The sequence below is a fragment of the Candidimonas sp. SYP-B2681 genome (assembly GCF_003971065.1).
Taxonomy (GTDB): Bacteria; Pseudomonadota; Gammaproteobacteria; order Burkholderiales; family Burkholderiaceae_B; genus Pollutimonas.
The window spans coordinates 113,208-225,229 of sequence record NZ_RYDV01000001.1; the positions used below are offsets into that span (position 1 = coordinate 113,208).

118 protein-coding genes, 3 tRNA genes and 4 pseudogenes (2 of these 125 cut by a window edge) are annotated in these 112,022 nt (G+C 54.8%); 65 read left to right on the forward strand and 60 right to left on the reverse strand.

What is annotated here, in order from left to right; all coding sequences use genetic code 11:
• The 3 genes from EKL30_RS00565 to flgA all read right to left on the reverse strand — a co-directional run.
• On the reverse strand, positions 1-436 hold the 5' portion of the coding sequence (locus EKL30_RS00565; protein WP_126705263.1) for a flagella synthesis protein FlgN. 41 nt of this gene lie to the left of the window's left edge; 436 of the gene's 477 nt are visible here — the first part of the coding sequence; the start codon lies at positions 434-436; its stop codon lies off the left edge, out of view.
• A 5-nt stretch (positions 437-441) separates the two neighbouring features.
• Positions 442-735, reverse strand: coding sequence for a flagellar biosynthesis anti-sigma factor FlgM (gene flgM / locus EKL30_RS00570; RefSeq protein ID WP_126705264.1), 294 nt, complete (start codon positions 733-735; stop codon positions 442-444).
• A gap of 124 nt (positions 736-859) precedes the next feature.
• Complete coding sequence (flgA, locus tag EKL30_RS00575; RefSeq protein ID WP_126705265.1) at positions 860-1,570, reverse strand: flagellar basal body P-ring formation chaperone FlgA; 711 nt, start codon at positions 1,568-1,570, stop codon at positions 860-862.
• Between the two features lie 187 nt (positions 1,571-1,757).
• On the opposite strand from flgA, the gene flgB reads away from it, so the two are divergent.
• From flgB to EKL30_RS00645, 14 genes are all read left to right on the forward strand, one after another.
• The gene (flgB, locus tag EKL30_RS00580) at positions 1,758-2,165 is read left to right on the forward strand and encodes a flagellar basal body rod protein FlgB (protein ID WP_126705266.1); all 408 of its coding nucleotides are present in this window, start codon (positions 1,758-1,760) and stop codon (positions 2,163-2,165) included.
• A 31-nt stretch (positions 2,166-2,196) separates the two neighbouring features.
• Positions 2,197-2,613 carry a flagellar basal body rod protein FlgC gene (gene flgC, locus EKL30_RS00585; protein ID WP_126705267.1) on the forward strand — a complete coding sequence of 139 codons (417 nt, stop codon included), beginning with the start codon at positions 2,197-2,199 and terminating at the stop codon, positions 2,611-2,613.
• Between the two features lie 42 nt (positions 2,614-2,655).
• Complete coding sequence (locus EKL30_RS00590) at positions 2,656-3,333, forward strand: flagellar hook capping FlgD N-terminal domain-containing protein (RefSeq protein WP_126705268.1); 678 nt, start codon at positions 2,656-2,658, stop codon at positions 3,331-3,333.
• A 69-nt stretch (positions 3,334-3,402) separates the two neighbouring features.
• Entirely contained in the window at positions 3,403-4,590 is a 1,188-nt protein-coding gene (gene flgE / locus EKL30_RS00595) for a flagellar hook protein FlgE (protein WP_126705269.1), read from the forward strand.
• A gap of 12 nt (positions 4,591-4,602) precedes the next feature.
• Positions 4,603-5,349, forward strand: a complete 747-nt coding sequence (flgF, locus tag EKL30_RS00600; protein WP_126705270.1) for a flagellar basal-body rod protein FlgF — start codon at positions 4,603-4,605, stop codon at positions 5,347-5,349.
• A 44-nt stretch (positions 5,350-5,393) separates the two neighbouring features.
• On the forward strand, positions 5,394-6,179 hold the full coding sequence (flgG, locus tag EKL30_RS00605; RefSeq protein WP_126705271.1) for a flagellar basal-body rod protein FlgG: 786 nt from the start codon (positions 5,394-5,396) through the stop codon (positions 6,177-6,179).
• Between the two features lie 3 nt (positions 6,180-6,182).
• Positions 6,183-6,869 carry a flagellar basal body L-ring protein FlgH gene (locus EKL30_RS00610; RefSeq protein ID WP_126705272.1) on the forward strand — a complete coding sequence of 229 codons (687 nt, stop codon included), beginning with the start codon at positions 6,183-6,185 and terminating at the stop codon, positions 6,867-6,869.
• A 78-nt stretch (positions 6,870-6,947) separates the two neighbouring features.
• Positions 6,948-8,015, forward strand: coding sequence for a flagellar basal body P-ring protein FlgI (locus EKL30_RS00615; RefSeq protein ID WP_126705964.1), 1,068 nt, complete (start codon positions 6,948-6,950; stop codon positions 8,013-8,015).
• Positions 8,016-8,024: 9 nt separating this feature from the next.
• The gene (gene flgJ, locus EKL30_RS00620; RefSeq protein WP_126705273.1) at positions 8,025-9,005 is read left to right on the forward strand and encodes a flagellar assembly peptidoglycan hydrolase FlgJ; all 981 of its coding nucleotides are present in this window, start codon (positions 8,025-8,027) and stop codon (positions 9,003-9,005) included.
• Between the two features lie 110 nt (positions 9,006-9,115).
• The gene (gene flgK, locus EKL30_RS00625; RefSeq protein WP_126705274.1) at positions 9,116-10,783 is read left to right on the forward strand and encodes a flagellar hook-associated protein FlgK; all 1,668 of its coding nucleotides are present in this window, start codon (positions 9,116-9,118) and stop codon (positions 10,781-10,783) included.
• A gap of 58 nt (positions 10,784-10,841) precedes the next feature.
• Positions 10,842-12,089, forward strand: coding sequence for a flagellar hook-associated protein FlgL (flgL, locus tag EKL30_RS00630; protein ID WP_126705275.1), 1,248 nt, complete (start codon positions 10,842-10,844; stop codon positions 12,087-12,089).
• Between the two features lie 129 nt (positions 12,090-12,218).
• Positions 12,219-13,709 (forward strand): methyl-accepting chemotaxis protein, encoded by a 1,491-nt coding sequence (locus EKL30_RS00635; protein WP_126705276.1) that lies wholly within the window; start codon positions 12,219-12,221, stop codon positions 13,707-13,709.
• Entirely contained in the window at positions 13,709-14,179 is a 471-nt protein-coding gene (locus EKL30_RS00640; RefSeq protein WP_126705277.1) for a hypothetical protein, read from the forward strand. Before EKL30_RS00635 ends, EKL30_RS00640 begins: the two co-directional genes overlap by 1 nt.
• 76 nt (positions 14,180-14,255) lie before the next feature.
• Positions 14,256-15,983 (forward strand): methyl-accepting chemotaxis protein, encoded by a 1,728-nt coding sequence (locus tag EKL30_RS00645; protein WP_126705278.1) that lies wholly within the window; start codon positions 14,256-14,258, stop codon positions 15,981-15,983.
• Positions 15,984-16,062: 79 nt separating this feature from the next.
• Here EKL30_RS00645 and fliR read toward each other — a convergent pair whose 3' ends face one another.
• The 13 genes from fliR to fliF form a co-directional block, all read right to left on the reverse strand.
• Entirely contained in the window at positions 16,063-16,851 is a 789-nt protein-coding gene (gene fliR, locus EKL30_RS00650) for a flagellar biosynthetic protein FliR (protein ID WP_126705279.1), read from the reverse strand.
• A gap of 74 nt (positions 16,852-16,925) precedes the next feature.
• A complete protein-coding gene (fliQ, locus tag EKL30_RS00655; RefSeq protein ID WP_126705280.1) occupies positions 16,926-17,195 on the reverse strand; it encodes a flagellar biosynthesis protein FliQ in 270 nt (89 codons plus the stop codon).
• Between the two features lie 9 nt (positions 17,196-17,204).
• Positions 17,205-17,933 (reverse strand): flagellar type III secretion system pore protein FliP, encoded by a 729-nt coding sequence (fliP, locus tag EKL30_RS00660; protein ID WP_126705965.1) that lies wholly within the window; start codon positions 17,931-17,933, stop codon positions 17,205-17,207.
• An 87-nt stretch (positions 17,934-18,020) separates the two neighbouring features.
• On the reverse strand, positions 18,021-18,353 hold the full coding sequence (fliO, locus tag EKL30_RS00665; protein WP_126705281.1) for a flagellar biosynthetic protein FliO: 333 nt from the start codon (positions 18,351-18,353) through the stop codon (positions 18,021-18,023).
• Between the two features lie 21 nt (positions 18,354-18,374).
• Complete coding sequence (fliN, locus tag EKL30_RS00670) at positions 18,375-18,923, reverse strand: flagellar motor switch protein FliN (protein ID WP_126705282.1); 549 nt, start codon at positions 18,921-18,923, stop codon at positions 18,375-18,377.
• Positions 18,920-19,924, reverse strand: coding sequence for a flagellar motor switch protein FliM (fliM, locus tag EKL30_RS00675; protein ID WP_126705283.1), 1,005 nt, complete (start codon positions 19,922-19,924; stop codon positions 18,920-18,922). The genes fliN and fliM overlap by 4 nt, the downstream gene beginning before the upstream one ends.
• A complete protein-coding gene (fliL, locus tag EKL30_RS00680) occupies positions 19,925-20,419 on the reverse strand; it encodes a flagellar basal body-associated protein FliL (protein WP_126705284.1) in 495 nt (164 codons plus the stop codon). It lies immediately after the preceding gene.
• A 180-nt stretch (positions 20,420-20,599) separates the two neighbouring features.
• Complete coding sequence (locus EKL30_RS00685) at positions 20,600-22,015, reverse strand: flagellar hook-length control protein FliK (RefSeq protein ID WP_126705285.1); 1,416 nt, start codon at positions 22,013-22,015, stop codon at positions 20,600-20,602.
• 12 nt (positions 22,016-22,027) lie between these two features.
• On the reverse strand, positions 22,028-22,477 hold the full coding sequence (gene fliJ / locus EKL30_RS00690; RefSeq protein ID WP_126705286.1) for a flagellar export protein FliJ: 450 nt from the start codon (positions 22,475-22,477) through the stop codon (positions 22,028-22,030).
• A complete protein-coding gene (gene fliI / locus EKL30_RS00695; RefSeq protein WP_126705287.1) occupies positions 22,470-23,960 on the reverse strand; it encodes a flagellar protein export ATPase FliI in 1,491 nt (496 codons plus the stop codon). The genes fliJ and fliI overlap by 8 nt, the downstream gene beginning before the upstream one ends.
• Positions 23,960-24,700: a flagellar assembly protein FliH gene (fliH, locus tag EKL30_RS00700; protein WP_126705288.1), complete on the reverse strand. Its 741-nt coding sequence runs from the start codon at positions 24,698-24,700 to the stop codon at positions 23,960-23,962. Before fliH ends, fliI begins: the two co-directional genes overlap by 1 nt.
• A complete protein-coding gene (gene fliG, locus EKL30_RS00705) occupies positions 24,693-25,694 on the reverse strand; it encodes a flagellar motor switch protein FliG (RefSeq protein ID WP_126705289.1) in 1,002 nt (333 codons plus the stop codon). Before fliG ends, fliH begins: the two co-directional genes overlap by 8 nt.
• Positions 25,681-27,342 (reverse strand): flagellar basal-body MS-ring/collar protein FliF, encoded by a 1,662-nt coding sequence (fliF, locus tag EKL30_RS00710; RefSeq protein ID WP_126705290.1) that lies wholly within the window; start codon positions 27,340-27,342, stop codon positions 25,681-25,683. Before fliF ends, fliG begins: the two co-directional genes overlap by 14 nt.
• Before the next feature lie 375 nt (positions 27,343-27,717).
• Here fliF and fliE point away from each other — a divergent pair, with 375 nt between their 5' ends.
• The gene (gene fliE, locus EKL30_RS00715) at positions 27,718-28,050 is read left to right on the forward strand and encodes a flagellar hook-basal body complex protein FliE (protein WP_126705291.1); all 333 of its coding nucleotides are present in this window, start codon (positions 27,718-27,720) and stop codon (positions 28,048-28,050) included.
• A 469-nt stretch (positions 28,051-28,519) separates the two neighbouring features.
• On the opposite strand, the gene EKL30_RS00720 is transcribed toward fliE, so the two are convergent.
• The 6 genes from EKL30_RS00720 to EKL30_RS00745 all read right to left on the reverse strand — a co-directional run bounded on the left by EKL30_RS00720 (position 28,520) and on the right by EKL30_RS00745 (position 33,150).
• Positions 28,520-28,834 carry an EscU/YscU/HrcU family type III secretion system export apparatus switch protein gene (locus EKL30_RS00720; RefSeq protein WP_126705292.1) on the reverse strand — a complete coding sequence of 105 codons (315 nt, stop codon included), beginning with the start codon at positions 28,832-28,834 and terminating at the stop codon, positions 28,520-28,522.
• Positions 28,831-30,336 (reverse strand): flagellar hook-length control protein FliK, encoded by a 1,506-nt coding sequence (locus EKL30_RS00725; protein WP_126705293.1) that lies wholly within the window; start codon positions 30,334-30,336, stop codon positions 28,831-28,833. Before EKL30_RS00725 ends, EKL30_RS00720 begins: the two co-directional genes overlap by 4 nt.
• 3 nt (positions 30,337-30,339) lie before the next feature.
• Positions 30,340-30,666, reverse strand: coding sequence for a flagellar protein FliT (locus EKL30_RS00730; protein ID WP_126705294.1), 327 nt, complete (start codon positions 30,664-30,666; stop codon positions 30,340-30,342).
• Between the two features lie 141 nt (positions 30,667-30,807).
• The gene (gene fliS / locus EKL30_RS00735) at positions 30,808-31,242 is read right to left on the reverse strand and encodes a flagellar export chaperone FliS (RefSeq protein WP_126705295.1); all 435 of its coding nucleotides are present in this window, start codon (positions 31,240-31,242) and stop codon (positions 30,808-30,810) included.
• 1 nt (position 31,243) lies between these two features.
• Positions 31,244-32,635 (reverse strand): flagellar filament capping protein FliD, encoded by a 1,392-nt coding sequence (fliD, locus tag EKL30_RS00740; protein ID WP_126705296.1) that lies wholly within the window; start codon positions 32,633-32,635, stop codon positions 31,244-31,246.
• Between the two features lie 119 nt (positions 32,636-32,754).
• Complete coding sequence (locus tag EKL30_RS00745; RefSeq protein WP_126705297.1) at positions 32,755-33,150, reverse strand: flagellar protein FlaG; 396 nt, start codon at positions 33,148-33,150, stop codon at positions 32,755-32,757.
• 187 nt (positions 33,151-33,337) lie between these two features.
• Here EKL30_RS00745 and EKL30_RS00750 point away from each other — a divergent pair, with 187 nt between their 5' ends.
• From EKL30_RS00750 to EKL30_RS00765, 4 genes are all read left to right on the forward strand, one after another.
• Positions 33,338-34,105, forward strand: coding sequence for an RNA polymerase sigma factor FliA (locus EKL30_RS00750; RefSeq protein ID WP_126705298.1), 768 nt, complete (start codon positions 33,338-33,340; stop codon positions 34,103-34,105).
• 494 nt (positions 34,106-34,599) lie between these two features.
• Positions 34,600-35,652 carry a glycosyltransferase family 2 protein gene (locus EKL30_RS00755; protein ID WP_126705299.1) on the forward strand — a complete coding sequence of 351 codons (1,053 nt, stop codon included), beginning with the start codon at positions 34,600-34,602 and terminating at the stop codon, positions 35,650-35,652.
• Between the two features lie 989 nt (positions 35,653-36,641).
• A complete protein-coding gene (locus EKL30_RS00760; RefSeq protein ID WP_126705300.1) occupies positions 36,642-37,472 on the forward strand; it encodes a flagellin in 831 nt (276 codons plus the stop codon).
• Positions 37,473-37,670: 198 nt separating this feature from the next.
• A complete protein-coding gene (locus EKL30_RS00765; RefSeq protein WP_126705301.1) occupies positions 37,671-41,228 on the forward strand; it encodes a methyltransferase regulatory domain-containing protein in 3,558 nt (1,185 codons plus the stop codon).
• Positions 41,229-41,372: 144 nt separating this feature from the next.
• Here the strand turns inward: EKL30_RS00765 and EKL30_RS19030 are convergent, their stop codons facing one another.
• Complete coding sequence (locus EKL30_RS19030; protein ID WP_233582638.1) at positions 41,373-41,567, reverse strand: transposase domain-containing protein; 195 nt, start codon at positions 41,565-41,567, stop codon at positions 41,373-41,375.
• Between the two features lie 725 nt (positions 41,568-42,292).
• Here EKL30_RS19030 and EKL30_RS00775 point away from each other — a divergent pair.
• The 11 genes and pseudogenes from EKL30_RS00775 to EKL30_RS00820 all read left to right on the forward strand — a co-directional run.
• Positions 42,293-42,622: pseudogene (locus EKL30_RS00775) on the forward strand (transposase); the annotation flags it as partial.
• A gap of 32 nt (positions 42,623-42,654) precedes the next feature.
• A complete protein-coding gene (locus EKL30_RS19385) occupies positions 42,655-42,786 on the forward strand; it encodes a hypothetical protein (RefSeq protein WP_370246221.1) in 132 nt (43 codons plus the stop codon).
• A gap of 198 nt (positions 42,787-42,984) precedes the next feature.
• Positions 42,985-43,164 carry an integrase core domain-containing protein gene (locus EKL30_RS00780; RefSeq protein ID WP_126705302.1) on the forward strand — a complete coding sequence of 60 codons (180 nt, stop codon included), beginning with the start codon at positions 42,985-42,987 and terminating at the stop codon, positions 43,162-43,164.
• Positions 43,165-43,388: 224 nt separating this feature from the next.
• Positions 43,389-43,616 carry an acyl carrier protein gene (locus EKL30_RS00785; protein WP_126705303.1) on the forward strand — a complete coding sequence of 76 codons (228 nt, stop codon included), beginning with the start codon at positions 43,389-43,391 and terminating at the stop codon, positions 43,614-43,616.
• 1 nt (position 43,617) lies between these two features.
• Entirely contained in the window at positions 43,618-44,658 is a 1,041-nt protein-coding gene (locus EKL30_RS00790) for a ketoacyl-ACP synthase III (RefSeq protein WP_126705304.1), read from the forward strand.
• Positions 44,659-44,678: 20 nt separating this feature from the next.
• Positions 44,679-45,449, forward strand: a complete 771-nt coding sequence (locus EKL30_RS00795; RefSeq protein WP_126705305.1) for an SDR family NAD(P)-dependent oxidoreductase — start codon at positions 44,679-44,681, stop codon at positions 45,447-45,449.
• A gap of 2 nt (positions 45,450-45,451) precedes the next feature.
• A complete protein-coding gene (locus tag EKL30_RS00800) occupies positions 45,452-46,087 on the forward strand; it encodes a NeuD/PglB/VioB family sugar acetyltransferase (RefSeq protein ID WP_126705306.1) in 636 nt (211 codons plus the stop codon).
• A gap of 48 nt (positions 46,088-46,135) precedes the next feature.
• A complete protein-coding gene (locus tag EKL30_RS00805) occupies positions 46,136-47,338 on the forward strand; it encodes a hypothetical protein (protein WP_126705307.1) in 1,203 nt (400 codons plus the stop codon).
• Positions 47,339-47,375: 37 nt separating this feature from the next.
• Positions 47,376-48,023: a class I SAM-dependent methyltransferase gene (locus tag EKL30_RS00810; protein ID WP_126705308.1), complete on the forward strand. Its 648-nt coding sequence runs from the start codon at positions 47,376-47,378 to the stop codon at positions 48,021-48,023.
• A complete protein-coding gene (locus EKL30_RS00815) occupies positions 48,020-49,873 on the forward strand; it encodes an FkbM family methyltransferase (RefSeq protein ID WP_126705309.1) in 1,854 nt (617 codons plus the stop codon). The genes EKL30_RS00810 and EKL30_RS00815 overlap by 4 nt, the downstream gene beginning before the upstream one ends.
• Positions 49,874-50,169: 296 nt before the next feature.
• Complete coding sequence (locus EKL30_RS00820) at positions 50,170-50,475, forward strand: hypothetical protein (RefSeq protein ID WP_126705310.1); 306 nt, start codon at positions 50,170-50,172, stop codon at positions 50,473-50,475.
• Positions 50,476-50,942: 467 nt separating this feature from the next.
• Here the strand turns inward: EKL30_RS00820 and EKL30_RS00825 are convergent.
• Positions 50,943-52,067, reverse strand: a pseudogene (locus tag EKL30_RS00825) (DegT/DnrJ/EryC1/StrS family aminotransferase); the annotation flags it as partial.
• Positions 52,068-52,400: 333 nt separating this feature from the next.
• Between EKL30_RS00825 and EKL30_RS00830 the strand changes: the two are divergent.
• Together EKL30_RS00830 and EKL30_RS00835 are read left to right on the forward strand one after the other, a co-directional pair.
• Positions 52,401-53,940, forward strand: a pseudogene (locus EKL30_RS00830) (IS3 family transposase).
• A 289-nt stretch (positions 53,941-54,229) separates the two neighbouring features.
• Complete coding sequence (locus tag EKL30_RS00835; protein ID WP_126705312.1) at positions 54,230-55,924, forward strand: methyl-accepting chemotaxis protein; 1,695 nt, start codon at positions 54,230-54,232, stop codon at positions 55,922-55,924.
• A 102-nt stretch (positions 55,925-56,026) separates the two neighbouring features.
• Here EKL30_RS00835 and EKL30_RS19035 read toward each other — a convergent pair whose 3' ends face one another.
• From EKL30_RS19035 to EKL30_RS00870, 8 genes are all read right to left on the reverse strand, one after another.
• Entirely contained in the window at positions 56,027-56,230 is a 204-nt protein-coding gene (locus EKL30_RS19035; RefSeq protein ID WP_233582642.1) for a type II toxin-antitoxin system RelE/ParE family toxin, read from the reverse strand.
• An 8-nt stretch (positions 56,231-56,238) separates the two neighbouring features.
• On the reverse strand, positions 56,239-56,406 hold the full coding sequence (locus tag EKL30_RS19040) for a hypothetical protein (protein ID WP_233582643.1): 168 nt from the start codon (positions 56,404-56,406) through the stop codon (positions 56,239-56,241).
• Entirely contained in the window at positions 56,366-56,641 is a 276-nt protein-coding gene (locus tag EKL30_RS00845; RefSeq protein ID WP_126705966.1) for a type II toxin-antitoxin system Phd/YefM family antitoxin, read from the reverse strand. Before EKL30_RS00845 ends, EKL30_RS19040 begins: the two co-directional genes overlap by 41 nt.
• Positions 56,642-56,667: 26 nt before the next feature.
• Positions 56,668-58,323, reverse strand: a complete 1,656-nt coding sequence (locus EKL30_RS00850) for a methyl-accepting chemotaxis protein (RefSeq protein WP_126705313.1) — start codon at positions 58,321-58,323, stop codon at positions 56,668-56,670.
• A gap of 237 nt (positions 58,324-58,560) precedes the next feature.
• Positions 58,561-60,468 carry a TRAP transporter large permease subunit gene (locus EKL30_RS00855; protein ID WP_126705314.1) on the reverse strand — a complete coding sequence of 636 codons (1,908 nt, stop codon included), beginning with the start codon at positions 60,466-60,468 and terminating at the stop codon, positions 58,561-58,563.
• Complete coding sequence (locus EKL30_RS00860; protein WP_126705315.1) at positions 60,465-61,088, reverse strand: TRAP transporter small permease subunit; 624 nt, start codon at positions 61,086-61,088, stop codon at positions 60,465-60,467. Before EKL30_RS00860 ends, EKL30_RS00855 begins: the two co-directional genes overlap by 4 nt.
• 139 nt (positions 61,089-61,227) lie before the next feature.
• A complete protein-coding gene (locus EKL30_RS00865) occupies positions 61,228-62,400 on the reverse strand; it encodes a TRAP transporter substrate-binding protein (protein ID WP_126705316.1) in 1,173 nt (390 codons plus the stop codon).
• Positions 62,401-62,726: 326 nt separating this feature from the next.
• Positions 62,727-62,909 (reverse strand): hypothetical protein, encoded by a 183-nt coding sequence (locus EKL30_RS00870; protein WP_126705317.1) that lies wholly within the window; start codon positions 62,907-62,909, stop codon positions 62,727-62,729.
• 191 nt (positions 62,910-63,100) lie between these two features.
• Here EKL30_RS00870 and EKL30_RS00875 point away from each other — a divergent pair, with 191 nt between their 5' ends.
• Both EKL30_RS00875 and EKL30_RS00880 read left to right on the forward strand, forming a co-directional pair.
• The gene (locus tag EKL30_RS00875; RefSeq protein ID WP_126705318.1) at positions 63,101-64,579 is read left to right on the forward strand and encodes a DASS family sodium-coupled anion symporter; all 1,479 of its coding nucleotides are present in this window, start codon (positions 63,101-63,103) and stop codon (positions 64,577-64,579) included.
• A 50-nt stretch (positions 64,580-64,629) separates the two neighbouring features.
• Complete coding sequence (locus tag EKL30_RS00880; protein WP_126705319.1) at positions 64,630-65,211, forward strand: HdeD family acid-resistance protein; 582 nt, start codon at positions 64,630-64,632, stop codon at positions 65,209-65,211.
• 24 nt (positions 65,212-65,235) lie between these two features.
• Here the strand turns inward: EKL30_RS00880 and EKL30_RS00885 are convergent, their stop codons facing one another.
• Together EKL30_RS00885 and EKL30_RS00890 are read right to left on the reverse strand one after the other, a co-directional pair.
• Positions 65,236-65,556, reverse strand: a complete 321-nt coding sequence (locus tag EKL30_RS00885; RefSeq protein WP_199748446.1) for a hypothetical protein — start codon at positions 65,554-65,556, stop codon at positions 65,236-65,238.
• 72 nt (positions 65,557-65,628) lie between these two features.
• Entirely contained in the window at positions 65,629-65,817 is a 189-nt protein-coding gene (locus EKL30_RS00890; RefSeq protein WP_126705320.1) for a hypothetical protein, read from the reverse strand.
• A 377-nt stretch (positions 65,818-66,194) separates the two neighbouring features.
• On the opposite strand from EKL30_RS00890, the gene EKL30_RS00895 reads away from it, so the two are divergent.
• Both EKL30_RS00895 and EKL30_RS00900 read left to right on the forward strand, forming a co-directional pair.
• Entirely contained in the window at positions 66,195-67,010 is an 816-nt protein-coding gene (locus EKL30_RS00895) for a hypothetical protein (protein ID WP_126705321.1), read from the forward strand.
• Positions 67,011-67,085: 75 nt separating this feature from the next.
• Complete coding sequence (locus EKL30_RS00900) at positions 67,086-67,460, forward strand: glutathione S-transferase N-terminal domain-containing protein (protein ID WP_126705322.1); 375 nt, start codon at positions 67,086-67,088, stop codon at positions 67,458-67,460.
• A 6-nt stretch (positions 67,461-67,466) separates the two neighbouring features.
• Here EKL30_RS00900 and EKL30_RS00905 read toward each other — a convergent pair whose 3' ends face one another.
• Positions 67,467-67,814 carry a DUF2164 domain-containing protein gene (locus EKL30_RS00905; protein WP_233582645.1) on the reverse strand — a complete coding sequence of 116 codons (348 nt, stop codon included), beginning with the start codon at positions 67,812-67,814 and terminating at the stop codon, positions 67,467-67,469.
• Between the two features lie 104 nt (positions 67,815-67,918).
• On the opposite strand from EKL30_RS00905, the gene EKL30_RS00910 reads away from it, so the two are divergent.
• Positions 67,919-69,037 (forward strand): muconate/chloromuconate family cycloisomerase, encoded by a 1,119-nt coding sequence (locus EKL30_RS00910; protein ID WP_126705323.1) that lies wholly within the window; start codon positions 67,919-67,921, stop codon positions 69,035-69,037.
• Between the two features lie 52 nt (positions 69,038-69,089).
• On the opposite strand, the gene pcaD is transcribed toward EKL30_RS00910, so the two are convergent.
• The 3 genes from pcaD to EKL30_RS00925 all read right to left on the reverse strand — a co-directional run bounded on the left by pcaD (position 69,090) and on the right by EKL30_RS00925 (position 71,321).
• Complete coding sequence (pcaD, locus tag EKL30_RS00915; protein WP_126705324.1) at positions 69,090-69,872, reverse strand: 3-oxoadipate enol-lactonase; 783 nt, start codon at positions 69,870-69,872, stop codon at positions 69,090-69,092.
• Between the two features lie 27 nt (positions 69,873-69,899).
• Positions 69,900-70,175 (reverse strand): muconolactone Delta-isomerase, encoded by a 276-nt coding sequence (gene catC / locus EKL30_RS00920; protein ID WP_126705325.1) that lies wholly within the window; start codon positions 70,173-70,175, stop codon positions 69,900-69,902.
• 123 nt (positions 70,176-70,298) lie between these two features.
• Positions 70,299-71,321 carry a Bug family tripartite tricarboxylate transporter substrate binding protein gene (locus tag EKL30_RS00925; RefSeq protein ID WP_370246197.1) on the reverse strand — a complete coding sequence of 341 codons (1,023 nt, stop codon included), beginning with the start codon at positions 71,319-71,321 and terminating at the stop codon, positions 70,299-70,301.
• A gap of 122 nt (positions 71,322-71,443) precedes the next feature.
• Here EKL30_RS00925 and EKL30_RS00930 point away from each other — a divergent pair, with 122 nt between their 5' ends.
• Positions 71,444-72,343: a LysR family transcriptional regulator gene (locus EKL30_RS00930; RefSeq protein ID WP_126705327.1), complete on the forward strand. Its 900-nt coding sequence runs from the start codon at positions 71,444-71,446 to the stop codon at positions 72,341-72,343.
• Between the two features lie 35 nt (positions 72,344-72,378).
• Here EKL30_RS00930 and EKL30_RS00935 read toward each other — a convergent pair whose 3' ends face one another.
• Complete coding sequence (locus EKL30_RS00935; protein ID WP_126705328.1) at positions 72,379-72,600, reverse strand: hypothetical protein; 222 nt, start codon at positions 72,598-72,600, stop codon at positions 72,379-72,381.
• Between EKL30_RS00935 and EKL30_RS18785 the strand changes: the two genes are divergently transcribed.
• Together EKL30_RS18785 and EKL30_RS18790 are read left to right on the forward strand one after the other, a co-directional pair.
• A complete protein-coding gene (locus tag EKL30_RS18785) occupies positions 72,583-72,759 on the forward strand; it encodes a hypothetical protein (RefSeq protein ID WP_158618366.1) in 177 nt (58 codons plus the stop codon). The two genes, EKL30_RS00935 and EKL30_RS18785, sit on opposite strands and share 18 nt — an antisense overlap.
• Before the next feature lie 137 nt (positions 72,760-72,896).
• Positions 72,897-73,061 carry a hypothetical protein gene (locus tag EKL30_RS18790; protein ID WP_158618367.1) on the forward strand — a complete coding sequence of 55 codons (165 nt, stop codon included), beginning with the start codon at positions 72,897-72,899 and terminating at the stop codon, positions 73,059-73,061.
• A gap of 59 nt (positions 73,062-73,120) precedes the next feature.
• Here the strand turns inward: EKL30_RS18790 and EKL30_RS00940 are convergent, their stop codons facing one another.
• On the reverse strand, positions 73,121-73,774 hold the full coding sequence (locus EKL30_RS00940; RefSeq protein WP_126705329.1) for a glutathione S-transferase family protein: 654 nt from the start codon (positions 73,772-73,774) through the stop codon (positions 73,121-73,123).
• A 117-nt stretch (positions 73,775-73,891) separates the two neighbouring features.
• Between EKL30_RS00940 and EKL30_RS00945 the strand changes: the two genes are divergently transcribed.
• Entirely contained in the window at positions 73,892-74,158 is a 267-nt protein-coding gene (locus tag EKL30_RS00945; protein WP_126705330.1) for a hypothetical protein, read from the forward strand.
• A gap of 224 nt (positions 74,159-74,382) precedes the next feature.
• On the opposite strand, the gene EKL30_RS00950 is transcribed toward EKL30_RS00945, so the two are convergent.
• The 4 genes and pseudogenes from EKL30_RS00950 to EKL30_RS00965 form a co-directional block, all read right to left on the reverse strand.
• Positions 74,383-74,655, reverse strand: a complete 273-nt coding sequence (locus tag EKL30_RS00950) for a hypothetical protein (protein WP_126705331.1) — start codon at positions 74,653-74,655, stop codon at positions 74,383-74,385.
• Between the two features lie 235 nt (positions 74,656-74,890).
• The gene (locus EKL30_RS18795; protein WP_158618368.1) at positions 74,891-75,415 is read right to left on the reverse strand and encodes a DUF1353 domain-containing protein; all 525 of its coding nucleotides are present in this window, start codon (positions 75,413-75,415) and stop codon (positions 74,891-74,893) included.
• A 492-nt stretch (positions 75,416-75,907) separates the two neighbouring features.
• Positions 75,908-76,693 (reverse strand): AraC family transcriptional regulator, encoded by a 786-nt coding sequence (locus EKL30_RS00960; RefSeq protein WP_126705333.1) that lies wholly within the window; start codon positions 76,691-76,693, stop codon positions 75,908-75,910.
• Positions 76,690-76,869, reverse strand: a pseudogene (locus tag EKL30_RS00965) (dihydrofolate reductase family protein); the annotation flags it as partial. The gene EKL30_RS00960 and the pseudogene EKL30_RS00965, both read right to left, overlap by 4 nt.
• 340 nt (positions 76,870-77,209) lie before the next feature.
• Here EKL30_RS00965 and EKL30_RS00970 point away from each other — a divergent pair.
• The 6 genes from EKL30_RS00970 to EKL30_RS00995 all read left to right on the forward strand — a co-directional run bounded on the left by EKL30_RS00970 (position 77,210) and on the right by EKL30_RS00995 (position 81,175).
• On the forward strand, positions 77,210-77,650 hold the full coding sequence (locus EKL30_RS00970) for a hypothetical protein (RefSeq protein WP_126705334.1): 441 nt from the start codon (positions 77,210-77,212) through the stop codon (positions 77,648-77,650).
• Positions 77,651-77,856: 206 nt separating this feature from the next.
• A complete protein-coding gene (locus tag EKL30_RS00975; RefSeq protein ID WP_126705335.1) occupies positions 77,857-78,813 on the forward strand; it encodes a complex I NDUFA9 subunit family protein in 957 nt (318 codons plus the stop codon).
• Between the two features lie 391 nt (positions 78,814-79,204).
• Positions 79,205-79,690, forward strand: coding sequence for an SgcJ/EcaC family oxidoreductase (locus EKL30_RS00980; RefSeq protein ID WP_126705336.1), 486 nt, complete (start codon positions 79,205-79,207; stop codon positions 79,688-79,690).
• Between the two features lie 340 nt (positions 79,691-80,030).
• The gene (locus EKL30_RS00985) at positions 80,031-80,396 is read left to right on the forward strand and encodes an STAS/SEC14 domain-containing protein (RefSeq protein WP_126705337.1); all 366 of its coding nucleotides are present in this window, start codon (positions 80,031-80,033) and stop codon (positions 80,394-80,396) included.
• Between the two features lie 231 nt (positions 80,397-80,627).
• Positions 80,628-80,876: a type II toxin-antitoxin system CcdA family antitoxin gene (locus EKL30_RS00990; protein WP_126705338.1), complete on the forward strand. Its 249-nt coding sequence runs from the start codon at positions 80,628-80,630 to the stop codon at positions 80,874-80,876.
• Complete coding sequence (locus EKL30_RS00995) at positions 80,876-81,175, forward strand: CcdB family protein (protein WP_126705339.1); 300 nt, start codon at positions 80,876-80,878, stop codon at positions 81,173-81,175. Before EKL30_RS00990 ends, EKL30_RS00995 begins: the two co-directional genes overlap by 1 nt.
• 537 nt (positions 81,176-81,712) lie before the next feature.
• Here EKL30_RS00995 and EKL30_RS01000 read toward each other — a convergent pair.
• The 4 genes from EKL30_RS01000 to EKL30_RS01015 all read right to left on the reverse strand — a co-directional run bounded on the left by EKL30_RS01000 (position 81,713) and on the right by EKL30_RS01015 (position 85,038).
• Positions 81,713-82,105, reverse strand: coding sequence for a hypothetical protein (locus EKL30_RS01000; RefSeq protein ID WP_126705340.1), 393 nt, complete (start codon positions 82,103-82,105; stop codon positions 81,713-81,715).
• A gap of 327 nt (positions 82,106-82,432) precedes the next feature.
• On the reverse strand, positions 82,433-83,155 hold the full coding sequence (locus tag EKL30_RS01005) for an HNH endonuclease signature motif containing protein (protein WP_233582646.1): 723 nt from the start codon (positions 83,153-83,155) through the stop codon (positions 82,433-82,435).
• Between the two features lie 4 nt (positions 83,156-83,159).
• Positions 83,160-83,858: a zinc ribbon domain-containing protein gene (locus tag EKL30_RS01010; protein ID WP_126705341.1), complete on the reverse strand. Its 699-nt coding sequence runs from the start codon at positions 83,856-83,858 to the stop codon at positions 83,160-83,162.
• Positions 83,859-84,435: 577 nt separating this feature from the next.
• Positions 84,436-85,038, reverse strand: a complete 603-nt coding sequence (locus tag EKL30_RS01015) for a DUF4145 domain-containing protein (protein ID WP_199748447.1) — start codon at positions 85,036-85,038, stop codon at positions 84,436-84,438.
• A 126-nt stretch (positions 85,039-85,164) separates the two neighbouring features.
• Here EKL30_RS01015 and EKL30_RS01020 point away from each other — a divergent pair, with 126 nt between their 5' ends.
• Positions 85,165-85,497 (forward strand): tyrosine-type recombinase/integrase, encoded by a 333-nt coding sequence (locus EKL30_RS01020; RefSeq protein WP_126705342.1) that lies wholly within the window; start codon positions 85,165-85,167, stop codon positions 85,495-85,497.
• Between the two features lie 73 nt (positions 85,498-85,570).
• Here EKL30_RS01020 and EKL30_RS01025 read toward each other — a convergent pair.
• Positions 85,571-85,647: transfer RNA gene (locus EKL30_RS01025), tRNA-Met, on the reverse strand.
• A gap of 248 nt (positions 85,648-85,895) precedes the next feature.
• Here EKL30_RS01025 and EKL30_RS18915 point away from each other — a divergent pair.
• A complete protein-coding gene (locus EKL30_RS18915) occupies positions 85,896-86,045 on the forward strand; it encodes a hypothetical protein (protein WP_199748448.1) in 150 nt (49 codons plus the stop codon).
• Here EKL30_RS18915 and EKL30_RS01030 read toward each other — a convergent pair.
• A complete protein-coding gene (locus tag EKL30_RS01030; protein ID WP_126705343.1) occupies positions 86,037-87,734 on the reverse strand; it encodes an FMN-binding glutamate synthase family protein in 1,698 nt (565 codons plus the stop codon). The two genes, EKL30_RS18915 and EKL30_RS01030, sit on opposite strands and share 9 nt — an antisense overlap.
• Before the next feature lie 176 nt (positions 87,735-87,910).
• Here EKL30_RS01030 and sugE point away from each other — a divergent pair, with 176 nt between their 5' ends.
• A complete protein-coding gene (gene sugE, locus EKL30_RS01035) occupies positions 87,911-88,237 on the forward strand; it encodes a quaternary ammonium compound efflux SMR transporter SugE (protein ID WP_126705344.1) in 327 nt (108 codons plus the stop codon).
• Positions 88,238-88,260: 23 nt separating this feature from the next.
• The gene (locus tag EKL30_RS01040) at positions 88,261-88,692 is read left to right on the forward strand and encodes a GNAT family N-acetyltransferase (RefSeq protein WP_233582648.1); all 432 of its coding nucleotides are present in this window, start codon (positions 88,261-88,263) and stop codon (positions 88,690-88,692) included.
• A gap of 92 nt (positions 88,693-88,784) precedes the next feature.
• Here EKL30_RS01040 and EKL30_RS01045 read toward each other — a convergent pair.
• Positions 88,785-88,869 (reverse strand) — tRNA-Leu (locus tag EKL30_RS01045).
• Between the two features lie 102 nt (positions 88,870-88,971).
• On the opposite strand from EKL30_RS01045, the gene rnr reads away from it, so the two are divergent.
• The 6 genes from rnr to EKL30_RS01075 all read left to right on the forward strand — a co-directional run bounded on the left by rnr (position 88,972) and on the right by EKL30_RS01075 (position 94,714).
• Positions 88,972-91,413: a ribonuclease R gene (gene rnr, locus EKL30_RS01050; protein WP_126705345.1), complete on the forward strand. Its 2,442-nt coding sequence runs from the start codon at positions 88,972-88,974 to the stop codon at positions 91,411-91,413.
• A gap of 72 nt (positions 91,414-91,485) precedes the next feature.
• Positions 91,486-92,232, forward strand: a complete 747-nt coding sequence (gene rlmB / locus EKL30_RS01055; protein ID WP_126705346.1) for a 23S rRNA (guanosine(2251)-2'-O)-methyltransferase RlmB — start codon at positions 91,486-91,488, stop codon at positions 92,230-92,232.
• A 120-nt stretch (positions 92,233-92,352) separates the two neighbouring features.
• The gene (locus EKL30_RS01060) at positions 92,353-93,582 is read left to right on the forward strand and encodes a cystathionine gamma-synthase family protein (RefSeq protein WP_126705347.1); all 1,230 of its coding nucleotides are present in this window, start codon (positions 92,353-92,355) and stop codon (positions 93,580-93,582) included.
• A gap of 353 nt (positions 93,583-93,935) precedes the next feature.
• The gene (locus EKL30_RS01065; protein ID WP_126705348.1) at positions 93,936-94,208 is read left to right on the forward strand and encodes an HU family DNA-binding protein; all 273 of its coding nucleotides are present in this window, start codon (positions 93,936-93,938) and stop codon (positions 94,206-94,208) included.
• A gap of 90 nt (positions 94,209-94,298) precedes the next feature.
• Positions 94,299-94,374 (forward strand) — tRNA-Val (locus EKL30_RS01070).
• Between the two features lie 118 nt (positions 94,375-94,492).
• Entirely contained in the window at positions 94,493-94,714 is a 222-nt protein-coding gene (locus tag EKL30_RS01075; RefSeq protein WP_126705349.1) for a hypothetical protein, read from the forward strand.
• 48 nt (positions 94,715-94,762) lie between these two features.
• On the opposite strand, the gene EKL30_RS01080 is transcribed toward EKL30_RS01075, so the two are convergent.
• Positions 94,763-95,656: a LysR family transcriptional regulator gene (locus tag EKL30_RS01080; RefSeq protein ID WP_126705350.1), complete on the reverse strand. Its 894-nt coding sequence runs from the start codon at positions 95,654-95,656 to the stop codon at positions 94,763-94,765.
• A gap of 131 nt (positions 95,657-95,787) precedes the next feature.
• Between EKL30_RS01080 and EKL30_RS01085 the strand changes: the two genes are divergently transcribed.
• From EKL30_RS01085 to EKL30_RS01120, 8 genes are all read left to right on the forward strand, one after another.
• Entirely contained in the window at positions 95,788-96,777 is a 990-nt protein-coding gene (locus EKL30_RS01085; RefSeq protein WP_126705351.1) for a tripartite tricarboxylate transporter substrate binding protein, read from the forward strand.
• Complete coding sequence (locus tag EKL30_RS01090; RefSeq protein ID WP_126705352.1) at positions 96,774-98,078, forward strand: amidase; 1,305 nt, start codon at positions 96,774-96,776, stop codon at positions 98,076-98,078. Before EKL30_RS01085 ends, EKL30_RS01090 begins: the two co-directional genes overlap by 4 nt.
• A gap of 333 nt (positions 98,079-98,411) precedes the next feature.
• Entirely contained in the window at positions 98,412-99,281 is an 870-nt protein-coding gene (locus EKL30_RS01095) for an energy transducer TonB (RefSeq protein ID WP_126705353.1), read from the forward strand.
• Positions 99,282-99,291: 10 nt separating this feature from the next.
• A complete protein-coding gene (locus tag EKL30_RS01100) occupies positions 99,292-100,110 on the forward strand; it encodes a MotA/TolQ/ExbB proton channel family protein (RefSeq protein WP_126705354.1) in 819 nt (272 codons plus the stop codon).
• Positions 100,111-100,584, forward strand: coding sequence for a biopolymer transporter ExbD (locus tag EKL30_RS01105; RefSeq protein ID WP_126705355.1), 474 nt, complete (start codon positions 100,111-100,113; stop codon positions 100,582-100,584).
• A 105-nt stretch (positions 100,585-100,689) separates the two neighbouring features.
• A complete protein-coding gene (locus EKL30_RS01110) occupies positions 100,690-101,364 on the forward strand; it encodes a response regulator transcription factor (protein ID WP_126705356.1) in 675 nt (224 codons plus the stop codon).
• 22 nt (positions 101,365-101,386) lie between these two features.
• Positions 101,387-102,442 carry a HAMP domain-containing sensor histidine kinase gene (locus tag EKL30_RS01115; protein ID WP_126705971.1) on the forward strand — a complete coding sequence of 352 codons (1,056 nt, stop codon included), beginning with the start codon at positions 101,387-101,389 and terminating at the stop codon, positions 102,440-102,442.
• 2 nt (positions 102,443-102,444) lie between these two features.
• Positions 102,445-104,346 (forward strand): potassium transporter Kup, encoded by a 1,902-nt coding sequence (locus tag EKL30_RS01120; protein ID WP_126705357.1) that lies wholly within the window; start codon positions 102,445-102,447, stop codon positions 104,344-104,346.
• Between the two features lie 91 nt (positions 104,347-104,437).
• Here EKL30_RS01120 and EKL30_RS01125 read toward each other — a convergent pair whose 3' ends face one another.
• From EKL30_RS01125 to EKL30_RS01160, 8 genes are all read right to left on the reverse strand, one after another.
• A complete protein-coding gene (locus EKL30_RS01125) occupies positions 104,438-104,950 on the reverse strand; it encodes a hypothetical protein (protein WP_126705358.1) in 513 nt (170 codons plus the stop codon).
• Between the two features lie 245 nt (positions 104,951-105,195).
• Positions 105,196-105,531: a monovalent cation/H(+) antiporter subunit G gene (mnhG, locus tag EKL30_RS01130; RefSeq protein ID WP_126705359.1), complete on the reverse strand. Its 336-nt coding sequence runs from the start codon at positions 105,529-105,531 to the stop codon at positions 105,196-105,198.
• Positions 105,528-105,809: a K+/H+ antiporter subunit F gene (locus EKL30_RS01135; RefSeq protein WP_126705360.1), complete on the reverse strand. Its 282-nt coding sequence runs from the start codon at positions 105,807-105,809 to the stop codon at positions 105,528-105,530. The genes mnhG and EKL30_RS01135 overlap by 4 nt, the downstream gene beginning before the upstream one ends.
• On the reverse strand, positions 105,806-106,294 hold the full coding sequence (locus EKL30_RS01140; protein ID WP_126705361.1) for a Na+/H+ antiporter subunit E: 489 nt from the start codon (positions 106,292-106,294) through the stop codon (positions 105,806-105,808). The genes EKL30_RS01135 and EKL30_RS01140 overlap by 4 nt, the downstream gene beginning before the upstream one ends.
• Positions 106,291-107,928, reverse strand: coding sequence for a monovalent cation/H+ antiporter subunit D (locus EKL30_RS01145; protein ID WP_126705362.1), 1,638 nt, complete (start codon positions 107,926-107,928; stop codon positions 106,291-106,293). The genes EKL30_RS01140 and EKL30_RS01145 overlap by 4 nt, the downstream gene beginning before the upstream one ends.
• Positions 107,925-108,269: a Na+/H+ antiporter subunit C gene (locus EKL30_RS01150; protein ID WP_126705363.1), complete on the reverse strand. Its 345-nt coding sequence runs from the start codon at positions 108,267-108,269 to the stop codon at positions 107,925-107,927. The genes EKL30_RS01145 and EKL30_RS01150 overlap by 4 nt, the downstream gene beginning before the upstream one ends.
• Positions 108,269-111,196, reverse strand: a complete 2,928-nt coding sequence (locus EKL30_RS01155; protein WP_126705364.1) for a monovalent cation/H+ antiporter subunit A — start codon at positions 111,194-111,196, stop codon at positions 108,269-108,271. The genes EKL30_RS01150 and EKL30_RS01155 overlap by 1 nt, the downstream gene beginning before the upstream one ends.
• Positions 111,197-111,396: 200 nt before the next feature.
• On the reverse strand, positions 111,397-112,022 hold the 3' portion of the coding sequence (locus tag EKL30_RS01160; RefSeq protein ID WP_126705972.1) for an SDR family NAD(P)-dependent oxidoreductase. 163 nt of this gene lie beyond the right edge of the window; 626 of the gene's 789 nt are visible here — the last part of the coding sequence; the start codon falls outside the window, past its right edge; the stop codon is at positions 111,397-111,399.

The following is a 112,022-nucleotide window of genomic DNA, read 5'->3' on the forward strand; positions in this document are numbered from 1 at the left end:
GATTGGCGCGGCCGCTAGCATCGTATAAATTGCCGGCGCCGGTAAGGTTGCGCAGGGTGTCGAGCGCCTGCTGATTGTGACCCAGGAAGGTATCGATGATTTTACCGTTCGAGGCATTCAGGTCGCTGGCCAGTTGGGCCTTTTCAAGCAAGGCCTGGCATGGCGTGCTTAGGGCAGGGTAGGCATCGGCAGCGGCTTGAAGGCCGGCCTTGTCTTCGCTAAACCCCAATCGTGTCAGCAAACCCTGACGCTCGTCGCCAACCATCATCAACTGATCGGCGTACTGATTCTTTTTCTCGGTGGTTTCGCTTAAGGCATCAATGTCGCCGACTTCAGTCAGAACTTGAGCTTCGGCTTTCAATATTTCAATAAAAGCACCAACCAGGTCGACTTCCTGTTCCAGGCACTGTTGTAATTGCGAAACGACCTTGTCCATGGCGATTACTTCAATAAGTCCCGTACGCTCGCGATCAGGCCGTCGGCGATTTTGCTGGCGTCTATTTTCAACTGGCCAGAGGCCAGGGCATCGCGGATTTCATTCACGCGCGCCATATTGATGTCGTTATCGCTATTCTGCAGATTCGATAAATGACGGGCCGTCGAGCTAAGTTCGACCCCGCCTTTGCTGCCCGCCGACGCCGAGGACGACGTCACGCTTGAGCTGGCCACGCCATCAGTCCGCGAGCCGGGAACGCTGCGAGCAGGACTGTTGATAGAGGGTGAGGTGATCTTCAAGGGGGTCTCCGGGGAAAGCCAGGCAATCAGTGTACTGCCTTCGTGTATCTTTTTACGGCCGCGCTTCGGGAAACTTTAGCCAGACCGACTGGTTTTACGGAATCTTACGTTGGTGCGTTCATGGTTACAACACCACCAGGACCGTATTCGAGTTGAGTACCGTGCCACTGACGATCTGCCCGGAACTCGACTTTACCTGTATCTGGGTGCCGGGTGCGCCGCTTTGCAGCGCGGTGCCTTCCCCTGTAGCGACGAAACCGACGCCGCGCGCTTCAGTCCGAACCGCTTGACCCCGCTTGATGGAATCCGGGTCGCGCAAGGCACTGGCTTTGATGGTGCCGCCTGCCTGGATGCGCTGAGCCGCGATATGGCCAATGGCGTGGCTGGGATCGACTACCACGCCGCTGGGTAGTCGCAGCAGGTCGCCTTCACGACCGGTTAAGTCACTTAGCGACAGCGTGTCGCCAGCCTGGATCGTGCGATTGGCGACGTAATAATAGCCTTGAATGCTGATATTCGCCTGCACATAGCTGGTCCAAGCTTGGGGCGCCATGCATCGCACGCCCACCGTCATGCGCGAACGCAGCCGCTGGCCATTGGGTAAAAAAGGCGCGACGTGGTCGCATGCTGCCTGTTGATTGATGCGGGGCGATTCGACCGAAATGCTGGGGGTTCCGGCGTAGCTGCCGGCCTGAGTCTGAAGAAAGTTTTCGACTTCGGCAGCCACGATGGCCGGATCCTGCCCCGGCAAGGGTGCACCAGCCTGCGCAAAAGCGGCAGCGCTACACAGCAGGAAGGGGGCAGTCAGGGCAAGCAGGGTGGGAAACTTCAGCATGCCCACATTTTATAGAAGGGGCAGGTGTGGCATGCCGGGAATTGGCTGATAAATGCTGGCTTAATTCATACTTTAGCAAGCCAGGCCCCACATTACTATGCTGTTATATGAGCGGCAAAGGCCGTTATAGTGGTCCAGTGCCTGCGGACATGTATAGCAGGCATCGTTATTACCTGGTGAGTGGCAAATGATCGATCGGATCGGTGAAGACCTGGGCTTTTATCAAAAGGCCATCAATCTGCGCCAGCAGCGGCAGGAAGTATTGGCGGCAAATATCGCCAATGCCGATACCCCCAACTACAAGTCGCGCGACTTTGATTTTAGCTCGGCGCTGAAAGATGCCATGGGCAATGGAATGCGCCTGCCCGATACCAGCCTTGCACTGACATCGGCACGCCACATTCCCGCCAAAGCCGTTACGCCTGACCCGGCTCAATTGCTGTATCGCCAGCCGCTGCAACCCAGTCTTGACGGCAATACCGTCGACATGGACGTTGAACGCGTGCAATTTGCCGACAACACCTTGCGCTACCAAACCGACTTGACCGTCATATCGTCTCGAATCAAGTCCCTGATGGCTGCATTACAGCAGTAAACGCTGCTGAACTGAATTAACAGGAAAATCCATGTCCACGATGAGTATCTTTGAAATCGCCGGCTCAGCCCTTACCGCGCAATCGCAGCGCATGAACGTGACGGCCAGCAATATGGCCAACGCCGACAGCGTGGCAGGTCCAGACGGCAAGCCCTATCGTGCGCGCCAAGTGATTTTTCAGATGAATCCCGTGCCCGGTCAGGCCTATTCGCAATCAGTGGGCGGCGTCAAAGTGGCTTCGGTGGTGGAAAGCGCCGCGCCGCCACGCTTGCAGTACGACCCCAAGAATCCGCTCGCCAATGCCGATGGGTATGTGGCGATGCCCAATGTGGATGTGGTGGCAGAAACGGTCAACATGATCTCTGCCTCACGTTCTTATCAAGCCAATGTGGAAGTCATCAATACGGCGAAAAGCCTGATGATGCGCACCTTGTCCATCGGTCAGTAAGGCCGGAGGCCTTGCTTTTGACATCCTTTACGGAGTTCCCAAGTGACAACAGTTAATAGTGCGACATCAACAGCCCTTGCCAACGCCGGTGCTGCGACCACCAAGCTGGTCGACGAAACCCAGGACAGATTCCTGACCTTGCTGGTTACCCAGCTGCAGAATCAGGACCCCTTGAACCCGATGGATAACGCCCAGGTTACGTCGCAAATGGCGCAGCTTTCCACCGTCAACGGCATTACCCAGTTGAACAACACCTTGCTGGCGTTGTCGGGGCAGATGGACGTTTCGCAGTCCATGCAGGCCGCCAGCCTGATCGGCAAAGACGTTCTGGTTCCAGGCACCAAGATTTCAGTGGGTACATCCCCTGATGGCATCACCAAAAGCACACCGTTTGGTGTGGACGTTATCTCCGGCGCGGCCAACGTCACGGTCAATGTGCTGGATTCCAGCGGCAAGGTCGTGCGCAAGATTGATTTGGGCGCGCAGGAAGTCGGCGTCATCTCGGTCGAATGGGACGGTAAAAACGATATGGGCGCGGCCGTCACCGACGGCGCCTACACCGTGTCGGTCGTTGCTACCGACGCCAATGGCGCAGCGGTATCGGCCGATGCGCTCACCTACGGCAGGGTTAACAGCGTAGCGTACACGGCCAACGGCTTGGCGCTAGATCTGGGCTTGGCGGGCAAGCATTCCCTGCTGAATCTTCGAAAAATTATGTAGTTGCGGCAACTTGCGCGGTAGCCAACAGCGCACCGCATTACTAACACATTAAAGAAAACGAGGTTAATCATGGGTTTCGGACAAGGTTTAAGCGGCTTGAACGCTGCGGCGCAGAATCTGGATGTTATCGGCAACAATATCGCCAACTCCGGTACGGTGGGCTTTAAGACGGCAACGACCACGTTCGCCGATGTCTACGCCAATTCCCGCGTGGGCTTGGGTACTGCCGTTTCTGGCGTTAATCAGCGCTTCACAGTAGGCACTCTGTCCACTACTGGCAATCAGTTTGATATGGCGATTGATGGGCCGAAGGGTTTGTTCCGGGTCGAGGATACCAGCGGGAACGTGCTTTACACCCGCAATGGCCAATTTTTTGCTGATAAGGACAGCTTTATTGTTAATGCGCAGGGGCAGCGTTTGACGGGCTTCGAGCCTAATGGAACTACTCCATTGCCTATTAAGGTTCCCCTCGGCAATATTGCTCCTGTCGCAACCACAAAAGTCACGACCCAGACGAACTTAGATGCAACTCAAGCTATACCAACTGATACCGTTTTTGGTCCTGATAAACCGGCGAGTTATAACCACTCATTGCCAGTGACTGTGTATGATTCATTGGGTAACTCGCACCAGTTGACACAGTATTTCGTCAAAACTGCGGCCAACGCCTGGGACGTGCATTATCGATTAGACGGTAATCCATTAACGACAGGTTCCCCGGCAGCATTAACATTTAATACGAACGGTACCCTTACAACTACGCCCACTGCTGTCACGCTCACAGTGACTCCCGCGGCAACGGTTTCAACAGCAGCTCCCATGACAATTAGTCTAGATTACGACAAATCGACACAGTTCGGAGGGCCGTTCGCTCCTACCTTTACCGCAAATGGTTCTACGACAGGCGAATACGCCAGCATGGCCATTGCATCCGATGGCGAGATTGTCGCAAGCTATACCAACGGCGAAACCCAGACATTTGGTTACCTTGCCCTGGCAGATTTCAAGAACCTGCAGGGCTTGAAAGCCGTGGGCGGGAACGCCTGGGCGGAAACTTCCGACTCAGGTCAGCCCATCATAGGCCGGCCCGGTGAAAACAGCTTTGCAACCATAGTTGGCCAGGCGGTAGAAGAATCAAATGTGGATTTAAGCCAGGAATTGGTCAATATGATTATTGCGCAGCGTACTTATCAATCCAATGCGCAGGCTATCAAGACCCAGGATCAGATCATGCAGACTCTGATCAACATGCGCTAAGCCGGCATATAAATGGATCGCATTATCTACACGGCCGCGGGCGGCGCGGCGCGCGTGCTGGAGCAGCAGGCTGTTATCAGCAACAACATGGCCAACGTCAGCACCACAGGCTTTCGCGAACAGATCGCGATTTACCGATCGGTGCCGGTGGTCGGCCAACCTGGCCTGCCTACCCGCGTCTCTACTGTCACGGCCACGCCATCAAGTAATTTTGAACAGGGCGTCATGGCCGAAACCGGCCATGCACTTGACGTCGCCGTAACGGGCGATGGCTGGTTCAGCGTGCAGACGCCTCAGGGCGAAGCCTACACACGTGCCGGTGAACTGGCCGTAAACCAGGACAACCTGCTGGTTACGCAGCAAGGTTTGCCTATTCTATCGGCCGACGGTGCGCCGGTAGAAATTCCCGATCGCGGTACGGTAACGTTTTCGAATGACGGACAGATTTCTGCGCTGGGCGCAGGCGATAACCCGAACGACATTCAAATGCTCGGGCAACTGAAACTAGTCAACGCGCCTGCCGGATCGTTGGTGCGCGGCGACGATGGTTTGTTTCGGACGGCCGATGGCCAGGCATTGGACGTTGATCCGGCGGTGCGAATGATCTCTGGCTTCGTAGAAAAAAGCAATGTGAACCCGGCGGAAGCGATGGTGAGCATGATTGCCAATGCTCGCCGCTTCGAGATGCAAATGAAAGTGATACAGGATGCCAGCGCCAATGCCGAGCGCGCCAATTCCATCCTGTCGACCAACGGTTAATGTTGTATTCAGTGCCGGCCTTGCCTGCACCTTAAGGAAAGAAAATGATTCGTTCGCTTTGGATCGCCAAGACTGGTCTGGAATCGCAACAGACCAATATGGATGTCATCTCTAATAACCTGGCCAACGTCAACACTGCCGGGTTCAAGCGCAGCCGTGCCGTATTTGAAGATCTGATGTATCAAACGATACGCCAGCCTGGCGCGCAAGTAGGGGCGGCCAATCAGCTCCCTTCGGGCCTACAGGTTGGCACCGGTGTGCGTACCGTGGCCACCGAGCGCATTCACACCCAAGGCAACGTAAAAGAGACTGGCAACAGTCTTGATATCGCGATTCAGGGCAAGGGCTTTTTGCAGGTGGAAATGCCTGACGGTACCTTCGCCTATACCCGCGATGGCAGCATGCAGGTCGACCAGAACGGTCAGTTGGTAACGGCCGGTGGCTACCCCATCCAGCCGCCCATCAATATTCCTGACAATGCCTTGTCGTTAACGATTGCGCGCGACGGCACGGTATCGGTAACGCAGCCCGGTGCCACTGGCATCAATGTACAAATCGGCCAGCTGCAACTCAGCACCTTTATCAATCCCACCGGCCTGCAAAGTGCTGGAGAAAACCTGTACGTAGAAACCGACGCTTCCGGCCCGGCTAACTTTGCGCAGCCCGGACTTGACGGTGCTGGCCTGGTGCTGCAGCAGTACACGGAAACGTCTAACGTCAACGTCGCCGAAGAACTCGTCAACATGATCACCACCCAGCGCGCCTACGAAATGAACAGCAAAGCGGTGCAGACTTCCGATCAGATGCTGGCACGCCTGACGCAACTGTAAATAATGCTTAAACGCCTTGCCCATTTATTGCTTTGTCTAACGGTAGCCATGTTGTCGGGTTGCGCGCTCATGCCGCCCGAGCCCGTGGTAACCGGGCCATTGACTGCGACGCCGCCCCTACCGCCATTGCCGTCTGCAGTGGCCAATGGTTCGATCTACCAACCGACCGCCTACGGCAATTACCCGTTGTTTGAAGACCGGCGGCCGCGCAATGTTGGCGATATCGTGACGGTTGTCATTCAAGAAAAAACCAATGCGGCCAAGAACGTGCAGACCACCACTGATCGCAGTGGTAGTGCCGGTTTTGCGGTAGAGATGGCTCCTGCCTTCCTGCCGGAGGAAATCGGTGCCAAGCAGAATTTCGACATCAACGGCTCAAATGCGTCGCAGGGCAAGGGCTCGACGAGGGCTGACAATACTTTCTCTGGCACCCTGACGACGACGGTGATCGGCGTCCTGCCCAATGGCAACCTGCAAATTGCCGGCGATAAGCAAATTGCCATCAATCGGGGCAGCGAACATATACGGTTTTCCGGCGTGGTCGATCCGCGCTCGGTGACGGGTTCCAACACCGTTTCGTCGACCCAGGTCGCGGACGCACGCATCGAATTCCGCAGTAAGGGCACCATGGACGAGGTGCAGACCATGGGTTGGCTGCAGCGCTTCTTCCTGAATGTTTCTCCGTTCTAATAAGGTAAGGTTTTGACTTCTTCTTTTATCAGCGTACTGTTCGGACAAAGCCGGCGGCTAGCCATCGGTGCGCTGTGCATGCTGGCTGTTAGCGCGGCCCACGCCGAAAGAATCAAAGACATCGCATCCATACAAGGCGTGCGGGCTAACCAATTGATCGGCTACGGACTGGTGGTCGGTCTGGACGGAAGCGGCGACCAAGTCAGGCAAACGCCTTTTACGCAGCAGAGCCTGACCAATATGTTATCGCAGTTGGGCGTTACGGTGCCGCAAGGCACCAATATGCAGGTGAAGAACGTGGCGGCTGCCATGGTAACCGCCAGGCTGCCGGCCTTTGCGCAGCCGGGTCAAACCGTTGACGTTGTTGTGTCGTCCATGGGAAATGCAAAAAGCCTGCGTGGCGGCACACTATTAATGACGCCCCTGAAGGGCGCGAACGGTCAGGTTTACGCGATTGCGCAAGGCAACTTGCTGGTCGGCGGGGCAGGCGCCTCGGCCGGCGGTTCCAGTGTTCAAGTTAACCAGCTTAACGGCGGAATTATTTCCAACGGCGCGATTATCGAGCGCAGCGTACCCACGACTTTCGCGCGCGACGGCATCGTCAATCTGGAATTGAATACCACCGACTTTGGCGCCGCGCAAAATATGGTCGCAGCCTTGAACAAGCGCTTCGGTACCCATACGGCACAGGCGCTGGATGGCCGCGTCGTTCAAGTGCGTGGCCCGCTGGACCAAGCCGCCCAGGCTGCATTCTTGTCGCAGGTAGAAGATTTACAAGTCACCTTGCCGCCGGCGCGCGCTAAAGTGGTCATCAATGCGCGTACCGGCTCCGTGGTAATGAATCGCACAGTGACTATAGAAGAGGCTGCCATCGCCTACGGCAATTTGTCGGTGGTTATCAGCCAGGAAGCACAGGTCAATCAGCCTGACACCCCATTTGCCGGCGGTCGGACGGTTGTAACGCAGAATACCCAGATTGAAATGACGTCCGACAAGGGCAGCGTACAGCGCGTCAACACCAGTGCGAATCTGGCTGATGTGGTCAAGGCCTTAAATGCCTTGGGTGCTACGCCTCAGGATCTATTGTCGATCCTGCAGAACCTGAAAAGCGCGGGCGCATTGCGCGCCGACTTGGAAATTATTTAGGGTCGCCATATGTCGCTAGTACAATTCACCCCGCTTCCCAGCGAACCCACTGTTTCAACGCTGGACTTCAACGGTCTAAATGGTCTGAAGCGCGGTGTGCGCGACGGTGCGGCCGCGCCGCTGGACAAGCAAAAACAAGTGGCACAGCAGTTTGAGGCGTTATTCATCCAGCAGATGATGAAGCAAGCTCGCCAAGTGTCGACCACGCCGACCTTGTTCGACAGCCAGCAAACCAAACTGGCGCAAAGCATGAGCGACGAACAAATGGCTTTGCAGTTGGCGAATCCCGGCATCGGCTTGGCGCAAGCTTTACTGGCGCAGATTCAAGGCGGTAATGGAGGGGCCGTAAGCCTACCAGGCAGCACTTCCGGAGTGCCGGAATTAGCGGCTTCACGCTTGCCGGCCTTGCGTTCACGCGTGGGAGAAGGGCGCCGCAATGATGCAGGGTCGATATCCGACCTGATCGATATGCTCGCCAAAAACCCGCTGAGCGAAAAAATATACTCTGCAATCAAAGGCGCACCCCAGCATATACAGAATTTTGTCTCGAAAATGTCGGATGCCGCCAAGCTGGCGGGAAACCAGAGCGGGGTGCCGGCCAAGCTAATACTGAGTCAAGCGGCACTGGAGTCCGGCTGGGGCCGTCGCGAAATCATGCGCGAAGACGGCACTACAACCCATAACCTGTTCGGCATCAAGGCTAGCCCCAACTGGAAGGGCAAGGTCGTGAACATTATGACGACCGAGTATGAAGACGGTGTTGCGCGCAAGGTGAAGCAGCCATTCCGTGCCTACGACTCGTACGCCGAATCCTTCGCCGACTACGCCCGCCTTATCGGAACAAACAAACGTTATAGCGATGTGGTGGGTGCTGCTTCCGCCGAAGTCGCAGCCCGCAAAATACAAGCTGCAGGCTACGCCACCGACCCCGCGTATGCGGAAAAGCTGATATCCATCATGAGCTACTTCGACACGGGCGCCAAGCGGTGAAATTGAAGCTTAAAGGGCTAAACCTTTTGGGCTTGCTGTCGTTAACGTTATACATAGATTTGATATACGGGTAGCGGCTTGACTCTGCCCGACTAAAAGCGGAAGCGTTCATGAATTTAGCCAACCTGGGTCTTTCTGGTTTAACAGCGGCCTCCAACCGTTTGCAAACAGCTGGCCATAATATCAACAATGCCGCCACCGATGGTTTCAATCGCCAGACGGTTCTTGTGCAAACGGCAGGCGCCACCAGCACAGGCGCCGGATATATTGGTCGTGGGGTTCAGGCGGTTACGGTTCAACGTGCTTACGATGGATTTCTGGCCAAACAGCTGGTGGCTGCCCAAACCCAGGGCGCCGCGCTGGTTTCCTACGGAAACGAGATATCGCAAATCAATAATCTGTTTGCTGATCGCACTGTGGGTATTACGCCAGCCCTGCAGAAGTTTTTTGACGGCGTGCAGGCAGTTGCCTCCGCGCCGGCCGACAGCGCGGCCCGTCAGGAATTAATCGGCCGGGCTTCCAGCCTAGTTGCGCAAGTTAATGATGCTAATGCCTTTCTTGACAGCCAGCGTGGCAATATCAATACCCAAATCACTACAACCGTAACGCAGATCAATAGTTACGTAGAACGTGTCCGCGACCTGAACACGCAAATAACTGTTGCGCGTGCTACCAGTTCCAAACATGAACCCAACGACTTGCTCGATCAGCGCGATCAACTTGTCTCAGAACTGAGCCAGCTGGTGAGTGTCAGGGTATTGGAGCAAGACGGCAATTTCAACCTTACCGTCGGTAATGGACAGGTGCTGTTAGGCGGCAATACTGTATTCCCGTTGGCTGCGCAGCCCTCGGCAGATGATCCCTCGCGTACGATCGTTGCTTACACTGCAATAGGCAGTAGCGGAACTCCCATTACGATAGAGATGGACGAAGCTGCATTCAAAGGCGGCTCTCTGGGCGGGTTGATTACCTACCGTCGCGAGTCACTCGATGCCGTGCAGAATGACTTGGGCCGGCTCGCGACAGGCTTGGGAATGGCAGTTAATGAAATACATCGAAAAGGCGCCGATTTAAGCAATGCTAATGGCGGAAATTTCTTTACCGTCGGTGCTAGCAAAGTTCTCCCGTCGGCAACTAACAGCGCCACCGGTTCATTGGGCGCCACAATAGAAGATATCAATCAACTTACGTCGCTGGATTATCGAGTTGAACGCAGCGCCGGCGGCTATACCATAACCAGCGTTCCCAACGGCGCCTCGAAAACGTTTCTTGATGCTGATTTAACAGCCGCGGGCGATAAAGCCTCCGTCGATGGCGTAGAGTTCGACTTTGGGTCAGTAGCAACGCCGGCCATAGGCGATTCCTGGCTGGTTCAACCTACCCGCAGCGCCGCAGGCAATCTTGCTCTAGCGATCACCGACCCCGCCAAAATCGCAGCGGCGGCCCCGAATACCGGTACCGCAAACGGTGATATCGGACTGGAACTTGCACAGCTTCAGACCAAGAAAGTCCTTGGTAACAACGCGATGAGCCTGAACGAATCGTTCTCGCAAATTGTTAACAAAATTGCAGTTCAAACTCAGCAGAACGGTACAGCGGCGAAGGCTCAGGCCACATTGATTCAGCAGAATTTCTCCGCACAACAGGCCGTGTCCGGTGTCAACCTGGACGAAGAGTACGTGAATCTGACGCGATTCCAGGAACAGTACAGTGCGGCCGCCCGCTTGATCGAAGTCAGTTCGACACTATTCAACACTTTGATCGGCATACGCGGCTAGTTCGTATACGCAGTTCTCCACACGTTTAGTTTGCGCTTAATTTTCCAGGATTTTCACCATGCGTATTAGTTCCAATTTATTTTTCCAGACGGGACTTAATTCGATCAATGCCCAGCAGTCAGACTTGATGCATCTGTATCAGCAGATAGGCAGCGGGCAACGCATGGTGACACCGGCCGACGATCCTTTGGCGGCAGCGCAAGCCATCAATATCAGTCAATCCCAGACGCTGAATGCGCGTTTTGCGGCTAACCGTGAAGTGCTGAAGAATAATCTTGGAGTGGAAGAGAACACCCTAAATTCCGTCACTGCGCTGCTCCAGGACGTCAAGACGCAATTGATTGCTGTGGGTAACGGCACATTGTCGGACGAAGACCGCGCTACTCTTGGCAACGTTTTGGTTCATGCACGAACCAGTTTGCTGGGATTGGCGAACGCCACGGACGGAAGCGGGCAGTACATGTTTTCGGGTGCAAAGGGTGACACGGAACCGTTCTCGCTCAATACGACCTCGGGAAAAATCGATTACGTGGGTGATGGGGGCCAACGGAAAATTCAGGCGGATCAAACTCGCCAGATTTCCGGCAGTGACGTGGGATCTGATATTTTCAATCGCGCGGCGCCGGGCACGAGTGGTTATTTAACTAGGGCAGTTGGAAATACTGGGGCGGCCAATACCGGTACGGGCCAAATCAGCACCCCTACCATTACTAATCCGAAGGGCACCAACATTGGCAATACCTTTACCATTAGGTTCCTCGACAACGTTCAATACCAGGTAGACGTGACCACCCCCTCAGGAGTTGCAGTGGGAGCACCTATTACTGGATTGCTTTCCGCTACCACAACGTCCATAGATCTGCCCGGAGGTGTGCAAGTTAAGTTCTCGGGAGTTCCGAAAGCTCTCGACACCTTTGTTGTCGAGCCCGCCGCCTCTGCAGCGACCGACCTGAACATCTTCGATACGCTGGACAGTATCATCAGTTCTTTGGCAACGTCGCTTTCTGATCCCGTTGCGTCAGCCGCCTTTCAGAACACGCTCACCAGCGCGATGCAGCGCCTAGACGTTAATTACGACAACGTCCTGACCGTTCGCGCTTCGGTGGGTGCACGGTTAAACGAGATCGACGCTCTGCACGCCAACGGAAGCTTGCGTTCACTAAGCTACAGCAATCAATTATCCAAATTGGAAGACGTCGACTATTACTCTGCCACGACGCAGCTGCAGTTGCGAACCACGGCGCTCGAGGCCGCTTCATTGGCATTCAAGAAGATCCAGAGCATAGGTTTGTTCAATCAACGTTAAAAGAAAACTAAGTAGGGCCTGACATGGCACCTGCCCGCAGTGATAAAGATTGTATTTACGCTTAGCGCCAAACGCCTTTAGCCGGATTCCGGTGGGCGCTTGGCACGAGACAACAAGTGAGAACCTTTAATGCTATTCCAGCGATTCCAACTTAGAACGAGTCTTTTAATTCTCGTACTGCTTCTGTCCGTACTAACCCTGGCCGCAGTAGCGGTCGGCTGGTATGGCCAGCAGGATGTCATCTCGCAATTGGCAAGCGCCGGGGATATTAATAGCGGTGTCAATGCAGCGGTAGTGCAAAGCATTGAGCAGTCGCGCTACGTCTTTATCGGCTTGATCATTGCGGCGATTGTTTTCGCGCTTTGGGCTTACGTAACGCTGTCGCGCGCACTGGTGCGTCCGCTAGAGGAAGCGGGCAGCTATTTCGACCTTATGGCTTCGGGCGATCTTACTCAGCGCATTGATGTCTCGTCGGACAATGAAATCGGCGTGCTTTATCTTGCTTTGAAACGTCTGCAAGATAGTCTCGGTCGTATCGTCGGCACCGTTCGTTATGGCATGAACGAAATTCACGCCGGATCGCAGCACATCGTCGCGGGCAATGCCGATTTAAGTACACGCACTGAAGAACAAGCCGCGGCATTGCAACAAACTGCCGCCAGCATGGAACAGCTTGCCAGCACGGTTAAGCAGAACGCCGACAACGCACGTCAGGCTAATCAGTTGGCGGCGAGCGCTTCGGATGTCGCGCAGCGCGGTGGCGAGGCGGTAGGCGAAGTGGTCACCACCATGCAGGCAATTTCGGCCAGCTCCAGGAAAATTTCCGATATTGTCGGCGTTATCGACAGTATTGCGTTTCAGACCAATATTTTGGCGTTGAATGCAGCGGTCGAAGCCGCGCGTGCCGGTGAGCAGGGTAAGGGCTTTGCCGTGGTGGCATCCGAAGTACGCGCGCTGGCTCAGCGTAGCGCCCAAGCCGCCAAAGAGATCAAAGGCTTGATCGAGGATTCGGTCAAGAAGGTCACCGAAGGCTCCACTCAGGTAGAGCGCGCTGGTTCAACGATGCAGGAAATCGTGACGTCCGTGGCGCGCGTCACCGACATCATGGGCGAAATTTCGGCGGCAACGACCGAGCAGGCATCCGGCATCGATCAGATCAACCATGCGGTAAACCAGATGGACCGCGTGACTCAGCAGAACGCGGTTCTGGTTCAAGAAGCGGCCGCGTCGGCCAGCGGCCTGGGCGAGCAGGTGTCTACTGTGAATGGCGCCTTGGCTGTGTTCAAGACACTGGATAATCAGGTCATTGACGTTGCAGCAACGCAGATTCGCTCAACGCCCAAACGCCCGGCGATGTCGCATTCCGGCGCTCAGCCTACATCGGCGAAACCGCCGGTTAAACGCAACACCGCAATTGCTCACTCCGGCCCTGGGAAGGCATCCGGCGCACAACGCGCTCCGGCTGGCGTGGTGCCGGCGGCGACAAGAAGCTTCACCGCTCCGCAATCTGCCGCGGCGGCTAATGCCAATGGCGACAGCCCAGAAGCGATCAAGGTTCGCTCAGGCGGGTACGCGGCCCCACGGAAGCAGGCAACCGACGACGAGTGGGAAGAATTCTAATGACGTCGGTCCTTGAAATGCTTCGCCGGCACGTTGCGCGAATACTGCTTGTAGGAGCTTGCAGCGCGGCGCTGGCCGCCTGCAGTACAACCGGTAATTCGTTCGATTCGTCGGCATTGCGTTTCATTGTGCCTGGTCAAACCACCTTGACCGAAGCCGCCAACCTGCTGAATTCCGATCCTACCGACGTGTATAGACAGCTAGACGGCTCGGCCATGGCGCGCTGGTCGCACAAGGCATCCATGGTGACCGATGCTATTTATTTCAATCAGGAACTGTGGCTGGCCTTTGGACCAGACGGTCGCTTTCAGCGCATCGTGAAAAGCGAGAATTTGCCGCTGGCCAATGTATATGAAGGTGGTAAGCGGGTCGATACGCTTTCCACTGGTACTTCTACGGCTCCCGTTGACGCCGCCGCTACCCCAGGCGTCATCCATAAACCTGCGGTGGCGTACCCCTTGCCACAGTAGTGCTTCTGTTTGCTTTCTGTATTTGCCGCTCTCGGGGTTTCATAGCCGAGATTCATTAAGATATCCAGGTTGAATTATGTCCGAATCCTTGCAGTCTCCTTTGAACGATAAAAAAAGTAAGAAGCGAGTCAATCGTAGCCGTTTCCGCTTCGCGGACGCCAAGGTCAGCACCATTTTGATGTGGGTGCTCGCCACGTTTATGGTCCTTATGATTGCGGTGGGCGGCATAGGTGCATGGTTCTTGCAGAAGAACTCCGAGAATTTCAATGAGATGCACAAGCAGAACGGTCTCGCCCAACAGGTGAACAGGCTGGGTAGCGACATGATGGGCGCGCGTGTGGCGCTGCTTAGCGCTGCGCGTTATCAGCAAGAGGCTGCGGTCAATAACGACGCCAAGCTACTCGCCAATGGGCGCGCCATGCTGGAAGAGGGCAACAAGAAGCTGGCGTCGGTAAAGAAGGAATTCAATGAGTTCCGGAAGAACACGCCCAGTACGGTAGATGGCCGCAGGTTGGCAACACGTATCGTCAGCACCTACCAGCCTTATCTGGACGATGGCATTGACCCCATGGTGCAGGCGCTGGAAAGTAACGACTACACGACCTTTTATTTTGTGAACAGCGAATTTGGCGTTGCACGCAGCGAAGCCTTCCAGGCGTCCGTTGACACCTTCTCCGCCTATATCGATAAAGTACAAGACGGTTACTTTGCACAGGCCGAAGTCGATTTCCGCAGCGCGTTGGTCGCAATCGGGGTCGCGATACTGATCGGCTTCTTGCTGATGATCGTCATGCGCATTGTGTTCGGACGCGTCGTCGTAAAACAACTGGTCCAAGCTGGGGCGCATTTCGACCGCATCGCCGGTGGTGATCTTACCCAGCGCATCGATGTGAAGTCGCGAAATGAAATCGGCGTCTTGTACGAAGCTCTTCGCCGGATGCAGGAAAGTTTGACCCGTACCGTCAGCACGGTTCGCCAAGGCGTTGAAGAGATCAACCTGGGCTCCCGTGAGATCTTCATGGGTAATACCGACCTTAGCAGCCGTACCGAGCAACAGGCTGCTGCTTTGCAGCAAACGGCTGCCAGTATGGAAGAGCTGGCAAGCACCGTGCGCCAGAATACCGATAATGCCACCCAGGCCGACAAACTGGCCAAGGGCGCTTCCGACGTGGCCTTGCGTGGTGGCCAGGCGGTTTCTGCAGTGGTCACCACGATGGACGAAATTTCCACCAGCTCAAACAAAATGTCTGAGATCGTTAGTGTCATCGATGGCATCGCGTTCCAGACCAACATTCTGGCCTTGAACGCGGCCGTGGAAGCAGCACGTGCTGGCGAACAAGGCAAAGGTTTCGCTGTGGTGGCAGGTGAAGTGCGGTCGTTGGCTCAGCGCAGTGCTCAGGCCGCCAAGGAGATCAAGGTGCTGATCGAAGAGTCGCTGCTTAAGGTGCAGTCCGGCGCAAAACAGGCCGGCCATGCTGGCGACATCATGCGCGAAGTCGTCGGTTCGGTACAAGGCGTCACGACCATCATGGGCGAAATTTCATCCGCCTCCACCGAGCAGTCCGACGGCATCGAGCAAGTCAACCGCGCTGTATCGGAAATGGACGGCGTCGTACAGCAGAACGCAGCCTTGGTGGAAGAGGCCGCTGCGGCAGCGGGTTCATTGCAAGAGCAGGCCGCGCGCCTGACGGAAGCTGTAGCAGTGTTCAAAATCAATGCCAATGAAGTGATCGATATGCAGGCCGAGGCCCGCGGTATTTCAGGCCACGGTGGCTACAGTGCGCTGCAGGGTTCGTACTCTTGATGGCGTAGTGATCAGGGGCCTGTAAAGGCATCGCGATAACAGTGATTCGGCGCCTACGGGCGCCGAACTTCCTTCCTTTCTAGCTTCCGGCCAGGGCTTGCGCCAGTCTCGCCATGGCGGCGTAACCGGAGTCGAACAGGCGCGTCAGAAAGGGAGTGCTTTGGGGCAAAACGACTGCCAATACGATCAGCCCAACTGAAAGGGTGATAGGAAAACCAACCGCGAACACGGATAGCTGCTGCGCAGTGCGGTTCAGGATCCCGAGTGCCAGATTGATCGAGAGCAGCACAATAATCAGGGGAAGCGCCAGCAGCATACCCGACACCATTACTTGCGAACTCCATTCGATCAGAACTCCCCAGCCATTTGTGTCCAGCGCACCTATCCCTATGGGCAGGATGTCGAAGGTGCGAATGAAGCCGCCCAGCATCAGGAGGTGGCCGTTCAGTGCCATAAAGACCAGCATGGCAAACATGTTCATGATGCGCGACAGCACCGCGGTATTGGCCCCTGTGGCGGGGTCGAAAAAAGATGCGAATGATAAACCCATTTGCAGGCCAATAAATTCGCCTGCAGTTTGGACTGCAGCGAAGACAATTCGCATCGTCAAACCTAGGGCAATGCCTATGAATACCTGCTGCACCGCTATCCATATGCCGGCGAACGAGGCGGTCGGTACGTCAGGCATGGTCCCCAACGTCGGGGCAATGGCTACGGCAACGACGGCCGCAAAGCCTATCTTCACGCGTTTCGGAATTGTCGATTCACCGAGCAGCGGTGCGGTGGCCAACAGCCCCAAGATACGAAAAAATGGCCACAGAAAGGCGTTGATCCAGGCATAGAGCTGTGCAGTATCAACGGAGATCATAGTTACTCATCGGTGGCTGGATGGGCTTGACGACCGACGTGAACGTCCCGGGCGGTCACAGGGTGGTCGGGTTATTACGAGGCCAGACTGGGTATCGATGCGAATAATGTCTGCATATAGTCAACCATGGTGCTGATCAGCCAGGGGCCCAGCAAAACCAGCGCGACGCCTACTGCCAGCAATTTGGGAATGAACGACAACGTCATTTCATTGATTTGTGTGGCAGCCTGGAAAATGCTGATGAGCAGGCCTACGGTTAAGGTCACTAAAAGCAGGGGGCCGGCCATGGTCAATGCCACTTTCATGGCAAGATAAGTCATCGACATGACGGTTTGCGAATTCATGGTCGTCTCCTACTGATAGAAACTTCGCGCCAGGGATCCCAGCAGCAGATGCCAACCGTCTGCCAGCACGAACAGCATCAGCTTGAAGGGTAAAGATATGGTCACCGGGGGCACCATCATCATGCCCAGGGCCATCAGCACACTGGCAATCACCAGATCGATAATCAGAAACGGAATAAAGATCGTGAAACCGATCTGGAATGCCGTTTTCAGTTCGCTCGTGACAAAGGCTGGCACCAGCACCCGTAAGGGCACCTGTTCGGGCGTCTCGATCGCCGGCACATTGGCCATGTTCGCAAATAAAGACAGGTCGGCTTCACGTGTCTGGTGCAGCATGAAGGTATGCAAAGGCTTCACACCCCGGTCCAGCGCTTCCTCGAACGAGATGGTGCCGGCGCTAAGCGGCTGATAGGCGGTATCGTAAATTTGATCGAAAACCGGTGCCATCGCAAAAAAGGTCAGGAACATGGTCAGGCCAATCAAGACCGAATTGGGCGGTGAAGCGCCCGTGCCCATGGCGTTGCGCAACAGGCCAAGCACAATGATAATGCGGGTAAAGCCAGTCATCATCAGCAGCATCGCCGGCAGAAACGACATCATGGTCAACATGACGAGCGTCTGTATGCTTAAGGACCAGGTCTGGCCGCCATTCGGGCCTGTGGTTGACGTAATCGCCGGAAGAGTCTGACCGAAGCTTAGCGATGGCAAGCACATCGCCAGCAGGACAATAGCCAGCATTATCCACAGTTGTCTTACGGGGGCATTCAGTGCGCGGCCGGTCTTGATAAGAAGGCAGTTCATGGTGACAGAAACGGAACGGCGCACTTAACGACCTTTGGTGAATTTGCTGAGCGCTGCGGCAAAGCCGCCCGCGGGCGTAGCGGCGGGCAGGGAAGGAGTAGAAGAATCCAGCGGCGGTAGGGTGTGCAACAAGGAAATCTGGCCGGCGGTTACGCCCAGCAGCAAGCGGGCGTCTTCAACTTCAACCAGGGTGATATAGGCCTTGGAGCCCAGGCTTTGTGTACCCAGCACCTTGATAAACTGATTGCCACCTGGGCGGAGCCAGCCGGCACGGCGCGTGACCCACGCAGCGGCCAGAATCAGCATGACGATAAATGTCAGGCTAACAACCAGTCGCAGTACGTCGGCTTCATTCATGGCGGTTGATAACGGTGGCGCTTACCGGCGGCTGTTCAGGCGGCTGATACGATCCGAAGGCGTGACGATGTCCGTTACACGAATACCGTACTTTTCATCGACCACCACGACTTCGCCCTGGGCGATCAGATAGCCGTTAACGAAGATGTCCATGGGTTCGCCCGCCAGGCCATCCAGTTCAACCACCGAGCCCTGGCCCAGCTGCAAAATATTCTTGATGGTCAGGCGCGTGCGCCCCAGTTCAACCGTTAGCTGAACCGGGATGTCCATGATCATGTCGATATCGCTATTGCCTTCAATACCTGAACTTGTCAGGGGTTGAAACACATGGCTGGCAGGGCTCGCGGCGGGCGCTGCAGCTGCAGGGGCGGCTGGTGCAAAGCTTGGCGTCGCGGCGGTCTGTTCGACCAGGGCGCTGGCCCAATCGTCGACTTCCTGCGCCAGGCCGTCGGCCTGGGTGGTCTGGCTGCTGGTATGGGCCGTCTGTTCAGCCATCGCGGCCGCCCAGTCAATATCGGTGCCGTCGGATGCTTCGCTATCTTTGGCGAGATCTTTGTTGGGATCAGTCATGTTGTCTTGCTTGTAAGTTCGGTTTCGGAATTCGCCAGTATCTTCTTTACGCGCAGGGCGTAGCGGCCGTTAAATGTGCCGTAGTTGCATTCCAGCACCGGTACGCCGCCCACATGGGCAGTAACCGATGGCGAAATCTCAAGCGGCAAAATATCATTGACCTGCAGTTTCATGAGTCCGGAGACGCTGGTCTGAATCTGCGCAAAGTCGGCGACCAGGTCCACGTCGGCGCTGCGCACCTGGCGGGAAAGCTGCTGCATCCAGCGCTGGTCGATTTCCCCGACGGCGGCTTCCTGCAAGGGCCGAGTCAAGAGGTCGCGCACGGGCTCGATCATCGAGTAGGGCAAACAGATGTTCAGGTTGCCACCCGAGGAACCCAATTCAATATTGAAGGACGACACCACAACGATTTCGTTGCCGCTGCTGATGCTGGCGAACTTGGTATGCATTTCGGAACGAATATATTCGAACTCGACCGGATAGACCTGTTCCCAGGCGCTGCCGTAGCTTTCCAGAGTCAGATTCAGCAGTCGTCGGATGATGCGTTGTTCGGTCGTCGTGAAGTCGCGCCCTTCAACACGGGTGTTGTAGCGGCCGTGGCCGCCAAACAGGCTATCGATGACCAAAAACACCAAGTTCGGGTCGAACGTAAACAGGGACGCCCCGCGCAAGGGCTTCATGCTGACCATGTTCAGGTTGCTGGGCACCGGCAGGTTACGTTCAAATTCCGAGTACTTCTGTATGCGGATGGTGCCAACGGTGATGTCGGCGTTACGGCGCATAAAACTTAGCAATACCGAACGCAGCCGTCTGGCAAAGCGCTCGTTGATAAGTTCGAGCGTTTGCATGCGGTGGCGAACCACGCGATCAGGCGAACTTAAGTCGTAAGGACGTACACCGCTTTGGTTTTCAACCTCGCGCGTCTTTTCATTGCTCTCACCGGTAACGCCGGCCAATAAAGCATCGACTTCGTCTTGCGAGAGAACGCTTTGATATGACATTTATTGAACCACGAACGCAGTAAACAACACACTGGTGATGTCGGGGCCTTTGCTGTGAGGCAGATAAGGGTCTTGCAGCGTTTTGCTCAGGGTTGCAACCAGTGCCTGGCGGCCTTCGGGTGTTTGCACCCGGTCGGGCTGTTGCTCGGCCAGTTTTCTAAGAGCGCGGTCGCGCACTTCGGGCATAAATTCAACAATCATTCGGCGCGATGGGTCATCGGCCGTACGCAGCGTGATCGCCACATACAAGATACGTTGGGAATTTTCGTTGCGCACGGTGACTGTGAACGGGTCCAGCGGAATGAAGATAGGCGCAGGAAGCGGCACGGCTTTGCGCTCCGGCGGGGCATCAGCGGGCGATTCCGCACTGGCTAGTCCTAGTCCCGTCTTTTCGTAATACAGCAAGGTGGCGCCGATGCTGGCAGCAGCAATGACTGATACTCCGATTAGGGTCTTCAATAATTTAAGCATTGTGCTGGGTTTTTGTTTAGCCATGGCCGGTCGGCTAGCGGATCGGTTCGGAGAAGTTGCCATCGTATGCTGTGCGCGGGCGTATTGCTACGCACTATCGTTCAAAGTATCCCATTGTGCCCCAGCAGTTCGCACATGATGATGTTGAATAAGGCACTGAATCCTTGATAGCTCTGTGGTTTAGGTAAAGAGGGCGTATCGTGATCAGGCGAAGGTGTCGACCAGTGCATTTGGGGCTGGGCTGCGGCTTGACGCCCGCAACGTGGCTTCGCCGACGTCGCCAGATGCTGAACCCACGCCTGCAACGGCAGTTTTTCGGCTGCTGCCAAACGACTCGTTATACGCTTGATCTGACTGTGCTTGGTCATTCACGCTGGTTTGACCCAGCGATATTCCGGACTGCGCCAGTAACTGTTGCAGTTGTGGCAACGCGTTTTCAACTGTCTGGCGTACTGCCGCATGCGGGGATACAAAAATAGCGTGGGCAACGTTGTCGCTGATGTTGATCGATATGCGCAGAGGGCCAAGTTCTGGCGGATCGAGACGCAGTTCCGCCGTGTGCGGCATATTGTGGCCGCCCTGGGTCAGGGATACAAACTGCCGGCCAAAATCCGACGCCCATTGTGGGTTTTGTAAGGGCGTTGCGATTCCGGGCATAGCGGGTACGGCGGTATTCACACCCGAACCCATATTCCCCGAAAGCAGGGGTGAACCGGCTGCGGTGCCGCCGGTTGCGGCAATAGAGCCAGCCATAGCGGCATTCAAATCGATCTGTGGCGCAACATCGGCGGTAGCCGCCTTGCTGCTGGCAACGTTCGCCATGGCGGCGGCGAAATCGATGGAAGGCGCCTGATTCGTGGTCGGGGAAGTCTTCACCGGACTGGTATTGGCGACGCGGGTTTGGGCTTGTCCCATTAGCTGGGTCTGCCTTGCGGCGCCAAGGGCGGGCTTGCCACCGTTGAGCACAATTCCACCGGGCGTTCCAGTGTTGTGTGCGGGGACAAAGCCCGCAGGTAGTGATATCGCTTCGGCTGTGTTCTTGGAAACCGGTGTCGATAGTGTTGTCGCGTGCGACGCGGTCTCGGCTGCGGAAGCGGTCGCTGTTTTCGCCTGTTTCGTCGCGACTGCGACTTCGGCGGCAAGGGCTGCCATGCGGCCCGACAGTGTTGAGGCGATTTCTGCTCCGTCGTCAGACGCGAGTGGCACGGCACGACGTGTTAGACCTTGAGTGTCATCGGCGGTGCTGCCATGTGTGTCGGCTGGCAAGCCACGGCTTGCGGTCGCACGAGGCAATTGGGCAGCCACCGTCAGCGCCGCTTCGGTAGCGATATTCAATGCAATCTGGGGCAGGCTTAGTCCCTGTTCGGTGGCCAGTTCAGCCAGGGTTTCGTCGGGAAGCTCGCCGGCGTTAGAATCCTGCGCTGCGGGGCCTTTCGCGTCGTCTTTGCCTTTGCTGCCATGCGCTACCGCGCTTGGCGCCGGCTTGGGCGCCTGCTGGCCGGTCAATATAGTGGAAAAGCTCGCGTTGGGGCCCTCGGGCTCGGCACTGGCGCCTGTGGTGCTGCGACCCGTTTGCTGGGGCGCAGCTGGCAAAGCAGCGGATATCGCAGGTGTGTTCATGGCTTACTTTGATCAGTGTGAGTAATGTACCCGTCGGTACATAGTGGCCGAGATTTCATCGCTGGCGCGTTGTTCGTTACGGTTGTCGCGCAAAATTTGTTGGCGTATCTGACGTGTCTGCAACGCTTCAAACGAGCTTAAACGCCGCTTTTCGGCATACCACTGCTGGCGCCCGTCTTCAATCTGGGCATCCATTTGTGCAACTATCTTATTTTGCTGCGAGATCGCCTCATCCAAAGTGGCGATAAACTGCCTAAAGTTCTGGTAGTTCGACGCTGACAATCCGTTCTCAGTCGCTTTCTGCAGCCGTTCTGCATAATCCAGGCGGTACACGTCCAGCATGGAAAGCTGGCTTTCGGCGTTTTTGCGCTCGGCGCTTAACTGTTGAAGCCGCTTGCCTATCTGGTCGGCGCCATCTTTGGCCAGCTGAATCAAGGTGTTCAATGACGATGCACTAGCCATGGTTCATGCCTCCCGGCGGAAAGTCTTGTTGTTGGGCGAGCCCTTTGCCGAGCAGTGTGTTCAGTTCCGCGGTGGCCGACGTATAGTCGACGCGAACGTCTATCCCCTGTTGCAGGTACGCCTCGAGCCAGGGATATTTTTCTATCGCTTCGTCGATCTGCGGGTCGTTACCCGGGGTATAGGCGCCCACCGCAATCAAGTCATGATTGCGCTGGTAACGCGATAGCATTTTCTTGAACTTATGCACCAGCGTAAATTGCTCGATGGGCACAATCGCCGACATCACTCGTGAAATAGAGGCTTCGATATCAATCGCAGGGTAATGCCCCGATTCCGCCAAACTACGCGACAAGACGATGTGGCCGTCCAGAATGGCACGTGCCGAATCGGCGATAGGGTCTTGCTGGTCGTCGCCTTCCGTCAGCACGGTATAAAACGCGGTAATCGAACCGGCTGGTTTGTCGCCGACCGGCGCGCCATTGCCGGCGCGTTCGACCAATGCTGGGAGCTTGGCAAAGACAGAGGGCGGATAGCCTTTGGTTGCAGGAGGCTCGCCGATGGCCAAGGCAATTTCGCGCTGTGCCATGGCATAGCGTGTCAGGGAATCCATGATCAGCAACACATGTCGGCCCTGATCGCGGAAGTGCTCCGCCAGTTTGGTCGCATACACGGCGGCTTGCAATCGCAACAAGGGCGACACATCGGCTGGCGCGGCGACCACCACCGAGCGCTTCAAACCCTCGGGCCCCAGGTTGTGCTCGATAAATTCCTTGACCTCGCGGCCTCGTTCGCCGATTAAGCCCACCACGACCACTTCGGCTTGGGTGTAGCGGGCCATCATGCCCAGCAGCACACTTTTACCGACGCCCGAACCAGCAAACAGGCCCATGCGCTGACCGCGGCCCACGGTAAGCAGGCCGTTAATCGCGCGCACGCCCACGTCCAGCACCGTATCAATAGGCGCACGGGAAAGGGGGTTGATAATCTGAGCACCCAAGGGCGCGGATCGCACACTGGTCAAAGGGCCCAGATCGTCCAGCGGCCGCCCGGCACCATCCAAAACCCGGCCCAGCAGCGCATCGCCGACAGGCAGATGGCGCGACAGTATGGGAGGAGGCCCCAGTTCTTCCAGCGCTTGCACAGGCAGCGGGACGTTGTTTTGTACGCCCGGCTCGATCGGCACGACGCGCGCGCCTGGCGGCAGGCCCGAAATATCGCCTTGCGGCATCAGGTACAGCGTGTCGTCATGAAAACCGACCACTTCGGCGTCGGCCCAATAGTTTTGACCCGGCGACACTTCAATCTTGCATGCGGCGCCCACGGCAAGTCGCAAGCCAGTCGCTTCCAGCACCAAACCTGTTGCGCGCGTAATCCGCCCACTGACATGCCATGACTCGGTTGCCAGAACACGCCGCCCAGCCACTTCAAGCTGGGCTTGCCAGCGAGCGGTGGGACTTGCCAGAAGGTCGGCGGTCTTGGGCATTAGGGCTTTTCTTGTAGGTCCTGCTTGTGGCCCAGTGTCGACGTGACGCGTTGCCAGCGTGTTTGCAAGGTGGCGTCAATATTGCCCAACACCGTCTCGGCCAGGCAGCCGCCGCGCTCCACCGTTTCGTCGGCCAGCAAACGCCAATGGCTGACGCCAATATCATGCTGCAGATACTGATCGACCAGATCCAGGTCGGCAGGATTGATGCGCAGCTTGAGTATGGTGTCTTTACTGGTATCCAGATGAATGATGTCGCGCACCAGGTCCAGCATTTTCTCGGGGTGCGCATCCAAGGTACTGCGCAATACCTGTTCGGCAATCCGGATGGACAGCGAAATCATCGCTTGACCCATCTCGGCTTCTATCGATCCAAGCGAGTCGGCGCAGGCTTGCGCGAGCGACTGCAATTGTTGGGCTTCCTGCAGGCTGTGCTCTCGCCCGGCGGCATGGCCGGCCGCAAAGCCGGCTTCGTAGCCCTGTTCGTGACCGGCTTTTTTTCCTTCTTCGGTTCCGGCGGCCAACCCTTGTGTGTGGCCGGAAGCGTAGCCTTCGGCATGGCCACGTAATTGCGCCGCATCGCCCAGCCGCTTAATCTCAGCGTAAATTTCCGCTGTATCGGGCGCGGGCTTTTGTGCCGCAGCTTGCTTGGATGGCGTAGCCGGCGCGTCGAACGACGCCATTTCCCAGCGTTGCCAGGATTCGGCATCTTGATAGCTGGCAATTTGCCGCTTAGACATACTCGTCGGTTCCGAGACCGCCCAAGGTAAATTGGCCTGCTTCGGCCAGCTTGCGGGCGACTTGAACGATGTTCTTCTGTTCTTCCTCGACCTTGGACATGCGTACCGGCCCTTGGGCTTCCAGGTCGTCGCGCAGCATTTCGGCGGCGCGATTCGACATGTTCTTGAAAAACTTTTCGCGTAGTTCCTCGGGTGCGCCTTTCAGAGCGATCGTCAGCGACGTGGTGTCGATTTCCTTAAGGACAAGCTGGATGGCGTTGTCTTCGATGTCGGCCAGGTTTTCGAACACGAACATCTCGTCCACAATGCGCTGTGCCAGGTCGGCATCCAGGGCGCGCAAGCTTGCCACCACGGCCTCTTCTTCGGATGAATTCATGAAGTTCAGTATTTCTGCTGCCGTGCGTACACCGCCCATTTTGCTGCGCTTGGCCCCTTGGCCGGACAACATGTTGTTGAGCACGTCGGTCAGTTCATTCAAGGCCGCAGGTTGAACGCCACCGAAGGTCGCAATGCGCAACATGACGTCGTTGCGCAAGCGCTCGTTCAACAGCGCCAACACGCCCGAGGAGCGGTCACGTTCGAGGTGAACGAGGATGGTAGCGATGATCTGCGGGTGCTCGTCGGCAATCAGTTCTGCCACGCTGGCGGGGTCAAGCCAGTTCAGCGCATCGATGCCATTGGCATTATCGCCGCCGTCCAGAATGTCTTCTATCAGGCCAGCCGCGCGGTCGTTGCCCAGCGCTTTATTCAGGACTGAACGAATGTACTCGTCGGACCCCAGTGTTACCGCCATGAACTGGTCCGCTTCCTGGCGAAACTCTTCCAGCACGCCATCAACATCGGCACGGGTCACTTGCTTAAGGTTGGCCATTGCCGAACCGATCGTTTGTACCTCGTGAGCGCTCAGGTATTTGAAGACTTCGGCGGCGGCATCTTCGCCCAAAGACATCATCAGGATTGCGCATCGGTCCAGGTTAGGATTAACGATTGCCATTTTTTTCCATCCATGAACGCAGCACCATAGCAACGGCACGTGGGTCTTTTTGAGCCATGTTGCGGGCAGTAGCCATATTGTCTTCGTAGCGGCTGATTTCGGCGGCCTGTCGTTCGGCCGCTTCGATCTGTTCGCGGTTCTTTGCGATCTCGGCGGCTTCGGCCTCGGTTTCCAGCTTGGCGGCAGCAGCGGCATCCATTGCCGGCCTGATCAGCTTGCGCCACACCAGGAAAACCAACAATGCGATCAGCAGATACTTCACCAGTTGCAGCGCATAGTCAAGATACAGTGGGTTTTCCCAAATCGGTGGAGAAGGCGGTTTCTCGTCGCTGAAGACGCTATTGACGACGCTTAGCGTATCGCCGCGATCGGCAGAGTAACCCATGGCCTGCTTAACCAGATCATTCAACTTTTCCAGTTCTTCTGCTGGAATGGCCTCGGGCTTGCCGTCGTTATTGCGGTAATTGACGACGACGGCCACGGACAGCCGTTGCAGCTTGCCCAAGGGATCCTTGACGTGGCTGATTGTGCGGTCAAGTTCGTAATTGATGGTGGCGTCGTTACGCGAGCTGCCTGTGCCTTGCGCGACATTAGTATTTGTGCCCAAGGGGGTCGCTACGTTTCCTGCGCCAGCATTAGGTGCATTGGGATTCGCGCCCGGTGCAGGTGGCGTAATGATAGGTGCCGTGGCGTTCGCAGGCGGTTGATTCGTCAAGGCGCCCGGTACACCTTCCGGCGGTATCACATTGCTCTGCAGCGATGCACTGGTCTGTTCGCTGCGTACGGCAGCTTCGCCGGGCTTTTGGTTCGGGCGATAGACTTCCGAGGTTTTTTCGCGCTGCGAGAAATCGACATCGGCGCTGACTTGGGCCCGCACGTTGCCGGGCCCCACCAGCGGATTCAGCAAGGTCAGAATCCGCTGCACTGTGCGCGATTCAATATCGTTAACCAAGTTGCGGCGCGTGCCGTCGGCGCCGGCTTCGCCGGTAGGTGCCGTCAGCAGGCGTCCGTTCTGGTCCACGACCGATACTTTGTCGGCGGTAAGGTTGGGAACAGAAGACGACACTAGCCATGTTATGGCGGCGACCTGGGCTTCGCTTAAGCTGCGGCCAGGGTATAGGGTAAGGAGTACCGATGCGGTAGGTGCCTGGCGATCGCGCACGAACAGGGTGTCGCGCGGTATGGCCAGGTGCAAGCGGGCGCTTTGCACGGCATGCAGGGCCTGAATCGAACTGACTATTTCGCCTTCCAAGGCGCGCTGGTAATTGATCTGTTCCGTAAACTGGCTGGCGCCAAAGCGGGTTTGGTCCAACAGTTCGAAACCGGCTTCACCGCTGCGCGGCAGACCTTGCTGAGCCAATTGCAAACGCGCTTCATGCACCTTGTCGGCCGGCACCAATATGGCATTGCCATTGGGGCCTAGCTGGTAGGGCACGTTCATTTGCGACAGCGCCGCAACGATGGCTCCACCGTCCCGGTCTTCAAGGTTCGAGAACAGCACCTTGTATTCGGGGCCACGCGACCACAGCAATAAGACGACCACAAGGGCAACGGCCGCGGCAGCAATCCCCATGAGTAAGGGTTTGGGCCAGCTGCCTATTTTTGCAATTGCCGGAAAGCGGGCCAACAAATCAGCCGGTTGGCTCATTGACGACCTCTATCGCTTTGATGGTTCTGGCGCAGCGAGAACGTCGAGCTGGTAGTTGGCAAGGTGTACATGCGGCAAGACAAAAATAAGGGAGTTTGAATTATTGCGCGGAATGCGTTTCAGGCAAGCGTTGAAAAACGCTGGTTTTGGGTGTTATTTAGCTCTAATGGAAGGGGTGTATGGGTGAACGGACTAATGCCTGATTTTGTTGTGTTGAAGTCGCTGTAGCATTAGCGAGGGAGACTATAGCCCCTGCGGTAGGGCGCGCTATTGCTGGAAAAGGCTGGGTTTTTGGTGCTTGATGCGTAGCTTGCGGTGCATTGGATTTGGGTACATTAGGCAGGCGTGAAAAGGTCGCGCTATAGGACTATACAAATGGCTATACAAAATATATCCGCAATTGAGAGTATGTTGTCGCAGATGCGGGCGGTTGCTAATGCTGCTTCAGCGGCGCCGGTGCGTGGCAACGATGCAGTGCCGGAAGTGGGCGGCTTTGCTGCTGAATTGGCGCGGTCGCTGGGTCGAGTGTCTGACATGCAGAATAGCGCTGCGGCGCAGGGCCGGGCGTTTCAGTTAGGGGCGCCGGATGTGGCGCTTAACGATGTGATGATTGATATGCAGAAGGCTGGCATTGCTTTCCAGGCTACGATTCAGGTTCGGAATCGGCTGGTCGCTGCGTATCAGGAAATTGCTAGTATGGCGGTGTAAGGGTAGCCCTTTTTTCTCGGGTATAAGGTTTCTTGCGTCGGCGCAGTGGACCCGAGAGGGCAGGGCTCAATATCGCTGCGGTTCCGTGCTTCGCCCGGAACTGCCCGGCCAGGGTCCTGGATCGGGCCGTGCGCAAACTCACGGCGTGAAGGACTGGGTCGTTCACAAGCGTGCCGTTCAAACAGTGCGCACTTTGTATGCCCAATCCAGGCCCCTGGCCGGCTTGCTCAAAATTTCGCCTTGCCCTCCCGGGCCCTCTGCGCCTGATTGCGTTTCATATTTAACGGGTTGGTATGCGGCGAGGGCGGCAGAGAAATGGTGGTTTTTATTCTTGCCGAGCGCGGGACTTTGGCGGATATTTTATTACAGCCAGATGACATGGCAGGGTGATATAAACGGCCGGAGCAGTGACCGTAGGTCTCTGCGGATCTACTGCGTATCTAACCTCCTGAACTGGCGACTGCGGATCCTATAACTGGTCGGCAGCAGCAAACAATTCTTCACTTTTCCCACCCTCCAGCGCGTAGAGCCATGCGAGTAGTTCGGCAATGGCGACGTATAGCTGCGGGGGAATGTGGGCGTCGAGGTCTATTTGCATTAACAGGCCTACGAGTTCCGGGGATTCGTGGACGTATAGGCCGTTTTCTTTCGCGGTGCGGATGATGGTTTCGGCTAGGCTGCCGTAGCCTTTGGCGACGACGCGGGGAGCGGCGTCGTCTTTATCGTAGGTGAGGGCGACGGCAACCGGGCGGCCGTCATTGGGACGGTGTGAGCTGGCTGTCATGGTGTTGCGCTGCCATCGCCTGGAAGGCCGGGTGTTTCGGAGGCGTCGTACTGCTGCGAACTTGCCGCTGCGGAGACGCTATTGGCGTTTGCCTGGGCTTGCTGGCTTTGCATGGCAGATTCCCAAGCGTTGCTGGCGACGGAGAGCTGGCTTAGCTGCATGCCGCGGGCGGAGAAGCGGCTGCGCAAGGCTTCGACGTGCTCGCTTAGCAGTTCCGAAGATTCGGGCGCTATTAGTTGCATGACGAGCTGCTGGCCGGCCAGTGTTAGCCTGGCTTGGACATTTCCCAGCACTGGTAGCTGGATATTGATGCGTGTTGCCCAGTGTTCGGCTTCGGGCGACAGGTCAACGTCGTCGCGCGACGGTTCGCGTCGATTGATCTCCCATTCCATGGGCGCATTGGGCCATGCTTCGCCGCGCCACGCGAAGGTCTGATTGGCCAGTACTTCAAGCTGTTGACGAACTAGCTGATGCGTCTGCGGGTCCAGGCCGGGGACGGGCACCGGAGCGCCTGGATTCGCAGCACCAGATGTGGAGGCAGAAGCTGTATTTTGACCAGCGATTGCTTCGCCACGGTGGCCTTGGGTGATTTGCGCTGTTTGATCTGCGGAGCTTGTGTGTGACGCTTGTGAAGCTGTGGTCGCGGTAGTAGAAGGGGACGCTGCAGTACCGGCGCTATTGCTGTTACCTGCAGGCGTTCCGTCTGTCCTGCCACGTCCTACTTGAGCTTGCGGTTCTTGCTGGAGCTGGGCGGGGCTTTGTTTGCCAAATGCCAGGCTATGCAGGTGCGATTCATAAAAGAGGCCGCTATTCTTTACGGCATGGGCTAAGGCCTGCGCCAACTGGGCGGGGACCGAGCCTGCATTGGGCGTCAACATGGAAGTGGCGTTAGCCCGGCCCAGAGCGTTTGATCCCGTTTGCGCTTGGCCTTTTGGTTCGGATGACGCTGCCGATCCAGCTGCGGGCGTCGCCGATGCCATCGGATTGCGGGCAGAAGCCTGAGTTGTTCCTGAAGGTCCGGCAGGATTTGCCCCGGATGCGACCGACGTGCCAGTACCTTTTCCCTGGGCAAGAAGGGGATTATTGGGAAGCAGTGGTCTTTGTCCTAGGACGGCAGGTGCCTGCTCGGGAGAGTTGGCTAAAAGGGCCAATATGGTTCGCGCGGCGTGACCAAGGCTGGTCGGTGCCGATTTGGTTGTGCTGGTATCGGGCGCACTGCGCGCTGCCAACAATTCCGCCATGCGGGCGTCAATCTTGGCGCGATTGATGGCTTGCCTCGTTTGCTCCTCGGTTTGTGCGGTGGCCCGGTCAACGCCATCGCGCGGTTGGCGGTGTATGTCGTTCTGAGCAGGATCGGCGCGTTCGGCACTGCCAGGTTGGGTCACCGCGTCGGGCCGGGCACCCGAAACAAGGTTTGCCTGCTGCGATAGCGTGGTGCCTAGAACGGAATCAAGCCGATGCACCAGCAAGGTGCCCAGGGCCGAAGGGCCGCCGATGCTCATGGTTTACGACGCGTTGCTGGAATAGGCATGCAACACTGACTGCTGACGTTTCATGTTGCCCAGAAGCGAGCTTAAGCGGCCAAGTTCAGGCGCTGCCAGCATGCGAATATGGGCGTCGTCATCCAAAATTTTGGTCAATACTTCTTTACGCGCTTGGCGGTCTTCAGTGCTAAGTTCTTTAATAGAACGCAGGGATTCGACGGCGTCGTGATATTGCTCGCCTAAGTCCACCACGCTATCCCAGTTATTGGCGCGCGCCTCCGCCAGCATACGTTGAGAGATACCGGCAATGATTTCATACTGGCGCAAAATGGAAGGGGAGTGGCTCATAGGCAGAATCATCGGACGGGGTGGGCGAGTGCTTATCGAAGGGTAAGGCGGTTTTCGAATATTGTTTGCTAACTACACAAGCATATGATATTTAACGGATTAGGACTATCGGTAGGGGCTCGGGACTACGACTTACGCCGTTCAGCCTGCAACCATTTCAGAACGGATTGGGTCTACAGCTTCGCGCCAGGCGCTGCCAATATCAACCAGTAATCGTTCCGCCAAGGCCAACTTTTCAAGATCAGCATTCAAATTAGCGAGCAGCAGATTGCGTATGATGAGTTCGTAGGTAGCAACAAGATTAGTGGCCAATTCGCCGCCCGATTCTCTGTCAACACTGGCCTTTAGCCCCGAATCCACAATATCGATGGCTTTAGATATAGCCGTGCCGCGGCCCTCCAGATTGCCACTTTCCATATGCAGACGCGCTTTCATAATGGCTGCCTGCGCACCATTGAACAACAGCGTAATCAAATGTTCGGGGCTAGCGCTAAATACTTCGGTTTCCAAGCCTATATTCGCATAGGCTTGGGTCGATCTTCTCCCGAAGCCACGAGGTGATATTCCGTACGTCATTCTATTTACTGTTAGAGATATTACCCAGCATCGACAACTGCTGCGTCAAATAAGTGCTGACTGAATTCATTTGTGCAACCATGGAATCAAGCGCTGTAAATTGTCGCCGATAGGTCTCCATTTTTTGGTCTATACGATCAGACGTTGCGTCATATTGTCTTTGAAGTGTCTTACGAATGGTGGCGATGCTATCTGTGGCGTTGTTAATCAGGCCGCCGCTTTTTATGAAAGTATCGGCGACTGCCCCTAGCGTGGCACTAATGCCACTCTCGGCTGCGAATAGCTTCTGCACGTCGATCATGTTGTCGGCTAACGCTGCATTTAGTTTGCTAGTATTTACTTCGAGCATACCGTTGTTGGGGTTGGTGGTAATTCCCAATTGCGCTAAGGTGCGAATAGGCCCAGAGGACTCGTCCACGTTCAATGTTCCCCGTATCCGGCTCTGAATGCTTCGCGTTAGGCTGTCACCTGTTAATGCGCTTTGGGATTTCTGTTCAACGTTAAAAGAGGTCAACGAGTTGACAGTGCCTTGTAGCTTGTTGTACGCCGTAACGAAGGCATTGATGGCGGCAGAGGTAACGGCATCGTCGCGGGCAATGGAAAGAATAGTCGGCTCAGTAGTTTTCTTGGAAAGCGTTAGCGTAACGCCATCAAGCACGTCCCTGATGGTATTGGACTGGCTTACGATAGCAAGACCATTGACCGTAAGCTTCGCGTTTTCTGCTGCCGTTTGCTCGAATAGGTTACCGTCGTCGCTGTTATAGCCAATGGCGCCTTGTAGATTAGGGCTACCCGTGACCGTGATGCTAGTCACAGCAGCCTTGGTTCCTGTAGCTTTAGCGGTCAGTACAAGGCGAAATGGCGATTCTAATCCGTCATTAATTACCGTCGCACTAACCCCCAGTTCTGGGTCATTATTAATGGCCTTCATTATTCCATCAATGGAAGTGTCTTCCTTATTAATGGTGATCGTCTTTTTCGAATCGTTACCTAGAGCGATTTCGATATCTATCGGGCCCGTATCACCCTCGCCAGCAATTGTAGTTGCGCGATCCGCTTGTCCGGCTGCGACCAAGGTTTGTGAACTCGCTAAATCCGTAATCTTAATACTATATTCCGCGGCGACAGCGCTTGAGGTGGCTACAGCGGTAAAAGCGTCGCCGTTCGCACTGGTTTTCAATGCGCCGAAGGTTTCAGCTTTACCAAGGGCGTCAGACGTCTTTTTTAACGCCTCTATCGTGCTCTTTAACGTGCCGTATGCAGAAAAACGATTTTCTGCGCTGGTTTGCTGGAACTTGATCAAGTTTAGCGCCTGATTCTCACTTTTACGCAAGCTTTCAAGCAAGTCTCCCAGAGGAAGATTCGAACCGACACCGATAGATGATATAGCCATTTAAAACTCCAGTTTGAGGGTATTATCCTGCAAATCAATCTGATGTAATGCCCGCGATAGGGACGTTAAATATTGCTTGTTTACCAGTTCGGTCCAAGTCAGGACTACGGCAGAGTTCGTTATACCCGTGTATCGATGCTTTTGCCTTGCAACTGGACTATCATCTTGGCAATGCGAATTACCGCGTCGCTGGGCACGGTGCGCAATATTTCGCCAGTTTCGCTGTCTATTATCGACACCACTACCCGTTGCGCGTCTTCGTCAATATCGAAGCGCATGCCAGTGGACCATGCCCCCATGTTTTTATTAATGGCTTCTAGAGCTTTGTCCAGGGAATCGCTGCCGTCCGGTTGTGCGCCGCCGCTCTTGTTGGACGTGGCGGTGCCGCTATCCCGCGTCTCGCTGCCGGCTGTTACCTGTACCGCCGGGTCAGGGGGGAGCGCCGGGCTTTCTAATTCCGTACTAGTTGCAGCGTAAGGCATTGCAGCGGCGTTGGAAGCAACGAGGTTGACCATGTTGGTGGCTCCTGAAATTATTATCTATATTTTCTGCTAGGGGGTTGTATAGCAAGATTAACGTCAGGAAAAGCGGTTTCTTTAGTTTAAATTGGCGAATAGGCAATAAAACCATGCGCTGATCGCGCCAACGGGGCGGGAAAGGTAAGTCACAATGACAGTCTGATAGCTCGTTTATGAATTCCGCATGCCTAGCCCCGAAGACCTTCTCGTTGGGCAGTACGCTCCACTGGTTCGCCGCTTGGCTTTGCAGTTGGTTGCCAGACTGCCGGCCAGTGTTGAGCTGGATGACCTGATGCAGGCTGGCATGATGGGTTTACTGGATGCTGTGCGCCGATACGAGCATACCGCCGAAGCACAGTTCGAAACCTATGCTGTTACTCGAATACGTGGTGCCATGCTGGACGAACTGCGTAGTCAGGACTGGCTACCACGCAGTGTGCGAAGCAAAACCAAATCTATAGAGCAAGCCATGCACCGGCTTAGTCATCGGCTAATGCGGCCTGCCACCGAGACCGAAATCGCTGGAGAGATGGGCGTGAGCCTTGGCGACTACCAGGATTTGCTGGAGGGCGCATTTGGCGTACAGATTGTTCATTACGAAGACCTTACCCGACAGGGAGAAGATTCATCTAATGCATTGGAACGTACGCAAAGTAGTGACGACGCGGATCATGCTAAGCATTGGGCCAGTCCCCTGGATCAGTTGGTGTCGCAGGGTCTTCGCAATGCGCTGATCGCTGCAATTCAGGTGCTGCCCGAACGCGAGCGGTTGCTGCTCTCGTTGCAGTTTGAACAGGATTTGAACCAGAAGGAAATCGGCGTGGTAATGGGCATTACGGAGGGTAGAGTGTCGCAATTGCGTTCCCAGGCCGTGGCGCGAATCAGGGCACAGTTAAGGCAAAAAGATTGGCATGAAAACCCAGGCGAAGCCGAGTTTCAAGCCTTGCTGTAGGTGAAGTCCGGATCAAAATACAGTGCTACTGCACAGCCGATGCTTTCAATCGGTTGCTTGGTTATTCGTGCGGTAACAGGTCATGAAGACATGTACTGTATCGAAAAACGGACTCGTGGCCCGCGCATTCTCTTTCAGCGCTGCTACCCGTCGATCTGTTCGGGGAAGGCCTAGGTGATAAGGCAGGGTAGCAACTGGCCGGCACAGCGGCCTGGATGCATCAGCGTACTTCTAGATTCAAGACCAAACCTAGTCGTTGTTAAGCGTGTGTGGATCTGAGCTTCGCGCGGGATCGCGCAAAATAAGTCTGAATTAGTAATTACTTATCCGCCGACGCGAAGTATCCCGTTCGGGGTCGCCGCTCGATAGAGTACAGAGCCTTTCATTTACTATGCTAGGGGGCGTGATGAGTCACTGTAATCCCACTACCACCGCAAAAAATTAACTGATAATGTGCATACGGCATTAGTGCCTCGTTCAAGAAGGAAACCGCCTTGTCTACCCTTGCGCTTGTCATGATCGTGAAGAACGAAGAGAAAAACCTTGAACGCTGTCTCTCAAGCGTTTCACCCATTGTTGATGAGATGATTGTTCTGGATACCGGTTCTACGGACGCAACGGTGGAGATTGCCAAACGCTTGGGCGCTCGTGTCCACCATTTCCAGTGGCGCGATGATTTTTCCGCTGCCCGCAACGCCGCGCTTGACTTATCCTGGTCGGACTGGAAACTCGTGCTGGATGCTGACGAATGGTTGGTATCCGGTCACGACGAGCTCAGATGCCTGGGCAACGAACCGTTTATTGGTCAGGTGGCGCTGACAAGTTTTTTCCGTAACGCGGGTGTTGATGCTGAATCGACTAACTGGATTTCGCGGCTATTGCCCAAGGGCGTACGTTACACGGGGCGTATACATGAGCAACCGAACGGAGCAGGGCTTGCCTGCCGACGAGTCGGTGTATGTATTGAACACGATGGCTATATGCCGCAGCGACTAGCAGCTAAAGCAGGCCGTAATGACGCCTTATTAAGAAAAGCGCTGGAAGCCAGTCCAAATGATGGGTACTTGCTGTATCAACTGGGAAAAGACTTATCGATATACGATAAGTATAGGGAGTCGGCAGATTATTTCGTGAAGGCGCTTGCCGTCTCGGAATTGGCTGATCCTTATCGCCATGACTTGATCGTTCGAACCATGTTCACATTAAAAATGGCGAATCGGCATGAAGATGCCATAGCGTTGGCAAGTAGCGAATTTGACCGCTGGCCGCAATCTCCTGATTTCTTTTTTTGTGTGGGCGACGTACTTTTGGACTGGGCTGTGTTGAATCCTGGGCAGGCGGAACAACTGTTGCCTATCGTTGAAACTAGCTGGTTGAAGTGTTTGCAAATAGGCGAGCAGCCTGACTTATCGGGTGCGGTAGCAGGGCGCGGAAGCTTTCTTGCTGCGCAGAATCTGGCCGTCCTCTACGAGAATACGGGCCGGTCCCAAGAGGCTGCTCGCTATATTGAGCTGGCGTCGATGGCTGGCAGGGCAGTCAGGAGCTAACAATGATCGCTGTTCTTGGGTCACGTTTTTACGTTGTTGTTTCGGCGACAATCATCGCCTGGGAAGTGTAATAAACTGCTCGAACCGGGGCTTCTCGGTTTTATTTCCGACAATGTCGGATTGGTGTGCGGCTGATATGCCAGAGCATGAGCTATGCCAGCCAGAATGACAGAAGAAAGCTCACTAGCGCGCTGCGTCCGACTTACGGTGCTCTCAACGCCCGGGCTGGTTAGCAGCCTCTGCAAGCGTTTGCGCAAGGGCCTTCGTGCCTGAAATACCCGATGACTCCGAGCGCCCGGGGAGCAAGCTTGGGACCAGGTGTACCCTCTGTTCGCCTTCCCGCCCGCTCTACGCCGCATCTTCTGTACCACGCATGAATTGACAAGTATCTGACGCTAGTTTTTTGTGACTTTAAGAGGTTAGACGTGGTGGCCACTGTCGCAATGCTCGATGATTCTTGCGGCCGTGCGGTTTACAGCGTGAGAATAGCCCCTGATACATTCGCTGGGCTTGATCGACCTTGACCTATCCAGCGCTGTGGGGATTTGGCTCTTCAAACCGGCGCGCCGTAAAGCTGCTATGGTTGGCCATTCGAATTATCAGCATCAGATGGAGTCCGTCAACCCATCACTGGAAGGCAGCGATGGGGTAATTTGCTATCTTATACGAAGATCAGTTCACGCAGGCCTTCTGCGCGCTAGCTTCTCAGTCGTATGGAAAACAGGCAGATTGATGATTTATCGAAACTCACCTAACACAAAAATCATGACACTCCAGTCGCGAAGGGACGCCTACCCCTGGGGAGACGATTAGTAAAATTTTTCCTGACCAGACCTAAACTTCTCCGAGGAAGCACCGTAAACCAGCAAGTACAGGAAATACCGAGCCAGCCCAACACGTAAAGGTTGGGCCAGGATTCCACCCGGCAACGGTTTTCCTGATTAACCGGGCAGTTCAAACCACTGTCTTTTCACTTGCAGGAGTAATCCATGTCCGTCATCAACACCAACTACCTGGCTCTGGTTTCCCAGAACAACCTCGGCAAATCGCAAAGCGCCCTTGGCACTGCCATCGAGCGCCTGTCCTCCGGCCTGCGCATCAACAGCGCCAAGGACGATGCCGCTGGCCAGGCCATCGCCAACCGCATGACCGCTCAGGTTCGCGGTATGACCCAGGCTGCCCGCAACGCTAACGATGGCATCTCGTTGGCTCAAACTGCTGAAGGCAATCTGAACGAAATCAACTCCAACCTGCAGCGCATTCGTGAATTGGCTGTGCAGGCTGCAAATGACACCAACATATCGGGCGATCGTGAGTCGATCAAGGAAGAAATTGATCAGCGCGTGCAAGAAATTAACCGTATCGCCAGCTCGGCTTCGTTCAACGGCGTTAAGCTGCTGAATGGTGATAATTCCGTTCTGAACTTCCAAGTGGGTGCTGGCACCGACGCATCCGACATCATCCAGATCACCACCGGTTCGCTGCTGAACGCGACGTCGAGTAGCCTGAAGATCGATAGCTTGGATGTAACCGATAACGCGAAGGCCAAGGCCACGATCACCGCGATTGACACCGCCTTGGGCAGTGTTGACAGCGCACGTTCCAACCTAGGTGCGATCCAAAACCGTTTCCAGTCGACGATCGCCAACCTGAACAACACCATCACCAACCTGTCCGCAGCCCGCTCGCGTATTGAAGACGCCGACTACGCCGTCGAAGTCTCCAACATGACCCGCGCGCAGATTCTACAACAGGCAGGTACTTCGGTCCTCGCGCAAGCCAACCAGGTTCCGCAGACAGTTCTGTCGCTGCTGCGTTAATCGCTGCTCAGCACCGGCAACCGGCACGCGTCCGGCTGGTGCTATAGTGCTATAGTGCTATGCGCTGTAGCTGCTTGCCGGCGGAAGCAGCCAGGTTTGCAAAGGGATTCCTGGGCATCGCTTGGGAATCCTTTTTTGTTTGTAACGAGCCTTCGGCGTAGCCGGAGGTTCGTTTTTTCACTCATGTAGGATGTTTCATTGCGCTTGCCAAACCTCGATCAAGACTTCTTGGCTCCTGCCGATCCCGGGCAGGGTGTAAACGGGGAGCTCCTTTCTCCCGAACATCTCCGTGCGGCGGCATATCTGCATGGGGTTGCCGGGAACCCGGTATCCGGTGCTCGCGTACTCGAACTGGGCTGCGGGGCCGGAACCCATCTGATTGCCTGGGCGCAAGCATACCCACGCGCACAGGTGGTGGGCGTGGATCTAGATCCGGCGGTCGTGGAGGTAGGGCAAGCCTTCGTGCAGGAACACGGGCTGGGCAATATCGCACTGCTTGCGACAGACCTTGGCGACTTGCTGCAAAGCGACTTCGGCCAGTTCGACTACATCGTGATCCGGGGGGTATTTAGCCTTCTGGCCAATGATGCGCGCCAGGTGCTGCTGGATTACTGTGCAAAAAACCTAGCCCCGGAAGGTTTGCTGTGTTGCCAATACAGTACATACCCTGGCTGGCGCGCCGGCGACACATTGCGTGATGCATTGCTTTTGCAGTCCGGCCTGAACGACGGCAGCGACGAGTCAAGGCTGGCCGCTGCACGTTCGATGCTGACTTTCCTGTCAATTGGCCTCGCACAGGTGGGCCGGGAGGCGCAGGGGTTGCAAGGGTTCGTGGCACAGGCCGAGCAGGAATCTGACGATCTTCTTTCGCTCAAGTACCTGCAAGGCCTGAACACACCTTGTTATTTGATTGAATTTACCGGCATGGCAGAGCAGGCGGGCCTGACATATGTAAGCGATGTCCACGTACAGTCGGAAATGCCCGAGCACTACGGCAAGCGCATCGCTGAACTATGCGCAGCTATCAACCCGGGGCAGCACAAGGTCTTGGGTCAGCAATACCTGGACTTTCTGGTCAACCGTAGTTTGCGTTGCAGCATCCTGACTCGTGCAGCCCGCGCGGATGATGTGCTGCCCAGCCCCGATCTATCGCGTTTGAAGGACTTCCAATGGACTGCTCGGGGCGGCCGTCAGTTGCGAGGCAACGGCAGCTTCGACGACACTTATCGGACGCCGGATGGCCAACTGCATCAAGTTACCGATCCCGACCAGCAGGCCGTGCTGGACGCGCTCACTGCCGCTTGGCCGGCTTCATTGAGGCAGGAGCAATTGACGTGGCATTGTCAGAATCCGGAGGTCCTGATTGATAGCGCTCGGTTTGCTTCTGAAGCCCCTTGGAGGACGTTGCGTGAGTTGTTCTTGAAGGACTGCTTCGGGTTCGGATTTCGTTTGCCAGAAACCATGCCGGCTGGAGCGACCCAATCGCGTGGCTTACTGGCGCGACCCAGACTTGAGCTGGCTTGCGGTGGTCAGCAGCCCGGCTGGAGCCGGGTCAGCAACGATCGCTACGAAACTTGGCTGGCACGGGACGAGGCCCTGGCGGTGGCAAGATTGTTCGACGGCATAACGGATTTTGACCGTGTGTTCGAGCGATTCGCCAGCGTGACACCAGAGCAGGCGCGTACACAGTTGATGGAGCGATTTTGCGGCATCGTCGATGCGTTGCGACACGGCGGCCTGTTGCTGGGGGGCCCGTCGGCCTGGGCCGAATATTTCCGTTTCTCGCTGGAGACGCACGCCGACGGTATGAAGTGGATGCATGCCGTACTACCCTGGTTGATGCATGGATTTGCCGTGCCGGCCCTGCAGGGCGGCGGGCAGCCTTATGCTTTGGCTTTTGGCGCGCAAGCGAACCGCAAAGGCGCCCAAGATGCGGCGTCCCGCCAATTCCGCGAATCCTTGAAGAAGACATGGGCGGCGCACTTGAATGGGCCGCGCCAAGCTGCGCTGGAAGAGGCGCAAAAGCTGGCTCAGCGCTTTCCGCGGCAGCAGGACGCCTGGAAGCTGCTGGCGATGGTGCACATGAGCATGGGCCGCGATGATTTAAGCACCGCGCCAGCGGTTCATGCCATCGCGTTGGCCTCCAACGACCCGGACATTTATTACATCCTGGTCAACGCGCTGTGGAAAAGCAGCCGTAACCACGCCGCAGACTTGCTGGCCAAATGGCTGCTGCTGCGATGCCCTACCAGCGGGCCGTTGTGGAATGTGCTTGGCACCTTGCGGCGAGAATATTCGGACGCTCATGCTGCCGAACTCTTCTGCACCCATGCGCTGAAGTTCCTGCCTAATGATTCCGACATCATGAATAATTTGGGCAACATTGTCAGCGATCTGGGCGCGATGGAAGCGGCGGTGGGCTGGTTTGAGAAAGCATTGGCACAAGAGCCCAACAATCTTGGCATCCGCAGCAACTACTTGTTTGCTCTTCTGCACAATAGTCATATATCGCCGGAGGCGCTGTTTGCACAGCACCGTGCCTACGGTCAGATCGCGGAAGAAAACGCCCGGAAGTCCGGCCAGTCATTTTTTTTCACCCCGGGGCAGGACCCTGAACGGCCGCTACGAATCGGCTTCGTGTCTGCCGACCTGCGCAATCATGCTGTCAGCAGTTTCATAGAGCGAATCTGGCGTGATTTGGACAAAGCGCGTTTTTCCATCTATGCCTACAGCAACGCGCTGATCCATGATGCGGTTAGCGAGCGTCTGAAGCGCTCTTGTGCACAATGGCGTCCTGTCGCAGGCATCGACGATGTTCAGCTGGCCCGGCTTATACAAGAAGATCAGATTGATATTCTTATCGATCTTTCCGGGCATACTGCAGGCTCCCGGTTGCCCATGTTCGCGTTCCGTCCGGCACCGGTGCAGATGGGATGGATCGGCTATCCTTGCACCACGGGTTTGGAGGCGATGGACTATTACATCGCCGACAAGAACATGGCGGAACCGGGCGAGCTGGAACGCCAGTTCACGGAAGCCCTGATCTATTTGCCGCCTTCGAGCTCATTCGAGCTTAATGTTCAGCCGGCTGAGCGGATTACGCAAGCGCCATGCCTGCGCAACGGCTACGTGACGTTTGCCAGCCTTAATCGGCCCAAGAAAATCAGTGAGGACGTGCTGAAAATTTGGGCCGCCGTGCTGACGCAAGCGCGTGATGCCAGGATGCTAATCGGCAACATGTTCGACGAGCAGATGAGCGTCGACATTTCGAAGCGGCTGCAGCGCTACGGGGTGGCGCCGGAACAGCTCACGTTCAGGCTACACACGGGTTGGGCGGAATATATCGCGCTGCACCGTGATATCGATATTTTGTTGGACACCTTTCCCTATACGGGCGGCACGACCAGTGCCAACGCTGTGCTGCAGGGAATCCCCACGGTCACACTAAACGGCAAGACCATGGTGGGCAAGCAGGGGGTAGCCATTATGAAGGCGGTTGGACTGGAAGCTTTTATTGCATCTTCGTCGGATGAATATGTCGATTTAGCCGTCAAGTGGAGTCACTCCGTAGATGAACTGGCTCGGATCCGAGCAGGCTACCGACCAGAATCCAGCGGCAGGGTAGACCCGAGTGTCCAGGCCGCATTTTTCTTCGAGGCTGCCATGCGAGAGGCCTGGCGCCGGTTCTGCCTGGGGCTGGATCGGGCTAGCTTTTCGATTGAATCCAGAGGGATAGTCACCTTGCATGGGCGTTGAGTTACGGGATAGGTTCTGGTTGTACTGGGTGATTTGCACAGGGTTGACCGGATGAGCGGCCTTTCCATTCTTACCAGTACAATTTTCCGGTAATAATTAAAGTTCGGCTTGTATGCGTTTTCGAATCGATCCCAAATATTATCTTTAGTAGTAGATTTTCGAGCGGGAAAGGAAAGCACACGGTCTAGGTCGTATTGACAAACCGGCCAAGATAAATCTCGACGATCGACGATTAAAGCTTACATTCCAGAGTAGCATTTCATCAACTGGGTTTACCGCATGATCGGCGATGACCGTTAGCACATGGCGTAGGTGATTTTCGGGATTAATGTCGTTCACTTTGGCGGTACGAGTAAACTATACATTGTGGTCAGACGCTGGGCGCTGGCATCCAAACCCAAAAACAGGTAATTATTTCATCGACGCGCGAGAAAAGGACAAGCCCAAAGAGCGAGATCCATAGACTGGAACCTGGTGACTGACATGCCGGTGCGCACTCAAACCGATTCCATTGAAGAGCTACGCTGGTATGCACTGCGCTGGAAAATCGAGGTGTTCAAGTACGTCCTGAGATCAGGCTGCCGGTTCGAACAATCCCTGCTTCGCACGGCGCAACGGCGCGTTAATCTAATCGCCCTGCGTTGCATCATAAGTTGCCGGATATTCTGGCTGCACATGATTCATTGCTCTGCACCCCGAGCGCCACCAGAGGTTGCATTTAAAGTAGACGAGAGACTCTTGCTCACTAAGATATCTCAACAGTGGCGCAAGCCGTTATCGCAGCAATCCTGTTTGGTGGAATACCTGATTTGCCGAGCACGGCTTGGCGGCTATCTAGCGAGGGCGTATGATTCACCCCCGGGCAGCTTGGCCATTTGGAAAGGCATGCGTTGGCGTAGCGATCTACTGTTGGCAGCGCAGATTGTCAGGGATTGTGCGTAGCTAGTCGGCCCCGAATAATTGCTTGGAGGCATATTTTATACGGGTCTAGGGGTGATTTCTGCTGTAAGAAATTGCAAGATTTGAGATAATACAGGCTCCTGCAAATAATTCCGTATTTTTCAATGGATCCAACGCCTTTAACGCCCCCAAGTGGGCAGTTGTTTGGTTATCCGCTACGCGAACACCTCAAGCTGAACTATCCCTTGATCCAATTGGCTGATCTGATCGGCTAGGATCGCATTACGGCGGTGTGCACAAAAGGCTTCATTTCGGGGCGCGCACGTCCAGCCACTTCACCGCGTTTGATCGCCGGCCTGCTGTATTTGCAGCACGCTTTTGATCTGTCCGACGAGGACGTCGTGTGGGGCTGGGTGGAGAACCCGTATTGGCAGGTGTTGACGGGAGAGACGTACCTGCAAACTGAGGTGCCCATTGACCCATCGAGCTTGGCGCGCTGCTCACGAGCGGCCCGAAGACCGTGATTGTGGACACCGCCGTTAGCGCCAAGGCGGTGGCGTATCCGACCGATTCGTGCTTGCTCGAGCGCAGTCGCGAACACCTGGTCAAAGAGTGCCACGGATCGGCATGGCCTGCTCTAGGCGAGCTAACCGCGTGATAGAGGTTCTCGGTCGGCTTATCAGTGAGCAAGGCGCACCGCCATACCTTCAGTCCGATAGCTGCCTCGGATTCGTTTCGACGGCGCTGCTCAAATGGGCCGTAGGCCAGGACATCTAAATGGCGTTGATCGATCCGGGCAAGTCGTGCCAGAACGGTACCACCGGGGGCTTCAGTGACAAAATAGCGCGATGAATGTCTGAGTTTGGAATGGTTCCGTGATACGTTCGAGGCCAGGAGCGTGATTGAAGACTGGCGTCGTCGCTACAACGAAGTGCGACCGCACCCCAGCCTGGGCTACCTGACACCGTTGCCGATAGCCGGAAGCTTGAAGAATTGTTTATCAACCGATGCCACCTCCCAAATGGCGGCGGTATGAAGAAATGGAGCAGGTCAGAAATAAGCGGGCTAATTTTGGACTGTTCGAGCCACGCTACGGGGCGTTGCTGCACGACCCTAAGTAGGATACCGGCATCAGTAAATCAAGGGAGTGTACTGGTATTTCGTCTGTCTTCAGGAAATTGAACTGTAGCGAGGTCAGTAGAATACTGTGTCTGCCAGTTCTCATACTGGCTCCCCTCAGGCTACATATCGAGCACTATCATGGATAAAACTGAACAGTTTATTGCGAATTTTATTGAGGCGGTCGACTTTCAGGAGCAAGTCCACGTCACCTTGCAGACCGAGTTGGAAAGTCTGTCAGGGTGGGATTCCCTCGCGGCGCTTGGAGTTATCGTCATGTTGGACACGGAATACAACAAAGCGATCACCGGCGAAGACCTTATCAGGTGTACCACGGTAGCAGATCTTTTTAGGCTCCTGGAAGCATAGTATGGCTACCTCGGTCCTCCATAACGTCCGTTTTGCTGGGATGGCCAGTTGTGTGCCTCAGCTAGTCGTGTCGAATCTTTTTGATTGCGCTCCGAAACAGCGTTCAGAACGTGAACGGTTAGTGCGTAACATTGGTATAGAGAAACGGCGGCTAAAGGCTGATTGGCAGTGTTTTTCTGATCTTGCTCAGGAGGCAGCGGAAAAACTACTGGAAGAATTAAAATGGGGAAAGAACGAGATTGATGCCCTAATCGTCGTGACTCAATCCCCCGACTACCCAATGCCTGCGACGGCAATCATCCTTCAGGATAAGTTAGGCCTGTCGACCTCGACCATTGCATTTGATGTGAACTTAGGATGCTCTGCGTATCCCTTCGCAATTAACATTATGGGTGCGTTGATTCAGGCAGGTATTATTAAGAAGGGCTTGCTCCTGGTTGGTGACGCCGGAGCCTCACTTAATGATCCGATTTTCTCTGATGCCGGTACAGCAACGGCGCTTGAATATTGCCCCGATGCATCACCGATGTATTTTGATCTAAATAGCGACGGCAGTGGTTATAAGGCGATTATTGCGCCCGTGGGCGGACAAAGGGAACCCGTGGCTATTCAACATCTAATCCCTTATCGAGAAAATGCGGCGAGCGACTGGAAACGCCCGCTAGCCCTTCAACTTGATGGTCCCGCTGTGTTGAGTTTTTCGACGCGCCGGGTACCGTCGGCGGTTGAGTTCCTGCTTGATTTTGCAAAGATGAGCAAAGGGCAGGTTGACCATTTTATATTCCATCAGGCAAACCGGATGATCAATGAAACCATCCGAAAAAAATTAGGATTGCCGGCGGAAAAGGTGCCCACGACGCTTCGGGAGTTTGGCAACACAAGTAGTGCCTCAATACCGCTAACTATGACTGTATGTCTTAATGAGGCGCTTGGAAAGGCGCCCGCAAGGCTTCTGTTGTCAGGTTTTGGTATCGGGCTGTCATGGGGTACTTGTCTGTTGGATATAGAGAATGCAGTTCTTCCTAACTTGATTGAAATTTAATATCGGGAGGGGAAGAGAAAATGTCGAACGAAAAACAGTTTGTAAATCCTTTTAGCTTGGTCGGCAAACGAATTTTAGTGACCGGAGCCAGTTCCGGCCTGGGAAAGCATACGGCATTGGTGTGCGCCAAGATGGGGGCGGAGGTCGTTATTACCGGGCGAGATGAGAGGCGGCTGAGCGATGTTCATAAGGAACTTCAGAATATATCCCCTGCTGACCATAAGTCAGTCATCGCAAACCTTACTGATGCTGAGCAGCGTGCGCGTATAGTGGCCGCCGTCGGCAGCGCTTTGAATGGAGTGTTGCATGGCGCAGGTATATCCAAGCTCCGGCCCGTACGAATGATAGATGAACGTCACTTAGGCGAGTTACAGGATATAAATATAAACGCGCCCATTCTGTTGACTCAAGCTTTACTGAAAAAAAACTTAATTGCCAAGGAAGGATCGATTCTTTTTATCGCTTCTATAGCGGCAAATATCGGAGTTCCGGGAGTCGGTGGATACGCAGGAACCAAGGCGGCATTGGTAGCCATGGCGCGTTGCTTGGCTCTGGAGGTCGCCAAACACCGAATCCGTGTCAACTGTTTGTTACCTGGACTGGTTGAAACACCGATGCTGGAAGCTGCGTCTACAGTTATAGGTTCTATGGATTCTGAATTAGGCAAATATCCTTTGGGTTTTGGAAAGCCGAGTGACGTTGCCAATGCTGCTGTTTATTTCTTGTCAGGTGCCAGCCGCTGGGTCACTGGTTCTTCTTTGGTAATCGATGGTGGAACCACCATCGACTGAATATGAATACGCAGATTATCATTCTCGGCGCTGGGGGATTGGGGCGGCAAGTATTGGCGCAAATGTCGGCAGACCCCTCTAGAGGAACAGCCTGGGAGATTGCCGGCTTTCTAGACGAGCGTGGACCCGATGCTGTAGCCGATAATCTGAACTATCCGTGGTTGGGTTACCCAGAGACATTTGAGCCTGCCGAGCATCATCTCGTCGTCGCCGCAGTCGGGGATACTCGGTCGCGCAGACATCAAGTAGGATTACTGCTTGAGAATAACGTCCGATTCGTTAGTATTACAACGCAGTTCGTTTTAGGGGATCGTGCGACTTATGGCACATCGTTCTTTGGTATAAACGTCCATACCGGTGTCGACTCCAGGATTGGGGATTATTGTTTTCTAGATCAGGACGTTATGATTGGCCATGATTGTGTAATTGAGGACTATGTACATTTGGCTCCCAGAGTCTTGGTAGCTGGCTACGTACATATTTGCGAAGGAGCGACACTCCATTCCGGAGCCATGGTTGTAAAGGGTGTCACAATTGGGAAAAATGCTGTAGTTGGCATGGGGGCTGTCGTATTTAAGGATGTTCCGGAAGGGGCCACCGTGATAGGGAATCCAGCAAAGATTATCTTTACAAAATAGGCTTATATGATATTGGGAATGAGCTGGTGCAGCATTTGAAGGCTATGTATGGTCGTTAATAAAATTCTTCTTGTCCCTGATCTCTTACGTGGAGTCAGGACATTCCCCGAGGCCATTTTTGACCTCATTCGGGAGCCTATTCTTCAGGGTTGTGGTATTGGTATTGGATATCCTCCCGGTGGCAAGTTAACTCATTCATTGCTGCCAGAATTTGACCTGACGGTCTTCAGGATGCTCGCCGATGTTGACCCGGATAGCGAACATAAACAGGAGCAATGGGGATCCTCTTATTACCACATTGCTGCTGATGCGGAGCAGTATTTTTTTGACCACTTACCAAGTGACTGCCTGATAATTTCGTTTGAAATGCCTCCTTGGCTTGTAAACGCATGCATAGATAGAGGAGTTCACTTCCTCGATATCCAAGTATCGCCCTTGCGTTTCTCCCGTGATCTCTATCTTACGCTTAGAAGTTCAAACGAAAATTTAAACCGGAGATTGCTCAGAACATCTGTTCCAGAAGAAGAGCTGCGGCTTGAGGCTTCACTTCTTGCGGCGAATGTACGACTTCACACACGGCGACTGATTGATGAGAGAAAATTTGAGTTTCAGGACCTCGATAATACCTTGGTTTACCTTGGTCAAGCTCCATATGATGCATCGCTTTTGGCACCGTCGGTAAGATCGCTACGCTGCGGCGATTTTTCGACACAGATCCAAAGCCTAGCATGTGGACGTCGCATAATATATAAGGGGCATCCTTTTGTTGGCGAATTTGCAAAAGATGAGAAGCAGAAATTGGAAGTTATTCTCGGGAGTGAAGTTGATACATGTTATCTGAACGCATATCAATTATTAAGCTCCGATGATGATGTCCAGTTTATAGGCATTTCCTCAGGAATGCTTCAAGAAGCCGAGTATTTTGGCAAGAAATCTCATATATTATTCCAACCCTTTGTGGCCTTAAAAGTTCACGAGACGTACGGCCGACCGATCTGTCATCAATTTCATTTTCAAGAGTTTCTTTCTCCGAAGTTCTGGCACAGTGTGTTGACCCCGAATGCACCACCGCCGCGTGTCTCTGGACTACCTTCTCTTTGTCAGCACCTGGCGCGGGAAACATTCGACCAGTGGTGGGACTATTCTAAGGTGCTGACCTGGGAGCGTACACTACCGTATGAATCGTTTCTCCGTGGAGGCGGTTCGGTATTAACGAAAAAAATAGATGATATCAATTATTTTCTGAGCTGATTTTTGATTGGAATTTTTAAGTTTATTGGATGGGTTTATGTTAAATCAGCGAGCGTGGAATAACTGTCTGAATGAGGTGCAAGAGAAAATTGCTCTTGAACCACAGCAGTTCGGGCGTGGCCAGCTTTACCAAGGGCATGAGGGTTGGGGTATTCTTGGACAACGCCCTACGCTGGAACGTTTGCGGCATTATCGGCTCGCCGAATGGTTGCCAGAACAGGCGAAAGTACTTGATATCGGGTGTAATATCGGCCTATTTGGTCTTGAGTTGTCACCGCGGATAAAAGAGTATTATGGGTTTGATAATAATCCGACTTTGATCGATATAGCGCGAATGCTGGCAGAGGCACGAGGGTGTAAAAACTGTAAATTCGAATGCACCGAATTTGTAGATTTTTTTGAAAATCGTGCTGGTGAAAAGTTTGATGTGATTTTTTCTTTTGCGGTTCATGTGTGGATAGGGATGTTGCCGAATAAATATTCCGAGTTTTTGTCCGGTTTACTGAATCCCGGGGGGAAATTGATCCTCGAAAGCAATCGTCTAGATACAAATGATAAAGATTTTTTTTCGAATTCTCGCTTTTTTACTGATACAGGACTTGCTGTTGATTTACAGGGCACATTGAAAGACGACGGAATCATAGAGCGCGGATTTTATGTCTTTTCGAAAGGACCAGGTGCATGAGCGTCGTTTTGGAGAAAACGGAAAGCAGTATGCTTGGTTACGCTGCACGTGGCCATATTAATGCGGCTATGGCTTTGTTGCGTGCTGGTCAAAATGCTAAGGCGGAGCAGCGACTACGACAGGCCATCCGCCTCGAGCCGCAGCATGCCGCTCCGTATATCGAGCTAGGTCGTATGTTGCGGACTTCTGCTCCTACTGAGGCACTGCGGTGTTACTTAGCGGCTGAAAAGTTGGGGAATGACATGGTGCAACTCGAGTCGTATTGTTTATCGCATCCTGACGACGTCCGTCACGTTTCGCCCCAGGCTTTATGTAGTGCTAGTAGACTGGACATTCCAGTGAAGGTATTGTTTGCACGCAATTATTTGGGCTGTTCTTCTTTAGCAGAGACTGATGCTGTTGAAATGTATCGCCAGCACATCCTACGAAGAACTAACGGTTGTGAGCCACATGCTTTCGGGAAAGCCAGTGTTGGGGACTACGAGCAGGCATTCGTGGTGTTGATTGAGTCGATAAAAGAATATGGGTTTTTAAGACATTTTGCAATTCCGGTAGATTGCAATGGCAAAATACTGAATGGCGCGCATCGTCTCGCTGCCGCCCTCGCCTTGGGATTGAAGACTGTCCCTGTAATAACGTTGCCGGCTCCTTGGGAAGGGCTAGAATGGGGGCTTGGATGGTTTCTTCATTCTGATTTTGAGCCTAATGAAATAAACGCTTTGTTGCTTGAGTGGTGCGAGCTTCGATCTGACGATGCGCGTCTGCTTCTGGTAGAGCATGATACTGACAGAATTCCGCAAGATATCATGGCCGCGTTATACGGATCGTTTGAGGTCGCTGGCTGGCGAGCACTCAAGCCTGAACAGAGCTACGACCCGAATCTTGCCATCACCTTTGGAAGCTCAATGCGGAGAGACTTCCGCTATGTCGTGTTGGCTGCTGATGATGCTGCCTTGCAACAGTTTACTGAACAAGTGGCGGCATGTTGTGATGGTTGTGTCGAGCTCGTTGCAATACCAGCTGAAAAAACATTGAGTTGGTGCGCCAGCCTTCTTGATGAAACGTATGTGTCCGGACTGCACCCACTGCGTACTGCCGCACTGGATTCGAAGGCGAACGGAGTTGCTAAATGGACTTGGTATGCGGGCAATGATTTTTCTCATTCCCGTGAGAGAAGTGGTTTGCCGGGCTTCCAAAAGTGGCGAAACCTGAAGCTACTCAAAGATGTGGGTACTCTGATTGATGTAGGTGTGGCTTACGGTACGCCGGACTTATATCGGAATCTGGAACCGAGTCATGTTGTTTTAATTGAACCGATCCCGTATTTTAAGACGGAGATAGAGCGTTTGCAGAATAAATTTCCTAGCTCCCAATATTTCCCGGTAGGGCTTTCTAGTTCGGATGGAACCGCCATTATAAACTATAGGAGAGATGCCCCAATCCTTACATCATTGTTGGAAAGTAGTGCATTGCGTAATACCGGGGGTGAAGATATTGAGAACTTGGAAATAGAAATCAAACGGTTGGATTCTCTATTCCATGAAATAGAAAGGTCTTCTGGCGCCGTTTTATTAAAAATTGATACGGAAGGCTTTGAGCTGGAGATTTTGAAGGGGTCCGTCGAAAGCTTACAATATATAAAGTATTTGGTAATTGAATTATCGGTTATAGAGCGTTTCAATGATTCCTATACATGCGAGGAGCTTGTTACTTTCCTGCAAATGCAGAATTTTGTTCTTTATACTTGCCTGTCTGCAAGTGTGGATGATCAGGGCTTTTGCCGAGTGGTCGATGCAGTTTTTATAAATCGTGATCTTCATCTCGGGTCAGGGAAATTATCCGCGCAATGATGTCCCGTTCCCACTCAGCATGCATTGGTAGGCATTGCAACTTTTTGTCATAGCCTCGTTGCGTTCGCTAAAGCGGAAAATGACAAAGCCAGTCATGCCAAAGTTGAAATCAAATATCGACGGTTAACGGTTCTGCGTCCTGTAGGGAAGAAAAAAAATATCCGCCGCTGATGCTCACGGTGTGCATGCGACTAAAGTGATTCCGCCAGCGCATCGAAAAAACTGGAATGGAAGTTGATCACCGATCTACCCACTCGCACACGTAAAGAGGCCATTGGAAACTTGACTGGTACGGGATGAGGTGGAAGATCGAACTCTTTCACAAAATCCTTAAATCCGGCTGCAAGGCAGAGGACTTTAAGCTCAGGACGGCTCAGCGCCTGACCAATATCATTGCGATTTTCTGCGTCGTCAGTTGGCGTATATCCTGGATGACGATGCTGAACCGAGCGTGCAAGAATTGCCCTGCACGCGCAGCCCTGACACCGGGCGAAATCGGGCTGTTACAACGCATGATCAAGAAGAAAATTGTGGACGACGGCTTATCTCTCCTGTCCCAGTATTTACCCCAGATCGCAAAATTGGGCGGCTATTTGGCATGAGCTAATGATCCGCCACCGGGCAACACCGTGATTTGGCGCGGTCTGACGAGATTATCGAATAAATAACGGGGACTTAGCTTGGAAAGAGCGAGCGCAAGGAGTTGTGGGTAATTGAAAGATGGGCCGGGCCGTTACGATATTCATATAAATTGTGGGTAATTGCCGCCAGATCGGATGCTTATGGAGAAAGAGAACTGCTCATTGAAATAGCTGCCCATCTAAAAAAATACTTGGACGCGTACCTTGATGAGAATTAACCGGGATTGCTAGGCGGTACAAAGCGGCCGTTTGGGTGATTGGGATGTGTTTGATGAGTAACACACCGGTGGCGCCGGATAGGGCTCTGTCTCGGCATTGTTGGATACCCATCAGCCTGAGGTGGTAGCGATTGCAGTAGCCACTGAGGCCGATACGTACGGCTCTATTATGGAGCTTTGGCTGAGTAAGGCTGCTTGGTCAAACGGAGTTGCTGTTGCGTCGCAGATCAGGGACACGATGCGATCCTGAGCGTCCTCTGTCAGGGTTGCGTACATCGGCAGGCACAGCACATGCCGCGACAGATGTGTGGCATACGGCCATTGTTCAGCAGGCGTATGTGCCGTATCCCGATACATCGGAAACTCGCTGATCAGGGGATAGAAATAGCGACGGGCATGGATGCCATTTTTACGCAGCTGTTCATATAAGGTGTCCCGGCACAGGGGATACAGCGGCTCGATGACAATCGGGAAATAGGCATAGTTGGCTTTGGCCATCTCGTGGTCGGTACTTAGGCGAATGCCGGGGATGCCGGCGAGCCCCTCACTGTAGCGCTCGAAGCGCTGCCTGCGAGCCTCGATGGCACGGTCCACGTGCTTGAGTTGCAGCAGTCCGAATGCCGCGTTCACTTCGCTCATTTTGCCATTGATACCGGCAGTGATGACGCTGGTTTCCCCGGTAAAACCGAAATTCTTCAGGTGATCGATATGCTGCTTGGTGGCCGCATCTGGGCTGACGATGGCGCCGCCTTCAAAGGTATTAAAAACCTTGGTAGCGTGAAAGCTCAGTACGCTCAAATTGCCATGTCGCAGGATACCGCCTTCTTCGTCTTCGACGCCAAAGGCGTGGGCGGCGTCGTAGATAACCTTTAATCCATGCTTGTCGGCTATGGCTTGGATAGCCGTTGTATCGCATGGGATGCCGTAGCAGTGTACCGGCAGGATGGCGGTGGTGCGGTCAGTGATCGACGCTTCGATCAGTGATGGATCCAGGTTGAAGGTGCCCGGGTTGATATCGACAAAGACCGGAGTCAGCTGATTCCAGAGTAATGCGTGCGAGGTGGCGACGAAGGAATAGGGCGTGGTGATGACTTCACCTTGGATGTCCAGTGCCTGGAGCGCCGTAAGCAGCGCAATGGTGCCATTGCAAAACAACGAGATGTGCTTGACGCCCAGGTAGTCGCACAGCGCCCGCTCCAACTGCTGGTGCATGGGCCCGCCGTTGGTCAGCGTCTTGCTGTCCCAGATCTGCTGCAGGTACGGAATGAACTCCTCCAATGGTGGAAGGTAGGGCTGGGTGACGTATATGGGGGGCTCGGGCGGGGGGATTACCATGGGCTATTGTTGGTTTCGGGGCTGTTCGAGGTCGAATATGCTTATCTTGCAAAGACTATCAGAACAAGGGGCGGGGCAAAGCGTGGAATAGCACAAGAAGGGGTGGGTAATTCCCTATCCAAGGGCGCTCTGGGTTTGCCTCGCTTACATTTCATTTATATTTGCTGTGCGTGATTTGGAAAGGTGAGGGTCCGCAGAGGTGCGATCGCCTCAACTAGTGAGAGTGTCGGAAATTTTGTGTTCGGGTCTATGATTGTCTTAAATGTCAACGCCGGTTTAAAACTGACCCACTGGAGGTGCGGACGAAAACTTGGACTACTTTGGGAGTAGTTCATGTATTCATACGACGATCGTATCCGTGCCGTTCAACTCTACTTAAAGCTCGGCAGACGAATAGGGGCCACTTTACGCAAGCTGGGATATCCGACAAAAAATTCGCTGAAAGCATGGGTCTGGGAATATGAACGCCAGCAAAATCTAAAGCATGGCTACCGGCGAGAGCACTGGCAGTATGACTATGAAGACAAGCGTCGCGCAGTGGGTCACTATCTGGAGCATGGTCACTGTATGGCGTATACCATTCGAAAACTTGGATATCCATGCTGTGGTACTTTGAGAGACTGGATCGATGAGTTACGCCCCGATTTGCGCAGAACCATCGTCGGAAGACGTCTGCCGCGTGTTTATCCGCGTGTTCAGAAACAGGAAGCAGTGATAGCCCTGAATATCCGCAAGGGCACTGGCCTCGAGGTCGCCGAATCGGTTGGTGTAAGTAGGACAACGCTGTATAACTGGAGCTCCGAACTACTTGGCGAAACGCCACCGATATCTATGCCGAAAAAGGAGAGTCGGCTGCCTGACGCACAGCGTGATACGCTTTCAAAGGAATTGCAAGAGCTGGAGGAGCGTGTACAAAAGCTTCGTCTCGAGCATGGCATTCTGAACAAAGCGAACAAACTGTTAGAAAAAAGATCAGGGCATCGACCCTCTCCAGCTGACGAGCAGATAGAAGACGCAGCTGGTCGATGCCCTGAGAGCTCATCATCCGCTTGAGAAGCTTCTAGGTGAGTTGTCCCTCGCTCGCAGTACCTACTTCTACAACCGATTACGCCAGACTCTTCCCGATAAATATGAGGAGGTGCGTAGCGCGATCAGCGAAATCTTCCATGGTAACCACGGTTGTTACGTTTGCCGACGCATTGACAGAGCCTTGCGTCGCGATGGTGTGAGCATCTCAGAGAAAGTGGTACGCCGACTGATGTCTGAAGAGTGTTTGATCGTAAGAACGCCACGTCGCAGACGCTTCACCGCCTACGCCGGAGATCCGACTCCTGCTGTCGAGAATGTAGTAGACCGAAACTTCCGTGCGGAGGCACTCAATACGAAATGGCTGACCGATCTGACTGAAGTCCATATTCCGGCTGGCAAGGTCTACATTTCGCCGATCATCGACTGCTTCGACGGGCTGGTGGAGAGCTGGACCATTGGAACTCGACCTGACGCTCAGATGGTCAACACGATGCTAGATAAAGCTGTCCAAACTCTTCAACTTGGCGAACATCCCATTATTCATTCCGACCGCGGGGCGCACTACCGATGGCCGGAATGGATCCGCCGTACACACGAAGCGAAGTTGACACGGTCAATGTCGAGGAAGGACTGTTCACCCGACAATGCGGCCTGTGAGGGATTCTTTGGCCGACTGAAGACCGAATTCATTTATCCTCGCAATTGGCAGGATGTCGCCCTTGACGACTTTATGTTGCGGATTGATGCCTACATACGCTGGTACAACGAGAGGCGCATCAAGCTATCTTTGGGGCGTCGCAGCCCTATAGAATATCGCCAGGGCTTGGGGCTGGTAACCACATAAATCGTCCAAGAAAAGGTCCGCACCTCCGAGTGGGTTAAAAGTAATGGCCATTGACAGGTATAGAGCTTAGACATCGCCCAGGCTACCGCAATGGCTAGGCTCGACCCGACCAAAGCAGCAATCAACCCAATGGCAGCCGCGGCCCCTACGGCATCTCATTCAAATTGGCACCTTCTCCGTCGCTTATTCTCTCGTTTCAAGGGCCCTCACAAGTTTACAATCTCCATCCTAGGGAAAACCCCAGTTACAACCGTAAGTTATCGTCTTAGCAAATCCGGAGAAAATTTTCATGAGTTGGCTTGCTCGCCTTACCGTCAGAACCAAACTGACGGGATCCTTCCTGATCGTTGCGCTTATCGCGGCCCTTATCGGCTTTGTTGGTGTGCGCGCAACGGGCCAGGTCAACAAAATGGCCGACACGATGTACGAGGTCGAACTCCAGGGTCTGCATCACGCCGCGACGGCGAATACGCTTCTGATGGGGGCTGGCAGGGCCGCACGAACGGCGCTCATAGCGCAAACGCTTGGCGCTCGCAAGATTGAGCTGACAATACTTGCGGATCGCTTCCGGGCGGTCAAAAAAGAGTTAGATGTTCTGGAGCCTTTTTTCTATCAAGAGGAAGGTAAGGCCGTAGTCAAGCGCGCGCGTAGCGCCATACTCGCCTACGAAGTCGAAATGGGCAAGGTTGTAGAGGTCTTAAAAACGGAAGCGCCAGGCGAAGCGGGGAAGTCAACAGAGGCGTTGCTTGTCGATGCCCGCCCCTTAGGCGATGCTGCAGAAGCATTGCTGGTTACTTTGGTAGATCGCAAGGTTCAGAATGCCGAGCGTTTTTCTAATGAGATCGACAGCGTCTATGCCAGTACGGTGCGATGGCTCGTGGTGTTGACTGTGCTGGGTGCAATCATAGCCATGCTGTTGGGCTTAATTATTACGCGTAGTCTTACGCGTCAGCTAGGTGCGGAGCCCTCCGAAGTGGCTGCGATTGCCGATTCCATTTCGAAGGGCAATCTAACAAATCGCATCGACGTTTCCCGCGCGACGCCGGGCAGTGTGATCTCAGCAATGAGCGTCATGCAAGAGGGCTTGCGCAAGCTTGTGGCTTCAGTGCTGGCAAGCAGCGATAACATCGCAACGGGCGCGGGTCAGATCGCCGCCGGTAACGTGGATCTTTCGCAGCGCACGGAAGAGCAGGCGGCCAATCTGACAGAGACGGCGGCAGCCATGGAGGAGCTTTCCAGCACAGTCCAAAGCAATGCCGATGTGGCGCAGCAGGCGGCGCAGCGTGCGGCGGCGGCCAGTGTGGCGGCGGCCAAAGGGGGTGATGTTGTAAATGATGTGGTCACGACGATGGCAGGCATCAATGATTCGTCCAAGCGTATCGCCGAGATCATTGGTGTCATCGACACGATTGCCTTTCAAACGAATATCTTGGCGCTGAATGCCGCGGTAGAAGCGGCTCGCGCGGGCGAGCAGGGTCGTGGCTTTGCGGTGGTGGCTTCCGAAGTGCGTAGCCTGGCCCAGAAAAGCGCGCTTGCCGCTAAGGATATCAAGCTGCTCATTGATGATAGCGTTGCCAAGGTTGTTGTGGGCAGCAAGCTGGTGGATACGGCCGGCGAATCCATGCAGGGTATTGTGGCGCAGGTCAAGCAGGTTACCGATCTGATCAGTGAAATCAGCGCGGCGACAACTGAACAAACATCGGGCTTGGGTCAAATCAACGATGCGGTGTTGCAGCTTAGCGATGTCACGCAGCAAAATGCGGCGTTGGTGGAAGAGTCTGCGACAGCGTCCAGTAGCTTGAGCGAGCAGGCAGGCAAACTGGTTGAAATCGTCAGTTACTTCAAGATCGACGAAAATGATCGCAATGCGATCGCAGTCCCCGTGGCGCCGCCTACGGCAGCAGCGGCGCGAATGCGCCTTGCAGCAAAAGCGCCAGCGCTATCCGCAAGGTCCTCTAAAGCGGGTGACTGGGAAGAGTTTTAATTATCTTCGTCTAATGAAATATCCGGCCCTTCGGCCGGATATTTGACTGCCGGCGTTTTTACTAAAAATATAGAAACGGGCCCCGGTGGACCAACTCATGCGCTATGCGCCCAGCAGCCGTCTTGCCAGTAGCGACTGCATATCACGACGCCCGTCAGCAATCAGCTCGATAATGACTTGCGTGTCTGTCACTCGGTAGATGACGCGGTACGGCTTGAAGAAGGTCTGGCGGTATTCTTTGATGCCAAGGCTGACAAGTTCCTTCGGGTAGCTTCCGCGCTCCGGATACTTCGATAAGCTATCCACAAGCTCCGTTAACCGTCTAACACGTAGTTGGCGTTGGCCACGTTATCGTAGTCCGAGCTGTAGTCGTGGATGGACTCCAGGTGTTGCGCTGCACCGCCGGTAAGTAAACTTCGAACTTCGCCGGTGCGCCTGCCATCAGACGGCGGAGCGCTTGGCGCGGAGACGGGCGACGACATCGGCGACAGGCTTAACCTTGCCAGCGGCCACATCCTGGTTCCCCATTGCAAGGATCTTCAGTAAGGCTAAGGTCTCTTGAGTCTCTTCGAACGAAGCAATGTCCTGCAGAACGGCCTTGGCCTCACCGTTTTGGGTGATGACCAGCGGCTCACGCCGCTCAGCAAGTTGAGCCAGAACCTCTGCAGCATTAGCCTTGAGGTGGCTGATGGGCTTGACTTGCGATGAATAGCGTATGCGAAGGTCAGACGCGTAGTGGTTTATCAGCTGAGGCGGCTCGCAGCTAGCGCCAGCGATGGATCAGCCGTCCCGGCCGTCCTGCCTTTGTACTCGATGTTTCCTGTGCCGGTATTCAACACCTCGATCGCCAAACGCAAGGTTTCGGCATCAACGGTCAGGCCACTTACCGTATTACCCAAATCATGTACCAAGGTGGCATTCTGATGCGTCACGCCATCCATCTGCGATATGGCCTGATTGATCTGATCCAGGCCACAAGACTGCTCCACCGAAGCGGTGGATATTTCGCCCATGATATCGGTGACTCGGCGTACGGACTCAACAATATCTTGCATAGTTTGGCCGGCGCGGTCGGCTTGCTGGGAACCGACTTCCATGCGGCTTACCGACTCGTCAATCAGCGTTTTGATTTCTTTGGCCGCCTGGGCGCTTTTTTGTGCCAGGCTGCGTACTTCGCCTGCCACCACGGCAAAGCCGCGTCCGGCTTCGCCGGCGCGGGCTGATTCCACCGCGGCGTTAAGCGCCAGAATGTTGGTCTGGAAGGCGATCGCTTCGATCAACGAGACGATGTCGCCAATTTTGCGCGAGCTCTCGTGGATGCCTTGCATGGTTGCCACCACGTCGCTGACGACGGCGCCGCCGCGCTGGGCGGTCTCCATGCTGGCGTCGGCGAGTTGCCGGGCCAGGCTGGCGTTGTCGGCATTCTGCCGCACGGTCACGGTAAGCTCTTCCATGCTGGCGGCGGTCTCTTGCAGGGATGCGGCCTGGTCTTCGGTGCGGGCCGACAAGTTGGTGTTGTTGGCGTCCAGAATTTCGGCGCTGCGTGCCGTGGCGTAGACACCGATGTGCACGTCGTTGGCGATGCCCATCAGGCTTTTGCGCATCAAGTCCAGGTAAAAGAACAAGGTGCCCACTTCGCCGGCTTGGTCGGTGTCGATGTCGATGCGCAGATTGCCGGCAGCCACCTGGCGCGCTACCTTGGCGGCGCTGTCTAGGGGTTTGATGATGCGCTGAGCAATATGCCAGCCGTAGGCGAGGTTGGCGGCAGTTATCAGGCTTAGCGCGCCGACTCCCCACCATTGGTATCCGGGGGGAAAGCCGCCGTTTACGGCAAACCATACTGATGCGGCCACTGTCGCGGTGGTGGCCACGGCCATGCGGAACATGCCGGCGCCTAAGGTATTGTGAAAGGGCTGGCCAATCACGTCGATGGCCCGGCGCCATCCTGCACGGACGCGCTTGCCTTCCTTTACGGCATAGCCTCGCGTGTTTCCGGTTCGGATGTCGTCGTAGAAGTCTTCTGCCGCTTCTATCTGTTCAACGCTGGGCTTCACGCGAACCGATGCGTAGCCGGTGATTTGATCATGCTCGTAGATGGGCATGACGTTGGCCAGCACCCAGTAAAAGCCGCCGTCTTTACGGCGATTTTTGACGAGACCGAGCCATGGTTTACCGCTGTGCAGGGTGTCCCATAGATCTTGAAACGCCTCTTCCGGCATGTCAGGGTGCCGCACAAGGTTATGGGGCTTGCCGATAAGCTCTTCTCGCGTATAGCCGCTGATTTCGACGAAGGCCGCATTGGCGTAGACGATGCGGCCTTTGGTATCGGTTTTGGAAATCAGATACTGGTCGTGGCGTACTTTCGTTTCGATGTTATTGATAGGTAAATTTTTACGCATGAGCCGTGTTACCAGCGAAGCCGCCATTTTGGCGAACATCGGAAGTGTGAATTTAAAATGAAGGGGAAAGGGCGCGAATGTGGCAGCTCGCCAAGGATTAAATGGTCTTGTCTTGAATCAATTGCAGTGTTTTTGTAATAAGGCGATTATACCCATACTCGCTTTAAGGTTATTCAAGCAACAAAAAGGCTGATTCCATTTATGGAATCAGCCTTGAGGGACTTCAGGTCTTTATTATTATTTGTACAGTGTCTCCGGCAGCCACATGCCAATTGCGGGGAATATATACAGCAGGACAATGCCCAGTATCTGAATTCCCATGAACGGCAACATGCCTGCAAAGATTTGGTTAAGCGTTACATGAGACGGCGCTACCCCCTTTAGATAAAAGGCCGACATGGCAACAGGCGGCGACAGGAAGGCCGTTTGCAAGTTCATGGCTACCAACAGACCGAAGAACAGCGGGTCGATCTGGTAGTGAGCCAACAACGGCAGGAATATGGGCATGAAAATCACGATGATTTCAGTCCATTCCAGCGGCCAACCCAGCAAGAAGATCACCACCTGGGCCAGTATCAGGAATTGCATGGGGGATAGATCCATGCCCAGTACCCAGGAGTTAATAATCTCCTGTCCGCCCAATAGCGCAAAGGCAGCCGAAAATATACTGGACCCCACAAACAGCCAGCACACCATGGCGCTGGTCTTGGCCGCCAGATACACCGATTCCTTCATCATTGCCAGGTTAAGGCGCCGGTAAGCCAAGGCTAACAGTATCCCGCCGAAGGACCCCATTGCCGCCGCTTCTGATGGCGTTGCCAGCCCGAACACAATACTACCCAGCACCGCCATGATCATGACGGCCAGCGGGAAGAACGAGCCCAGCAACATCTTGAAGATTTCCAGGCGGGCAAAGGTGAAGATCGCGTAAAAGATCAGCATTGCGATCGTGCCGACGGCCAGTAGAATCCAGTACGTCATGGACGCCGGCTGGCGTTCGGCTTCTGCGGCGGCAGGTTCTTCCGCTGCAGCCTGTTCGATGGCAGGTGCCTCGGCCGCCGTCGCTACCGTTTCAACCGCGGGCAGTCCGCCTTCGACCTCTGGTTCTTGCAGGCCGCCACTATCCAAATGGGTCGAGGTGTCAGCGCCGGATGCAAAACCCATTTCCTCTAGACCGCTGGCGAGCTGCGGAAGAGGCGCGGTGACCATTTTGTAGCTTAGTCCCATGACGGCCACGAAAACCAGAGCGGGCAGCAAGGCAACGACCAAGTTATTGAAAAGTGTACGCATGGGCACATCGGCGTTGCGCTTGCCTTTCATAGCAGTGAGCAGGCCGGGAACCGTGCGATTGCTTATGGTGCCGCTAATGGCTTCGGCAAATGCCGGCAGTTTTACCTTGCGGTCTTCTTCCGACAAGGGAGGCGCCATTTTTGGCCTTACCTTGGCCACGATCATGATATATACGACGTATAAACCCGCCAGCATGATGCCGGGGAAGAATGCGCCTGCATATAGTTTCACCACCGACACACCAGCGACAGCGCCATAGACAATCAGCAGCACCGAGGGCGGAATAAGAATACCCAGGCAACCGCCAGCGGTAATGGCACCGGCCGTCAGCTTGATGTCGTAGCCAGCCTTGAGCATGGCTGGTAAGGCCAACAGACCCATCAAGGTGACGACAGCGCCCACAATACCCGTTGCGGTGGCGAACACGGCGCAGGTAATGACGGTGGCCACAGCCAGCGAACCGGGAACGCGTGCCATAGCCAAGTGCAGGCTTCGAAACAGCTTCTCGATCAGGTTGGCGCGCTCGACCAGGTAACCCATGAAAATAAACAAGGGTACGGCGATAAGCACGTCGTTGGTCATGACCGCATAGGTGCGCAAGACCATCAGGTCGAGCGTTTGCTCGATGGCGACTTGCGGGCCCATGTTGCGGTAGGCGATGTAGGTAAATATCACCCCCATGCCCATCAGGGTGAATGCAGTCGGAAAACCCAACATGATCGTGACCACGATCAGACCCAGCATCAATAAGCCCAGGTGACCATTGGTGATGTCGGCGGGTGCCGGCATGAAAATTACTAGGGCGATAATAACGGCGGCCAATATAGAGAGGCCAAACCAGACTTCTTTCCTCATGGTTGGCTTCCTTTCTGTTGTTCCACGATCGGGTTCAGGTCATTGATGTCTTCGGTGACGTGAACCATGTCCTTGAGTTTGTCGACGTCGACTTCTTCCACGTCTTTATCGCGCTTGGGCCAGTGGCCGCGCTTCAGGCATTCAATGCAGTACACGACTTCTACAAAGCCTTGGAACAGCAGGGTCATGCCCGCAAAGGGAATGATCGCCTTGAAGGGGTAAATGGGCGGGCCGTCGGCGGTGATCGTCGAGTGTTCGGCGATTGCCCACGATTCGCCGGCATAGTTATAGCCGGCCCAGCACAAGGCGATGACGCCAGGAAAGAAGAAAAGAATGTAAAGCGTCAGATCCAGTCCGGCTTGCAGGCGCGGAGGAAAGAAACCATACAGTACGTCGCCGCGCACGTGTCCGTTTTTGGACAGGGTGTAGGCGCCGGCCATCATGAACAGGGCGCCATACATCATGTTCATGGCGTCGAACGCCCATGCGTGGGGCGCGCCCAGGGCGTATCGTGAAAACACTTCATATGTCACGAATAGGGTCAGGACCAGGACGAACCAGCCGAACAGCTGGCCGATCCAGGTATTGACCCGGTCAATTAATAGCAAAATACTTTGCATGGCAGATTCACCTTGCTGGGGAAAGCAGCAGAAGCAGTCGACGCGGCGATATACGCCGGTTCGCTTCTGGGCAACCGATTAAAAACACCACCCCGAACAGCAGGGTGGTATTCGATGCGACACAGCCAAAGGCTAAGGCTTAGCTCTTTTTAGCAGCGGGAGCGGCTGCTTTGCGGCCAAAGTAGTGGTTGTAAGCCATGCGACGATTATTGTTGGTGTCCATGTCCCATGCCAGCGCGCGCGAGGCAAATGCCCGTTGTGACGCTTCGATTTCCTTGAACATAGGATTGGTCTCGCCTTTTTTGGTCACGATCTGGTCCCACACCGTAAGCTGCTGCTGCAAGATGGCGTCGGGTGTTTTGTAGAACTTCACGTTGTCTTCTTTTTGCAGCTTGATGTAGTCTTGGGAATAGCGGTCGACCGCCTTCCAAGACATATCGGCCGACGAGGCTTCCACCGCGTTAGCGATAATGGCCTTCATTTTGGCGGGCAGCGCGGCGTATTTATCTTTGTTGAAGATAATTTCGAACGTTTCCGACGACTGGTGGAAGCTTTGCAGCATGCAGACCTTCGACACGTCGGGGAAGCCCAGCAAGCGGTCGGATGTGGCGTTATTGAATTCAGCGCCGTCGAGCAGGCCGCGATCAAGGGCAGGAACGATTTCGCCGCCTGGCAGCGCGTTAACCGCAGCGCCCATGGCCGTGAATAGGTCAATCGCCAGGCCGTTGGTGCGGAACTTCAGGCCTTTAATGTCTTCAGCTTTGGTGATGGGTTTTTTGAACCAGCCAAAAGGTTGAGTCGGCATTGGGCCGCTTAGGAAGGATTCAACGTTGCCGCCGATAGACTGATACAGCTTGGCCAGCAGTTCTTTACCGCCGCCGTATTTGTGCCATGCCAGGATTTGATTGGCGTCCATGCCGAAAGCAGGGCCTGACGAAAACAGCGCGAGCGCGTTTTGTTTTCCGTAGTTGTAACCCAGTACGCCGTGGCCGCCGTCTAGCGTTCCTTTGGATACGGCATCAAGCAGCGCGAATGCGGGTACGACGGCGCCGGCGGGCAAGACTTCGATCTTCAGTTCGCCCCCAGTCATGTCATTGATTTTTTTGGCGAAGTCCAGCGCGAATTCGTGGAAAATATCGACGGTGGGCCAGGTGCTTTGGAAGCGAAAGTTAATAGGGGTTTGCGCACTGACGATAGAAGGGAATCCCATCGAAACGACGGCGGCGGTTCCCGCAGCTGCCCCGCCTAAAAACTGCCGGCGTGACGACTTGCCTTGAACTACTGTGTCCACTACGTTTGAACTACTTTTCATTTCTTTGTCTCCTGGGCTTTATTTACTATATGTCGTTGGTTGTAACTTGGTACAAATTCTCAACTGCCGTCGCATTTATAGGCTATCCAAATACACGCGTCAACAATCGTTAACCTTGATAAAACAAGCCTTTATCGAAGGGCCGCGACGGCTGAAAGGAAGATGAAAGCCAGCATACATGCGGCCTGCACAGAAGCTTCAGGCCTAAAGCTTCTGCAGCGAAGGGCCGCATGGGTGCTGGTCGAGCAGGGTTATTACGTAGACGTTTTAGAGTTTTTTTCGTCGAAGTGTGGCGAATATGGACCTGGGGCTAACGTTTTACGGCATTAAGCCGGTCGGCGGGCCCCGCCGCCGCGATTGCGTTGACTGGTTTGATCTTGTCCGGTGCCGATCTGATCGGTGTGGCCCTCTTTCTTGCTGCGGTTTTGCTGGTCACCGTGGCTGCGTTGATCTTCGCGAGCACGATCATCTTTCTGGGGGTTTTCAGTGGGCTTTTGACGAGTCGTCATGGTGGTATACCTCTAAGAAAAGTTGCACTATTTCTTAGCAAACGTCGTACCTAACCGGTCTTCAGCATTTCGCAGCATTGCTACCACGCAATGGTAACTTTACGGGGTGATCAAGCGACCAATGCGCCCAGTGATACATGCGAGGGCGTATCATTTCATGGCAGCCCCGTCGTCTCTACGGAGTATGAATCATGACCGCGCAAACCATGGCCGTAAAGAAAGCCTCATTTCCCATTGCCTTGATTGGGGGTGTGGTAGCGCTGATTGCCATTCTGCTTTTGCCTACGCCGGCCGACCTTCCCGTCGCTGGGCATCGCATGCTGGCCATTTTGGTATTTGCCGTGGTGATCTGGATCACCGAAGCGGTATCGTATGAAGTCAGTGCGCTCATGATCGTGACCCTCATCGCTTTCCTGATCGGTATGGCTCCGACGGTCGCCGACCCTTCAGTTACTTATGGTACGTCGGCTGGCCTTTCGTTCGCTTTGGCGGGGTTCTCGAATTCGGCGCTGGCTTTGGTGGCTGGAGCCCTTTTCATTGCTGCAGCAATGACGCACACCGGACTTGACCAGCGTATCGCCTTGAAAACGTTAAGCACGATCGGCACCAGCACGCAGCGCATATTTATCGGCGCGATCGCTGTGGTTATCATCCTGAGCTTTCTGGTACCCAGCGCGACGGCCCGCAGCGCGGCGGTGGTGCCCATCATGGTTGGCATTATTGCGGCGTTCGGTATAGAAAAACGCTCGAATTTTGCAGCGGGCCTGATGATTATCGTGGCCCAAGGCACCAGCATTTGGAACGTAGGCATCCAGACGGCTGCAGCGCAAAATCTACTGACTGTCGGATTCATGGAAAAGATGTTGGGCGCCAAAGTGACCTGGTCTGACTGGCTAATTGCCGGTGCGCCTTGGGCGTTGATGATGTCTGCCGTGCTGATCTTCGTGGTCCTGAAGATGCTGCCGCCGGAGACCCGCAGCTTTGAAGGTGGCAAAGGCGCTGTCGCCCAATCCTTGGCCGATCAAGGTCCCATGACAGGTCCGCAAAAGCGGCTTATGTTGGTGTCAGTGGCACTTCTTCTGCTGTGGGCCACTGGCGGAAAATTGCATAGCTTCGACACAACCTCGACCACATTCGCTGGCCTCGTATGCCTGATGTTGCCGAGGTTCGGGGTGATGACCTGGAAAGATGTGCAGTCGCGCATTCCTTGGGGAACCGTCGTTGTGTTCGGCGTAGGCATCAGCTTGGGTACCGCCTTGTTGACCACCCAGGCGGGACAGTGGCTCGGTGATCAAGTGGTAAGCCGTACCGGACTTGATCAAATCGGTACCCTGGCCGTTTTTGCTATTTTGGCCGCCTTTCTCATCGTGATACACCTGGGATTCGCCAGCGCTACGGCGCTTACTTCGGCCATGCTGCCCATCATGATTTCAGTGCTTACTGCGTTACCGGGTGACTTCAATCGTTTGGGGATGACGATGCTGTTTGGCTTTGTCATGAGCTATGGTTTCATCTTGCCGATTAACGCACCACAGAATATGGTTTGCCTGGGTACCGACACGTTCAATCCCCGGCAATTTGCCAAAGTCGGAACAATCGTTACTGTGGTCGGCTATGCCTTAATGCTGATCTTTGGCGCGACCTACTGGCGTTGGCTGGGGTGGATGTAACGTAGCGTTCGTTTCCTGAGTGGGTTTTATCACTTCCAAAGGTGGATGTCATGACCGATCCCGAACGTCCTGTTGATACGCATAATACGGCACTGGCCGATGCCTTGACGGCCCTTCGGGCCCATTGGGGCTGGTTTGTGGCGCTGGGTGTGATGTTGCTGGTGCTGGGCACAATTGCGATTATCCATATCGTTGGGGCAACCTTGGTCAGCGTACTGTTCATCGGTATATTGATGCTGATCGGGGGCATTGGTCAGTTGATACATGCGTGGCGCGTCAGGGACTGGGCCGGATTCCTATTCTGGACGGTCAGCGGTCTGTTCTACGCAGGCGCAGGGGTTCTGGCTATCGTCAATCCGGTGGCTGGCGCTTCGCTGCTAACCTTGCTTTTCGGGGCCTCGCTTATTGCGGTAGGCGCCTTGCGTTTGTGGATCTGGCTCAATAATCGCGCGCAGCAAGGCGCCGGATGGCTAGCGCTGTCTGGCGTCATCACGCTGCTAACAGGGATCTTGATCGCCATCAACTGGCCCGGGAACAGCGTGTGGATATTAGGCTTGCTGTTGGCGATCGATCTGTTTCTTCAAGGGTGGGCCGCACTCTTTATGGGGCTGGCGCTGCGCGCAAAGCAATAAGTCGTGTAGCCCAGAACGGCAAGTTCACTCTCCTGCTACGACCGAGACATTGGGCTCCATGTTCCCTGTAGCTGATTTACCGGTACGCACCTTGGCAAGCCTCGCAATACCGCCGCGGCCGCTGGCTGCACGGGCGATGGCGGCGCTGCCGAGCGTCGCCATCAAGGCCCGGCTGATCGGTGACGCGCTGCGTCGGGCTCGCCATAGTAATAAGGTACCCAAAGCAAACACCATCATGTGTTCGCCCGGAAAATCTGGCCGTTCGTTGTCAATTTTTTTGAGGGCGTTGAATAGAGATGTAGTTTCTTTCTTGGCGTTATCAATGGTGGCGGGCAGGGTGTTCATTTAAAGGCTCCTTGTAGGGGGGTTACAAGGGTCCAACGGTGGGCAAGCCGTGTGCCACTACCGACGGCGACATTAGGTCAGTGCTTCATCGACGTCGATAACTCGATATGGATACGCCACGCACAGCAGGTTGCGGGTCGCGGATTCATCGGCTTCCTGGCGAGACCGGAAAAAACTCATGGCTCCATCTTTTAGTGTATTGACTATCGGAACCAGCACATCGTCGTCGCGTTCTACCAGGATTATGTATCGGCCTGCCATAAGCTATCCCTAAGAAGGCAGTGTCTGCCATGGATGAATACCGGACAAGCGCATGGCGAGCCGTGATGAGCATGCAGTTTTCCTTATTAGTATTGCGCCAACAAGTCGCTAGTCGGCATAGGCCGTTCGTTTTTGCTAGTCCAAAGTACGGCCATCCGAACGACGGAATGGTGTGCTATTTCGCCCAACCCTGTTTGGGGAATGGCAATTGTTGACCACCGAACCTTGCGCGCCTGTAATCATTACCTTTTTATGACAATCATCAGGGTTATCCCTAGAGTTATGCACATAAAGTGTGGATAACTCCGTGCTGTGGATAACAGCGCGAGCGCTCGATTTTGTACACTAGCTTCCGCCACCGATTTTTTATTTGAGCCATGAGCATCACTATTAACGAAGACCTTCGCGCGTACATCGATCCGCTGACTGACGATGAGGCAACTGCGTTGGAGCGTAGTCTGTTGTCCGAGGGCTGCCGCGATGCGCTCGTGTTGTGGGGTGATGTTCTGGTAGACGGCCACAATCGCTACGCGATTTGCCAGAAGCATGGGATCCCGTTCAAGACGGTGCAAAATCCGACCTTCAAATCTATGGACGATGTGCATTTATGGATGATTGACAATCATTTAGGGCGCCGCAGTGTCTCGGATTTTCAGCGCGGAGTGCTGGCGCTGCGCAAGAAGGAGATCGTCGCGGCGCGCTTGGCGGAGGCCCGCGCGCGCCAATCACAGGCCGAAATCGCCGGAGCTGAAGCGCCGCCGCAGGCCGACGAACCACCGTGGACCCGTGAATCGGTCGCGCGTGCGGCACGGGTCAGCAGCGCAACCTTAGGCCAGATCGAAAAAATCCAAAAGACCGCGGCGCCCGAGCTCGTTGGGGCCGTAAAATCGGGCGTGATTTCGATTAACGCGGCCGCCGCCGTTGCTTCGCTACCTAGCGAAAAGCAGGTGGCCGCCGTGGCCGGCGGCAAGAAAGAGCTGCGTCAGGCGGCGAGGGAAGTACGAGAGTCCCGCTTGCCCCCCAAGCCCACAGTGGAAGCCTTACCCAGCGATGCAACACCGGATCAAATCACGATTCACCGTTTGACTCAGGCGCTGACGGAACTAACGGAAGAGCGCGATCGGCTTAAAACCAAAGTGCAGCACTTGACCATCGCGTTGGCCGAAGCCCGGGCGCAGAGCGCAGGGCAATAAGGGGCGTCAGTCTTCGCGCGGCAGTGCCAGAAAGAGTAGACTTGCGCCTTCCATTCAAGTATCGAGATAGTGTTCATGTTTATAAAAGCCGTGCGTGTGGGTTTGGGTCAACTGATTTTGCTGGGCGACGCGATGAGTCGTCCGCGTCCGCAACGGCGTTCCGCAGAAGGGCAGGCCGCGGTCATCAAACAAGCCGCTGGTTTATCGCTATACCAGTTTCATGCCTGCCCCTTTTGCGTCAAGACTCGCCGTACCTTGCATCGGCTGAATGTGCCAGTGACCTTGCACGATGCGAAAAACGACCCCGTGCAACGCGAGCGTTTACTGGCCGGCGGCGGCAAGGTCAAAGTGCCGTGCCTGCTGATTCAGGAAGATGGCAAATCGCGATGGCTGTACGAGTCGAAAGCGATCATCGCTTATCTGGAACAACGCTTCGCCGGCATCGTCTGATTCAGCCTATCGGCGCGGGGCCTTATTTTGCTTGGCCCAGTAGGTGGACTCTTCTGCGTAGCACGTGATTTCCATTTCCGCAGTCTTGTCCTGCATATAGGCCTGCGCGTCTGCAATGGCCTGGTTGTACACGTTGGGCCCGACTTCCTGAAGAATGAACTTTAAGAACAGTTTTGCACGAAGGTCGCCCAGATCTTCGTCTTCTTCTTGTTTCCAGTAACGGCGCAGCGACCCGATTAATTGGTCTTCGACTTCTTTCCTAAGCTTGATTTCCATTTTTCCTTTGAGACTGTGCTGGGTTGTCGCCCATGATAACAAGGTCACAGGTACAAAGAACAAGGCGGTGCGTGGCATCAATACCCTGCAGGTATCATTGCCGACCCAATCTATATTAGACCCGGGGTCAGTCAAAACCTATACTCGAGAGGTCCGATTAACTAGTGTAGAGCCGAGCCACGATGCAACCCACCATAGTAGACGTCACCACCCATATTCTTGATATTCCGACCATTAGGCCCCACAAAATGTCGGTCGCGACGATGCAAAACCAGACCATCGTGTTGGTCCGGATCAAAACCTCGGACGGCATCGAGGGTATCGGCGAAGCCACCACGATAGGTGGGCTTAACTATGGCGGCGAAAGCCCCGAAAGCATCAAGACCAATATCGACGCGTATTTTGCACCGCTGATTATGGGCCAACCGGGCGACAACCCCGCGGCGCTACGGGTTCGGATCGACAAGGCCATCAAGGCCAATCATTTCGCCAAGAGCGCGATTGAAACTGCCATTTATGATGGTTGTGCAAAACGCCTGGGTGTTCCGCTTAGCACCTTGTTTGGCGGTGCGGTGCATGAAGAAATCAGCGTGGCCTGGACGCTGGCCAGTGGCGATACCGACAAGGACATTGCCGAGGCGCTGCAGATGCTCGAAGCACGCCGCCACAACATTTTCAAGCTGAAGGTGGGCATGCGCCCGCTCAAAGACGACTTGCGCCATATCGCGGCGATCAAGGCTGCGGTGGGCGACGAGATCAGTGTGCGTATCGACGTGAACCAGGGGTGGTCCGAAACGCAGGCCTTGCAGATGTTGCGTCCATTGGCCGATATTGGTGTCGAACTGGTCGAGCAGCCCATTCACGAGAAGAACCTTCCCGGCATGGCGCGTTTAACGGGGCTTGGCATTTTGCCTATTATGGCCGACGAAGCGCTCAAGGGCAGGGAAGACGGGTTCGCGCTGGCATCGAACAAGTGCGCTGACGTGTTCGCGATCAAGATCGAACAAGCGGGAGGCCTGCAAGGCGCGCGCGATTTGATCGGCATCGCCCAGGCCGCTGATATTGCCCTATATGGTGGGACAATGCTTGAAGGGTCGATCTCTACTGTCGCGGCGGCACATCTGTTTGCCACGGTGAACAAGTTGGAGTGGGGAACCGAGATGTTTGGTCCGCTATTGCTCCAGGACGACATTCTTGTCGAGCGCCTGGACTATCGTGACTTCGCGCTGAAGCTGCCCAAGGGACCGGGGCTGGGCATAACGCTGGATGAAGAAAAAGTAAGGCGTTACACCCGAAAGTAGTAACGCCCTAATCTGCTAGAAACAAGGCCTTTGCGGCAAAACCGCTTAGGCCTTAATTTTGGGTCAAAAAGTCGCTGATCGCCACGTTGAATGCGTCGTTGGCTTCGATGTTCGACAAATGAGACGCAGGTAGATCAACCCGCTGCGCACCAGTGATACGCTGGGCCATGAAGTCGGCGTCCGCTGGCGTGGTGACCGGATCATGTAGTCCGGCGACAACCAGTGTAGGTACGGATATGGACGCGATCTGCTCACGGAAGTCGGCGTACGCGAGCGCATCGCAACAAGAGGCATAGCCTTCCGCATCAGTCTGGCGCAGTTCGCTGAGCATCGCGTCGACCATGTCTTTTTGGTCAGTCGCGAAGTCGTTGGTAAACCAGCGCGGGATAGTGCCGTCGGCCACCGGCCCCATTCCCTGTGACCTGACAAGGGCAGCCCGATCAAGCCAACCCTCGGGTGTTCCGATGCGAGCCGCCGTATTGCAAACGATGAGCTTATCGATACGCTGGGGCGCGTTCACGCCCAGCCATTGCCCGATCAGGCCGCCCATCGAGATACCGCAGAACGACGCCTGTTTAATGCCAAGGGTATCAAGCAGCTGGACTACGTCGTTCCCCAACTGGTCCATGGCGTACGGGCCGTTATTCTTGACCGATAGTCCATGGCCACGGGTGTCGTAGGTCAATACCCGGAAGCGGCCACGCAATGCATCGACTTGGCCCGCCCACATGGCTTGCGTCGTGCCCAGAGAGTTCGATAAAACCACAACGGGCGCGCTGTCAGGGCCGTTGAGGGTGTAATGGAAGTCTTCGTTGTTAATGCGTGCAACGCTCATGGGGATACGGTCTCCGATGGGTTTGATTTAAATGGCAGACGGGTGGCGGCACAGTGCCGTTACCTTGATATCCATGTAGGGGAACAGCGGCAGACCGCTTAACAAGGTGTGCAGTTCGTCGTTGCTTTCTACGTCGAAGATGCTGATGTTCTTGTATTCGCCAACGATGCGCCAGATATGCGCCCACTTGCCGGAACGCTGAAGGTCTTGCGAATACTGTTTTTCTTTCGCCTTGATCTCGTTAGCCGTTTCGGTGGGTAAGTCCGAAGGAATATTGACGTTCATTTCGACCATGAAAAGCATATTGAAAATCCTGAAAAAGTTAATCCGTAGATAAGAAAAGCCGGCATACTCTTTTATAAGTATGCCGGGAATCTATAGCGATGCCAACGCGGGGTCGGCTAGGGTAAGAAGACCGAGTCGCACTTAGTTAGGCGTAATTCCGGTTTCCTTGATGATCTTGGACCACTTGGCCGTTTCGTCGGCCAGATAGGTTTTAAGTTCTTCCGGCGTGCTTCCGATGGGTTCTGCACCAATGCCAGCGAAAATAGTCTGCACTTTCTCGGACTTCATCGCTTTCAACATCGAGGCATTCAGCTTGGCAATGATCTCGGGAGGAGTCCCGGCTGGCGCAAAGGTAGCGAACCATGGGGTCAGATCGTAGCCTTCGAGGCCGCTTTCTGCCACCGTGGGCACATCGGGCATAGACGACGAACGCTTGGTGGTCGTAATGGCCAGAGCCTTAAGCTTGCCGGCATCGATTTGTGGTTTGGCCGAGGTGATGCTGTCAAACATATAGTCTACTTGCCCACCCAATAGGTCGGATATCGCCGGGCCGCTGCCTTTGTACGGAACGTGCAGCATGTCGAGCTTGCCCATATAGGTGAACAGAGCACCCGCCAGGTGGATCGAGGTACCCACGCCTGCCGACGCATACGTGTACTCACCCGGCTTTGCCTTGGCTTGTGTTATGACGTCCTGCATGGAGTTGACGTCCTTGCGGGCGGCTTGCGTAACCAGAATGTTAGGAACGGCGGCCAATAGCGAGATCGGCTCGAAATCCTTGATGGGGTCGTAATACAGCGACTTGTACAATGAGGGATTTACTGCCATGCCGTTGGCAACGATCATGATCGTATAGCCATCGGGCTTGGCCTTCGCCACATACGAGGCGCCGATATTGCCGCCCGCGCCAGACTTGTTTTCGACCACGATACTTTGGCCAAGGTCTTGGCTCATGGTTTCGCCCAACACCCGTGCAATGGTGTCCATTGCGCCGCCCGGAGGGAAGGGCACGACCCAGTTAATGGGGCGGTCAGGATAGGTTTGTGCTTGCGCTGCGGTGGCGCCAAGCGCCAGGACCGATGCTGCTGCTACCGAGAACACCGCTTTCGCGATGCCGGCGCGCGCGCCACGTGTAAACGGCGAGCGAGTGTGAATCTTTTCCAATGCGATCTCCTTTTCGAATAGGTACGTCGCCATTTAGGACGCGTATAGCTGGATTATCCTTGTTGTGACAGAGGCATGTCTAAGACTATATTGGTCGCCAACAATACTTTTTAGGTATCAACGTGGAACTTCGCCAGATCCGATATTTCCGGCAGGTAGCGATCGAGCTTAGCTTTACGCGCGCCGCCCGGTCGCTGCATATGGCACAGCCGCCCCTTAGCCGTCAGATCAAACTGCTTGAAGAAGAACTAGGGGTCGACCTGTTCGACCGGGTAGGTCGCGGCATACGCCTGACCGACGCAGGCCGTTATTTTCTGGATCAAACGGAAAATTTGACCCAAAAACTAGGGGAAGTCATCAAGGCCACGCAACGTATCGGTCGCAAGGACAAACGCTGGTTCGGCCTTGGCTTCGTACCTTCGACCCTCTATGGCTTTATGCCACAATACATTTCACGACTCCGCGAACTGGACGATCAAGTCGATATTGGGCTTATTGAAATGACGACGGTGCAGCAGTTCGACGCCTTAAAGACAGGTCGGATCGATCTGGGCGTTGGCCGCATCACCTTGCACGATAACGAAATTGAGCGCCTTATTTTGCGCGACGAACGTATCGCCGTGGCACTGCCCGTGAACCATCCGCTGTCGGGCCGCGCTATTCTCGCCTTGAAAGACATCGTGCCCGAGCCGCTGATTCTCTATCCCGCTCGGCCACGTCCCAGCTACGCCGACCACCTGCTGGATCTGTTCAGGAATAAAGGACACAACCCGAACGTGGTTCAGGAGGTCAACGAGCTGCAAACCGCAATCGGCCTTGTGGCCGCCGGTGTAGGGGTCGCGTTAGTACCGGAATCGGTAAGGAACTTGCATCGGGACGACGTCGCTTACGTCGCCCTGGACGAACCCGGCTTCACCTCGCCCATTATGCTCAGCTGGCGCAAGAACGACGAATCCCTGTTCTTGAAGGCAGTGGTGAAACTGGCCCGGACGATGGCATCAAATATAAAAGCGCCGGACTGACCGGCGCTTGAACATAATTGACGACTGTTGTGCGGTTAGGCGCGCGCGGGATAGCTTTCCCGCTGCATGGACTGAGCCGCAAGAAAAATTGCGGTGCCAATTGCCAGCATCACCCACGACGCCGTAAAGATGGATACCGCCCCCAGCGCGATTGCTGCAACGGAACCGATGAAAAGAGAACGACTACGCGGGCCAAGAACGGCGCCGATGGCTGTGCCAACGAGGATGGCGGAGAGAACTTGAATGACGTATTCCATGGATGCCCCATTTTTGTTTTGTTTGAAGGCGCGGGCGGCACGGTGGCAGCCCGCGTCGTCGTCCATACCGGACCGCACGAGTGTATCATCGACCGCCGCTGGGTGGGGTGGGGCGAACGGGTGCGCTTGCTGGGGGCGGGTGGGCGTCGTGGCTGGTAGGCAGATGATGCTCCTGACTTCGGGTTTTTGTCCTGGCGAACTTTCCGCTGCCTGACGCGCACAGTTACTGATTGCAATGCCCGGATATTGCACAACTAACTAGAATCGATAATACGCAAACCCCTAGCGAGAACGACATGAAAATATTGCTACTAGCTTTAGTGTTGGCGCTATCTGGTTGTCAGGGCTATGGCGCAGGCGGCAGTACGTCGCAAAGCAGTGATAACGGCAATGGCGGCGGCGGATATTTCGAACAGGGCGGGCAGCGTGGCAGTGGATTCTGTTGGCCAGGAAGCTGTTGAAACATGTTCTGACATACGAATGTCCGGCTTGCTAGGTAGGAAACGACTCAGGTCAAGCTTTATCCGTTTGACCGTGCGGCATTAAAAACCGCCAATTGGGCGTCGAACGCCCGCCTGAAGGCGGGCCGCGTTTCGCCGCGGGCGACGTAGGCGGCGAGGTTTGGGTATTCGTCCAGCATGTCTGTTCCGTTTAGCCTGCGCAGCACCGTCACCATTAGCAGGTCGCCGGCGCTGAACGTGCCGTCGAGCCAGTCGGCATCGCCAAGCCGACCGGAGAGTTGATCCAGCCGGACACGGACGCGATCCTCAAGGATAGGCAGGCGCTGGTCGTACCAAGTCTTACCGCCTTCCAAATACCGGGCCTGTTCGCGTTCAACAATTGGTGGCTCCATGGTATTAAGTGCGGCGAGCATCCAGGTAATCGCGCGCGCCCGGGCATTCCCATCGTCGGGCAAAAGACCGGCATGGCGCTCGGCGATATGAAACACGATCGCTCCCGACTCGAACAAAGCGAGATCACCTTCTTCATAAGTCGGAATCTGCCCGAACGGATGAAGGGCACGGTGCGCGGGTTCCTTCATCGCTTTGAACGAAACAAGACGAACGTTGTAAGGCTGGCCTGCTTCTTCTAGCGCCCAGCGGACGCGCATGTCACGCGCCTGACCCTTACCGCGGTCGGGCGACTGTTCAAACGCTGTGATGGTGGGAATCATGGGAAGCCTCCGACTGACTACATGGCACTATTGAGCGGCTTTGCAAACGCTAGGCATTTGTCAGCGATACCTAGACGCCCCCTAATCTGCTGACATCCGCTACATAAGGAGTCAGTCATGGCATTCTTACTGATCAGACACAAAGTCAGGGACTTCAAGACCTGGAAGACCGGTTACGATGGTCACCAGCCAAAACGCAGCGAAGCAGGTCTTACCGAAAAATACCTGCTTCACAGCTCAGACGACGCCAACGAGGTTGTTATCCTTTTTGAAGCGCAGGATCTTGATCGAGCGAAAACGTTTGCAGCGTCTGCAGACCTGCGCGAGAAGATGCAAGAAGTAGGCGTGGTCGACAAGCCAGACATCTACTTCCTCGAGAGCTAAAGGACACCTGACAGCGAAATGCCTTACCCTGCGCTGAAGCCGCCAGCCGGCGGCTTCAGCGCAGGGTGCCTGCTGAATCAGAAGCTGTGCTTCGGTCGCCGCCGGCCTTGCACGAAGCACGCGTCACGACCATTCATCAGCGAGCAGCTGGGGTGTGGAAGATTGTCCATCACCACGCAGTACCAATGGCCGCGTTTTGCGGCCGTTGAATTCACAAGCAACGTTTACTTCTTGCGCTGGCTAATCTTCTGCTGGAAGTCTATGGCCATGTTGTCAATATACTCAATCGCGGCCTTATGTTGCTGGGACTGAAACGCTATAAGATTTTTATATTGGTCAGCGGCAATCTCAAAGGGTGCGCCTGCACTTCGCATTGACTCCAACATGGCCTGCTGTGACTTCATCACCATTTCCCATGCTCCGTAGGCTTGTTGTGCTGCACTTTTTGATTGCTCCAGGAAAGTTTTGGCGAGCTCAGTTTGGGTTTGATCGATCATGTACGCCTCCTATGGTTTACCGGTTTAGGAACCTATTGTGGCACTTTACGGGGAGGGTGGATATCGGCCGCGGGTAAATGTACGGTTACGAACCTAAGCGGAAATCGGTAAGCGCGGACAGAATGGCCGCTTCGCAGCGGGAGCAGACAGTCGACCACCGGCGGCAGCAGGCTGCTTAGGGCTTGTAGAGGTCTTTGCTCCAAAGCACGTTCCTACGTCGCATGTCTAGGCGAATCTATAAATTGTTGAATTTCAAATGCCGAGCAATAATCGTATCCATTTGAGCCACGCCATCGCTTTCAGATAACGATTCGAAGTCCAATGCAATCGCACCTAGCTTCCCTTTCAGAAAAGGCTCTTCCGGAACTGGAACGTCGAGCGGAACGCGAAATAGCATGCGGTCTCGAGAAAAAGCTTCTGCAGGCAAGCTTTCAGCGGCCCACGTTCCAATCCTTACACCCGCGTATAAGATCCGTGACTGACGCATAGAACAGCCACCGGCCAGACAGGCATAGAAGAACATCTCATCGGCTTCTTTCCGATTTACAAGGGGATCGGCGCAGGCAACGTCATGTACAACTGAGGCCCTTCTATAGTCATCGGTGAATGGGCTGCCGACGACAGACCAAAGGGGCCGAGGAATGCTCGCGCCGTTTATTACTGAATCCTTCGGTGCTGGCCACTTGAATCCAGCAGGATCGACGTACCAAAAATCCTCCAAGAGTCGCATATTGCGGTCTTTCGTATCGGTTTCATCCATCCATTCTGTTTTTGGGTTTCCGGAAAAGCTTCCATAGCTAGGCATTTGGGGAACCTCAGTATAGGTGTGGCTCGGAGTCTTAGTTCGTTCGAGTAGTTTGAGCTTGATCGATCTGACTCTCAAGTAGCCGTTAGTGTCAAAAGGTCTTCTTACGCGATTTCCTTTTCCGCCTATTCTCTGAAGCGATCGTTCGATCGCCGAGCCAAGGACGCCATGCCGGCAACGATGCGACTGCCGGCACGGTATCCAATGAGGCATTAGCCTTTCTGGCAATTGCATCCTGGGCCACATTGGCACTGCGGCCCGCAAGCGCACACATTCTGCTGAGCCACATTTTGGCATCCGCAAGTGCAGCTAGTGCCCGGGCATGCTGTACATTGGCATTGAGATTGGGTGGTAGTAACGTTCATGACGATCTCCTTTCGGTTGAGTGAGATGCCAGTGTACGAACGGGAGGCGGGTTTGGGCTTGAACGAAACGGCTAACTTGCGATTAGGCGCGCTGCACGCCTACGGCTTGCACACCGAACATGCGTTTGAAGCTGCGGGAAAAATGCGCTGCGTCGGCAAACCCCCCAGCCTGTGCCGCCTCAGTCAGGTTGTGGCCAGCTGCATAAGCAGCCACGGCTACTTCCATGCGTAACCATAAAACATAGGGCCTGAAGCGAATACCTGTTTCTTGGAGAAAAAGATGGCGAAAGCGCTCGGGAGACAGGTGGACAGAGTCTGCAATTTCGGCCATCGTGACCACGTCACCTAGTCGCTCGCGCAGCAGTGTGACGGCCTGCTGGATTCTTTTATCGATCAATTTCGGTGATACCGATTGCATCGAAGCAAGCTTATGGGCAACGGCACGAGCTCGCATCATTAACTTTTCATCACTATCTTTGTTCTGAAATGCATAGCCGAGTGCGCTGATCTCGCCTGCAATGTCAGCACCAACCAGCGGCGAAATACCGCTGCGGTAACGCGCGCGCAATATTCGCCCTTCGAGGGATTCGGGTTCTGTAAAAATAAGTGCAACAAGCTCGCCACGTGCTTCGAAGGCATGAGAATGATGAGCTGCGATAATTGCCGCCTGGTAGGATCCCCATTCTTCACCAGGATTTTTAAGGCGCACCTGACCACCCGAAAGAGAAAGTGTGACTTGGATGGCATGGTGGGCGTGGAAGCCGGTTTCTTCTTCGGCATGGCCAATCCAAAGGCTGCTACCACCCGACAAAACAATTCGTCCACTACCAAATTTCTTTACCCCTGCTCGGCCTGGTCCTTCAGTCATTGAATAACCTCAAAGTGCCCTTGGCGCCGTAGAACGACATGCGTGGCCTTCTCCGACGCTGCGAATTCAACGCATTCATATCCCAGAGCCCGCAAGTCAATCCCTTCGAGCAGCGATTCTCCCTGGCCGAGCAGGACCGGCGCGATGGCAATGTGCAATTCATCAATGAGGCCCTCACCTTTCCCTTACAGTATTTCAAAAAGGCTCTGCTCGACATCGGATTTTTTAAGCGAAGAGCCGCTGCCCCTGGTGGGATACGCTGCTTGATGTAAGCCTTACCGTCATGGGTCGCCTGGGTGAGCGCGAGGGCGGACCCGCCATCATGCCGGTGCCAGAAGGTGGCTTGGTGCGTTACGCTCATTATGCGTCCTGTGTCGGGTAAAAGCGTTAACGGATCAAAAGCTATCGGCGACACCGGACAGATGCCTCGCCTCCTGTGGCAAGCAGGCGAGGGGAGAAGGCGGCAGCGCCCATGCCAGAACGGCACATGGTTGAATCTTTCCAGGAGAACCAGGCATGACGTTTCTCGTATGCTTCAGTTTGGGTATTCCGGGCATCACGCGTGGCATGGTCTTCGGGGAGAAGGCGCTGCCGTTCACGGCCTTTAATCTGGGTCTTGTCACGTTCATCAAGCTCGATGATCATCACATGGGCTTACTCACCGAACTCGTCAAACATAGCTTAAGTGTGGAGGCTTTTCTCATCGAGCATGCGCCTCAAGTCAGAATGCACAAAAAATGCACCAGGGCAAAGCTTCGACGCCAAGAGGAAGCCCGTGTGCAAGAAACGCTCGCCCACTGGAAAGCGGTCAGCGCGAAATATAGTGAGGACCTGATCGACGCGCAGCGACGCCTCACCGCGATGGAGTCGACCCTCAAAACACTGTTTGCCCTCAAGGGCGACACCAGAAGAGGTCTTGGAGTTGAAGGAAAAGAGGATGCAGCTGCCGGCGCATGAGTACGCATCCCTGATTCGGAGTATTTATGCCCAGTAACAGCGGGTAGCCTAACGCGCCGGCCGAGCTGAGCGTCCGAAGGTACGCCTGCAATCGCCCTGGGACCTGAAATTACCGTAAATGTGCTCGATTTGCTGGGGATAGAGCGGCGTCGAAAATGAGGGTTAGCGCCTCGCGACAAGCAGTGAATTAGGTGTATCGTATACCCATGCCCAATGCCGCTACTTCCATAGAAAAGCCAGACGTCCTGATTTTGGGAGGGACGGGTTTTGTCGGCAAAGTATTAATTCGCACTTTGACTGAGGCCGGCTACGCTGTCACGGTTCTCAGCCGGCAGCCCAGTCTCCATGGGAATTTGGCGTCGCAGCCATCTGTGCGTGTGCTGGCTCTGCCGATCTCCCCTGATGCTCACGATGCAGACGCCTCTTCCTCGCTAGCCAAGCTGCTGCAAGGGCATGTTGCTCTGGTCAATCTGGTGGGCATATTAAATGAACCTCAGCATAACGGCGAGGTCTTTGAGCACGTGCATGTGGGTTTTACAAAAATCGCACTGACTGCGGCCCATCAGGCCGGCGTCGCACGTTATCTTCATATGAGTGCTCTGGGGGCCGATGCGGTAAACGGCTCCAGTTTCTACCTGCGGAGCAAAGGCGCAGCAGAATCCTGGGCACACGAATTTGGGTCGTCGCACGGCATCGCGGTGACCAGTTTTCGGCCTTCGGTTATTTTCGGGCCAGGCGATTCATTTTTAAGTCGTTTTGCGGCATTGGCCAGACTAATGCCAGGTGTTTTCCCATTGGCCTGTGCCGAAGCGCGTTTCGCACCGGTATATGTGGGCGATGTATGCGACCAGTTCCTTGAGGCTCTTCGCGACTCGGGTAAGGTCGGGCAGCGCCTCGATTTATGCGGGCCGAGCGATTATGTATTGCGCGACCTGGTGGCCTATGCGGCTCGTGTGTCGGGACACCCGCGCCGTGTTCTTCCTTTGCCCGACTGGCTTGCGCGACTGCAGGCGCGCGCGCTGGAGTTCGCACCCGGCAAGCCCTTTACTCGTGACAATTATGCTTCCTTGCAAACCGCAAGTGTCTGCGCCCCTGGGTGTCCGCGGCAGCCGACCCGCCTGGAGGACATCGCGCCGGCATATGTGGGGCGATCGCCTCGGTGACTCAAGCGCCTCAAACTTCCGTTCTATTGCTGCATAGGTGATCATCGTATGGCGCTGTAAAGGTTCGGTGAGTGTCGAGCAGCCTCATATCGGTTCACTCGCATCCGCTGTCTGAGTGCGGTTATGCCGACAACGTGATCCAGTTGATATGGCAGTTGCAAGGTCTCATCTAATAGCGGTCGGGCTCAATTTCTGTTCCGACGCAGCACTACCTGATCCTCGCTATCGTGCACGTCAAAACGCAGCCAAGCGTGGGATTCGTGTATCTCTTGCTACTTAATAATTCCGTTGCCAATAATCCTTCTATTGTGTGCAATCATCCATTAGAACGACTAGCTGCTTTGAATCGTTTTGCGCTTTCCATTTTTCGATCATTACTAAAGGATCGCAGATGAGGAACATTGCCATCGCATCAGCAGCCCTTGCCGTCGTTCTTGTAGGCTGTGGCTCGGTCCCAACGGGGTCCGGGTCCGCACCAGCACATACGGAAGCGTGCAAAGCAACCGACGAGCAAGAAATCTCGGCCTTGTTTGATCGGTGGAATCGCTCGCTGCAAACCGGCGATCCGCACACCGTAGTCGCCAATTACGCCGCGCGCTCCATCCTTCTTCCCACCGTGTCGAACAAACCCCGGCTGACAGAGGCCGAGAAGGAGGACTACTTCCACGAGTTCCTACAATACAAGCCAACCGGGAAGATTGATTTAAGATTTATAGAGATTAGTTGTAACACTGCGGTTGACGCTGGACTCTATACGTTCACCTATGGCACCACCGGCGCACAAGTAAAAGCTCGTTATACGTACACCTATAAGTGGGACGGTAAACAGTGGTTGATCACAAGCCACCACTCTTCCGCAATGCCCGAGAGGAACTGAAGCGCCAAGATTTTGTCTCGCTTTGCTGCGCGTCGCAGTTGAGTTGCCAACGGCTCAGGCGGCTCGAAAGCATTACGCAAATGTGTGAGCCAAACCTCATTTCTCCAGAGCAGACCGTGAAATATATGCAGACGCGCCATAGACATGTTGCCTTGTCGGGCTTGCAAGTACCGGCACGTCGAACAGAATCGCGCTTCAGCCAGCGCGGCAATTGACCCTAATGAGGGGACGTGAACGCCATGACCGCATCGAAAGCGGCTTACCCAAGCGTTGCCTATGAACAGCAATTTACGGCAGTTCACAAAGGGCTACACTGAGGACTCAGCTACTGGAGCGTCATATGCTTAGCTTTTCCATCATGCAAGCCGAAGGTATCTTGCTGCTCCGGCCCACCGCGCCTTTAAGCAAGGAAGACTTCGGCGGCCTCAGCGCCGACGTTGACGTCTATCTCTCCAAGCACGCCAAACTTCACGGCGTAATGATTCACGCAAAACACTTTCCTGGATGGGAAAACTTTGGCGCATTCACCGCGCACATGCATTTCGTCCGCGCGCATCACAGGCAGGTCGAACGCATCGCCGTGGTGACCGACAGCCCTTTGGCTGACCTGGCCGAACTGCTGGCCAAACACTTCACGTCCGCCGAGATCAGACATTTTCCTTTTACTGACGACGCCAGGGCGTTGGCGTGGTTGCAGTGCGTCTGAGGGGCCAGGTTTCGCTACCGCCGACACGGCCTTTGTATCAGCGCTTTGTAGCAGCTTGACTGTATAGTCACACCCGCTAAATTTAAAATTTAGCGTCTGTTTAAATGAGTGAATCTATTTAAATCGATTACGAATCTCTTGGACAGAAACACTGCTCTGGTCAGCTAGTATGCGCATATAATTTATTGAAGAAGGTGCGCATGGTCGCACTACTGAATCGAGGATATTGTCATGCTGACCGTCAAGCGTCCCCGCAGTGCCGCCAAGCGTGCCACGAATGTGTCATTGCCCGAAGACTTGCTCTCCGAGGCTAAAGCCCTGCAAATCAATATCTCGCAGGCCGCTGAAGCTGGCGTTGTCCAGGCCATCGCGTGCGCACGTAGCGAGCGCTGGCTTGCTGAGAACCAGGAAGCCATCGAGAGTTCCAACGCTTTCGTTGAAAAACACGGCCTTCCATTGGCGAAGTATCGGATGTTCTGATGAGCCGGTACGACGTCTACCCCAATCCGCTAGGCTCTGGGTATCTTCTTGATGTCCAGGCCGACATCCTGCAGCCGCTGAATACGCGGGCTGTCGTGCCACTACTACCCCTGAGTGAGGCGCCCAAGCCAGCGAAGACGCTTAACCCAGTTTTCGACATAGGTGGTGAACCACACGCGATGGTGACGCAGTACATCGCTGCAGTTCCGGACAGGGAGCTACAGAACCCGACATGCAGCCTCCAACAGCGGCACGACGACATCATGAGCGCCATCGACTTTTTGTTTTACGGGTTTTAGCCGGTTCGCGCTAGAGGAAGCGCCTCATCGCCGCACGACTGAATTGTTGGCGCTCCGGAAGAGTATGGTGAATGTACGGGTGGCTACTGGTTCCGGCCCTCGAACATGAAATCCGGCGAAAACTGCGAGAACTTGTCCAACACGTTTACTAACCGTCTGCTAGGGGCGGCAGCCGCACCACAAGACCTGACGAGCCACTCCGTGATACGTGCCAGCAACCTGGTGTTCCCGAGGCCTTCTACGGGGTCGCACGCCAGGGAAGTGTATTCCGGCGTGCAGATGTCGCGACGTTCATATGTGCTGTCGATAAGCAACCGTCGACTCAGATACTCGTCGATAGCTATGCTATTTCGGCGACGGGCGCCGACCCTGAACGGCAGGATCACTGACCGTCCGGTATGGAGTCGCCAGCAACAGGCGGTACAGGCTTTCGTAGCGCCGCTAACTCGTCTAAGAGGTGTTGGGGGACCGTATCCTCAGTCCCATGCACGATCCAAGATAGGTAGCCAAGGATCTGTGAGACGAACTGCTCGTGGTTCAGACCGATATGGCGTGTTTCATAGTTGAAGATAGGCGCAAAGAAATAATCCCACCAATCATCGACTGGCTGAGCATAGCTCTTCTCCAATACACGGCTGGCTTTGCTGCTTTCCTAGTAAGGCGGAAATGCTTAGAGCCGTTCGATACGTCGTAGAGTATCTGCACGACAGTCTTTGCTTCACCGGAAATCATATCGCGGCGCTTGCGCATAGCGTCGGTGCCGACCTCACGCACCCAGTCTTGGACTAAATGGTGTCCGGTCATGCGGAAATTCATAACGTCGTCTGCTTGATGGCTCTTGAGCAGCCGCGCTCCTTCGCGCTCGAGTTTGGCCAGCATGTCTTCGCATGATTCAAACCCGAGCCTAATGCTTTCTTCCTGCCTTTCCATGTTTGCCCCTTTTTCTCGCTGCAATTGTGCATCTCGCACGCATTGCTGGCAATGTCGTGGACGGACGATTTGGTTTTGGGTATTTCCGGGAAGTGCTTACAAAGTGCTTACAGAACTTTGAAAAGCAAAACGCCAACCCCGAAGGATTGGCGTAAATGCTTGAGATCTTTGGTGGCGCATCCCTGACTCTCTTCGGTTGCTGAATAAAGTCACTTAACGTCTTGATTCTTCTGAGTATATTTAGCGTGCTAGGGGTATTGTGTCAGCTCGTTGTGTCAGTGTCAACATCGCGAAAGAGTGTGACTCTACTGTTTTAGGATATTTTTATTAACCAAAATGAAACTCACGGTGGCAGTTCGGACAGAGTCCAGTTGCATTTTCAATGGAGTCTTCGCCGCCATTAGCCAGCTGTATTTTGTGATGCACTTCCAGATAAGGGTGGCCATTCGCTTTACGCTTGAAGGGGGCTGGTTGTTCGCATTTTTCGCAAGTGGTACCAGCTCGACTGAGGACCTCGGCCACCACATCGGGATTGCGCTTAAAAACAAACGTTCGAACTTCTATTTTCTCTGGAATTTTTGGGGCCGACTTTAATCGTTGCTGTCGCGCTGTGGGGGTATCTGCCAGCGCCTCCTTTACTTTTTTCCAAAAATCCTCGTGGAGGTGCTGGGCGTCGTCCTGCAGAGAGGTAAGTGTTGCGTGTTTTTCAACGAGAGCACGCAGCGATGGGAGGGACGATTTACCTACCTGTTCATAATAGTTGATGTGCTGTCGTACAGAGTTGATGGCGGATTGAGCGGCGGTATCACCAAAATCGGCACGAATGTGAGTAAGGTAATAATCAGTGGCTAACGCATTCATGGTTCGAGTTGTACGCTCACCTGTCAGCATTCGTTTGAATATCTCAATATAGTCACTGGCTGAACTGACGCCCATCCCGCTTAGCTCGTGAGTTTGTCGGACGCCTTCCTTTTTTGTGACGGAACCACTATGTACCTGTTTGGCGATAGCATAGGACGTTTCAATTTGATGTTTGGTAATTACGTTCATTGGATTAACCGCGGCAAAGCCGATTCCAAAGTTTGTGAAAGTCTGAGACCTGCTCCTCGAGGTAAGTTAATTGAGGTGTTCCACCGGATATAAACCGTTGATAGCCACTGTAGCCGCCGAACCCATTTTTACTGTTAACTTTTCCGCATATAAGTGGCCATCCATCTTTGCCGCGATAAAAATATACGTTGGCAAACTGAGCGGATTGAGAGTCTTTAAGTACCGTTCGGACAGTGTCCTTTCCTTTTTCAATCCAGACCAATTCTTTGACACGTTCTTCGTTGGCTGCTTTTTTCTGGGCGTTGGCTAATTCCCGTTGCGCTCTTTTTTCCTTTTCAAGTGCGATAGCGGCATCCGTAGATTTTTTCTTCGCCAGTGCCGCCTCGTTCTTTGCTGCGTTGTCCGCAGGACTTGTTGTCTCAACCGTTTTTCTGTTAGTTGCGGTGGAGGCGTCATCGGTTGTCGGCGGGCTTACACCAGGTGCTCCAAAAACATACATGACTGCAGCAAACGTGCCCATGAGCAGCCATGCCGCTATGGTCGACTTCCTTTTTCTTAATTGTAGTTTTTGAGCCGCGTCTATCGCGTCCGTTGCTTCTGTTAGTTCGTGCTTAGTTTGTTCAACTGGGGCACCACAGTGTGGACAAGCGATAGCCTTGTCGCTAATTCTTGCGTTGCATTCAGGACAGTTGATTAAGGCCATAGCGGATTGGTTATGTAAGCAAATGATAATAGGATAGTCGATTATTACTGTATTGAACCTATGATTTAGTGGTTAAAGGAATACGCGTTACGGAAAGAGCGTGAAAACCCGAGATGGACTAGGGAATTCAACATCAATCGCATTAAAGAGGGCATTGAAGGCAAAGTTCAAGAGGGCGAGTGGGACTTCACGCCCGATGAACAGGACTGGATTATGAAGCGTATCGTAGTTTTGCTTGCATAAATTTTGTCGGCAAAATAGGCTTGGTTTATCACATAGATACTCCAGAGTCCTGCCTCCGAACGTGTATTAGAGGGGGTCGTACCCGGCAATCGTTTCAAGCAATTCGCTAAGCAGGCTTAATATCGTATGGGTTCACCTAAAGTACGCGCTTCATAAAACCGCTTTTGTCGACAAAATATGGACTATCTATACGTAGTAGGAAAATCTCATAGAAAGGCCAAGTTATGTCATACGAGGAATTATCAGCAATCCGCGGGTTTTCATTAGCAAAGGACGGCTCGAGGCATGAGTTCAAAATCAGCTGACGCCGAAGGCGGTCCGCTGGAATAAATATTTATGCCGCATTGCCACGACGTTTCTTGAACTGCTCGAAGCGATCTCGATAGGAAAAAAGGTAATCGAGAATGGCATTAGTGAATTGAATTGCGTCTTTGGCATCCGTCTGGGAAATCGCGACATTGACCCCATGTGCTGCTTCGTTTCCGACCACTCGAAGAGCATCGGACCACTCAAAAAGGCGGTCGTCGATGAGACCCTGTTCTTTCATCTTTCTCAACGACGCGCTGAGGTTGCGCTCCTGGACACCATGGGCCACGCAAATGCCTTCCAGGGTCTTACGGCACATGATTGCGGATGCTGTGAATGCCTGCGTGCGATAACATGTGCATGCTTCTTGAAAGGCAGTTCGAATCTCAATTGGGGCGCTCGGATTTACACGAATGTCACCCTGAGGGAAAATCACAAACGGCGTATCCCATTTGTCACCTTCGGCCATATTGCCGATGTTGGTTTGACCAGCAAGGATTGGCTCTTGGCAAGTAGTGCAGGCGAGCAAGGTATAGCGTCGAGAAGGCTCCCGTCCTTCGAAGTGGCGCCAATAGGAGCCAGCTTCCTTTGCTTCAACGTACTGCCGGCAGTTCGAACACTCGACGATCATGCAACGCCTTTCGGTGCGAAGTAACGTAATTTAGGCTGCGAAACCTGCGGGATAAACTGGACCGTGTGGAATATTCTGAGCATTGATTTCTCCTGGAAGTACCTTGCAACCTAGGTTTGCAACCGGGTGACTGTTGAAACTACCAAAGCACTGGAAGATGAGATTGTCGAACATAGCAAAAAAAATGAGAGCTTTGGCGCAATATTCTCATCTTGTACAGGAGCCTTCAAGGAAGCAATAGACAGGGCAAAAATCGAGCTGCCGGCCGGGCAGTTGAAGCACGTGCTGCGACACACGTTTGCGAGCCATTTCATGATCAATGGCGGCAACATCCTGACTCTGCAAAAGGTGCTCGGACATCAGGATTTAAAGACAACAATGCGCTATGCGCACTTGTCACCCGAACATTTAGAGGCAGCCAGAATATTGAATCCAATTTCTGCGTTGACAGTTGGTTGACAAATAGCCCCGAAAAGAAAAACGCCAGCCTGATAAGGGCTGGCGTAAGTTCTTGATACTGCATAAATAATTCTGGTGGCGCATCCCTGATTCGAACAGGGGACCTGCGGATTATGATTCCGTCGCTCTAACCGGCTGAGCTAATGCGCCAAAGCACGAAACTATAGCATAAGTTTTTCTTCTTGTGTTGTGGCCAGCCCGTAGTATGCATTCAGCGTAAGCTGGGCCACAATAGTAAAGGCCCCACCTCTGGGCGGGGCCTTACTGCCGATGTGGCAGTGGACACTACACGGAAAAGTAGTGCCGAAGAACTACCTCAAGTGGTAGTCATGCTGCCTTCGGGCAGTGAGTTAACAATAATACTGAAATATTGTTCTTGCAAGTAATCGAAAACCCTAATGAAAGCTATTTTCGCTGCCGTATTCATGGTCGGCCTTTTAACCGCCTGCGCGGGCAGATCCGGCTACGATGCCCCGTCGTCGCGGTCTGGCGTGGAAGTGTACGGCACTATCGACGCCGGGATCGGGTCGCAGAAGATGTCACGCTAGAATCGCCTCGTGGGTTTTATTTGCATCGCTGGCTTCTGGCGGCATAGGGCTATTGGTATTGCCCGACAGCGCAGCGCTAAGGCTGTATAAAGGCGCAAAGGATTCGGCCTGAGCCATGGGCCACGCGGTTCTAAATATCGTCAGTCGGAATTTTCCATCGAGCAGCTCCCCGCTTTCCAGATCGGGGAATAGGGCAGAAAGCACACGTACTTCACCGTTGGCAATACGCTTAGCGATGTGGTGCGGGCGTAGCTCGCCTGGATGGTGCAAACCGGCAGCTCCTAGAAGTTCAGCCAACGCACGTAGGGTGTTGCGGTGGAAGTTTGCCACGCGTACTGATTTGTCGCTGACCACCAGGGCGGCTTGCCGTTTTGGATCTTGGGTGGTTACGCCGGTGGGGCAGTTTCCGGTATGGCACGCCTGGGCCTGTATGCAGCCAATCGCGAACATGAAGCCACGGGCGCTGTTGCACCAGTCCGCCCCTAAGGCCAGGACCCGCGCCATATCGAAGGCGCTGATTATCTTCCCGGAAGCGCCTAGCTTGATCTTGTCCCGCAGGCCTATGCCAACCAGGGTATTGTGCACCAGGCGTAAGGCTTCGCGTAGCGGGGTGCCAACGTGGTCGACGAACTCGATGGGAGCGGCGCCTGTACCACCTTCAGCGCCGTCGACCACGATAAAGTCGGGAGTGATGCCGGTTTTAAGCATGGCTTTAGCGATCGCGAACCATTCCCATGGGTGGCCTATGCACAGTTTTATTCCTACGGGCTTGCCTCCCGAAAGTTGCCGTAAGCGGGCGACGAAATGCATTAACTCTATCGGAGTGGTGAAGGCGCTGTGGCTGGCGGGCGAGTTACAGTCTTCCCAGGCCGGCACCCCGCGGGCCATAGCAATTTCCGGAGTCACTTTGGGGCCGGGTAAAATCCCGCCGTGGCCTGGCTTGGCGCCTTGCGACAGCTTGATCTCTATCATTTTCACGCTGTCCTGTTTGGCGCGTTCAGCGAACAGTTCATCGGAAAAATTGCCCTTGTCGTCGCGGCAGCCGAAGTAACCCGAACCGATATTCCAGATCAAGGCACCTTTGTGCTTTAGGTGGTAACTACTGACGCCGCCCTCGCCAGTGTCGTGTGCAAAATTTTCCAAAGCGGCGCCTTTATTGAGCGCCAGCACTGCGTTGGCCGATAACGCGCCGAAGCTCATTGCCGATATATTAAGCACCGATAGGGAATGCGGCTGGGTACAGTCCGGCCCGCCCACCATGATGCGAAATCCCTTGCTGTCCGGTTCGGAAGGCTCCATGGAGTGATTGATCCATTCATAGTCAGTGCGATAAACGTCTCGTTGGGTTCCGAAAGGGCGCTTGTCGATTTCCTGCTTGGCGCGTTGATACACCAGCGAACGGTCTGTGCGGGAAAATGGCAGCGCATCGCTATCGGCTTCAATGAAGTATTGCCGCATTTCGGGTCGGATTGATTCGAACAAAAATCGCAAATTGCCGATAACGGGGTAATTCCGTCGGACGGCGTGCCGGGTTTGGCGTAAGTCCCAAAAGCCCAACACGGTCAGGGCGCCGAAAACGACGGCTGCGATCAGCCATGCGTCGCTCAACGTCAGCGCCAGCAGGGCAGAGACAAATGTGGCAAGAATGATCAGGTAAAACGCGGTGTATCGGCTTAATAGCTTATCCATTATCGGGTTCCATTGGTTTCTTGTTAGATGACTAACCATATCAGACATGGCCGCCGTACCCTCAATAGGGATCCGGTAAAATGCCCTTTTTGTGATAGCAGGGACGACCTTGCCGCCACGATTACTATCGTGCGACCTTTTAAGGGGACGGCCCCGAATGTCATGGAGAAAACATCATGTCTGTATCAACGTCATGGATAGTACTGATTATTGCGGGGCTTTTCGAAGTTGGCTGGGCCATCGGCCTGAAATACACCGAAGGTTTCACGCGCTTCTGGCCTAGCGTTGGCACGGGCGCAGCAATGATTATCAGTGTGGTCATGCTGGGTCTGGCAATGAAGCAATTGCCAGTCGGTTCGGCTTATGCCATATGGGTGGGTGTAGGCGCTGTGGGAACGGTTATATTGGGCATTATCCTGCTCGGCGAATCCGCCAGCGCGGCGCGACTGATTAGCGTGGGCCTGATTATTGCGGGCATCATAGGCTTGAAGCTCGCAGGTTAACTACTACTGCCCGGAGGCCAGCCTTGTGCTGCATTAAAGTTCGTTTAGGGAATTGGGAGTCCTGTAAGCAAGATGCCACCCAGATCCGGCACCAGGTGTTCGTGCAAGAGCAAAACGTTCCCCCTGAAGAAGAACTTGATCCTCAAGACGAGTTTTGCATTCACGCATTGGCCTACGAACCGTCCGGTGTGGCAGTCGGTACGGGTCGATTGCTGCCAAATGCCCACATTGGGCGTATGGCAGTATTGGCGCCGTACCGCGGCAAGGGGATCGGGACCAAGCTATTGACGGCGCTGGTCGACGAGGCCCGCCGACAACGTCACCTTGAGGTCGTGCTTTCTGCGCAGGTGCATGCCCAGCGCTTTTATGCGGCGCATGGCTTTGTTGCGGAAGGCAATATCTATATGGATGCGGGAATTGAACACGTTACGATGCGTCACGCCTTGACTGCCTAAGGCTCGCCTAACTATATTGTTCGCCACTACGCAGCGCGGAAAACAAAAAACCTCGTAATCCATAAGATTACGAGGTTTTTCGCTTACTGCTGTGGTGCCCAGGAGAGGACTCGAACCTCCACACCCGAAGGCACATGGACCTGAACCATGCGCGTCTACCAATTCCGCCACCTGGGCATAAAGTGTATGCTATCGCTTTACCTACTACTGCTGCGTTTTGCATTTCATCTTTAAGAGGCGCAAAGTATAGCGTATTTTTTAAACCTACGGAAATCACCTTTGAACAAACGCTCCAAGAACGACTCGAATAACAAAGAGAATCCGGGTGGTGCACATGATTTACCGCCCGATTTTGATCCGGAAGTTCCGAGTCGCGAAGTTATCATGCAGTACCTCCGCTCGTCGGAAACCCCCGTGGACCCTGAGCAAATGGCCATTCAGCTGGGGGCGTCTGTCCCGCTGTCTATCGGTTTTGCTCGTCGGCTGAAAGCCATGGAACGGGACGGTCAGCTGTTCTTTAATCAGCAAGGACTGTTGCTGCTGAACAACAAATTGGAATTTATTGCGGGTCGCGTGCAAGGCCATCGCGACGGTTTTGGCTTCTTGTTGCGCGATGATGGTGGCCCGGATCTATTCCTGTCGCCGCGTGAAATGCTAAAAGTGTTGCACGGAGACCGCGTTTTAGCGAAGCCCGATGGCGAATACCGCGGAAAAGCCGAAGCAACCATTGTCGAAGTCACTGAACGGCGCACCAACAAACTGGTAGGGCGCTTTCTTAAAGAGCGCGGCGCGTTTACCGTGGCCCCCGAAGACCAGCGCATCAAGCACGATATTCTTATTCCGGCATCTGATACCGGCGGTGCTGAACCCGGGCAAGTTGTCACGGTTGAAATCGTACAGCAGCCGACTCGTCTTACGCAGCCGCTCGGCCGTGTGGTCGAAGTGCTTGGCGAAATCGACGATCCCGGCATGGAAATTGAAATTGCGGTGCGTAAGTTCGACGTTCCTCACGAATTTCCGCCCGCAGCGCTGCAGCTGGCCGACAAATTACCCAAGACCGTCAGGGCGTCCGAACTCAAAGATCGCATCGATCTTCGCGAAGTGCCGTTTATCACCATCGATGGCGAAGACGCGCGCGACTTCGATGATGCGGTGTTTTGCACGCCGGTCGAGCTCGGCACCGAAAAGCGGAAGAAGCCTGGCTGGCGTTTGTTGGTTGCCATTGCCGATGTTACCCATTACGTGCATCCGGGCGACGCCATCGACAAAGAAGCGGTCGAGCGCGGTACCAGCGTTTATTTCCCGCGTCGCGTCATTCCGATGCTGCCCGAAGCGCTGTCCAATGGGCTTTGCTCGCTGAATCCCGACGTTGATCGTCTGGTTCTGGTGTGCGATATGGTGATTGCCGCCAGCGGCGCCAAGGCCGGTAGCATTACCGCCTACCAGTTTTACAACGCAGTGATCCATTCCCATGCGCGTACAACGTATACCGATGTGTGGGCCGCCCTGCAGCAGCCCGGTGGCCCAGCCGGTATCGCCATGCAGGCCGTCTTGCCTCATGTGCAGAATGCGCACAAGCTGTATCAGCTGTTCGCGGAGGCGCGTAAAAAACGGGGCGCGATTGATTTCGACACGATCGAAACACGTATCGTTTGCAACACGTTGGGCCGCATCGAAAAGATCGAAGCCTATACGCGTAACGATGCCCATAAGTTGATCGAAGAATGCATGCTGGCCGCGAATACATGTGCGGCCGAATTCATGTCGCGCAACAAGCGATCCGGTCTGTATCGGGTTCACGAGGGACCTACGCCCGAAAAGCTCAGCGCTTTGCGTGATTACCTGCGCAACCTGGGTATGACGTTGGGCGGGGGCGATGATCCTTCCACCGATGATTACGCCAAGCTCGTCCAGGAAGCGAAAAACCGCCCGGATTTTGCGATTATCCAAACGATGTGTTTGCGTTCGTTGCAGCAAGCGATATACAGCCCCGAACAGGTGGGTCACTTCGGCCTGTCCTACGATCACTATGCTCACTTCACCTCGCCTATACGCCGTTATCCCGATCTTTTGACCCACCGCGTTATCAAAGGGATACTCGAACGCAAGCGCTATATTCCGCAAATCGACGACATCGGTAATCTGGCGTCGCTGCCCAAGGAAGACCGCGAACATGCCGTTTGGGAAAAACTTGGCGTGCTGTTGTCGGCGCGCGAGCGTCGCGCCGATGACGCTTCCCGCGATGTTGAAGCATGGCTCAAGTGCTGGTTTGTGAAAGAAAAGGTAGGCGAAGAATTCAGCGGCAGGGTCACGGGTGTGGCGCCGTTTGGCATCTTCATTACCCTGGACACCTTGTTCGTTGAAGGCATGGTGCATGTGTCAGAGCTCGGTTCCGACTATTTCCAGTACAACGAAGCCATGAATGAATTGCGTGGTGAACGTACGGGCATACGATACCGCCTGACCGACGCCGTGCAGGTACAGGTTGCCCGGGTCGACCTGGAAGCGCGCCGGATCGAATTCCGCTTGGTCAAGGGAACCACCTTCAAGGCCTTGAAGGCGTCTATCGAACCTGAAGCGCCTACTGAGCGTCGTATAAAGCGTGCCGCAGCAACGAAACCGGATGCATTGAAAGGCACGACATCACGGCAGCGCAGGGCGGCCGCCAAACGTAGTGCTAAGGCACCCACGGTTAAAAAGTCTGTGCGCGGGCGGCATTGACCGGCAGAGTTAAAATGATGTCGCACTGAGCCCATGTGTGGTTCTGTGCGACACAACTCTACAAGGAAATACATGTCGTCTCACCAGGTTTTGGCCGGTTTTCATGCTGTGATTGCCCGTTTGCGCCACGCGCCAAGTTCAATTAAAGAGCTCTATGTCGAGGCCTCCCGGCGCGACAAGCGTATGCAAACATTCATCGAGCAGGCGCAGGCAGCCAATATACGGGTTCACCCAGTGGCTGCTGATCGTCTGGATGGCCTGGCCCGCGGGACCCGCCACCAGGGTGTCGTCGCGCTCGCCGAAGCCCATCCTTTGGCCGCTGATGTCGACGAAGTGCTGGACTGGCTGGAAGACAAGGCCGAGCCCGCCTTATTCCTGATTCTCGATGGCGTGACCGATCCTCATAATCTTGGTGCCTGCTTACGTACGGCCGACGCCGCCGGCGTGCATGCCGTGATCGCACCGCGCGACAAGGCCGTTGGCTTGAATACGACCGTGCAGCGGGTCGCCAGTGGCGCGGCCGAGACCGTCCCCTACATTATGGTCACCAATTTGGCTCGCACCATGCGTCAGTTAAAAGAACGGGATGTATGGATTGTCGGTACGGACGATCAGGCGACGTCGACTATACACAAGGTGGATGCGCGCCGCGCGATGGCCTGGGTCATGGGTGCGGAAGGCGAGGGGATGCGCCGCTTGACACGCGAAACCTGCGACGAGCTCGTCAATATTCCCATGCTCGGTTCGGTTGAAAGCCTTAACGTTAGTGTGGCCAGCGCGGTATGCCTATACGAAACGGTGCGTCAGCGCGGGGCCTAGTTTATTTGTGACCGTGCCGCGCCAGCAATAGGGCGGTAGCCAATTTCACTCCACGATTCGCTTTCTGCCATTGCCGCAGGAATAGCCCATCTTTTTTGACCTATTTGCTTTCATCTCATCATGGCTAAAAACGGCTTCACCACGACCATTCTTCATTCAGACCGGCGTTCAACCGTCGAGCATGGCGCAATCCATAAGCCCATGCACCCCTCGTCACAGTATGCTTTCGCCGATGCGCGTGAACTGGTCGCTGTATTTCAGGGCAAGCCCGGTTTTACGTATGCGCGCCAGGGCACACCCACGACAAGCGCGCTGGAGTCGAAGATTACCCAGATGGAAGGCGGAGCAGGTACGGTCACGTTTGCCACTGGCATGGCGGCACTTGCAGCGACCTTTTTTACCTTGTTGAAGGCAGGCGATCATCTGATCAGCAGCCAGCATATTTTTGGGAATACCAATAGTCTGGTCGGTACGCTGGTCGGATTGGGGGTCGAAGTTACCTTGGTCGACGCAACGAACGTTCAAAACGTCATCGATGCTTGGCGCCCGGAAACACGCATGGTCTTTACCGAGACGCTGGCGAATCCGGGGACTCAAGTGGCCGACCTGATGGCCATCGGAGACTGGTGCAAGGAAAAAGGCCTCGTTTATGTCGTGGACAATACGTTGGTCACACCATGGTTATGTCAGGGCATTGGGATGGGCGCTTCCCTGGTTATCAATTCATTATCCAAACATATTGGCGGGCATGGCAACGCTTTGGGCGGGGCGGTGACGGATTCGGGGCTGTACGATTGGTCTGGCTACGACAACATTGCCGAGCCCTATCGCAGCGGCAAGCCGACGTCTTGGGGACTCACCCAAATCAAGAAAAAGGGGCTGCGCGACATGGGAGGCACGTTGTCGTCTGAAGCCGCCCACCGTATTTCGGTAGGCGCCGAAACGCTGGCGCTGCGTATGGACCGTGCATGCTCAAATGCGCTGGCCTTGGCCCATTTCCTAAGCGAGCATCCCAAGGTAGCCAAAATTCACTACCCTGGCCTGGCGGATCATCCTCAACATGAGCGCGCGGCGGGATTTTTCGGAAATCGTTTCGGTGCCTTGATGGGCATAGAACTTGTCGACGAGGTCGACCTTTTCGATTTTCTGAACCGTTTGAAAGTGCTGATTCTTGCCACCCACTTGGGCGACAATCGTACGTTGGTACTGCCCATGGCGCACACGATTTATTACGAAATGGGGGCGGAGCGCCGTGCCTTGATGGGCATTTCAGATAACTTCCTGCGAGTATCGATCGGCATTGAAGATACTCAGGACCTGATCGACGACTTTGTGCAAGCCCTTGAATGAAGTTTTCCGTACGTGAAAGTGCAGCGTGGTGCGCGACCTTTACCATAATTTGACATCTGCCGCTAAGCCAATTGCATTCTTTTGAGAATTTTTTCGTTTTGCTGCGCAGAAAGCAAAAAAGTCAGCAACGATGCGGGTTTTCAGGGTTATTTGCTTGACAGCTATTGCTTTCAAAGGCTTAATACGCGGTAGTCAGCCGGGCGTGCTTATTTCCAGCAACACCACCCGGTTGCATCCACATTATCTTCTGTGGGTAATACGGACTGCATCGATAGTGCTACGTATTCATCAATCAAGTGCCAAGTGGGCCTTTCGGCGTACTTGGCTACAATAATTTTTAGGGGTAATCCTTAATGAACAAAACAGAACTTATTGAACACATTTCCACCAAAGCCGATCTATCTAAAGCTGATGCAGGCCGTGCTCTCGAAGCGTTTATTGGCGCCGTAAAACTTACACTAAAAAAGAAAGGCACAGTCACTTTGGTGGGCTTCGGTACGTTTGCAGTGTCGGAACGCGCAGCACGTACGGGCCGTAACCCGCGTACAGGCGAAGCCATCAAGATCAAGAAAGCCAAGGTGCCAAAATTCCGTCCGGGCAAGGCTCTAAAAGAAGCCGTTAACTGATTTTTCGTTTTCGGTTTGCATAGTGCAGCGCGTTGCAGTATACTTTTGTCTTCGCGTTTTGCACCAGACGTCGTGGTACCCGAATACAACGGGTGCTTAGCTCAGTTGGTAGAGCGGCGCCCTTACAAGGCGTAGGTCACAGGTTCGAACCCTGTAGCACCCACCACACAAAACGTCGTAGAAAATAAGCACTTAGAGAGAAATTTCTAGGTGCTTTTTTGTATCCAGCGCTACTAAAACTTTTTAAAACAAGCTGAAATACTGCCAGCATAAGGGGAGACGCTATGCCGACTGAACAACTGGATCTGCTTTTGCAAGTGGAGACGACCGCTGAGGAGCACCGATCGAACAAACATGCCCGCATTATCAGGGCGCTTATCCTGCGTCTTGGCGGGCGTGTCACACTGACTTCTGACGAGCTGACCGCTGACTACGACAATAACCTTGGCATGATCCTGAACCATCCTGACGGTTCGCTCGAGCTTATTGCTCTGTCTAGTCGTTAGCGTTTTTCTTCCGAAGGAAAATTAATCACTACCTGTTCAAGGTGTCGGCTAATCGACGCGGCCCAGTATGGCCGCCGCGGCGTTAAGGGCCGGATTGTCATCGTCCCGGCGCTGCGCGCAATATAGGTCGATGGCGGCCACGTTTTTGTTGTCATCGTTTAGGGGCAGGAAGCGCAAGCCCACCGGACGCAGGCTGGAAGCGGATTCAGGAACCAGCGCAAGCCCCATGCCGGCTTCGACCAAAGAAAGCAACGTTGGCATGACGCTTTCATGCACGATGTGCGGCTGGATCTGAAAGTGGGTAAATATGCTTTGTATTCGTTCCCTGAAATACAAGGCAGAGTCGGCGCTGAATCCAATGAAGGGAATGCCATGCAGTAATTGGGGCGCAATGCTTTCCAATTGTGCATACGGGTGCTCATGGGGCATGGCGACGTACATCGCTTCCCTGCTAACGCAAGTAAACACCAATGCCTCGTGGGAGACCGCAGCGGGTCTACGCAACAGCGCCAGGTCGATCCGGTCGTCGGCAAGTAGGGTGATGAGATTGGCGGATAAATCTTCCTTCAGCGTAAAGGTGATATCCGGTAGGCAGGCATGGTAGCCGGCCAGCAGTTTGGGTAGCAGCTGATAGGCGGCGGTGCTCGTGAAACCGATCGTCAGGTGACCGGAGTTGCCGGCGGCGCGGCGCTGAGTGGCCACGAGCGCCGCCTGGCCGTCAGAAACGAGCTGTTTGGCTTTCTTCAGAAGCACGACACCCGCCGGAGTCAGGCTCACCGAACGAGTATTGCGCACGAATAGAGGCGTTCCGACGTCTTCTTCGAAACGTCGGATTTGTTGGCTGAGCGGCGGCTGGCTCATGTGCAGCCTTCGAGCGGCATTGCCAAAGTGGAGTTCTTCGGCAACGGCGATGAACGCCTGGAGCGCTTTCGAATGAAGCATGTGGTTATGTCGAAATTCGTCTTAATGAAGTGGCTTAATTATATTAGACATATCAATGCGGCGCCTTTACTCTCTCAGTAGCAATCGTTTCGCTACGTGTATCAACTAAGCTTTGTTTTGGAATCCAGGCCATGATGACCTTCGGATCTCGTGTACTGCGCGCTGCGGCGGCGCTCGCCTTCGCTGTTTTGCCCTTTGCTTCATCGGTCGCTGCGGTGGGGGCCTCCGAGTATCCATCCAGGCCCATCATTCTGGTCGTGCCTTTTGGCCCAGGCAGTGTTACGGATACCCTGGCACGGATATCCGCGAAGGGACTGTCCGATGCACTAGGACAGCCCGTGGTGGTAGAAAACAAGTCCGGCGCAGGCGGCAATATCGGGGCCGCCGCTGCCGCACGTGCCGCGCCAGATGGCTATACGCTCTTATTGGGTCCGACCAGTACCAATGCGGTCAATCCAAGTCTGTTCAAGAATCTGCGATTTGATCCACTTCGCGACTTCATTGCGGTAAGCAATGTAGCCACCGTTGCGAATGTATTGGTGGTGAATCCCGATGTCCCTGTGACGTCCGTTAAACAGTTGATCGCACTGGCGGCCGAGAAGGACCTTTCCTACGCGTCGACGGGCAATGGCGGCAGCATGCATCTGTCAGGCGAACTGTTCAAGTCGATGACACAGACCAATTTTCTGCACATCCCTTACGGTGGCGGCGGAGCCGCTTTGAATGATCTGCTACCGGGCCGTGTTCAGGTGATGTTCTGCAATCTGCCTTTGTGCTTGCCGCATATCAAGTCGGGCGAGCTCCGTGCACTGGCTATTACGTCGCCGCAGCGCTCGCCACTATTGCCGGAAGTGCCATCAATGGCTGAAGCAGGTTTGCCTCAGTACGAGGTGAGTGGATGGTTCGGCCTGTTTGTGCCTGCCGGAACTGATCCGGCGATTGTCGACAAGCTGAATTACCAGATGCGCAACATTCTGGAGAAGCCGCAGATCAAGGCGCAGCTGATGGCGCAGGGCGCTGAGCCGGCCGGCGGTTCATCGGATGAATTTGGCGTTTTCGTCAAGGCCGAGCATGACAAATGGGCAAAGGTAATTAACGATGCGGGGATCACTTTAGAATGAATGCCAGAAGCAAGAACCTGAACCGGCTTGGCGTGGTCGAGGCGGCAAGAGCAATAGAAAGCGGCGAAATTACCAGTGTCGCGTTGGTGCGGGCGTGCCTCGAAAGGATTGCGGAGCGCAACCACGACGTCGCCGCCTTCATCGCCTGCGATCCAGAACAAGCCTTGACGGAAGCCTGCAGAGCCGACGACAACTTTGTCTCAGGACCTTTGCGCGGTATACCTTTTGCGATCAAAGACATCATCGATACGGCGGACTATCCAACGACTTACGGGTCGGCCATTTATAAACACCACCAACCCGAGCAAGATGCTTCGTGTGTGCGCATGGCCAAGAGCCGCGGCGCCGTAGTGCTGGGTAAAGTCGCAACGGGTGAGTTCGCGACCCAGACACCAAGCAAGGCCCGGAACCCGCTGCGGTTAAGTCATACTCCGGGCGGTTCATCCAGCGGATCAGCGGCGGCGGTGGCCGACTATATGGCGCCAATCGCCTACGCTTCCCAGACCACCGGATCCATCGTGCGTCCGGCCGTTTATTGCGGTGTCGTAGGCTACAAACCCACCTTCGATCTTATTTCTCCAGCGGGCATGAAGGATTTGAGTCCCTCTCAGGACACCATAGGCGTCATTGCCCGCAGCGTGGAAGATGCGGCTTTCTTCACGCTAGGCCTTCACGGCGCGACGACGGTCGCTAGCGTAGGCGTCAAGCCTCGCATAGCGCTTTGCATGTCGCGCCAGTGGGATTATGTTCAGTCTGAAACGATACGCGCCATCGAGACATTAGTTCATCGCATTGAATCGGCCGGGTGCACCGTAAGCCGGGTCTGGCTTCCCGAAGATCTGGAACCCTTGATCTCAATTCAATCCCGGCTTTTCATGTACGAAGCCCGGCAAAGTCTGGCAAACGAACGGCTTTTGTATAACGATCAACTCAGCCCCCGCCTGAGCGCTCGATTACTGCAAGGCGAACACATAGGCTACGACGAATACGTCTCGATGCGGCAACAAGTGCGTGAGGCGCAGTTGCGATCGGACGCCTTATTTGAAGGCGTGGACGCGGTCTTGTACCCGGCGGCGGCCGGGGAGGCCGATGAGGGGCTTGGCTCGGCAGGGGATCCGCGTTTTGGTGCCCTTTGGACATTGCTGCATTTGCCGTCGGTTTCCTTTCCGATTGATATCGGTCCAAGTGGCCTGCCGCTGGGCGCACAGCTAGTCGGACGCTTCGGGCAGGATACCCGTTTGCTTGCCGCGGCCAATGCTGTGACGTCGATCATCGGGCCCGTGCAGGCGGAACTGAGCTAAGAATCTTCGGCGTATAGAAACGGGTTTGTCTGGATGGCTGGCATAGCGCTTACGGCGCTATGCCTTTTTTTTGATTCTAGAGAGACGTTTGTGGACGGGTGCGAAGTCACAGAACGATGGCCCATTGATATGCCGCAAAGTCCGCGCCATGAGCTACGTCTTCGGATTTAATCCGGCAGTAAACTAAGAATGGTTGCCCTAGGGTGGAGGCATGCTTCCCGCGGTCCTTATTGCGAATGGTTCGCATTTCTGTTACTCTTTTGTTCTCGTTTTAATCGCAGCGCGTTTGCGTTCAATTTTGCGCCGCCTGTTTAACCTTTTGAATGCTAATCCATGCCGCGTGAGCCTGCTGAACCGAAATCCCGCTACGTGCTAGTAAAAGTGGCCGGTGTGGCGGTGGCGGTGGGATTGCACCTGGTAGTACTTGCCGCGATATTGGCGTCTCCCCCGATCAAGCCCGGGATCGAGCTGCCCGAAACCGTTGAAATTCGCTTTGTCGAAATTGCCGACGAGCCGGTCGATGCCGCTGCAAATGCGGAAGCCGAAGTGGAGCCGGTCCAGGAAGTGGCAGCCGTTGTGCCCGAGCCCGAGGTCGTTCCAGAACCGATTCCAGAACCTGAAGTCGTTCCTGAACCGGTTCCAGAGCCGGATCCCGAGCCAGTTATTGAACCTGAGCCGGTTGTGCCGCCCGTACCGGAACCAGAACCCATAATACATAAGCCCGATCCCGACACGATTCAGCCTGAACTTAAACTTGAGCCTAAGCCCGAGCCTAAGCCCGAGCCTAGGCCCGAGCCACGCAAGCCCGCTCCCAAGCCGGTGGCCAAGGCTCCGGTCAAGGCAGAAGCGGCAGCGGCACCCGCTGGCAAGGCGAGTGCCCCCGCTATACCTAAAGCACCATCAGCGCCTGTCGATCCCGACCCGCCGCGTTTGATAGGCAAGGTGGACTACCAGGGTCAACGACCCAATCCGCAGTATCCGCGGGCTTCCGAGCGTCGTGGCGAGCAGGGCAGGGTAGTCGTGCGAGTTTTGATTTCAGCCCAAGGTTCGGTAGTTAACGTAACCGTCCGTTCATCGTCAGGATATCCGCGCCTGGATGAAGCCGCCCTGAAGGCGGCTCGTACGGCGCGTTTCAAGCCGTACACAGAAAACGGTATCGCGTATCAAGCGATGGCCGATATCCCTTTTGATTTTGTTTTATAGGACATGACGTATGTTGGATTTTTTAGATAGCGCACTTCATGTGATTGCTCAGCTAAGCGATGCCGCGCCTGCTGCGCAGACGGCCGGCGCAGCGGCCGCTACGGAAACAGGGATGTTGCATTTCATTTTGCAGAGCGACGTCGTCGGTAAAACTTTATTCGGCTTTCTTCTGTTGATGTCCCTGACCAGTTGGTACCTCATCTTCGTTAAGTCCTTTACCAATATACGGATAGGGCAGCGCTCGAAAAAATTCCTTCAGGACTTCTGGGCGGCGAGTTCGCTGGAGCAGGTCGAGAACGAAATCGCGACCCACGGCGCTAATGAACCTTTTGCTCATCTAGCCATTCACGCTATTCATGCCCGCAGCCATCATGCCAAGTACGGAGCGATGAAGCTCGAAGAAAAAGGTTCCACCGGCGCATTCGTGACGCGAACCATACGCAAGGTCATCGACGAGGAAACCGCCCGTCTGGAAAATGGCTTGACCATCTTGGCGTCTATCGGTTCCACGGCTCCCTTCGTCGGTCTGTTCGGTACGGTGTGGGGCGTCTACCATGCATTGGTCGGCATCGCTTTGGCTGATGGCGTCACGATAAACCGCGTCGCTGGGCCAGTTGGCGAGGCCTTGATCATGACGGGACTGGGTTTGGCAGTGGCCATTCCTGCGGTATTGGCCTATAACGGATTCGTGCGCAGCAACCGAGTTTATCTGGCTCGCCTCGACGTGTTTGCTCACGACCTGTTCACCTTCCTGTCTACGGGGCAGCAGGTATCCGAGTCTTCACACAAAGCCCGCCGTGTCGTGCTTGTCACCCCAACGGAGGAATAAATGGCGTTCGGCAGCTTTGACAATAAAGGAACCAGCCATACGGTCTCCGAGATCAATATGGTGCCCTTGATCGATGTGATGCTGGTGCTGTTGGTAATTTTTATTATTACCGCGCCTTTGCTTAGCCATTCGATCAAAATCAATGTTCCGCAGGCCTCTTCGCAACCCGTCGAGCAAGAGCCCAAAACCATCGATCTGGCGGTGGACGCGCAGGGCCAATTGTTCTGGAACGAGCAGGCCATATCGGCAGATCAGCTGACACAACGATTTGCTGCCGAAGCGATTCTCGACCCACAGCCCGAATTACGTATTCGGGCAGATGTGAACACGCGTTACGAGGTACTTGCTCAGGTTATGAGCAGTGCCAAAAACGCCGGGTTGAAGCGATTGGGGTTTATTACCCGTCCGGGATCCAAAGAGACCTCGGGCAGCACTACTAGTACGGGCAACGCCCAGGCGGCAACGCCTGGATAGCGTGCGAGCCCAGGCCGACACGCCGTCGTTTGCCTATCGTTAATCGCCGCGAATAATTTCCCGGTGAATGACGATCTGGTGGCTGCTTCGATATAGAATCACGTTATGAGACTCTTAGTTATTGAAGACGACGCCACGTTGGGGCATGCTCTACAGGAATTCCTAATCGAGCAAGGCTATGCCGTCGACTGGCTTCAAAATGGCGAGCACGTCTACGGCGCAGTCGCGGGTCAAAGCTACGATCTTTTATTGCTGGATCTGAACTTGCCCGGAGAAAGCGGGCTAGACGTTTTGCGCGGCTTGCGCGCCAGCAATCGACAAGTGCCTGTGCTGATTCTTACCGCACGCGACGGGGTGGAAGACCGCGTGGCAGGGCTCGACGCCGGCGCCGACGATTACGTTACTAAACCATTCGAATTGCCCGAGTTGGCCGCGCGGGTGCGCGCCTTCGGACGGCGTCGTGCGGGGCAGGCCCAGCCTTATATCGAAACAGGACCGCTGCAATTCGACACCGTAGGCCGAGAAGTCCGCGTACACGGTGAACGGCTCTCGCTCTCGGTGCGCGAACTGTCTGTGCTTGAAATGTTGATGGCCAGGGCGGGCCGGGTCGTAACCAAACGGCAGATCGTCAATTCGCTTTCGGCATGGGATGCCGATTTCAGCGAGAACGCGGTCGAGGTTTATGTTTATCGCTTGCGCAAACGGCTTGAGGGTACTGGTGCCGGCATCCAGACTGTGCGCGGTTTTGGTTATCTTCTCGATATAGAAAGTGTCTCGTAAAATTACGGCTCACAAAAAGCTGATGCCGCCGGGTTCGCTCGCGCGGAAGCTGGTTTTTCGCTTGTTTCCGGCGGTGCTTGTACTGATCCTCCTCGATCTCAGTTTGACCTGGATGATGACGCGCAATATGACGCTCGAAGCCTGGCTGCTGCGTGATCTTTTCTGGACCATGGTATTTAGTCAGGTATTGTTGATTGCCGTATTTGCATGGGTTTTGATCTCTGGCGTCCGCTCTGGCCTCGCCTCCATCAATCATTTGTCGCAAGAAATCAGTCAAAGATCGATTGAGGACCTGCAGGTACTGGATGTCGCGGGACTTCCCTCTGAAGTTGCTCCGCTCGTTACACACTTCAACGATTTATTGAGTCGCCTGGACGATTCCATGCAGGCTCAAAAGCGCTTTATCGGTCATGCGGCACACCAGTTGCGGACACCGCTGGCTGGATTAAAGCTCGAGTCAGAGCTCATGCTTACGCGCAACTTGCCCGATGACGTCCGTGAACGCGCTGAACGTATCAAGACGGCGACTGATCGGATGATAAGGCTGGGTCAACAGTTGCTGGTCCTGGCCCGCGCCGATTTTTCCAACCGGCCGCAAGACAGTTTCGTCCGGTGCGACCTATGTGAATGGGTGCGTACCAGCGGGGCCGAATGGATACCGGCGGCTCGTGCCAGGCAGGTTGATCTTCAACTATTGGCACCGGACGAACCGGTCTGGGTTGATGTGGATGCCCTGTTGTTGGAAGAGCTTTTAAGCAATCTTATCGACAACGCCTTGCGTTACGGAGCGGCCAGCAATATTACGCTGCAGGTCGGGGCGAATCCGCCCTCGCTGGCAGTTGAGGACAATGGTCCGGGTATCGATCCCGAAGATGCCGAACGCGTTTTCGAGGCATTTTATCGCTCGCCGCGCGCAAGTGCCGGAGGATCGGGCCTCGGCCTCGCCATCGTGCGCGAGATCGCGCGTGCGCATGGTGCTTGGTGGAACCTGACCAGCCGGCCTTCCTTTCCGGGTACACGGATTACTGTTGTATTCCCCGGGCCCCGCATTGGGGCAAAGCTTAGAAGACAAGAGTAAAAATGAATAGTGTGACGGTACCGCGGGACCATGTGAAGCCTACCGCTACGCCCGGGGCGGGGATGTTGATTGGAGCCCTGGGCGTGGTTTATGGGGACATCGGTACAAGTCCGCTGTATACCATCAAGGCCGCTTTGGGGCAGATGTCGAATCCCGGCGAAGCGGAGATCCTGGGTTTGCTATCTTTGCTGTTCTGGATGCTGATGATCGTGGTGTCGCTGAAATATGTGACGATTATCTTGCGCGCCGACAATCGCGGAGAAGGCGGTACGCTGGCGTTGATGGAACTGGCTCTGCGCGGCGTATCGGGCCCAAAGCGCTGGCGTCTGATCGTATTGGGCCTGATCGGCGCTTGTCTGTTTTATGGCGACAGCATTATTACTCCTGCTATCTCGGTATTGTCGGCAATAGAGGGGTTGAGCATCGTTTCGCATAAGCTGGATGAATGGGTGGTGCCTATCGCTCTATTCGTACTGGCGTGCCTGTTCTTGATCCAATCACGTGGCACTGGTGCGATGGGGAAACTGTTCGGACCGGTCATGCTGCTGTGGTTTCTTACCTTAGGTGTGCTGGGGGCCTGGCGCATTTTTTTAGAGCCCGACATTTTGCGCGCGTTGAATCCCGTCTGGGCTTTCTCCTTCATCGCGGCGGCGCCTTGGAAAACGTTCTTGTTGTTGGGCGCGATCGTGCTGGCCCTGACCGGCGCTGAAACCCTCTATGCCGATATGGGGCATTTTGGACGTTCCGCCATCAGGCGGGCTTGGTTTGGCATGGTCTTGCCTGCCTTGCTTCTGTGCTATTTCGGGCAAGGGGCGCTGGTGTTGGCTGACCCGTCGACCATGGCGAATCCATTCTTTCATATGGTGCCGGACTGGGCCTTGATTCCGATGGTCGTGCTGGCTACGGTGGCAACAGTCATCGCATCGCAATCGGTGATTTCAGGCGCTTTTTCGGTAACTCGGCAGGCGGTTCAACTGGGCTTCTGGCCTCGCATGGTTATTTTGCACACGTCGGATCAAGAAGAAGGGCAGATTTACCTTCCGCGCGTCAATATGCTGCTTTTCATTGCCGTGGTGGTGTTGGTGCTGTCGTTTGGGTCGTCAGCAGCGCTGGCGCACGCTTATGGGTTCGCCGTCACAGGCACGATGTTGATGACATCATTACTTGCCTTTGCCGTCCTGCCGCGCAATACGGGAGGAATAAAAAGGCTGATTTGGCTTGGCCTGATCAGCTTGTTCCTGATTACGGACGTATTGCTGTTTTCGTCGAACGCGCTAAAAATATTCGATGGCGGTTGGGTCCCATTGTTCGTCGGTGTGTGCCTGTTGACCTTGATGATTACGTGGAAGCAAGGACGTGAAAAGATTCATGATAGCTTGGCAGGCGACCATCAGCCTCTGCAGTCGTTTATGGAATCGCTAGAGGAATTCCCGCCAACCCGCGTGCACGGAACAGCGGTGTTCATGAGCATGATCTACAACACCGTTCCGCCTGCGCTGCTGCATAATTTGAAGCACAACAAGGTGTTGCATGAACAGGCCTTGTTCCTTACCGTGGAGAGTGCCGACGTACCTTATGTACCTTTGGATGAACGATATAAGATAGAACGGCTCAGCCGGACGGCATGGCAGGCGGTGGCTCGCTGGGGATTCAAACAAGAGCCCAACGTGCCCCAGGTGCTCGAGCAAATCATGCGCGATTATCCCGAGCTGAATCTGGAACCCATGCAAACGTCTTACTTTTTGTCGCGGCAAACCATTTTGTCGGTGCGCAAATTGCCGTTTTTACTTTCCGCGCGGCGACGCCTATTTGGAATCATGGCCCGCAATGCCAGTGGCAGCACCCGTTTCTATAAGATTCCGCCTAATCGCGTCGTCGAAATGGGGATGCAGTTGGAGCTTTGATAGCGGTCAACCGAAGCGATAGACTCGTTAAGCAATAAAAGGAGGGCGCATACGTAAAGCATGCGCCCCCCTTTGATGCCCTGGCAGCCGTTTACTTGACGATGCCAGTTCCCGGTACGGTCGCGGGAGCCGGAATGGCCGGGACCGGTTCAGGTGTCGAGCCTGTATTGACACCCGTTGATGTTTCCGGGGTAGCTGGGGTAGTGATGGTTGTTTCCCGCAAAACCCCGCCGCTGCCCACGCTGCCTTTCGTGACGGTGTTTTGACCAGACATTTGCAACATGCAATCGTCGCGCTCACCGACAGGCAGGGCCTGGCATCTTTTGATTTCGTTTTGTTCGTAAGCCTGATTACTGCTGGACAGCCGGTTGCGTCGCGCTTCGTTACGAGCGGCCCCAGCTTCGCGCAGGCAAGTTGTTTTGTCTTGATTAATTTGACCAGCATTGCAACGGGCAACGTCTGCCGTGTAGCGCGCTTCGATATCGGAATTGGCTGGCGCTGGGCTGCCAGCGCCGGCGGCCATGGCCACGGGTGCTGCCAATAAAGCTGCCAGGCACCATGCGCCAAGCGTTATACGGGAAAAGGATGTGGACTGAGTATGCATCGTGGATGTACTCCTTTTAGAATTTGGTTTTTATTCCGTCCCTGGATCAAGCCTGGACGTTGTCGACTTCGCTTGCCTTACGCCAAATCTGCGCTTCGCCTTCGCGATTGATTTTGGATACGGAATAATAGACCCAGACGAGTCTGCAAGATTCAGTATATAGAGCCACATGACGGCGGGTGTAACTAAATATACTACCGTTATCGCAATGTGTATTGACAGGCCCATATCCGACGATTTTGCGCTCAAGCTCCGTCTTCTTCCTTTTGTTGAACCCGTAGCTGGCGCCGGATAGCAGCTCTCATCAATAGCATCGCCGTTACCGGTGACGTGATCACCAAGAATACCGTGATCAATATTTGATGTACCACAAGGCGATGTTCGGCGGCAGAAGAGACCAGTATCGACGCGAGCAGTACGAAAAATACACCTAGCGTATTGCCCAGCGTAGGAGCGTGTATGCGGGTATAAAAGTCGGGCAGTCGCAACAGGCCCAAGGAGCCCGTAAGGGTCAGGATACCGCTCAGCACCAGCAATATGGCAGCCGGAATTGCTGCCCAGAATGGCAAACTTTCGATCATGGTTCGATGACCTCGCCGCGCAAAAGAAACTTGGCCATGGCAACCGAGCCGACAAAGCCAAACATACTGATCAGCAAGGCGATGTCGAAATAAAGGCTGGAATGAAACTGCAGGCCTAGCACAAGCAGAATCAGCATGCCATTGATATAGGCAGTATCCAGCGCCAGTACGCGATCGGACGCGGTCGGTCCGCGCAGCAGGCGAAGTACCGCGCAGGCCAGCGCCAGCACGAAGCATCCCAGGGCAAACGTGGCAGCCCAGTAAACGAGGTTAGTCATTCGAAGATCTCCATCAATGGGCGTTCATAACGATGCTGAATGGTGTCCAGCCATTCACTTTCGTCTTTCAAATCGAGCACGTGCAAGGTCAACATGCTGTCGTCTTCAGAATAGTCGGACCACACCGTACCGGGCGTGTAGGTAACAATGCAAGCCAGCGCTGCAAGGCCGTGCGGGTCGCGGATGCGCAGCGGAATCTTGATAAATCCGGGCGTGGCCTGAGAATGGCGGCCCAGCCATATGATCCGAGCGACTGCGACGTTGGAAAGTGTAATGTCCAGGGCTACATGGCAAATAAGTTTGATGATGACTAACGGATGTTTCGGATACGCTTGTAACGGACGCAATGCCATGGCGGCCCAGCCAAGCAGTAAAGCCAGAATCGACCCCAGGACAACTTGCCCGACTGACAAGGTGTCATTAAGCAACAGCCATAAAACGAGCAGCATCGCAGGCAGGAATAGCCAGTTTGCAGAGCGCCTCATAAGTGTGCTCCTGGTGCGACTCCGCGGACCGAGTGCTGGGTTAACACGGCGTTGATGTAAATTGCCGGGCGGTCCAGGTACTCAGCAGTTTTCTCAACAAAATTCATCACCGGACCCGCCCAGAACGCCAGGGCAACACAAGCGAGCACAAGCGCGCCTACGGGGCCCGCCTCGCTGACTCGCAGGCGCGGCGTGACTGAATCTTCAGAGCTCCAGAACAGGCGTATGCCGGTGCGGCCCAGCGCAATAATGCCGGCCAGACCCGAGATAAGGACACCCGCGACCAACATCCACGCCGCGACTGACGGGGTGTCGGTGGCCGAGGTTTCAAGCGCCGCAGAAAGCAGAGAGAACTTTGCAACGAATCCCGAGAGGGGCGGCAGACCCGTAACGAGCAGGGCACAGGCAATGAATGCCATTCCAAGAAAGGCCATGGCAGCCGGGATCGCCACACCCACCACATCGTCAGAGTGGTCGGGTGGTTCCGGGTCTTCAAGGTCGAATGCTTCCAGACTAACGGCCAGCAGGTCCGCACCAAATGCCTGGGTGCGTTCCACCATTTCGAGCAACATGAAGAAAGCGCCGAGCGCCAATACGGAGCTGATGAGGTAGAACAATGCTGGCCCCGTCAGCGTAACGCCGGGCATACCCAGCGCAGCCAGCAATGTACCGGAGGACATGATGATGCAATAACCGGCTTGTCGTTCGGCCTGGGGCGCGGCCAGCAGACCAATGGCGCCAAACACCAAGGTCGCCATGCCTACTGGAAACATCCATTCACCGCCGAATGCGGCGGGCGCTCCGCTGGGTAACAGTAAAGATCCTATCCGCAGCAAGGCATAGATACCTACCTTGGTCATGATGGCAAAGATGCCGGCAACCGGCGCGCAGGCATTGGCATAAGCCGCGGGCAGCCAGAAATTCAATGGCCAGGCCGCCGCCTTGATCAGGAACGCAATGCCCAGGATGGCGGCACCTGCTTCGAACAGACGCCGCTCCACGCCGGCCAGTTCTCCGGCCGTGGCGGCCAGGTCGGCCATGTTCAGGGTGCCGGTTACGCCATAAATGAGGGCCATGGCAATCAACAACAGGAACGAAGCCAGAAGGTTGACGACGATGTAGTGCAATCCAGCGGCGACGCGTGCTTTGCCTGATCCGTGCAGCATCAGGCCATAGGATGCGGCCAGCAATACCTCGAAAAACACGAACAGATTGAACAGGTCTCCGGTGAGGAAGGCGCCGTTCAAGCCCATTAGCAGAAACTGGAACAAGGGGTGGAAATGCACGCCCGCGCGGTCCCATCTGGCGGTGGCATAAATCCAGGTGGTGGCCCCCATCACGGCGGTAAGGACGAGCATGATGGTCGACAGGCGATCGACGACAGCCACAATCCCAAACGGTGCGGGCCAGTCGCCAAGTAGATAGACGCCGATGCCGTCGGGCCAGTTACTGGGCAGAAAGCCCGCCGTCATGCATAGCAATGTGATGGCGACGTACAACTGCGCAGCGATCGAGATGGTGCTTAATACAAGCCGCGCGCGTCGCTGCGAGTCGCGCAGCATTAGCATGGCGGCGCCGAACACCAGCGGGACCGCCACCGGAAGGATGGGTAAATGTTGAGACCAATCGTTCACTGACGTGTCTCCCGACCATCGACGTGGTCAGTATCCGACAGCCCGCGCGAGGCCAGCATTACCACTAGAAACAGGGCGGTCGTCGCAAAACCAATCACGATGGCAGTTAGGACCAGAGCCTGGGGAAGGGGATCCGCATAGTGGCTGGCGTCAGCACCCAGCTCAGCGACGATGACGGGTGGTGCGCCCAAGGTAATGCGGCCCATACCGAAAATGAAGAGGTTCACCGCATAAGAAATAAGCGCAAGACCCATAATCACCTGGAATGTTCTGGGGCGAAGAAGCAGCCAGATACCGGAGCCGGCAAGCACGCCTATGGCGATGGAAAGGACCAGTTCCATTAACGGGCTCCTTTGATAACAGTGGCTGCGGCGGCAGCCGGTACAGGTTTGCGATATAAACGCAGCGATTGGTGAGCCAGCGCAACTAGCATTAGAACGGTCGCGCCTACGACTAACATATACACCCCGATATCAAACAGCAGCACCGTCGATAAATGTACATGCCCAATTACGGGCAGCGCGATATCCCAGCTTAACGCGGCAAGGAACGGTTTGGACGCCCACCAGACGGCCATCGCTGCAGTGCCAGCCAACAGCAAACCGATGGCGATCCAGTTTTGCGGGTGAATACGCTGGCGCGCTTCGACCCATATAACGCCGCCGACCATATATTGCAGAATGATCGCGGTGGCCATGATCAGACCGCCGACAAATCCGCCGCCCGGAAGGTTATGACCCCGTATCAGGAAATACATGGAAATGAGCGCAGCCATGGGCAATAGCAAGCGCACCAGCACAGCGGGCACCTTCATGACACCATCCGGTATCAATGCGCGGGGATCCGGCTCGGCGAAGCGGTCCAGCAACTTGCCATTGGTGGGCAGAAATTCCCTGGCAGTGGGCAAGGTCAGGCTCTCAGGTGGTGGACGGAAGCGCCGCAGCAGGGCGTAGACGGTAAGGGCCACAATGCCGAGCACGGTGATTTCGCCGAAGGTATCGAAGCCACGGAAATCGACCAATATCACGTTGACGACGTTTGCACCCCCGCCAAGAGGCACCGATTGTTTGACAAAAAACGATGAAATTCCTTCGGGATGGGGTCGCGTCAACACTGCATAGGCAATTGCCGACAAGCCGGCGCCGCTGATCACGGCAATGATCAGGTCGCGAAAACGGCGTATATAGGCACGCAGCGTATTCTTGACTGGATGCTCATCATCGCCTTCTACGCGTGGCGGGAGCCAGCGCAGTCCCAAGAGAATCAGCACCAGGGTTACGACTTCGACGGCCAACTGGGTAAGGGCTAGATCGGGTGCCGAAAGCCATGCAAAGGTTAATGCGGTAATCAGCCCGGCACCGCCTGAAAGCAACAGCGATGCGGCGCGATGGTATTTGGCCTGGCGTGCGGCGCCGATAGCGCATGCTGCGCCCGCCACCCACATCAAGGCAAAGAAAGGATCGACGGGCGTGAAGATTTCAGGCTGGAACCACGTGCCGCGGAACAGCGGCAGTGCGGCCACAAACACCGTCGCCAGAATGATCAGGAACAGTTGCGGCTGCAAGCGTGGCGAACGGGTCCAGTCGAGAATAAAGGCGGCCAGGGTGTCGAGTCCTTCTAGCATTGATTCAAACGTGCGGCGGCCATCGAATCGATAGATAAGCGGAGCCTTGCCGGGGCGCGTGCGGTGGCGATGGCGCAGCAGCCATAACAGACCGATACCGCCTGCCAGAGCAAGAAAGCTCATTGCCAAAGGAATGTTGAAGCCGTGCCAAACGCGCAGGTCGTATGCGGGTGTATTTGTACCCAGTATGGAAACCGCAGCGTTCTGCAGGAATGGCCCCACCGTGTAACTGGGTAGAATGCCGACAACCAGGCAAATCAACACCAGAATGCCGCTGGGAATCAGCATGCGCAATGGCGGTTCGTGCGGTACGCGGGGAAGGTCGCGTGGCGGCGGGCCAAAGAATGTCTGCATGATGAACCGCAGCGAATAGGCTACGCTGAACGCGCTGGCGATGACGGCGGCAATAGGCAAGGCAAATCGAGTTTGCCAGTCGCCGCTGACAAATACCGTTTCGGCGAAGAACATTTCCTTCGATATGAAACCGTTGAGCAACGGTACACCCGCCATGGATGCGGCGGCCACGACCGCAAGCGTGGTGGTGATCGGCATGCTTCGATAAAGCCCCGACAAGCGGGTCAGGTCGCGCGTCCCGGTTTCATGGTCGACAATGCCTGCTGCCATGAAAAGCGACGCTTTGAACGTTGCATGGTTGATCATGTGGAAAACCGCGGCTATTAGCGCCAATTCGCTGTTCATGCCCAATAGCAGGGTAATCAGACCCAAATGACTGATCGTGGAGTACGCAAGGACGCCTTTCATATCAAGCTGGAATGTCGCAGCGTAGGCCCCTAACGCCAGCGAACAGAGTCCAGCCCCACCTATGATCCAGGTCCATTCCGGTGTGCCGGCCATCACTGGCCAGAAGCGGGCGAGCAAGAAGACGCCAGCCTTGACCATTGTGGCGGAGTGTAAATAAGCTGATACCGGCGTTGGCGCCGCCATGGCGTTAGGCAACCAGACATGAAACGGGAACTGGGCGCTTTTGGTCAACGCGCCCAGCGCAACCAGCACCAGCATGATGGGGTACCAGGAGTGTGTGCGAATCAGGTCGCCCGAGGCCAGCACCACGTCAAGATCGTAGCTTCCCACGACATGCCCGATCATGAGCATGCCCGCCAGCAGGCACAAGCCGCCGGCGCCTGTGATGGTCAGCGACATCCGAGCGCCGCGCCTGGCATCAAGCCGATGGTACCAGTAGGCGATCAGCATGAACGACGACAGACTGGTCAATTCCCAGAATATGACAAGTTGGATCAGGTTGCCGGACAACACCACGCCCAACATCGACCCCATGAATGCCTGGAAAAAAGCGAAGAAGCGCGGGACAGGGTCCTGGGGTGATAGGTAGTAGCGGGCGTACAGCACGATCAGCGCACCCATGGAGGTGATGATCATGGCGAACAGCCATGAGTAGCCGTCCATCCGCAGGGTAAAGTCGACCCCAAGGCTTGGAATCCAGGGGACGACGGTTTTGACGACTCTACCGTCGGCCACGTCGGGGAACTGTGTAAAAACCAGAACGGCACAGGCTACGGCCACGAAACCAGCCAGCCAGGCTTCAAGCTTTCGCGCATTCGAAGGCAGCAAGGCAGCGATAATGCTGCCCGCAAAAGGCAGGGCTAGGATAAAAACTAAGGGCATCAGGGGCGGGATTTGGTGAATGAATCTAACCCTTATAATACGATATGTTGCGTTAAGCTTCGCCGAGGCCCATATTTTTTTTAATGCTGGTGGTTGTAAGGCTTTTAGTAAGCTGTTTTATAAGCTTTTTTCGTTCGAATGCTTGGAAAGCTACGCAGTTACAAGTTTAGCCAACGCTCGCCCAAGCCTTGCACGAACGGTCAAATGCTGTCGACGACGCCACCCTCTACGCGCAAGGCAGCGCCGGTTGTGGCGGATGACAGGGGCGAAGCCACATAGACCACCATATTGGCGACTTCCTCAAGGGTTGCCGCACGTTGAATGATGGAACTTGGGCGATGCGTTTTTACGAACGCGACGCCAGCCTCTTCAAGCGTTTGGCCTTCTGGTGCAGAGGCCATCAACATTTCGGCGGCGCCTTCTGACAGAGTGGGGCCCGGCAACACGGAATTAACCGTTACGCCGGTACCGGCGGCAAACTTGGCCAAACCGCGGGCAATCCCGAGCATCGCCGTTTTGCTAAAGCCGTAGTGGATCATATCGGCTGGAATGTTCAACGCTGATTCCGAGGAAATGAACACGACTCGTCCCCAATTCGCCTCGAGCATGGTTGGCATATATGCACGCGCCAGACGCACGCCCGACATGATGTTCACCTCGAAATAGCGGGTCCACTCGGCGTCGTCAATGTCAAAGAACGGCTGCGTGCCGTAAATGCCAAGGTTATTGATCAGAATGTCGCAGCGTGGTTCGGCTGACGTCAACACAGCGCATCCCTGGGCAGTACCGAGGTCGGCTGCGACGCCGCGCACTAATGCTGCAGGAA

Bases quoted from the DNA above. Each gene is read 5' to 3' on its own strand.
- EKL30_RS00640 (WP_126705277.1), top strand. From the start codon at position 13,709: ATGACGTCGGTCCTTGAAATGCTTCGCCGGCACGTTGCGCGAATACTG.
- EKL30_RS00905 (WP_233582645.1), bottom strand. From the start codon at position 67,814: ATGCCACGCACCGCCTTGTTCTTTGTACCTGTGACCTTGTTATCATGG.
- EKL30_RS00805 (WP_126705307.1), top strand. From the start codon at position 46,136: ATGGTCGTTAATAAAATTCTTCTTGTCCCTGATCTCTTACGTGGAGTC.
- flgL (WP_126705275.1), top strand. From the start codon at position 10,842: ATGCGTATTAGTTCCAATTTATTTTTCCAGACGGGACTTAATTCGATC.
- fliM (WP_126705283.1), bottom strand. From the start codon at position 19,924: ATGTCATATCAAAGCGTTCTCTCGCAAGACGAAGTCGATGCTTTATTG.
- fliH (WP_126705288.1), bottom strand. From the start codon at position 24,700: ATGTCTAAGCGGCAAATTGCCAGCTATCAAGATGCCGAATCCTGGCAA.
- catC (WP_126705325.1), bottom strand. From the start codon at position 70,175: ATGCTTTTCATGGTCGAAATGAACGTCAATATTCCTTCGGACTTACCC.
- EKL30_RS00895 (WP_126705321.1), top strand. From the start codon at position 66,195: ATGAGCATCACTATTAACGAAGACCTTCGCGCGTACATCGATCCGCTG.
- EKL30_RS00810 (WP_126705308.1), top strand. From the start codon at position 47,376: ATGTTAAATCAGCGAGCGTGGAATAACTGTCTGAATGAGGTGCAAGAG.
- EKL30_RS01155 (WP_126705364.1), bottom strand. From the start codon at position 111,196: ATGCCCTTAGTTTTTATCCTAGCCCTGCCTTTTGCGGGCAGCATTATC.
- EKL30_RS01065 (WP_126705348.1), top strand. From the start codon at position 93,936: ATGAACAAAACAGAACTTATTGAACACATTTCCACCAAAGCCGATCTA.
- EKL30_RS00645 (WP_126705278.1), top strand. From the start codon at position 14,256: ATGTCCGAATCCTTGCAGTCTCCTTTGAACGATAAAAAAAGTAAGAAG.
- fliP (WP_126705965.1), bottom strand. From the start codon at position 17,933: ATGCTGGCTATTGTCCTGCTGGCGATGTGCTTGCCATCGCTAAGCTTC.
- flgB (WP_126705266.1), top strand. From the start codon at position 1,758: ATGATCGATCGGATCGGTGAAGACCTGGGCTTTTATCAAAAGGCCATC.
- EKL30_RS18915 (WP_199748448.1), top strand. From the start codon at position 85,896: ATGAAAGCTATTTTCGCTGCCGTATTCATGGTCGGCCTTTTAACCGCC.
- fliR (WP_126705279.1), bottom strand. From the start codon at position 16,851: ATGATCTCCGTTGATACTGCACAGCTCTATGCCTGGATCAACGCCTTT.
- EKL30_RS01135 (WP_126705360.1), bottom strand. From the start codon at position 105,809: ATGACTAACCTCGTTTACTGGGCTGCCACGTTTGCCCTGGGATGCTTC.
- sugE (WP_126705344.1), top strand. From the start codon at position 87,911: ATGTCTGTATCAACGTCATGGATAGTACTGATTATTGCGGGGCTTTTC.
- flgC (WP_126705267.1), top strand. From the start codon at position 2,197: ATGTCCACGATGAGTATCTTTGAAATCGCCGGCTCAGCCCTTACCGCG.
- EKL30_RS01015 (WP_199748447.1), bottom strand. From the start codon at position 85,038: ATGATCGTCGAGTGTTCGAACTGCCGGCAGTACGTTGAAGCAAAGGAA.
- EKL30_RS01000 (WP_126705340.1), bottom strand. From the start codon at position 82,105: ATGGAAAGGCAGGAAGAAAGCATTAGGCTCGGGTTTGAATCATGCGAA.
- EKL30_RS01080 (WP_126705350.1), bottom strand. From the start codon at position 95,656: ATGCTTCATTCGAAAGCGCTCCAGGCGTTCATCGCCGTTGCCGAAGAA.
- EKL30_RS01030 (WP_126705343.1), bottom strand. From the start codon at position 87,734: ATGGATAAGCTATTAAGCCGATACACCGCGTTTTACCTGATCATTCTT.
- EKL30_RS01090 (WP_126705352.1), top strand. From the start codon at position 96,774: ATGAATGCCAGAAGCAAGAACCTGAACCGGCTTGGCGTGGTCGAGGCG.
- fliO (WP_126705281.1), bottom strand. From the start codon at position 18,353: ATGAATGAAGCCGACGTACTGCGACTGGTTGTTAGCCTGACATTTATC.
- EKL30_RS00950 (WP_126705331.1), bottom strand. From the start codon at position 74,655: ATGATCGATCAAACCCAAACTGAGCTCGCCAAAACTTTCCTGGAGCAA.
- flgK (WP_126705274.1), top strand. From the start codon at position 9,116: ATGAATTTAGCCAACCTGGGTCTTTCTGGTTTAACAGCGGCCTCCAAC.
- EKL30_RS00760 (WP_126705300.1), top strand. From the start codon at position 36,642: ATGTCCGTCATCAACACCAACTACCTGGCTCTGGTTTCCCAGAACAAC.
- EKL30_RS01095 (WP_126705353.1), top strand. From the start codon at position 98,412: ATGCCGCGTGAGCCTGCTGAACCGAAATCCCGCTACGTGCTAGTAAAA.
- EKL30_RS00685 (WP_126705285.1), bottom strand. From the start codon at position 22,015: ATGAACACACCTGCGATATCCGCTGCTTTGCCAGCTGCGCCCCAGCAA.
- EKL30_RS00815 (WP_126705309.1), top strand. From the start codon at position 48,020: ATGAGCGTCGTTTTGGAGAAAACGGAAAGCAGTATGCTTGGTTACGCT.
- EKL30_RS00900 (WP_126705322.1), top strand. From the start codon at position 67,086: ATGTTTATAAAAGCCGTGCGTGTGGGTTTGGGTCAACTGATTTTGCTG.
- fliL (WP_126705284.1), bottom strand. From the start codon at position 20,419: ATGGCTAAACAAAAACCCAGCACAATGCTTAAATTATTGAAGACCCTA.
- EKL30_RS01060 (WP_126705347.1), top strand. From the start codon at position 92,353: ATGGCTAAAAACGGCTTCACCACGACCATTCTTCATTCAGACCGGCGT.
- EKL30_RS00985 (WP_126705337.1), top strand. From the start codon at position 80,031: ATGCTTAGCTTTTCCATCATGCAAGCCGAAGGTATCTTGCTGCTCCGG.
- EKL30_RS00730 (WP_126705294.1), bottom strand. From the start codon at position 30,666: ATGAGCCACTCCCCTTCCATTTTGCGCCAGTATGAAATCATTGCCGGT.
- EKL30_RS01100 (WP_126705354.1), top strand. From the start codon at position 99,292: ATGTTGGATTTTTTAGATAGCGCACTTCATGTGATTGCTCAGCTAAGC.
- EKL30_RS01120 (WP_126705357.1), top strand. From the start codon at position 102,445: ATGAATAGTGTGACGGTACCGCGGGACCATGTGAAGCCTACCGCTACG.
- EKL30_RS00835 (WP_126705312.1), top strand. From the start codon at position 54,230: ATGAGTTGGCTTGCTCGCCTTACCGTCAGAACCAAACTGACGGGATCC.
- EKL30_RS00870 (WP_126705317.1), bottom strand. From the start codon at position 62,909: ATGACGACTCGTCAAAAGCCCACTGAAAACCCCCAGAAAGATGATCGT.
- flgG (WP_126705271.1), top strand. From the start codon at position 5,394: ATGATTCGTTCGCTTTGGATCGCCAAGACTGGTCTGGAATCGCAACAG.
- EKL30_RS00945 (WP_126705330.1), top strand. From the start codon at position 73,892: ATGGCATTCTTACTGATCAGACACAAAGTCAGGGACTTCAAGACCTGG.
- EKL30_RS00865 (WP_126705316.1), bottom strand. From the start codon at position 62,400: ATGAAAAGTAGTTCAAACGTAGTGGACACAGTAGTTCAAGGCAAGTCG.
- EKL30_RS00725 (WP_126705293.1), bottom strand. From the start codon at position 30,336: ATGAGCATCGGCGGCCCTTCGGCCCTGGGCACCTTGCTGGTGCATCGG.
- EKL30_RS00860 (WP_126705315.1), bottom strand. From the start codon at position 61,088: ATGCAAAGTATTTTGCTATTAATTGACCGGGTCAATACCTGGATCGGC.
- flgJ (WP_126705273.1), top strand. From the start codon at position 8,025: ATGTCGCTAGTACAATTCACCCCGCTTCCCAGCGAACCCACTGTTTCA.
- fliF (WP_126705290.1), bottom strand. From the start codon at position 27,342: ATGAGCCAACCGGCTGATTTGTTGGCCCGCTTTCCGGCAATTGCAAAA.
- EKL30_RS00800 (WP_126705306.1), top strand. From the start codon at position 45,452: ATGAATACGCAGATTATCATTCTCGGCGCTGGGGGATTGGGGCGGCAA.
- EKL30_RS00980 (WP_126705336.1), top strand. From the start codon at position 79,205: ATGAGGAACATTGCCATCGCATCAGCAGCCCTTGCCGTCGTTCTTGTA.
- EKL30_RS00785 (WP_126705303.1), top strand. From the start codon at position 43,389: ATGGATAAAACTGAACAGTTTATTGCGAATTTTATTGAGGCGGTCGAC.
- EKL30_RS01110 (WP_126705356.1), top strand. From the start codon at position 100,690: ATGAGACTCTTAGTTATTGAAGACGACGCCACGTTGGGGCATGCTCTA.
- EKL30_RS00960 (WP_126705333.1), bottom strand. From the start codon at position 76,693: ATGACTGAAGGACCAGGCCGAGCAGGGGTAAAGAAATTTGGTAGTGGA.
- EKL30_RS00910 (WP_126705323.1), top strand. From the start codon at position 67,919: ATGCAACCCACCATAGTAGACGTCACCACCCATATTCTTGATATTCCG.
- EKL30_RS18790 (WP_158618367.1), top strand. From the start codon at position 72,897: ATGAAAATATTGCTACTAGCTTTAGTGTTGGCGCTATCTGGTTGTCAG.
- EKL30_RS00885 (WP_199748446.1), bottom strand. From the start codon at position 65,556: ATGAACACCCTGCCCGCCACCATTGATAACGCCAAGAAAGAAACTACA.
- fliG (WP_126705289.1), bottom strand. From the start codon at position 25,694: ATGGCAATCGTTAATCCTAACCTGGACCGATGCGCAATCCTGATGATG.
- EKL30_RS01150 (WP_126705363.1), bottom strand. From the start codon at position 108,269: ATGGAACTGGTCCTTTCCATCGCCATAGGCGTGCTTGCCGGCTCCGGT.
- EKL30_RS01075 (WP_126705349.1), top strand. From the start codon at position 94,493: ATGCCGACTGAACAACTGGATCTGCTTTTGCAAGTGGAGACGACCGCT.
- EKL30_RS00995 (WP_126705339.1), top strand. From the start codon at position 80,876: ATGAGCCGGTACGACGTCTACCCCAATCCGCTAGGCTCTGGGTATCTT.
- fliJ (WP_126705286.1), bottom strand. From the start codon at position 22,477: ATGGCTAGTGCATCGTCATTGAACACCTTGATTCAGCTGGCCAAAGAT.
- EKL30_RS01125 (WP_126705358.1), bottom strand. From the start codon at position 104,950: ATGCATACTCAGTCCACATCCTTTTCCCGTATAACGCTTGGCGCATGG.
- EKL30_RS01105 (WP_126705355.1), top strand. From the start codon at position 100,111: ATGGCGTTCGGCAGCTTTGACAATAAAGGAACCAGCCATACGGTCTCC.
- flgE (WP_126705269.1), top strand. From the start codon at position 3,403: ATGGGTTTCGGACAAGGTTTAAGCGGCTTGAACGCTGCGGCGCAGAAT.
- EKL30_RS00990 (WP_126705338.1), top strand. From the start codon at position 80,628: ATGCTGACCGTCAAGCGTCCCCGCAGTGCCGCCAAGCGTGCCACGAAT.
- EKL30_RS00635 (WP_126705276.1), top strand. From the start codon at position 12,219: ATGCTATTCCAGCGATTCCAACTTAGAACGAGTCTTTTAATTCTCGTA.
- EKL30_RS00975 (WP_126705335.1), top strand. From the start codon at position 77,857: ATGCCCAATGCCGCTACTTCCATAGAAAAGCCAGACGTCCTGATTTTG.
- EKL30_RS19040 (WP_233582643.1), bottom strand. From the start codon at position 56,406: ATGTCGTCGCCCGTCTCCGCGCCAAGCGCTCCGCCGTCTGATGGCAGG.
- EKL30_RS00795 (WP_126705305.1), top strand. From the start codon at position 44,679: ATGTCGAACGAAAAACAGTTTGTAAATCCTTTTAGCTTGGTCGGCAAA.
- fliS (WP_126705295.1), bottom strand. From the start codon at position 31,242: ATGACGTACGGAATATCACCTCGTGGCTTCGGGAGAAGATCGACCCAA.
- EKL30_RS00935 (WP_126705328.1), bottom strand. From the start codon at position 72,600: ATGGAATACGTCATTCAAGTTCTCTCCGCCATCCTCGTTGGCACAGCC.
- fliN (WP_126705282.1), bottom strand. From the start codon at position 18,923: ATGACTGATCCCAACAAAGATCTCGCCAAAGATAGCGAAGCATCCGAC.
- EKL30_RS00820 (WP_126705310.1), top strand. From the start codon at position 50,170: ATGAGGTGGAAGATCGAACTCTTTCACAAAATCCTTAAATCCGGCTGC.
- mnhG (WP_126705359.1), bottom strand. From the start codon at position 105,531: ATGATCGAAAGTTTGCCATTCTGGGCAGCAATTCCGGCTGCCATATTG.
- fliE (WP_126705291.1), top strand. From the start codon at position 27,718: ATGGCTATACAAAATATATCCGCAATTGAGAGTATGTTGTCGCAGATG.
- fliD (WP_126705296.1), bottom strand. From the start codon at position 32,635: ATGGCTATATCATCTATCGGTGTCGGTTCGAATCTTCCTCTGGGAGAC.
- EKL30_RS00720 (WP_126705292.1), bottom strand. From the start codon at position 28,834: ATGACAGCCAGCTCACACCGTCCCAATGACGGCCGCCCGGTTGCCGTC.
- EKL30_RS00890 (WP_126705320.1), bottom strand. From the start codon at position 65,817: ATGGCAGGCCGATACATAATCCTGGTAGAACGCGACGACGATGTGCTG.
- EKL30_RS00790 (WP_126705304.1), top strand. From the start codon at position 43,618: ATGGCTACCTCGGTCCTCCATAACGTCCGTTTTGCTGGGATGGCCAGT.
- EKL30_RS00615 (WP_126705964.1), top strand. From the start codon at position 6,948: ATGCTGGCTGTTAGCGCGGCCCACGCCGAAAGAATCAAAGACATCGCA.
- EKL30_RS00970 (WP_126705334.1), top strand. From the start codon at position 77,210: ATGACGTTTCTCGTATGCTTCAGTTTGGGTATTCCGGGCATCACGCGT.
- EKL30_RS01140 (WP_126705361.1), bottom strand. From the start codon at position 106,294: ATGAGGCGCTCTGCAAACTGGCTATTCCTGCCTGCGATGCTGCTCGTT.
- flgA (WP_126705265.1), bottom strand. From the start codon at position 1,570: ATGCTGAAGTTTCCCACCCTGCTTGCCCTGACTGCCCCCTTCCTGCTG.
- EKL30_RS00850 (WP_126705313.1), bottom strand. From the start codon at position 58,323: ATGCGTAAAAATTTACCTATCAATAACATCGAAACGAAAGTACGCCAC.
- EKL30_RS00610 (WP_126705272.1), top strand. From the start codon at position 6,183: ATGCTTAAACGCCTTGCCCATTTATTGCTTTGTCTAACGGTAGCCATG.
- fliQ (WP_126705280.1), bottom strand. From the start codon at position 17,195: ATGAATTCGCAAACCGTCATGTCGATGACTTATCTTGCCATGAAAGTG.
- EKL30_RS00750 (WP_126705298.1), top strand. From the start codon at position 33,338: ATGCCTAGCCCCGAAGACCTTCTCGTTGGGCAGTACGCTCCACTGGTT.
- EKL30_RS00880 (WP_126705319.1), top strand. From the start codon at position 64,630: ATGACCGATCCCGAACGTCCTGTTGATACGCATAATACGGCACTGGCC.
- EKL30_RS01005 (WP_233582646.1), bottom strand. From the start codon at position 83,155: ATGAACGTAATTACCAAACATCAAATTGAAACGTCCTATGCTATCGCC.
- EKL30_RS01085 (WP_126705351.1), top strand. From the start codon at position 95,788: ATGATGACCTTCGGATCTCGTGTACTGCGCGCTGCGGCGGCGCTCGCC.
- EKL30_RS01010 (WP_126705341.1), bottom strand. From the start codon at position 83,858: ATGGCCTTAATCAACTGTCCTGAATGCAACGCAAGAATTAGCGACAAG.
- flgF (WP_126705270.1), top strand. From the start codon at position 4,603: ATGGATCGCATTATCTACACGGCCGCGGGCGGCGCGGCGCGCGTGCTG.
- EKL30_RS00875 (WP_126705318.1), top strand. From the start codon at position 63,101: ATGACCGCGCAAACCATGGCCGTAAAGAAAGCCTCATTTCCCATTGCC.
- EKL30_RS00855 (WP_126705314.1), bottom strand. From the start codon at position 60,468: ATGAGGAAAGAAGTCTGGTTTGGCCTCTCTATATTGGCCGCCGTTATT.
- rlmB (WP_126705346.1), top strand. From the start codon at position 91,486: ATGTCGTCTCACCAGGTTTTGGCCGGTTTTCATGCTGTGATTGCCCGT.
- pcaD (WP_126705324.1), bottom strand. From the start codon at position 69,872: ATGAGCGTTGCACGCATTAACAACGAAGACTTCCATTACACCCTCAAC.
- EKL30_RS00940 (WP_126705329.1), bottom strand. From the start codon at position 73,774: ATGATTCCCACCATCACAGCGTTTGAACAGTCGCCCGACCGCGGTAAG.
- fliI (WP_126705287.1), bottom strand. From the start codon at position 23,960: ATGCCCAAGACCGCCGACCTTCTGGCAAGTCCCACCGCTCGCTGGCAA.
- EKL30_RS00745 (WP_126705297.1), bottom strand. From the start codon at position 33,150: ATGGTCAACCTCGTTGCTTCCAACGCCGCTGCAATGCCTTACGCTGCA.
- EKL30_RS01115 (WP_126705971.1), top strand. From the start codon at position 101,387: ATGCCGCCGGGTTCGCTCGCGCGGAAGCTGGTTTTTCGCTTGTTTCCG.
- EKL30_RS18795 (WP_158618368.1), bottom strand. From the start codon at position 75,415: ATGGATGAAACCGATACGAAAGACCGCAATATGCGACTCTTGGAGGAT.